This window comes from Pseudomonas sp. SZ57 (assembly GCF_009495975.1).
GTDB classification, from domain to species: Bacteria; Pseudomonadota; Gammaproteobacteria; order Pseudomonadales; family Pseudomonadaceae; genus Aquipseudomonas; species Aquipseudomonas syringae.
In genome coordinates, this window is the sequence record NZ_WIBD01000018.1 from 57672 (window position 1) to 173014 (window position 115343).

Below are 115343 nucleotides of genomic sequence, written 5' to 3' on the forward strand. Positions count from 1 at the left end.
AGCTTTCCGCCTGAGTCGCTCGCAGACCTGGTATGCAGTGGACAGTCTTCCTGAAAGAAACAGTGAAAAAATAACGCCGTTAAGGAGGTTGCCCGCTGACAAGTTGAACAATTACCAAGAGCGATTCGAACAGGGTCTTTACGCAGACCTTATAGTAGATATTGAAGCAAGTCTTGCAGGGTCGCCTTTTTGGTTTGATGGTCAGCGAATGGTCTGGAGCTGTCTGAAAGCCCTGGGGGGCGAAGCGGCAATGCGCGAAGTGGAAGCTCAGTTTGCTTTACTTTTAAAGCGCATTCCAGACCTTGTTGAACTTCGCTTTCACGACGGTGTGCCGTTTGCAGACGCGGAGACATTACAGTGGATCGCCACTTATATCCTGCCTGCCGAGGTCCATGTCGGAACTGCGTATGGCAGCGAAAGTCAGCATGACGCCTCAGAACGAAATTCGTTGTACCACGATGCACTGCCGGTTTTGCAGACAAAAGGGCTTAAAGCCGCTGTGCAATTAGTGAATGATCACTTGAACGGTGTGGAAGGCGGGCGAGAGCGATTTTTCTGCAAACTATGCATCGCACGTCTCTGTATCGATGCACACAAATACGAGTTGGCGAAGGTTCAACTAGAGTATCTTGATCAGGAGCTCCAATCAGCAAGCCTCCCTGCATGGGAATCCATGATCTTCCTCGATGTATCGCGCTTGTTATATAGCTGTTACGAGCGAATGGCGCTGAACGATAAGGCAGCAGCGCGCAAAGAAGTGATGTACCAGAGGTTGTGTCATCACGACCTTGAAAGATTTATTGATGGCTAACATAAAGTTTAATAAATTGAGGGGAAATGGAATGGCCAGAGAAGGCTCTGTAGCGCCCAAAGAGCGGATCAACGTGACGTTCAAGCCTGCTGTTGGTGGCGCGCAGGAAGAAATAGAGCTGCCACTTAAGTTACTGGTTCTTGGCGATTTCATACAGCGCGCGGACGAGCGAAAGCTTGAGGACCGTAAATCAATCAGTATCGACAAGAACAATTTCGATGATGTGTTGGCGAAACAGGAGCTTGAGCTGGTACTGAATGTACCTGACCGCTTGCAGGCTGAAAGCGGGGCTGACGATCTCACTGTCAGCATCAAGGTCTCTTCGATGAAAGACTTCAACCCTGCCAGTCTCGTCGAACAGATTCCTGAGCTTAAAAAGTTGATGGAGCTGCGCAACGCCCTCATGGCGCTCAAGGGGCCGTTGGGGAACATGCCTTCTTTTCGTAAGGCCATCGAGCAGGTCATTACGGATGAAACATCGCGTAAGAACGTGCTGGACGAGCTTGGCCTGGATGTCGCGGCGCAACAGTAACATCGGACCCATTGTCAGGAATTAACATATGAACACAAAAGCCATACCGCAGCGCGATGCAGGTGAACTTCACCATGGAATTCTCGATCAGATTATTGCACATACCCGATTAGAGCCTTGTGACGACGCCTATGGTATTGCCAAACGAGGGGTGGCTGCATTTATTGAAGAACTGCTGAAACCGCGTAATAACAACGAGCCGGTCAAAAAAGCGCTGGTTGATCGGATGATTACCGAGATTGACGTCAAGCTGAGTCGCCAGATGGACGAGATCATCCATCATGCAGAATTTCAGGCGTTGGAAGCATCATGGCGCGGGCTACAGTTACTGATTGATAGAACCGATTTTCGCGAAAATATAAAAATCGAGTTGTTAAGTGTTTCCAAGCAAGATCTTCTGGACGATTTTGAAGACTCGCCTGAAGTGGTTCAATCGGGACTCTACAAACATGTGTATACCGCTGAATATGGTCAGTTTGGCGGTAATCCCGTGGGCGCGATCATTGCTAATTATTTCTTCTCGCCGAGCGCTCCCGATGTGAAGACCATGCAGTACGTTTCAAGCGTTGCCTGCATGGCGCATGCACCTTTTGTTGCGGCCGCAGGCCCCAATTTCTTCGGGCTTGAGCAGTTCACCGGTCTGCCCGATCTAAAGGATCTGAAAGATCACTTCGAAGGGCCGCAGTTCGCTAAATGGCAAAGCTTTCGGCAGCGGGAAGACGCGCGTTATTTCGCACTGACAGTACCGCGTTTTCTTTTACGCAGCCCCTACGGGCCGAAGGAAAATCCGGTGAAGACGTTTGCCTATGAGGAAAACGTCTCGAACGACCACGAGCACTATTTGTGGGGCAATACGGCCTATGCATTTGCTACCAAGCTGACAGACAGCTTCGCCAGATTTCGGTGGTGCCCCAACATCATTGGTCCTTTGAGCGGTGGTGCTGTTGAAGACCTGCCTTTACACCACTTCCACAGTATGGGTGAAATCGAGACCAAGATTCCGACTGAGGTACTGGTGTCTGACCGTCGTGAATACGAGCTGGCGGAAGAGGGCTTTATCGCATTGACCATGCGCAAGGGCAGCGACAATGCAGCGTTCTTTTCTGCCAGCTCAGTACAGAAGCCCAAGTTTTTTGGCAACAATCCAGAGGGGAAAATAGCCGAGCTTAATTACAAGCTAGGCACTCAACTGCCCTACATGATGATCGTCAATCGCCTCGCACATTACCTCAAGGTGCTGCAGAGAGAGCAGATAGGTTCCTGGAAAGAGCGAGCGGACCTGGAGAGTCAGCTTAACAAATGGATACGTCAGTACGTTGCGGATCAGGAGAATCCGAGTTCAGAAGTGCGTGGCAGACGGCCGCTGCGCACGGCACAGGTCATTGTCAGTGATGTTGAGGGTGATCCCGGCTGGTACCGGGTCAGTCTAAATGTTCGTCCTCATTTTAAATACATGGGCGCTGACTTTACGCTGTCGCTGTTCGGCAAAATGGATAAAGAGTAGATCATCGATTGATGATGAATCCAAAAGGTAGCCTCTTTCAGCGCTTGGCAGGTGACGTACTGCAACAGCAGTCTTTTGACAAGGAAGAGCAGTTAATGATGTTGATATCGGCTCATCTGACCAAGATGCTGGGTACGCGCGCCGGTAGCGTAAAGATGCTGCCTGATTATGGTCTCCCTGACTTGAACAATATGGGGCTGAGCCTTGACGATACGCTGAGGCACTCTCGCATGATCATCGAAAAGATGATTCGAACATATGAACCACGATTGTTCGATGTTCACGTGACGGTGGAAGAATACGAAGGTTGTCTGCTGAGGCGAACATTCTCGATTGGTGCGGCTCTGGACATTGCAGGTGTAAAGAAGTCCATTCGATTTTCTGCACTGCTCGGTGGCGACGGCAAAATAAGTATTGTTTGAGTAAGTTTTTCGCCTCGCGAAGCGGTGCGCCGATTATCTACAGTTTTACACCCAGATTTTTCATTATCGATTTACGACCGGCCAGGTAGAAAAAAACGGTGTCATTTAACCTCTATTATCAAGAAGAACTGACGGCTCTCCGAGAGTCTGGGCGTCGCTTCTCCGAGCGTAATCCGGCGCTGGCTCCTTTTTTAGGGCAGGCGGGCAAGGACCCGGACGTAGAACGTTTACTTGAGGGGTTTGCTTTCCTGACGGGCCGTTTGCGTCAAAAGCTGGATGAAGATTTACCTGAGCTGACCCACTCCCTCATGCAGTTGTTATGGCCCAACTACCTTCGACCTCTGCCCTCGGTGAGCATGCTTCAGTTTGACGCTCTGGACGGCTCCGGCCCGGGTTTCGTGGTGGAGCGAGCAACACCTGTAGAAAGCGAGCCAGTCAATGATCAGGTGTGCCATTTCCGTACCTGCTTTGCCACTCAGGTATTGCCGTTGAAACTGACTCACCTCTATTGTTCGTCAAGCGGGAGCGGGACAACGTTGAAGCTGTGTCTGGCGATGAATGGAGACAGCCATTTAGGCGAGGTAAAGTTCAGTCAGTTGCGCTTGCACCTGGCGGGTGAGCGTCGCGTCAGCCAAGCTATTTACTTCGCGATGATGCAGAAGCTCAAGGGCATCACATTATTGCCTCTTGATGCGATGGGCGAACCGCTACTGAACTCTTCAGGCAAAGCGATCGAACTGATCATTCCTACAGAACAAGTGAAACCTGTAGGCTTCGCTGAAGAGGAGTCGTTGATTCCCTACCCACTAAATACCTTTCGGGGCTATCGCTACCTGCAAGAGTATTTCTTTTTTCCTGAGAAGTTTCTTTTTGTCGATGTTCTCGGTTTCGATGTCATTCGCTCATTGCCTGACGATCTGCTGAAGCGCGCGCGCGGGCTACAACTTGTTTTTGATGTGCGAGGAAAGGACATGCAACATCTTCGTCCTACCCTCGAAAACATCAAGCTTTACTGCACGCCGGTCGTGAACCTGTTCAAACAGGATGCCTTGCCCATTCTTGCGGATGCCCGGCAGGACGAATATCTGCTCATTCCTGCGCATTACGCACACGGCGGTTGTGGTGTGTACTCGGTCGATAAGGTGGTTGGCTGGCAGCCTGGAGGGCTGGGCTATCAGAATTACGTACCCTTCGAATCGTTTGAACATGACGCTGCGGTCGATGTGGATAGTGACTCGCCTTACTACAGCGTGAGGCATCGTACTTCGCTGCAGCACAAGGGGCTCGATACATTTTTAAGCTTCGGTCTTCGAGCAGGGCGAACTGACGAGACAATGTCCATTGAGATGACATGCACTAACGGTGACCTTCCGTGGCAAATCAGGGCAGGAGGCCTATGTAAACCATGTGAGGGCACCCCTGACTTTTTGCGTTTCAGAAATATAACGCCTGCCACGAAAACATTTGCGCCACCCATGGACGGGGATTTTCTCTGGCGTGTGATCAGTAACATGTCGCTTAACTACTTGTCGCTCGAAAATATCGAAGCACTGAAAGTGATTCTAGAAACGTACGATTTGCCTCGGTATTACGATTCGCAGGCAGAGAAAGTCAGCAAGCATCTCCTGGACGGGTTGAAGTCCATTAGGCACCAACATATCGACTGCCTGCATGACGGGCTGCCTGTAAGGGGCGTCAGGACGGAGTTGACCGTCGAACCTGACGGCTTTACAGGGGAGGGCAGTTTGTTCTTGTTCGCCTCCGTCCTAAACGAATTCTTTGCGCTCTACGCGAGCCTGAATTCCTTTCACGAACTGCATGTAAAGAGCACACACGGTGGAGGATACGAATGGGCACCGCGCATGGGCATGCAACCGCTGCTTTAGCCAGGCTGAGTCAGGACATACGGCGGTACTCTGTTTATCAGGCGATACCGCTGATTCTCAATACTTTGCGTGAAATCCATCCCGACACGGATGAGCGCCGCATTCATGATTTTCTCGAGTTGCGGGCAAATCCGGGTCTTGGATTTCCTGGCAGTGATATTGAATGCATGGAGCTTTTTTACGAGCAGGGTCAGCTGCACGTACGACTTGATCTAAATGTGATGAGCCTGGTCGGTTCCGGCTCTCCATTACCTGCTTTTTACGCTGAGCAAGCCTTGGGTGAGCGGGACAAGCCTAATGTGACTCGCGATTTTCTGGATATCTTTAATCGTCGATTGCAGATGTTAATGCTCCCCGTATGGCGCAAGTATCGCTATCACGCCATGTTCACCCGTGGCGCGACAGATCCGTTTTCCGAACAGCTGTTTGCACTGATCGGCCTGCACGGGCAGCGCATTCGCGAAACTCCCGAATTGAACTGGAAACGGTTGTTGCCGTATCTGGGGCTCTTGAGCCTGCGCGCTCATTCGGCCGCCTTGATCGAGTCGGTGCTTCGTTATTACTTCAAGCACGCTCAGCTGTTTATCGAGCAGTGCGTTGAGCGAACCGTCGATATTCGCAGCGCTCAGCTTAATTGCCTTGGAGTGACCAATCATCAGTTAGGACGCACTGTTGTGCTGGGTAATCGGGTCCCTGATCGGAGTGGCAAGTTCCGCGTCCACGTGAAAGAACTCGATTGGGAGCGGTTCCACGAATTTTTACCCATCGGCCCTGGCTACCGTCCGTTGGGCGCTCTTGTCCGATTCACGTTACGCGACCCTTTGGACTACGACGTTTGTCTTGAGCTGCGCCATGAAGACATCAGAGAACTGCGCATTGGCCAATCGAACACCTGTCACCTGGGCTGGACCACCTGGCTCGGGCGCGAGCATGCCCTGGGTCTGGTCATGCTCAACAGACCGATACATTAAGGACGACTCATGATCGATGTAGATTTGCAGCAACTCGTCAATGCCCTCGATGCGCCTACCCGCGGAGAACTGGAGGGAACGGCCGAACGCTGCGTTTCGAGAGGCAGCAGCAAAATTCTGGTTGAAGACCTGTTGCTTGCCCTGTTGGAAAGACCTGACGGGATGCTTTCCCGTGCGCTACTGGACGCCGAGGTTGGGGCTGACGAACTTGCAGGGTTTCTTCACCCGCCAGTCGAGCAAAGTGCTACCCGGAGCCCGGCATTTTCTGCCGAATTTGTTCAATGGCTTCAGGACGCGCTGTTGATTGCCAATCTGGATCTGGGCCAAAGCCTGATTGATCAGTCTGCGTTGATTCTTGCCTTGCTGCGTAATCCCTTGCGCTATGCCGACCGTCCATACCAGCCATTATTGGCGAAGATTAATATCGAGCGCTTTCGCGATCATGCCCTTGCCGAACAGATGCCGGAGGTAACAAAACCGTCAGTGAATCAATGTGATTCGCTGCTCGAACGCTTCACTCATAATCTGACGCAGCAGGCCAGGGAGGGGTTGCTCGATCCTGTGCTGTGCCGTGATGACTGTCTGCGTCAGATGATTGATATCCTGTCTCGTCGACGCAAGAACAACCCCATTGTGGTGGGCGAGGCGGGTGTCGGCAAGACTGCGGTTGTCGAAGGGCTGGCGCTTAAAATCGTTCACGGGGAAGTCCCGGATCTATTGGAAAACGTTGAATTACTGTCTCTGGATATGGGGCTGCTCCAGGCGGGTGCCAGTATCAAGGGCGAGTTCGAGCGTCGTTTGAAGGGCGTGATTGACGAGGTCAAATCCTCATCCAGGCCGGTTATTCTTTTCATCGATGAAGCCCACACACTCATCGGCGCCGGTGCGCAGGCGGGTGGTTCGGATGCGGCCAATCTGTTGAAGCCGGCATTGGCACGCGGCGAGTTACGGACCATTGCAGCGACGACGTGGGCCGAGTACAGACAATATTTTGAAAAGGATCCGGCGCTTGCACGTCGCTTTCAACCGGTCCGGGTGCTGGAGCCGACAGTAGAGCAGGCCATCACCATTCTGCGCGGGCTTGCTCCGCTATATGAACGTACTCATGGTGTCTATCTGCGCGATGATGCTGTAGTCGCCGCAGCCCGGCTTTCGGCACGCTATCTCACCGGGCGCCAGTTGCCGGACAAGGCAATCGATCTGCTTGATACAGCTTGCGCTCGAGCACGAATCGCTCTGGTCGCCGTGCCGGAGCGTCTTGAATATCTACGAAGCGAGATGGCGCGTCAGCAGAGGCAGTTCGAGGCAGTGCTGCGTGATGCCAATGCCGGTCTGTCGGTTGATGACAAGGCATTGGATACGCTGGCTGCCGATCTGTCACGGCTGCAGAGCGAGGCTGCAGCACTGGAGTGTACCTGGGCTGATCAGCGGGCAGCCGTCGAGCGTCTGCTGGACCTGCGCAAGCAACTGGCTGACCGAACAGCACAGTCGGCTGAGGCGAGTGAGTGTGATGCCATACGCGCGCTTGCGTCCGAGTTGGCCCAGGTTCGAAAGACCCTGATCGATATTCAGATGACCGACCGTCTCGTGAGCTTTGAGGTATGCCCCAGGCTGATAGCTGAAGTAGTGGGTGGCTGGACCGGGATTCCTGTATCGCGTCTGGCTCAGGAACACAGCCCGGCAATCAACAGCTTTTCCTCAGAACTGCGTATGCGCATCCGGGGTCAGGAGCAGGCGATGCTGACCATTGAAAAGGCAGTCCGGGCATCGGCTGCGGGTTTGAATGCACCCGGTGCCCCAACAGGGGTATTTCTTCTGGTCGGACCCAGCGGAGTGGGCAAGACGGAAACAGCCATTGTTCTGGCTGATCTGTTGTACGGCGGCGAACGTTTTCTCACGACGATCAACATGTCCGAATTTCAGGAGAAGCATACCGTTTCCCGATTGATCGGCGCCCCTCCGGGCTATGTCGGTTATGGCGAAGGGGGCATGTTGACCGATGCCGTTCGATGCAAACCGTATTCAGTCATTCTGCTCGATGAGGTGGAGAAGGCTGATCCGGATGTACTGAATCTGTTCTACCAGATTTTCGATAAAGGCACGGCCAACGACGGAGAGGGCCGGGAAATCGATTTCCGCAACACTCTCATTCTGATGACCTCCAACCTGGGTGCCGATCTGATCCATGCAAGCTGCCACGAGGGCAGACGACCTGATGTCACAGAGCTGAAAACCAGGCTGAACCCGATACTGAGTGCGCATTTCAAACCGGCATTGCTGGCTAGAATGCGGGTTGTGCCTTATTACCCGATCATGGGGTCGGCGCTGCGTGAACTGGTCGAGTTAAAGTTGGCGCGTCTTGGCGAGAGACTTCAATCCCGTGGCCTGACCTTCAGCTATTCGCATGATCTGGTTTGTCATCTGCTTGAGCAGTGTACGCAAGACGACAGCGGCGCCCGGCTGATCGATCAGTTACTGGAGTCCAGTCTGACCCCCTTGATAGCAGACCATTTACTTGGCGCCATGAGCCGTGGTGACAAGGTCGTCAGGGTTCACGCAACACTGGACAGTTCAGGTGGTGTTGTCTGTGAGTTCGAATAAGGTGGTCTCGTCCTTTCATTCGCTACACGACCCATTAGGCTATGCGCAAACATTGGTTTCGCGATACTCGGCGCTCTCCCGATCAGCCGACAGCCAGTCGTTGCAGCATGATTTTGTACTATATGCTGCCGAGCTCAGTAGCTGCCAGGCAAGCCAGTTGTTTTTGCTCGACGCGAGCCACAAACGCCTCTGCCTTGCTGCGCAGGCCGTCGACAGCGTCATTCAGCCTGACCAGAAAACGACTTCACTTAAAGACTACCGGGACGAGCCTTTACTGCAGTTCTGTCTGCTTCAGAACCGGGTTGTCAGCGTGCCGAAAATCAGCAGCAGTCTTTACGGAACCCGCTTTCTACCGGTACAGGCGCAAGAGTGGAAATCGCTGCTGTGCGTTCCGCTGCACAATCGTGAGCGGACAACTGTCGGGGTACTGGTATGTGTGAGCAGGCATTCTGGAGAGTTGGAAGGCTACGCAGAATCTCTGGGCGCGCTAGGGTCGTTCGTGATTTCTCAATTATCCGTTCTGCATTCGTCAGCCGGGCCTGGGGGCGCGAGGCTTCATCCGCGCAGGCGCGCCCTACCGGTAGAGCGCTTTGGACTTATAGGGCGTAGCGCTGCCCTGGATCGAACCACCCATCTTCTGAGCAAGATTCTCGACAGTACCTGCACGGTGTTGCTGACCGGTGAAACCGGGACAGGCAAGGAGATAGTGTCTCGTGCCATTCACGAACACGGGCCTCGTCGCTCCAACGCGCTCGTGGTACAGAATTGCGCCGCCTTTCCGGAAGCTCTTCTGGAAAGCGAACTCTTCGGTTATCGCAAAGGCGCGTTTACCGGCGCCGATCGTGATCGGCTTGGCCTGTTCGACGCAGCTGATGGCGGTACGCTGGTACTCGACGAAATTGGCGATATGCCGCTGCAATTACAGGCAAAGCTTCTGCGGGTCTTGCAGGAGGGCGAGATTCGTCCACTGGGCGGCAACGACGTTCGCAAGGTGGATGTGCGAATCATCGCGGCGACCCATCGCCATCTACCGACATTGGTCGCCGAAGGACGCTTTCGAGAAGACCTCTATTACCGTTTGGCGCAGTTCCCCATAGAGCTTCCTCCGCTACGTCATCGCGTGGAAGACATCGAAATACTGGCCCGGCATTTCTCGGACATAGCCTGCCAGAGTTCACGGCGAGAGCCCGTGCAGTGGTCGGAAGCTGCGTTGAGTGCGTTATCGGGTTATGCCTTTCCTGGAAACGTTCGAGAGCTGAAGGGGTTCGTCGAGCGTGCCGTATTGTTATGCGAAGACGCGGAGCTGAGACCGGAACACTTTCCCATTGCCACCGAATCGACAAGCCATCCGGCTGGTCTTTCACTGCGTGAGCGCATCGAACAGTTCGAGCGTGGCGTTCTACTCGAGAGTCTGCGCGACAGCGGCGGTAACCGGAGCCTTGCAGCACGCACTCTAGGGGTGTCGCGGCGCACGCTGCTTTACCGCCTGGCACATCTGAAGATCGCCGCTGCTGATGGACGGCGTACCTAGCCATTCAATAATCACGTTTAGTTAATTTCTTGTCTGGAGACGTTCCAATGAACTTTCATTGTTGGCGCACTGTGCCTATCACATTCATTGCGCTGATTTGCCTTGGAGGGTGCAAAGGTCATTTCAAGTTCAGTGATGATCAATACCGCGCGCTGGGCAGTCCAGAACCCTTCAGCCCACTGAATGCGTTGCGGCAGGACTCGACTCCTGGAAAAGAGATATCAGCGTCGCATGCCTTTTCGATTGCTGCCCTGCGTCAGGATTTCCAGAAATGATCTCGGTGAGCTCTTGTGTTACCCGAGTCTTCCAAACGGTACTGATAGTACTTTTGGTTTTGATCTCAGGTTGCTCCGCACTATCGCCGTACTCAACGCAAACACGTCTGGATATCAGATTGAGCGCGAATGATCGACTGAATCCCGATGTGAATGGCAGGCCGTCTCCGGTTGTTTTCAAGCTGCTTGAACTTCGGCGTCCCGTGACGTTTGAGAGCATGGATTTTTTCTCGCTTTATAAACGTACCGGGCAGGCGCTGGGAAATGATCTGGTGGCCAGTGAAGAGTTCGAACTTCGTCCCGGCGACAGTATTGAGTTGAAGCTGAAGCTCGACGACAGCAGTCGTTATGTCGCGGTGCTCGCGGCTTACCGCAACGTGTCCGAGACCCGCTGGCGTCAGGTGATTCAAATACTCCCCAACCAACAGAACAGCGCTGTTTTTGTATTGGGGGATTCCGGGCTTCAACTGGCAGACAGCCCAACTCGCACAGGAAAGTCGCTATGAATTCGCACAAGGTTATCTGGCAGGAAGGCATGCTGCTTCGCCCGCAGCACTTTCAGCATCACGATCGTTACTATGACGATCAATTGCGGATTCGGACTCAGTTGGCAGGCGCCTACAACTGGGGCTTTACAGCTCTGGAAATTGATCCGCAATTTCTGGGTTCAGGGCAGATCGTGATTGCCCAGGCCTCGGGCATCCTGCCGGACGGCAGTGTCTTCGATATACGCGGCCATGAGAGTCCTTTGGCGCTGGATATTCCCCCCAATACTTCAAACGTGTCGGTGTACCTGGCACTGCCGATCACGGCGGGCAATTGCATTGAGTCTCGCAGTCACGAACAGCCGGATGTGGTCGCACGGTTTACAAGCTACTCAGCGAACATCCGCGATTCAAACGCTGGTGAAGACCGTTCCACGCCAGTGCTGTGCGCCCGGCCAGAGTTCCGATTGTTGATGGGGGAGCCCCAGGGAGAGCACACCTACAGCATGCTCAAGGTCTGCCACATTCTGATCTGCAGTCCTGACAAGTCGCTTTCGCTGGACCTCGAATTTTCACCGGCCTTTATCAGCGCCAGCGGTTCCCGCTTTGTGATGTCGTGCCTGAGGGAAGTGGCAGGTTTGCTGAATCACCGTGGGGACGTGATTGCCGAGCGTATCGGTGTTCGCGGTCAGGCCAGTGGCGCAGAGGCAAGCGATTTGATGATGTTGCAACTGGTCAATCGCAATGCATTGGTTTTTCAACACTATCTCACTATTCGAAGCATCCACCCTGAAGAGCTCTACCGTGCACTGCTGTCGCTGTTGGGCGAGTTATCGACATTTGGCGGTGAAAGCAGACGTCCTCGATTGGAGGTTACTTACCAGCACAGTGACCAGGGCTGCACATTCAGAAGCGTAATGTCCGAGATTCGACAGATGCTGTCGATGGTTCTCGAGCAGCAGGCTCAGGAACTGGAGTTGCAGCCCCGGCAGTATGGAGTTCTGGTTTCGCCTCGGGTGGATCGTGAGCTATTGGGGGATGCCTCGTTCATTATTGCTGCCCGTGCAGATTGCGATGCCGAAGAACTGCGTCTGCGACTGCCTTCGCATCTTAAAGTCGGTTCGGTGGAACGTATTCGCGAGCTGGTAAGCCTGCATTTGCCGGGTTTACGTATCAGGCCTCTGCCTGTGGCGCCTCGGCAAATACCGTTCCATGCTGCCAAGAGCTATTTCATTCTCGATGTCGATGACCGGGAGCAGACCGGGATCGATCAGTCGGGAGGATTCGCTTTCCATGTATCAGGTGAATTTCCCGGTCTTGAACTGCAGTTCTGGGCGATCAGAAATTGAACAGGGTGGCGGATGTGCAAAGCGGTCTCGAAGATCATGCTGCTTTCGACCGGGATAATAGCGGGTCGAAAAGCGGCTACTTCACCGACACCCACCACACGCATCTTTTCGAAGGTCTGCAGGAGCAGTTGCTCTACAGCACTCGGCGAGTATCGGAAAGAAAGGCCGATAGCCACGTCAATCCACTGGTTGCTGCAGCCAGCGAATTGCTGGCTCAGGTCGCAAAACTGGGCGCAGCAGATGACGTTGGAGATATCCATCTTCTGAACGTACAGCTTTCCGATCAGGTGAAACTGTTCGAAGCCAGGGCAAGGCGAAACGCGATAGCGAACGATGAGCTGCTGGCCGCGCGCTATGTGCTGTGTACGGTAGTGGATGAAGCTGTACTGAACACGGTTTGGGGTAGCCAGAGTGACTGGTCGAAGATCAGTCTGCTAAGCCGCTTTCACAAGGAAACCTTCGGCGGCGAAAAATTCTTTCAACTGCTTGAAAAGCTCTCCGCAAACGCTTTCAGGCATCTCTCGATGCTCGAGTTGATGTACCTGTGCCTGGCACTCGGTTTTGAGGGGAAGTACCGCTCCCATCGTCGCAATGGCAACGAGCTGGAAGATATCCGGCATAACCTCTATCTGCAGATAAGACACGTAAGAGGCGACGTTTCGCGAACGCTTTCGCCTCACTGGCAGGGCGCACGCTCCGGCGCTGCCGACCGGCTGCGCATTATCCCTGCGTGGCTGATTGTGTTGTTCACCGCTATAAGCCTGACCGCGCTGTATTGCGGATTTGCCTGGGTACTCGGCGAGCAGCGTGAGGCCGTACTCAGGCCTTATCAGTCTGCGGATGCGGTAGTCATCGAGCGGCGGTCTTGAAATGAGAGATGCAGTGAAAAACTTGTTTAAAAAACTCATGACGCTATTGGGCAGCAGCTGGTTCTGGTCGCTGTTATTGGTACTGACGCTGGCTGCCTGTATCTGGATATTCGGGCCCTTGCTGGCGATGGCCGATAACCGGTTCTGGGAGAGTCCCGTTGTGCGCCTGGCGACTATCAGTATGTTGTTGCTGATTTGGGGCCTCGGGGTTGTATTTCTCAACTGGCGCAGCGGCTTGCAGAAAAGGCAGAAGGAGGAAAGCCCGGCAGGCCAGGAACATCTGCGTAAAACTATCGCGGTGGAAAAAGAGCGCCTGGAACTTGCGGGGCGTTTCAAGGATGCCTTGCGCGTGATCAAGGATTCGGACCTATATGGCGTATTGGGCACCAGGGGCCGAAATGAGCTGCCATGGTATGCAGTGATCGGCCCCCAAGGTAGCGGCAAGACCAGTCTGCTGGATTTTTCCGGGCTCGATTTTCCCCTGGACAGGCGCGGGCGCAAGCTGACGCACGATATGCGCAGCACCAGCAGTTGTGGCTGGTATTTCACTGAGCAGGCAGTTCTGCTGGACACATCCGGGCGCTATCTCGAGCAGCCCGTGCCCGACGTCGACGGCAGCGCATGGACCACGTTATTGAAGTTGCTGCGAGGCCGCCACCGCGCGCATCCACTCAGCGGGGTGCTGGTAACACTGCCGGTCGACACTTTGTTTGACGAGCACGACAAGCGTCTGGAGAAAATCGCCGAAGACGTACGGGCTCGCCTGGACGACATATTTCATCAGTTGCATATCGATGTGCCGGTTTACCTGGTAATGACCAAGGCCGACTCGGTTGCAGGCTTCGACGCCTTTTTCGATCAACTCTCCCGGGAAGAGAGTGAACAGGTCTTGGGCGCTACGTTCCGGCAGGGTGAGCAAGGCAGTGGTATCGACGTTCTTGGCAAGGCGTTCGATGCCTTGCTGCAACGCCTTGGCAGTCAGGTTATCACTCGCATTCATCAGGAGCGGGACAGCCGACGCCGTGGCGAAATGCTTGAGTTTCCCAACCAGCTTGGAGGCATCGCGTATCGACTGAGCGTCTTTGTCGAGCTGGCATTTTCCGGAAATCGCTATCAGCGGGCCAGTCAGTTTCGTGGATTTTACCTGACCCGAGCGCCGCAATTCGTGCAGAACGATCAGCCATCCGATGGGCAAAGCGATACCGGATCACTGACCCGCTACAGCGGAAAAGCGCGGTTCATTCATGATTTGTTACGACATGTGATTTTCCCTGAGGCCGATCTCGCGATTCTCGATAAAACAGCACGCCGAAAGATTCAGTGGCGTCAGCGGGGTATGTGTTGCGCGGCGTTGTTGCTCTTGTCTGTGTTCGGTGTGCTGTGGGCGACCGGTTTCAGTGCCAATCATGACCGGCTGGAAAGGCTGCGTGTTATGGGCGAGCAATGGGCGCACCAAAGATCATCACTGGGCGCCGAGGACGATCTGCTGACGGTCCTTGATAGCTTGAATACGCTTTATCTGGCGGCCCGCGTATTTCCGGATGGCGATGAGGTCGGTCTGCATGAACGCAGTGGCCTCTATCAGGGCAAGCCTGCCAACGATGTTCTGATGCGCACCTATCATGCGGAGCTGCAGAGGGAGTTGCTGCCACGCGTGGCCCACATGATTGAGGCGCGCATAATGGCTAGCCTGGGGGATCGCGAGCAGTTGCTGGATAGCCTGCGTGCCTACCTGATGCTGGTCAAGGACGAGCACCGGGAACCCTCTGCGCTGAAGGCGTGGGTAGCGACCGACTGGTCAGTTCGTTACGTCGGTCATGCGCAGGCTCAGAACCAGCTGACTCAGCATTTCGAGCGTCTGCTTGCTCAGTCCTTTGCCTACCCTGTAAACGACGCGCTAGTGGCACAGGCTCGACAGGTTCTGCGCAACGAGTCCTTTGCCAGCGTCGTTTATCGAGTGTTGCGCGAAAGGGCAAGTACACTCCCGGACTACAGTCTGGCCCACCACGTCGGCTCTCAGGCAGGTTTACTGGCGGGCACTGATTACCGAATTCCCGGGCTTTATACCCGCCATGGTTATGAGCAATATTTCGTCACTCGTGGCACGGGTTTAGTGACCGAACTCATGCATGACAACTGGGTTCTGGGTGAGGGCGCGCAGTTCGATGCAAAAAAGCTGCGGATGCTGATGGTCGAGCTGGAAAAGCTGTATTTCCGGGATTATGCCGATTATTGGGCCGAGGCGATCGGACGGGTTTCGCTGCAACCCTTCGAGGGTCCTGGTGCTGCTGCGGTGCAAATGGCCGGGCTGACGGCAGCCCATTCACCGTTGTTGCAATTACTGATCGAAGTACGTGACAACACGCTTTTTCCGGTCCTTGCAGACAGTCTCGACGCGATGAAGGCTGAAGCTGGTAAAGCTGTCTCTGGACCATCGCCAATCACTCAGGTGGCCGCGATTGGCGATAAAGTTCAGCAGGCGGTGACTGTCAGCCTGCCCGGGACGGCAAAGAAATCGTTGCAGCGCCGTTTTGATCCCTTACACCGTTTACTGGACAGCGATAATGGTCCGACTCCCGAACTGATTGCCGCATTGAGCGCGATCAATGAATTGCAGATGCAAATGGCTGCTTTGGGGCGTTCAGGTCAGCCCGATCTTGCTGCCTACGAAATGGCAAAGGGACGAATGTCTGGACAGCGGGATGCACTGAGCAACCTGCGCAACGCGGCGACCGGTCTGGCGCAGCCTCTGGGCGGGTTGTTCAATACGCTTGCGGAGGACACTTGGAGCTTCGTGCTGTATCAGTCTCATCGGTACCTCAACCAGCGCTACAAGGCCGAGCTTTACAGTTTCTATGAGCAATCTCTCGACAAGCGCTATCCGTTTCATGCACACAGCAGCAGTGATGTGGCGCTTAATGATTTTCGTGAGTTCTTCGGCTCGCAGGGGATAGCCGAACGCTTCTTTGATAGCTACCTGAGGCCATTTGTCAGTGGCGATCCGGGGCGATACAAACTGCGCAGCATTGACGGCTACAGCCTGCCCATGAGCCGTGCGTATCTGGATCAGATGGCAGGTGTGCATCGAATCCGCAAAAGTTTCTTTGCCCATCGCGCGCAAGAACCGCAGGTGCAGTTTACCCTTGAACCCTACACGCTCGACCCAAGTGTTCGCCGCGCCGAGTTCCGGCTGGGCGAGCAATCACTGGAGTATCGGCATGGTCCTATCGTACCGACCTTGTTCAAATGGCCTGCTGACGCTGAAGAGGGGCGTACGAGTCTGGTGATGGAAGGGATGGCTGGCAGGCCGCTGGGGATTGAAAAGAACACCGGTCCCTGGTCGCTGTTTCGCCTTCTGGATCTGATGCAGACCGAGCCTCTGAAAGGGCGCGATGTTCTGCTGCTCAAGGCCGAGGTGGGCGGGATGCGCGCCAACTATCTTTTGTCGAGCCAGCGGGCACCCAATCCATTTGATATGAGTGCGTTGCGCGATTTTCGTATGCCTGCGCAGCTGTGATGCCAGTGAATGGACTGGAACGCTGATTAATAGAAAGGACACTGCATGAGTCGCAGGATCTTTAGAGGTCCTGTGTTGCATCGGCATTCGGAGCGCTTTCGATACAGGAATGAGTCTTGCGTTCAGGGTGACGCGGAGCGTAACGAACGGCATTCCCATGCGGAGCGTGGGGACGATAATCGCCGTGATCGAAACCCTGTTTTTGCGTGAAGAAATACTCAGCGTTAGCCCTGTTGTCAGTCGACCAACTGCACCAGACTCGGCTCAATCGCATCCGCGCTCACCTCAAGCAGCGCCAGCGTCACCGGCAGTTTGAAACGCCGCCGTCCGGCGCTGCCCGGATTCAGATACAGCGTGTCGCCGCGCCAGTCGATGAGGGGTTTATGCGAGTGGCCGGTAACGACCAGTTTCACGCGGTCATCCACTAGCGCTGGAACGTCGGCGATGTCGTGGACCAGCAGGACTTGCCAGCCGTCGATGTCGAAGCGTAGGTGATCGGCGATGGGGGTTGCCCAGTCTGCATCCATGTCGTTGTTGCCGCGCACGATGTGCAGGGGGGCGATGGCGGTCAGTTGCTCGACGATGTCCTGGCTGCCGATGTCACCGGCATGGATGATCTGTACGCAGCCCTGTAGCGCAGCGATGGCTTCAGGACGGAGCAGTCCGTGGGTGTCGGAAATCACACCAACTTTCATACGGGGGCCTCGGGTCGGGGGCAGGGTAGAAGCGCAGTGTAACGCGTTGCGCTTCTACGACCAGTTACAGGATAGGCGTTATTGGCCGCACCCAAGCGCCAATACCAGCCGCTCCAGTCCGATGCCAAACCCGGCACCCTCCCGATAGGCGCCGCCGCCGACCACTTGTTGCTGCGCACCTAGGCGTGAACATCGCACCTCGAAGCCGTTGCCTTCCAGGTAGTAGCTCAGGCCCCGTTTCACGGCGGTATTGAGTTCATAGTCCAGGCCCAGCGAATCCAGAAAACCGGTGCAGATGGCCTGGCTGCGCAGCAACGCCTGCTGCGGTGAAGGGCTGAGGATTTCCAGCCCCAGTTGGGTGAATTCGCGGTAGCGTCCGGCTTGCGGGCGCTCGTAGCGATAACAGCGTGCCACGTAGAAAAACAGGGCTTCGCGTCGCCCCTCAAGCAGGGCTTCACTGCGCTCCTGAAACAGCGCCGTGGCTTCGGGTATCAGGCAACAGGCGCGCCCGGCCTTGTCCTCGAAGGCCCACATCTGGCCGATGATTTCGCTGCCGCCGGCTTTTTCGATAAAGGTGTCCTGGCCCCATAAGGCCGGCACTATCGCTTCCTCAGCCCCGGCTTCGATGAAGATAGCTCCGGAAACGATTTTCTGTGTCACGCAGGGTTGCGGCTTCTGTTCCGGTCACGATGCGGGTTCCGCGTAGCATGGTCATGGGTGATGATCTCCAGTTTTTTCAGGCAATAAAAAAGGCGCCATGGGCGCCTTGGTCGGTTTCACTGATGGGTCAGAATGTGGATCTATATCTGGCCAATCGATGAGCACAAGCAACCGCAGCACCTTGAAGCGGGCTGTGGTGGTGATGTCGGTTGCTTTGGGGAAATTGATTCATGGCTGATCCTTGCATGCTTTAACGCATCGCTCAAGTAGCGGTTTTGACGGACACGGTTTATCTGAGCCGCGCCATGCTCAAGGCATCGACGAACAGGCCATCGCGCACCGCGTAGTTGCGCAGCCGGCCCTCTGTTTCGAAACCGAATTTTCGATACAGACCTTGGGCTGCTTCGTTGTCGACATACACGGTCAACTCCACTCGGTGCAGGTTCATCCAGTTATCTGCGATGTCCAGTGCTGTTGCCAGCAACTTCGAGCCGACGCCTTTGCCCTGCCAGGCCGATGCGACGCCCATACCGATAGCGCCGACATGGCTTTGTCGACTGCGCGAATACTGCTCCAGGCCAATGCTGCCAATCACCTCGTTGCCATGGAGAGCGACCAGTTTCACGTGTCGCTCGGTACTGGCAGCCAGGCGTTTGCGCCAGACTTCGATGGACTGATAAGGCATCTGCAGTACCTGACGGCACACCGCAGGCTCGTTATAGAGTGCAGTGACACCTTCGAGGTGAATGTCGGCCATGCGCTGGATGAGGATTTGCGGGGCAGGGGCGTGCACGTTGATTCGTTCCTTGAATTGCGTATTGGCGGTGAGGCCGAAGCGGCATTTTGCGGTATAGCTGCCGCCGCGTTATACGGGTCAGACAATATATTCGGGTTTGCCCATCGCTTGCCAGTCTGCAAAACGAGCATCTATGACTGGGGACAGTTTGTCGTAATTGGCCCAGGTGTCTTCAACGCTGTAGATCGCATCCTGGGTGACACCAAAGGCGAGCACGTAATCATCGACATAGCGGCTGTCGCTGTTCAGTCCCTCGTAATAGGCTATCGCGAACGCATTGCCGACTGTATTGAACTCCTGATCGGTAAGCTTTTCGTCGAGCATTGATATAACGAAGGCACTGCCCGTAAGCTCGCGTTTTTCCAGCGCGTCTACCTCGCTTTCTGCATCATCGAGCAGCTCTTCACTGGCCAGTTTGTTCAGCAGCATCCAGGCCAGAAACATACCGATGTGCGTTGCACCGGCGGCGTGTGGAAGGTCGCTGGGAAAGTTGCCGTTATAGTGCCAGGAGGCGTCGTCGTATTTCATTTCTGCTCCGATTGAGGCACGCCAGTATCGATTTTCAGGCGTTCGTTCGAGGCACTTTGGCAGCGGATTATCCTGGCCGCAAGCAGGTAATATCGAGATTGGCGCCACAGTGACTCAAGAAATAATGTATTTAAAACAGCCGAATTGAATGAGGGCCAGCGACACCGCCATTCTGTTCGCACTCATCAAACAAGGAATGACCCTGCCAATGACGGAGCAAAAAATTTACGGTGTTGAAGGCGAGAGCGAGGACTTTCGTGTTGCGGTTGCCAGTGCGCAGCGCACCTTCAGATTCTTCTGGCGCGAGATGTCCTGGGAGCGTCGCCGAATTGTGAAAGCGCTGGACCTGGCTGCGGTAAAGGTGTCCTTCACGACTGACTCAGCCGATCCCGACAGCCCATCGGTTGAGAACATGTGGGTCACGGATGTCGATTTCGACGGCCTGACCCTCTCGGGCATTCTCATGAATGAGCCTGTGTGGGTGAGTTCGATAAATGCAGGGGACCCTGTGTCGGTTTCCCTGGACCGCTTGAATGACTGGGTCTATGTGTTTGGCGGTCGCGCATTTGGCGGTTTCACTATCGATGCCCTGCGGTCCGGCATGTCTGCGGCCGAGCGCGTCGAGCATGACCAGGCGTGGGGGTTGGACTTTGGTGAGGCGGGGACCGTTATGCTTGTTCCGCCAGCAGAGGGCAAGTCACCGGTCTGCTTCTCGCGCGCACTGGACAGTGCATCGGATAAACGTGCCTTGAACAAGCTGGAGCGGCTTGAGCATCCGATGGGACTGAACGCACAGGGTGCCGTGGAAGAGGGCCTTCGGGATGATCCGGGTCTGGCCACTGACTACGACGACTCGGGCTGGCAAATGATCCATCGCGAAACCCTCGCCGGTAATTGCAATTTCGTCGCTACGCTTCTGTACATGGGGGCAGATTCTGCGGCGACCAACAGCAATGGCCATGACGTACTGACGCTTGCGCGTATTGCAGGATGGCCGAGAACCATCGAGCTCTTGGAGGGGGATCGGTCGAACCTTGAAAAGCACGTACAGCGTCGTGGCTTTCCAGCCTGGCCCATTGGGCTGACGATGGCGGTCATCGGGGTGGTCGGCCTTTATTTTGCTGCCTTGAGCCAGTCGACAGGTTCTCTGATTGTCAGAAACGACAGCCTCTTAAGCACTGGGCTTTTCATTGTCCTTGTCTGGTTCCTGGGGCAGGGTCTTATTCTCTGTACGGGCCCCTGGTATTTTCGACTCCGGGAGCGCACGCCGATATGGGGCAAGGCCAGAGCGCTGGATTTGCTGGCAATGCTTATCGGAGTATTGCTCGCTTTCTTCCTGCACGATCACTTGGGTAATTATCTGCATTCCCTTTAAAACGTCCCGCGGCAAAACAGAGCTATTGCTTCCATTTCCTCATAAGTGTACCGTTGTGTTCACTTATGAGGAGGGTCGCACCATGTTAGCCACTTCGCTCGTTCAGCTGTCACAGGAGCCCATCAAGCCAGGTATTGGCGCGCGTGTTTTCAACGGCAAGCAGGAACTGCTGTCGGGGCAATTCGCTGGCGAGATCCGGGAGCTGCTGGAGCAGCGAGGGGTGCTGGTGTTCCCGCAGATTCATTTTTCCGACGCAGAGCAAATTGCCTTCACTCGCACGCTGGGTACGTTCTGCCCTGAACCCGGCGATGGGCAGAACATCACCCGGATCAGCCTGGATGTGAAAGAGAATCCGGCAGGCGCGGAGTTTCTCAAAGGTTCGCTCTACTGGCACATAGACGGTACGAGCAGCGATTCACCCATTCTGGCTTCGTTGTTGTCCTGCAAGGTGCCCGCCAGCTGGGGAGGCAACACGGGTTTCTGTAACACTTACGCGGCGTACGAGGGACTATCGAGCGCTGAGCAACAGCATTACGACGGTCTGCGCGTCATTCATGCCCCATGGGCATCGTTACTCTATTACAATCCGGAGCCCGGCCTTGCGATGCTCGAGGCCATGCAGGCTATCGGCGAGAAGGAGTTGCCGCTGGTCTGGAAGCACCGATCCGGTCGCAAGTCGCTGATTCTGGGCTGCACCGCGCAGCAAGTCGTTGGCCTCAGCCTGGCGCAAAGTGCGCGAATTCTGGTTGGCCTTCGCGAGTGGGCCACGTCCGAGGCGTTCAGTTACAGCCATGCGTGGCAGGTTGGCGATCTGGTGATCTGGGACAACACCGGCACCATGCACCGGGCCGAAGCCTATGACCCCGAGTGCGGGCGAATGATGCACCGCACCAAGTTGCAGGGCGAAGAGCCCTTCGCGTAATGCGACGACCGCGAGAGCCGGGTGACGCCCCGGCTTTTATACTGAGTGGCTCATTGTGAGCCGGATCGTTTTGCCGGATTGGAGAAACGAGAATGTGCAGACCCAAAGAACCCATTGCGGGTATTTTTCTATTGTTGGTCTTGGCCGCTGGCGGTTGGGTGGCTCAGGAGCCATTTCCTCATTTCGGGATCGATCTGCCTGTCGAAGCCTTGCTGGACGGCGATCACCCTGCGACACCCGTTCCGCCCCGACATCGCATGCAACTCGACGAAGGTCAGTTCAGCAGTGCCTTGCTCGAATCGGTGCCCCTGTATGCGCTTGCAGAGCAGTCTGTCAGCCCGTAAGTCGGCAGTGCTGCGCCCGAGTCAGCTGCCTTCGTTGATGTTGGCGAAGAAAATGCACCCGATCAATCGGGCGAACAGGGTCAGGGTTTCCGCCAGATCGGGGTCGTCAAACAGCGTCGTTCTGGAGTCCAGAGCGCACAACGCGCCATACAGTTGCCCGTCGGGAAGGTAGATCGGTACGCCGGCATAGCTTTCGATGGCGTAGCGCTTTACCACCGGCAGGTTCGCATACCGGCCGTTCGTGCTGATCTGCGGCACGAACAGTGCTTCGGGGTTGACGCAAAACTCGTTGCAGAGCGTGGTCTCGAGTTTGAACACGTCGCCGTCGTCGATACCCAGGTCTGTCGGGTCATAGACAGAGCAGGCGATCCAGTCGGCATCGGTAAACTTGGCAATACCGGCGAAGCGCATGCCTGTCAGGCGAGTGACAAGGCGCAGCACATTGGTCGTGGCCTCGATCTCGGCAATTGCAGAGCGCTCCTCGATGGTCAACAAGCTGCTTTTTGAGGCGATCAATTCCAGACTCATGCACTTCTCCAGAATACCCAAGTGTGGGTAACGGCCCATGCTAACTGACTCGAATGAAAATGCCATCGGGGTTGGTCGCGCCCGCGAGGATTTATTTTCAAGCGAAATATTGACGTCAGTTTTAAAGTTTGAAGCCTCGCTGCCGACATTTGTGGATTGTATAGATAGATGGCAAGGACAGGCCTCTTGCATTCCACTGATGACCAACAAAAGAGCGACTCCCCGTGATAAATACTCTGAGCAATATTTCTGTCAGGTCCAAGCTCGTGCTCGGGTTTGCTTTGGTCATCGTACTGACGGTGCTGATTGCGCTGACAGGCTGGACAGGCATCACCTCGCTGAGTGAACGAAGCGAGCGGATTTCCGACATCGGCAAGCTGAGCTCGCTTACGCGAGATGTCCGCATTGCCCGATTGGCCTATTCGGTCAACTATGACGCCGAGCGCGCCAGCAACTGGCTGAAAGCATTCGAAAGTCTCGAAAATCATGTGAAGTATGCGCAGAAGGTGTTCGACTCGCCGTTGAATATACCGCTGGTCAATACTGCCGCCGACGCCTTGAAGGATTACCGTATTCACTACGACAACCTCATGCAGGCAACCGCTGCCCGTGAGGCGACCCGTTCGGTGTTTGGCCAGTACGCCGATGCAGGCGCTGATGATTTGCAAAAGCTCAACGCTGTTGCCCGATCCGATGACGGCACCCCCGCGCAGCGCGATGCCATCGTGCAGGCGATGACGCTGTTCCAGAAAATGCGCTTCGACTTGCGTGGTTACACCTATTCGCTGAAGCCGGAAAACCGTGCTCCAGCGGAAACATCGATGAACACGGTTATCGAGTTTGTCAGAAATCTGCAAGGTTTCGAGGGTCAGTCGGCGACCATCAAGCACCTTGTTGACTCTATGCTCAGCTATCAGAACACCTTGAATCAGTTCACCGCGGCGCAGGCCAGGATTGATCTGGCTCAGGCAGGCATCACCAAAGACATCGGTATCCTGTTTGAATGTGCTGACAAGCTGTCCGAGAACCAGGTCAACCTGAGAGTGGAAGATGTGAGTCAGGCCAAGATGCTGCTCTCTGTCTGGCTGATTGCAGCGCTGATCATGAGCGCCCTGGCGGCGTGGGTCATTACCAACCTTATCGTTGGCCCGCTGCGTGAAACACTGAAACTGGCCGAGCGTGTCGCTGATGGTGATCTGACGCACAACCAGGTGGTCACCCGCAAGGACGAACTGGGCCAGTTGCAGGGCAGCATGATGCGCATGACCGGCAACCTGCGCGAGCTGATTGGTGGCTTGCGCGATGGTGTGACGCAAATCGCCAGTGCCGCCGAACAGTTGTCGGCCGTCACCGAGCAGACCAGCGCTGGCGTCAACAGCCAGAAGAGCGAAACCGATCAGGTCGCCACTGCGATGCACGAAATGTCTGCGACCGTTCAGGAAGTCGCACGCAACGCAGAACAGGCTTCGCACGCTGCGGTCAACGCCTCGAAAGAAGCTCGCGAAGGCGACGGCGTGGTTTCCAAGGCGGTTGCCCAGATCGAGAAGCTCGCAACTGAAGTCTCTCACTCCAAGTCCGCGATGGACGACCTCAAGAATGAGAGCAACAAGATTGGTGGCGTGCTCGATGTCATCAAGGCCGTTGCCGAGCAGACCAATCTGCTGGCCCTCAACGCTGCAATCGAAGCCGCGCGTGCGGGCGAAGCAGGCCGAGGCTTTGCGGTGGTGGCTGACGAAGTGAGAAGCCTGGCCCAGCGTACGCAGACGTCGACCGAAGAGATCGCGGCATTGATCAGTGGCCTGCATACCCGCACGGCGCAGGTGGCGACGATCCTCGACAACAGCCAGGCACTGACCGCAAACAGTGTCGAGCTGACACGCAATGCGGGTGTTTCCATCAATAACATGACTCAGGCAATCTCGACGATCGAGACGATGAACCATCAGATCGCCGCTGCCGCCGAAGAGCAAAGCGCCGTTGCCGAAGAGATCAACCGCAGTGTCCTGAATGTGCGAGACATCTCCGAACAGACGGCTTCCGCCAGTGAAGAGACTGCCGCGTCGAGCGTAGAGCTCGCTCGTCTGGGCGTGCATCTGCAAAGCCTGGTCAGCCGATTCCGGGTCTGACGTTCATTCCCGGTACACCCCGGCGCGCACCGCAAAGGCTGCGCGCCGGAGTCGACCCGTTAACCCTCCGGCGGTAAGTCCTTACCGCCCCCAAAGCCCCGTCGCGTACTCCACAAAACTTCTCAGCTTGGGCAATCGATAACGGTCCTGCACATACAGCAGGTTTGTCGGTCGTCTGGGCAAATGGTAGTCGGGGAACAGTGCAACCAGCCGGCCCTCCTGCAGGTCGCGCTGTACCAGTGCATCCGGAAGCATCACTACGCCCATGCCTGCACGAGCCGCCTGATAAAGACCGGCGGAAGTGTTGGCCACCATCGAACCGCTTACCTCCACCAGCACGTCGCCGTCTGCGCCGGTCATACGCCACTGTGTACCGGCAGTGCGCCATTCGTCTCCCGCCGGGTAGGCGAACGCCAGACAATTATGCTCACGAAGATCCTCGGGATGCGTCGGCGTGCCGTGACGGGCCAGATAGTCCGGTGCGGCGCAGATGGTCAAGGTGTAATCCTGCAGGGCGCGCGCGATCAGCGGTGAGGATTCAGGCATGTTGCCCAGGCGAATGGCGACGTCAAAGCCATTGTCGATCATGTCCAGACGCTGATTGGTCAGCACCAGGTCGAGCTTGACCTCGGGAAAACGCCGCGAAAATTCGACCAGAGCAGGCGCCAGCACTTCCGAACCGAATGTCAGTGGCGCGGTGATGCGCAGTGTACCTGTGGGGTCGCCGTGGGCCTGCTCGGCCAACTGCTCGGACTCGGCCACCAGCCCCAGCACCTCGAGGCAACGCTCGTAATACGCGGTACCGAATTCCGTCAGTCGCTGGCGGCGTGTGGTGCGCTGCAACAGGCTGACGCCCAAGCGCTCCTCCAGTGCGCGCAAGTGATTGCCGACCATGGTGGTGGAAATCGAACACGCTTGCGCCGCTGCCGTCAGGCTGCCTGCCTCGACCACTTTCACGTACACGCGCATTGCCTGAAATAAATCCATTATCAATCTCAGCTTTAAAATGATTGAAGTATTTCGCTGTTTATCCATTTGAGGTGGTTAACGATACTGCAAAAACCGAAACATACCCAAGGAGCTTCACCTCATGACCGCCACCTGCCTGATGAGCACTTACCAACCTCTGGCCCTGAGCTTCACTCATGGTCTGGGCACACGTCTGTGGGACCAGAGCGGACGTGAGTACCTGGACGCCGTGGCGGGCGTGGCAGTGACCAACGTGGGGCACTCGCATCCACTGCTGGTCGAGGCGATTCGTGATCAGGCGGGTCTGCTGTTGCACACCTCCAACCTGTACACCGTCGACTGGCAGCAGCGCCTTGCGCAGAAACTGACGGCCCTGTCGGGGCTGGACGCAGTGTTTTTCAACAATTCCGGTGCCGAGGCCAACGAGACTGCGCTCAAGCTGGCGCGCCTGCATGGCTGGCACAAATACATCGAACGGCCTCTGGTCGTGGTCATGGAAAACGCCTTTCACGGCCGCACGCTGGGCACGCTATCGGCCAGCGACGGACCAGCTGTGCGCCTGGGTTTCAGTACCTTGCCGGGCGATTACATCAAGGTGCCATTTGGCGACCTGGCGGCGTTCGACAAGGTTTGCACGACCTATGGGCACCGGATCTGCGCCGTGCTGGTCGAGCCGATTCAAGGCGAGGGCGGCGCGCAGATGGCACCCGCCGGGTATCTCAAGGCCTTGAGAGAGCGTTGCACGCGGCGTGACTGGCTGTTGATGCTCGACGAAATCCAGACTGGCATGGGCCGGACCGGCAAGTGGTTTGCCTTTCAGCATGAGGGCATCGTCCCTGACGTCATGACCCTGGCCAAGGGGCTGGGCAACGGCATACCGATCGGCGCCTGCCTGGCCCGGGGCCGGGCGGCGCAACTGTTCACGCCCGGCAGCCACGGCAGTACCTTCGGCGGTAATCCGCTGGCCTGCCGGGTCGGCTGCACGGTGATCGATATCATCGAACAACAGGCGCTGGTGGCAAACGCCGCACTGCAAGGCAGGCAGTTGCTGGCCGGGCTGCGCAATGCGCTGGGTGCCCACCCTAACGTGCTGGACGTCCGTGGCCAGGGTTTGATGATCGGGATCGAATTGCGCCAGGCCATACCTGAACTGACACGCATTGCAGCCGAGGAACATGGCCTGCTGATCAATGTCACTCGGGGCAAAATCATCCGCCTGTTGCCACCCCTGGTGCTGGACGCCGCTGAAGTGGCGCAGATCGTCCAAGGCTTGGCGGCGAGCCTCGACAGCGCCTGTAATCGGTCGTTTGCACGCACTGCCTGACGCCATGGATTAAGGAAAAGGACTACATCGGGCTGTACCGGGATGACCCATATGCGGTAGAACAGACCAGCATCGTGTCGGTCTGTACGCGATGGCTACCCAATGGATTTGAAAGGAGCCCACCATGTTAATCCGGTCCCTGACCCTCGCCACCCTGCTTGTCGCTGCCGGTACAGCGCTTGCTGCCGACAGCGATGGCCCTCTGGCGCAGGAGCGCGGCAAGTCGCGCCCCTTGATCATCATCGCCCCCAGCAGCAACGATCCGGTGCTGGTCAAGCTCAAGAAGTCACTGGACGAGCCTGCCAACCGTGAGGCCTTTGCGCAGCGCAATATGGCGCTGTTCACGGTGGTCAACACCATGGGCGAGCACGATGGTAAAACCATGGACCCGCAGTCGACCATGGCATTGATCCGTGAGCTGAAGCTCGGGGCGGGGACGGGGACCAGGGTCATTCTGGTGGGCAAGGACGGCGAGAAAAAGGTCGATAAGACTCTCAAAAATCCGGAATCGCTAGACCCCAAGGAAATCTTCGCCACTATCGATCAGATGCCGATGCGCGAGCAGGAAGCCGCAGCACCTGCTCCCGAGCCACCAGCCAAACCTGCGCCGGCCGAAAAACCGGGCAAGCCGGTCAAGGGCGGGGCGCCTGGCAAGACGCTGGACGACTGAGTGAACGGCGCGGCGCGCGGCAAACGCGCGCTGCGCCTGATGTGTTGCTCAGTTCATTCGCCGCGAATGTACTGCTCAAGCTGTTGAATAAGGCTAGCCTGTTCTGCAATGGCTTCCTTGACCAGGTCACCGATGGACAGCAGGCCCAGCAACTGTCCGCCTTCCACGACCGGCAGGTGGCGCAGGTGGCTGTCGGTCATTATGCCCATGCACGCCTCGACGCTGCGCTGCGAATCGACAGTGATCACTTTGCTGCTCATGATGTCCCTCACCGGCGTACCCACCGACGAGCGCCCCTTGAGGACCACCTTGCGCGCATAATCCCGTTCGCTGATGACGCCGACCACCACGTTGCCCTCGACCACCGGCAGCGCACCGATGTTCTTTTCAGCCATTAACTTGAGTGCTTCGAGCACCATCTGATCCGGTCCGATGGTATGCACTTGCTGGTTCTGCAGGTCTTTCAATTTCAGTAGCTGGGCGACGGTTTTCATGGGGCTCTCCGTGATCGGGACCTGGATGGCTGTAGTGCATTGCCAGAACCACTACAGAATCATCCAGCACGCAGAAACGAGCAAGCAGTAAATAAGGATCATAGGAATAGGAGGAATCAATTATCCGCGCCCCCAATGTGCCGCTAATTCGCCCGCCAGACGCGCCTTTGGCCTCATAGCCAAGTAGAATCAGTTGTTTTACCGAGCGGTCGAGGTAACAGCGTTGGATGTACAGCAGGGCTTTATCCTGAGTCGGCACTGGCAAGATACGCCCGCCGGGACCGAGGTCGACTTCTGGTTGGCCACCGATCAGGGCCCACGCCATATCCGCCTGCCTTGCCAGCCCTCGGTCGCCTTTATTCCTGCCGAACAGGGCGAGCGGGCCCGATCGTTGTTACGGACCGAGCGTGGTGTCGAGCTGCGTCCGCTGGAACTCTGTGATTTTCGTCACCGCCCGGTGCTGGGTGTGTATTGCCAGCAGCACCGCCAGTTGATGAACATCGAAAAGCTGCTGCGCAGGGGTAATGTAGACGTCTACGAAGCGGACATTCGCCCGCCAGAACGCTACCTGATGGAGCGCTTCATCACCGCGCCGGTGCAGTTTGGCGGCACGCCGGATGCCGATGGCGTGCTCTGCGACGCGCAGATCAGGCCGGCACCCGATTACCGTCCCAACCTGAAACTGGTCTCGCTGGATATCGAAACCACGGCCCGCGGCGAGCTGTATTCGATTGCGCTGGAGGGCTGTGGTCAGCGCCAGGTCTACATGCTGGGCCCGGCCAATGGTGGCGACGAGGCGCTGGATTTTCAGCTCGTCTATTGCGATACCCGCGCGCAGTTGCTCGAGCGCCTTAACGAGTGGCTGGCGCTGCACGACCCTGACGCGATTATCGGCTGGAACGTCATCCAGTTCGATTTGCGCGTGCTGCATGAGCATGCCCAGCGCCTGCAAGTGCCGTTAAGGCTCGGGCGTGACGGTGAAGCGATGGGCTGGCGTGAGCATGGCAGTCGCAACAACCATTTTTTTGCCGACGTGAGCGGGCGGCTGATCATCGACGGAATCGAGGCACTGCGCTCGGCGACCTGGAGTTTTCCGTCGTTCAGCCTTGAATACGTCGCGCAAACCCTGCTGGGCGAAGGCAAGGCCATCGACACGCCATATCAGCGCATGGACGAAATCAACCGCATGTTCGCCGAGGACAAGCCGGCGCTGGCGCGTTACAACATCAAGGACTGCGAACTGGTCACGCGCATCTTTGCCAAGACGCAACTGCTGACCTTTCTGCTCGAGCGTGCCACGGTCACCGGTCTGCCTGCCGACCGCAGCGGTGGTTCGGTTGCGGCGTTCTGCCATTTGTATATGCCGCTGATGCATCGCCAGGGTTTCGTTGCGCCCAACCTGGGCGAGCGCCTGCCGGAGGCCAGTCCTGGCGGTTTTGTCATGGATTCCCAGCCAGGGCTGTATGAGTCGGTGCTGGTGCTGGACTATAAAAGCCTTTATCCGTCGATCATTCGTACCTTTCTGATTGATCCAGTAGGTTTGATCGAAGGCCTTAGGCATCCTGCGGACAGCGAGTCGGTGCCGGGCTTTCGCGGCGCGCGCTTTTCGCGCACCCGTCACAGCCTGCCAGCCATTGTCGAGCGTGTGTGGCAGGGGCGGGAAGCCGCCAAGCGCGAGCAGAACGCGCCCTTGTCCCAGGCGCTGAAAATCATCATGAATGCCTTCTACGGTGTGCTGGGTTCGAGCGGCTGCCGTTTTTTCGATCCGCGCCTGGCTTCATCGATCACCCTGCGCGGGCATGAAATCATGCTCAAGACCCGCGACCTCATTCAAGCGCAGGGCTACACCGTGATCTATGGCGATACCGACTCGACATTCGTCTGGCTGGGTCGTCCTCACGGGCAGGAAGAGGCGGCAAGCATCGGCAAGGCGCTGGTGCAGCAGGTCAACCAGTGGTGGCGCGAGCACTTGCACGCCGAGTACGGTTTGCACAGCGCCCTTGAGCTGCAATACGAAACGCATTTTCGGCGCTTCCTGATGCCCACCGTGCGCGGTGCGGAGGAGGGCAGCAAGAAGCGTTATGCCGGTCTGGTGACCCGTGCTGACGGTTCCGAAGAGATGGTCTACAAGGGCCTCGAAACCGTACGCACCGACTGGTCGCCGCTGGCTCAGCGGTTTCAGCAGGAGCTGTACCTGCGGATCTTCAAGCGTCAGCCGTATCAGGATTACGTGCGTGACTACGTGCAGCGCACCCTTTCAGGCGAGCTGGATGACCTGTTGATCTACCGCAAGCGCTTGCGTCGCAAGCTCGATGACTACCAGCGTAACGTGCCGCCCCATGTGCGCGCCGCTCGGCTGGCCGATGAATACAACGACCAGCAGGGCCGACCGCGTCAGTATCAGAGTGGCGGCTGGATCAGCTACGTGATGACCGCCGCCGGGCCGGAGCCGCTGGAAATTCGTCACGCCCCGATTGACTACGATCACTACGTGACTCGTCAATTGCAACCGCTGGCAGATGCCATCCTGCCCTTCGTGGACGACGATTTCAGCACCCTGATTGGTGGGCAGTTAGGGCTGTTCTAGCGCGAAACCAGCTGCTCAGCGAGCCACGGCAATACCTGCTCACAGGACGCCTCGATTTTCATTTCAAGCAGTTCGTCGGCCCGGGTCTTGCCATGGTTGATGGCGATGACCGGCTTGCCCTGTTCGGCCATCGCTTTGCACAGGCGGAATGCCGACCAGGCCATCAGTGACGTGCCGACCACCAGCAGACCTTCAGCCTCCTCGACACTTTGCATCGCCTTGGCAGCGGTCCGCGCGGCGACGTTTTCGCCGAAGAACACGACGTCCGGTTTGAGCCTGTCGCCTTCACAGTGCGGACAGCGGGGTACCTTGAAGCTCGCCTCGAAAGCCGGGTCGAGCAGGGTGTCGCCGTCAGGTGCCTGTGTCGCGTGGATGCCGATCAGATAAGGGTTTTGCGCCAGCATCTGCTCTTGAATGGCTGCCCGGTCGCTGCGCTGCTGGCAATCCAGACACAGCACCCGGTGCAGGCTGCCGTGCAGCTCGACGACGTCCCGGCTGCCGGCCTGCGTATGCAGTGCATCGACATTCTGGGTGATCAGTCCTGTGATAGCGTTTTCAGCCTGCAACGCAGCCAGGGCCTGATGTGCGGCATTGGCCTGTGCCGCGCGGATCCGCGGCCAGCCGAGCATGGCGCGTGCCCAGTAGCGCTGGCGAGCTGCGGGGTTGCCGAGGAATTCCTGATACATCATCGGCTGTTTGCCACGCCGCACGCCGTCCTTGTCGCGGTAGTCCGGAATGCCGGATGCGGTGCTGATGCCTGCGCCGGTCACCACCAGAAACGGTTTGTCGGCCATCGCCTGGCATAGCGTGTCGAGCAGATGTCGGGTTGGGCTGTCGAGCATGTTTGAACCTCGGGTGGCCTGCCTCTTGTGACGGGTCACATTATCATCTGGCGTGCAGGCAGCGTCGCGGCTGCCACAGCTGTGAGCCGCCGTGGCAGAGGTTGGTTCAATCGCGGGTCCTGGCAGCGGACCGCTACCTCGTCAGTCAGGGCACTGTGCTCCGACGCAAGGGGCGTGTGTCCGTTCAACGGGCGGGTGAGGAGGGCTCTGTGCCTCGCTCTTAATCCTTCAGCGCAATTTTCTTTCCGCGTCTGGCGGCGATGTCGCTGGCCTGGCCGTCACGCTGCTTGCCGGTGCGGGCCTGGGTGATGAGGGCCGGAATCAGCGGGCCTTCCGGCAGGTTCTTCCAGAATCGCGAAGGGAAGTGGCCTTCCATGACCTTGGGGTTGAGGCGCGCGGGATTGAAGATGTGGCTGTAATAGGTCAGCCACAGTTCGCCATGCGGGTCTTCCACCTGCCTGGCCATGGTCTGCCAGGCTTGCGGGCAGCGTCGCTCATGAATCAGTTGTTGGCCGTCGTAATACACGCCGTCCTGAGGCGTGGCGATCATCCAGCGGTGCTGACCCATGCGGCCGATGAAATGCTCGCTGGCACTGAGCAGAATATCGTGCGCCGGTTCGTGCCAGGCCACGTATTGCGGGCGCATCAGGGCTTCGTCGTCAGCCACTGACGGCAGCGCGACAAACCGCAGGAAGGCGTGCAGATGATGGGCCTCGCGCCTTACCGATTTGAGGCGGCGATGCAACTCGCTGCCGAGCCTGTCACCGGCCATCATCGCCGTGCGGTCACCGTGGGTAACGCGCCACAACACTTCGTACAGCAGGCTCCAGCGCTGATCGCCCCGGTAGCGCGAGGCGCTTTCCAGCAACTGCACCAGCTCCAGCGGAACCCGTGCCTGAAACGGCCCGGCTTCCTTGGGGTAGTCTTCCTCACTGCCAAACAGATCGGCGGCATCCGGCGATTTCCAGCTGACCTGGCTGGGGTCGATTTCGTGGCTCAACAGCCAGCGAGCCTGTTGCCGCCAGGTGTCGAACAGGTCGTCACAGTCGAGGCAGATCATCCCCACAGGCCCATTTGCTGAGGCTGAGGCCGGTCGCGCAACTGGTGATGCAGGAACTCGCTGGTGGTTTCCGCGTGCGGCGGGTGGTAATCACTGGTAATGATGAACGGCTTGGCCTTGGCCAGTATGCAGCGCATGCGGGTGAGGTCTTCGTAGCGGATGCGCCGCTGTCTGCGCAACTCGACCAGCCGCTGCGTGGTGCGGATGCCAATGCCCGGCACCCTGGCGATCAGCGCCGGGTCGGCGTGGTTCAGGTCCAGGGGGAAAACCTGTCGGTTGCCCAGCGCCCAGGCCAGTTTGGGGTCGATGTCCAGCGCCAGGTCACCGGGGCCGTCTAGCAGTTCACTGGCAGTGAAACCATAGCCGCGCAGCAGAAAATCAGCCTGATACAGGCGATGCTCGCGCATCAGGGGCGGTGCCGCGAGCGGAACGCTGTTGGGGCTGTTGGGTATCGGGCTGAACGCAGAATAATAGACCCGGCGCAGCTTGAAGTTGCTGTACAGCGACTGCGCGCTGTGCAGGATGGTGCTGTCGTCGGTGGCATCGGCACCGACAATCATCTGCGTGCTCTGCCCGGCAGGCGCAAAGCGCGGCGAGCGAGGCTCGTTGCGCACCGTTTGCTCGCCGGTGTAAATCGTCTGCATGGCTTGCTTGATCGACGCGACGTCTTTTTCCGGTGCGAGGGTCTGCAGGCTCAGGTCGGTCGGCAGCTCGATATTGACGCTGAGACGGTCGGCGTAGCGGCCAGCCTGTTCGATCAGCGCAGGATCGGCGTCAGGGATGGTCTTGAGGTGGATGTAGCCGCGAAACTCATGCACCTCGCGCAACAGCCGGGCAACTTCGACCAGTTGCTCCATGGTGTAGTCCGCAGAGCGAATGATCCCGGAACTCAAAAACAGCCCGCTCACGCAATTGCGGCGATAGAAGTCCAGGGTCAGGGTGACCACTTCTTCGGGAGTGAAGCGCGCACGGGGCACATCGCTGGAGCGACGGTTGACGCAGTATTGGCAGTCGTAAAGACAGAAGTTGGTCAGGAGGATTTTCAACAGCGACACGCAGCGCCCGTCCGGGGTATAGCTGTGGCAGATGCCCATGCCATTGGTCGAGCCGAGCCCGGACTTGTCCTGCGAGCTGCGCTTGGGTGCTCCACTGCTGGCGCACGACGCATCGTACTTGGCGGCGTCTGCCAGAATGCTGAGCTTGTCGATAAGCTGCATGAAGTGCCCCTTTACTGTTTGCATGTACAGTATAGGGTCGGGTGCAGCTCGACAAGTACCGTACAGCGGGCCTGCACGTATCGCTGTGGGTTAACGATTTTCAGCGAGGGTGAAGGCTTGTCCGGACGGGCACACTCAAGGATAAATGTTATTTAATAACATTTGCGTGATCGGTATGTAATACTGTAACAAATAGTTGCAGGTTACTTTCGCGTGAAAACTCCTTTTGCCTCGATAGCAGGCTCCGTGCTGGCCCAATCGGCCTGGAAGCGGGTCCTGTTTTCTCTTGCGGTGCTGATATTGCTCTGGCTGGCCATCGGCTGGTCGGTGGCTATTCCATGAGTGCAGCCATTGCTCTGGAAAACCTTACTGTGGCCTATGAGCGCCGCCCGGCGGTGCACCACATCAGCGGGCGGTTCGAGGCGGGCAGCCTGACGGCCATCGTCGGCCCGAACGGGGCGGGTAAATCGACCTTGATCAAGGCCATCGCCGGCACCATGAAGCCTGCTCAGGGGCGCGTCGACCGTGGCCGCCTGGCGACCCGCACGATAGGCTATTTGCCTCAGGCCGCAGAAATCGATCGCAGCTTTCCGCTGAGCGTCGCTGATACCGTTTCGATGGGGGCCTGGCACAGCATCGGGCCGTTTCGCAGCCTGACACGCAATCATGCGCGACTGACCGGGGAAGCGCTGAGCACGGTCGGCCTCGAGGGCTTTGAAGGGCGCAGCGTCGGTTCGTTGTCGTCCGGCCAGTTTCAGCGGGTGTTGTTTGCCCGACTGCTGCTACAGGACGCTTCGGTGATTCTGCTGGACGAGCCATTTACCGCCATCGACGCACGCACCACTCGTGATCTTCTGGAACTGGTGCGCGCCTGGCACGGGCAGGGGCGCACAGTGATTGCGGTCCTGCACGATATCGAACAGGTTCGTCAGCACTTTCCGCAAACCCTGCTGATGGCCCGTGAAGCCATTGCCTGGGGCGAAACCTCGCAAGTGCTCAGCGCCGCCAACCTGCGCAAGGCGCGCAACATGGCCGAGTACTGGAGCCCGGACGCCTTGCTGTGTGATAGCGAGGACGAGCGCTCATGATGCTCTATAGCCTGGTCGTCGAGCCTTTTATCGAATTCGGTGTCATGCGCCGCGCGCTGGTGGCGTGCCTGGCGCTGGGGATTGGTTCCGGGCCGGTGGGCGTGCTGTTGATGCTGCGCCGTATGAGTCTGGTGGGCGATGCCATGAGCCATGCGGTGCTGCCCGGCGCGGCGGTGGGCTTCATGGTCGCCGGTCTGTCGTTGCCCGCGATGGGCTTCGGCGGGCTGATCGCCGGGCTGGCAGTGGCCTTGCTGTCAGGGCTGGTGAGCCGGCTGACCTCGCTGCGTGAAGACGCCAGCTTTGCCAGCTTTTACCTGACCTCTCTGGCGGCCGGGGTGCTGATCGTTTCGCTGCATGGCTCCAGTGTCGACCTGCTGCATGTGCTGTTCGGCACCATTCTGGCCATCGATGACACGGCTATCTACATGGTCGGCAGCATTGCTTCCTTCACGCTGATTCTGTTGGCAGTGATCTATCGCCCATTGGTGCTGGAATGCTTCGATCCGGGCTTCCTGCGTGCGGTCGGCGGGCGCGGCTCGCTGTACCACGTGTTGTTCCTGCTGCTGGTGGTGCTGAACCTGGTCGCAGGTTTTCAGGCGCTGGGCACCTTGATGGCCGTGGGCATGATGATGCTGCCGGCAACCGCGGCACGTTTCTGGACCAACTCGCTGAGTGGCCTGATGGTGATTTCGACACTGCTGGCGACCTTGTCAGGCCTGATCGGCCTGATCGTTTCCTACCACCTTGGCGTCGCCTCGGGGCCGGCCATTGTGCTTACCGCCAGTGCGTTCTACGGCCTTTCCCTGTTGTTCGGACGCACGGGCATCGTGCGCCGGCTGTTTCCCAAACCTCACCTGGCTAACTGAAAAGGTACGTCATGAAACGATTGATGGTGTTGAGTTCCATAGCTGCACTGGCGCTGTCGGCATTCGCCAGCCTGGCACAGGCCAAACCGCTGGAAGCTGTCGCGTCGTTCACGGTCATCGCGGACATGGTCAGTACGGTCGGCGGCGACCGTGTTCACGTAAAGTCCCTGATCGGCCCGAACGGCGATCCGCATGTCTACGAGCCAACACCAAGTGATGCCCAGGCGTTGAAAAATGCCGACCTGGCGTTTGTCAGTGGCCTGCATCTGGAAGGCTGGATGGATCGTCTCATCAAAGCGTCGGGCTACAAGGGCAAGCCGGTAGTGCTCTCTGAAGGGATCAAGACCCGCAGCATGGACGAAGACGGCAAGCGTATTGTCGACCCGCACGCCTGGAACAGCGCCGCCAACGGGGTGATTTATGTGCGTAACATTATCGCCGCGCTGAAGAAAGCCGACCCGGACGGGGCAAGCGAGTATCAGGCCAATGGCGATCGCTACATCGTCGAGCTGCAGCAACTGGACATTTACGCCCGCGATCAGATTCATTCGATTCCGGCCGCCAAGCGCAAGATCCTCACCTCGCATGATGCGTTCGGCTACTTTGGCGATGCCTATGGCGTGACCTTCCTGTCACCGTTGGGCTTGTCTACCGAATCGGAAGCGTCGGCAGCTGATGTCTCGAAACTGATTCGTCAGATCAAGGCCGAGCATGTCAGTGCCTACTTCTTCGAAAACTCCAGCGACCCGCGTCTGGTCAAGCAGATTGCCGAAGCCAGTGGTGCCCAGCCAGGCGGCGAGTTGTATGTCGAAGCCTTGTCGCCAGCCGACGGCCCTGCGTCGACCTACGCGAAGATGTTCCGTTACAACGTCGATACCCTGACTGCGGCAATGAAGCGCAATCAGTAACCTCAAGAGTCGCCAGCCCCTGGGTTTCAGGGGCTGGGCGACTTTCAACGTCCCTAATTATTGAGAAACTTGAACACGGTGGTCTGGGTGTAGGTTTTGCCTGGGTCCAGTCGTGTGCTGGGGAATTTCGGCTGATTGGGCGCATCAGGATAGTGCTGGGTCTCCAGGGTAAAGGCACCCCAGTGTGGGTAGACCTTGCCCGCCTTGCCGTGAATGCTGCCGTCCAGGAAGTTGCCGGTATACAGTTGTACGCCAGGCTCGGTGGTGAATAGCTGCAACCTGCGGCCTGATTGCGGGTCGCTGACCTCGGCGGCCAGTTTCTTCACATCACCCTTAGTGTCGAGTACCCAGTTGAAATCAAAGCCACCTTGTTTGGGTTCGGCATATTTCAACTGCTGGTGATCGTCCTTGATGTGCTTGCCGAACGCGGTGGGCTTGAGAAAGTCCATCGGCGTGCCCGCGACGGCAGGCAGTTCGCCGGTCGGGATCAGCTTGTCGTTGACTGGTGTGTAGTGCGAAGCGTGCAGGGTGGCGACCTGTTTGAGTACATCACCACTGCCTGCACCCGCCAGGTTGAAATAGCTGTGGTTGGTCAGGTTCAGCACAGTCGGCTTGTCAGTGGTGGCGCGGTAGTCAATCTTCAGCTCGTTTTGCTCATTCAGGCTGTAAGTGACTTCGGTTTTCAATGTGCCCGGAAAACCCATTTCGCCATCCGGCGACACGTAGGTTAGCTTCACGCCGACCGAATCACCGGTCTTGGTTTCTTCTGCCTTCCAGAGTCGTTTGTCAAAACCCTGAGTGCCGCCGTGCAGGGCATTGGTCTTGTCGTTGAGCGGGACTTGGTAGGTCTTGCCATCCAGGCTGAACTTGCCGCCTGCCAGGCGGTTGCCGAATCGGCCGATGGTCGCGCCGAAATAAACCGTGCCGTTGTTCTGGTAGCCCTGAACATCGTCGAAGCCCAGGACGATGTCTTCGACTTTTCCGGCCTTGTCAGGCACCAGCAGCGATTGCAGCGTCGCGCCGTAGGTGATGATGCTGGCCTGCACGCCGTGACTGTTGCGCAGGGTGAATTTCTCGACGGCAGTGCCGTCGGGCAGTTGGCCGAAAGTGCTGTGCTCGCTGGAGAGTGCCGCGGCCTGTGCAGTCAAGGTGCTGATCATCAAGGACAGTCCAAGGGTGCTGAGGAGAGCATGTGTTTTCATCTGATCTGCCTGCTTTTATTGTTATTGGTAAGACTATTTGATCGGATTAAAGCCGATGCATGGATTTATAGCCTATAAAATGCCACTTGAAAAATAAATTGTAATACTATTTAGTAGTGCCAGCTTCACTGAGGCGCGGTGCCTGTGGCGATCGATCCGCTGGATGCCTGCGAAACAGGTCGACTGGGCATGCAGGTTGGACAAGACTGCGACGCAAACATCCAAAAAGTGCCTTTACAACAATAACAAAGGACATTTTTCATGAACTGGCTGCCCGTTTCCGAGCACCGTTTCAAGCTGGCCGAGGGCTCCTTCTGGGACGCCGCGGAGCAGGCCTTGTACTGGGTCGACATTGCCGGTTTTCTGGCGTGTCGGCTGGTTGCCGGGGAGTATCGCCAATGGCGCATGCCCGAGCCGGTCTCTGCGTTTATACCGACCGAGCAGGGCGACGCACTGGTGACTCTGGCCAGCGGCGTGTATCGCCTGGACCTCAAATCCGAAAAAACCTCACTGGCGTTGTTCTGCGTGGCAGACCCGACCCCTGGCAATCGCGCCAACGAGGCCCGTTGCGACACGCGCGGCCGCCTGTGGCTGGGCAGCATGCAAAACAATATCGATGCCGAAGGCAAAGACGTACCTTTGGTCCGTCGTTCAGGCGGGCTGTTCCGGGTTGAACCCGACGCCCGCGTGACGCGTTTGCTGGACGGGCAGGGCATCGTCAATACCCTGCTGTGGAATACCGACGGCAGCGTGCTGTACAGCGCCGATACCCTCGACGAAGTGATCTACCAATACCCTGTGCTGGAAGATGGCTTGCTGGGACCACGTCAGGTATGGGCGGCCGAGCAGAGCCAGGGTTCGCCCGACGGCTCGGCAATGGATGCCGAAGGTTATGTCTGGAACGCGCGCTGGGGAGGCAGTTGCCTGATCCGTTTTGCCCCCGACGGCAGTGTCGACCGGGTTATCGAGCTGCCCGTCAGCCATCCCACCAGTTGTGTGTTCGGTGGTCCTGACCTGGAGACACTGTATGTTACCAGTGCCGCGCCTGCCGATGCTCATGGACGGTTCGATGGCGCGGTACTGATGGCGCATGTCGGCGTCAAAGGAACGCTGTGTCAGCGCTTCAGCGGTTGAAAAAGTGCCGCGCCGTCGCCTTTTCTGCAGCGGCGTCGCGATGGGAAATGCAGGAGTGACATTCGGTTACATAGCGGTCATTCATTATATGGTATGACTATTTAATCGGTTCTCGAACGCCTATGCGTTTGCAACCGCCACCTCGCTGAACGCTGTAGCTATTCAATAAAAATAAGGAGTTAGCTATGTTGAGTCGTCACGGGATTCGTTCCCTGTGCTGTGCCGCCGTCACCACCGCCATTCTGGGCATGAGTGGCATCACCTCCGCTGCTGATGAAGTCAAAATCGGCTTTCTGGTCAAGCAGGCTGAAGAGCCTTGGTTCCAGACCGAGTGGGCGTTTGCTGAAAAGGCAGGCAAGGAGCATGGTTTTACCGTGCTCAAGATTGCCGTGCCAGACGGTGAAAAGACTCTTTCCGCTATCGACAGCCTGGCCGCCAACGGTGCCAAGGGCTTTGTGATCTGCCCGCCTGATGTCTCTCTGGGCCCTGCAATCGTGGCCAAGGCCAAGGCGCTCGGTTTGAAAGTCATGGCCGTGGACGATCGTTTTGTCGACGCCAAAGGCAACTTCATGGAGGACGTGCCATATCTGGGCATGGCAGCCTTTGAAGTGGGCCAGAAGCAAGGCGCCGCCATGGCCACCGAAGCGAAGAACCGCAAGTGGGATGAGGGCGGGTGGAAAGGCACCTACGCGATCATCAACACCTACAACGAGCTGGACACCGGCAAGAAACGCACTGACGGTTCGGTGAAGGCGCTTGAAGAGGCCGGTTTGCCGAAAGATCACATCCTGTTCACCGCGCAGAAAACCCTTGATGTACCAGGCAGCATGGACGCCACCAACTCGGCGCTGCCAAAACTGCCGGGTGATGCGAAAAACCTGATCATCGGCGGCATGAACGACAACACTGTGCTGGGTGGCGTACGCGCGACGGCGAGCAATGGTTTCAGCGCGAAAAACGTTATCGGGATCGGCATCAACGGCACCGATGCCATTGATGAATTGAAGAAAAAAGAGAGTGGCTTCTTTGGCTCCATGCTGCCGAGCCCGGACAAGGAAGGCTACAACACCGCGCTGTATATGTATAAGTGGGTCACCGAGGGCGTTGAACCGCCTAAATATACCGCTATGGACGATGTGACACTGATCACCCGCGCCAACTTCCAGGAAGTATTGACCAAGATCGGTCTGTGGAAGTGAGTTGACTGAGGGGCCTGATTTTCAGGCCCCTCACACGTGCGAGGAGGTTGGTTTCATGCAACAGGCTATCGAGCAAACATCCATAAACGGTGCCTTGCGCTTCAACGGCATCGGCAAGGTTTTCCCCGGCGTAAAGGCGCTTTCGGACATCAGTTTCGAAGCGCGCCCCGGCAGTGTTCACGCCTTGATGGGCGAGAACGGTGCCGGTAAATCCACGCTGCTGAAAATCCTCGGCGGCTCTTATCAGCCCAATAGCGGCACCTTGCAGATCGGTGAACAGAGCTACCAGTTCAAATCCACCGCCGAGAGCATTGCGGCGGGTGTGGCGGTGATTCACCAGGAATTGCATCTGGTCCCGGAAATGACTGTCGCCGAGAACCTGCTGCTTGGGCACATGCCCAATCGTTTCGGTTTGATCAATCGTTGCGCGATGTACCGTCGGGCGGGCGAGCTGCTCAAAGGCCTGGCTGACGAAATCGACCCGCGCACTCGCCTGGGTGATCTTTCACTGGGCCAGCGGCAATTGGTGGAAATCGCCAAGGCCATGTCACGCAATGCGCACGTCATCGCTTTTGACGAGCCCACCAGCAGCCTGTCGGCACGTGAAATTGACCGGTTGATGGCGATCATCGTGCGGCTGCGCGACGAGGGGCGGGTGATTCTTTACGTATCCCATCGCATGGAAGAAATCTTCCGTGTCTGTGATGCCGTAACGGTATTCAAGGACGGTCGGTTTGTAAAAACCTTCGAGCAGATGGCCGATCTGGATCATGACCGGCTGGTGACCTGCATGGTCGGCCGGGATATTCAGGACATCTACAACTACCGTCCGCGTCAGCATCAAGGGCCCAGCCTGCGAGTGACCGGGTTACTGGGGCCGGGGTTGCATGAACCTGTGAGTTTTGCCGTAGAGAAGGGTGAAGTGCTGGGGTTCTTCGGGCTAGTGGGCGCCGGGCGTACCGAGCTGTTCCGTCTGCTGTCGGGTCTGACCCGCAGCACGGCAGGCACGTTGCAGTTGGACGGCAAGCCATTGACGCTCAAGTCACCGCGCGATTCGATCGAAGCGGGCATTCTGCTCTGCCCGGAGGATCGCAAGAAGGAAGGTATCGTGCCGCTGTCCAGCGTCGCGGAGAACATCAACATCGGTGCACGGCCCCGGCATGTGAATCTTGGCTGCCTGATCCAGGGCCGCTGGGAGCGCGACAACGCGCGCAGCCAGATCAAGTCGATGAACGTCAAGACACCATCGCCCGAGCAACAGATCATGTTCCTCTCCGGCGGCAATCAGCAGAAGGCGATTCTCGGTCGCTGGCTGTCGATGCCGATGAAGGTCCTGTTGCTGGACGAGCCCACCCGCGGGATTGACGTCGGTGCCAAGTCCGAGATCTACGAGATCATTCACAACCTGGCCGCCGACGGGATTGCGGTCATCGTGGTGTCCAGTGACCTGATGGAAGTCATGGGTATTTCCGACCGCATTCTGGTGATGAGCGAAGGCGCGATCACCGGTGAACTCAACCGCGATGAGGCTGATGAATCGCGACTCCTGCAATTGGCTCTGCCTCGCACGCGCAGCTGATAACCGGTCCCCTGACCATGAACAATAAGAAAGAGGTGCATATGTCTACCGAATCCAGCCTGCAGGCTCCCCGTCAGGGCATGAACCTGCGTCGTTTTGCCGATGACTGGGTGATGCTCCTGGCTGCCGTGGGAATCTTCCTGCTGTGCGCCGTGTTCATCGACAACTTCATGTCACCGCTGAACATGCGGGGGCTAGGCCTTGCGATTTCCACCGTAGGCATTGCTGCCTGCACCATGCTCTTTTGCCTGGCGTCCGGGCACTTCGACCTGTCGGTCGGTTCGGTGCTGGCCTGTTCCGGGGTGATCGCCGGGATTGTTATCCGCGACACCGACAGCGTGTTTCTCGGTGTTTCTGCCGCGCTGGCGCTGGGGCTGGTGGTTGGCCTGATCAATGGCATCGTGATTGCCAAGCTGCGCATCAATGCCCTGATCACGACCCTGGCGACCATGCAGATCGTGCGCGGCCTTGCGTATATCTTCTCCAACGGCAAGGCCGTCGGCGTCTCCAACGAGGATTTCTTCATCTTCGGCAACGGCCAGATATATGGCGTGCCGGTGCCAATCCTGATCACCATCGCCTGCTTCATATTCTTCGGCTGGTTGCTCAACTACACCACCTACGGGCGCAACACCATGGCTATCGGCGGCAACCAGGAAGCTGCACTGCTGGCGGGTGTGCATGTTGATCGCACCAAGATCATCATCTTCGCGGTTCACGGGCTTGTCGGGGCACTGGCTGGCGTGGTTCTGGCTTCGCGTATGACCTCGGGGCAGCCAATGATCGGTCAGGGCTTCGAGCTGACCATCATCTCGGCTTGCGTACTGGGCGGTGTTTCGCTGAGCGGCGGCATCGGCATGATCCGCCATGTAATCGCTGGTGTGTTGATTCTGGCGATCATCGAGAATGCGATGAACCTGAAGAATATCGATACGTTCTACCAATACGTGATTCGCGGCACGATTCTGTTGCTGGCGGTGATCATCGACCGACTGAAACGTCGCTGACCGGCGCGGCGCTGGCTTGCATGAACCAGCGCCGTCACTTCACACCGGATTCAATCCCTTCTCGCGCTTCATCTGCGTGACCAATGTAAAGCGGTCTTCGGGGTGGACTGTCTCTGACACGACCATCACGACGCCCGCGTCGTCACGGTACTGACGCAGAATTTTCAGCCCCGGCGAACCTGCCTCCGCATTCAGGCTTCTGGCGATTTCAGCCGTCAACAGCACAGCACGCACTTGCTGGTCGATCACTTCGATATGGCGGCCAAAATGCTGCTCGATCAGCGCAGCGATCAGTTCGCCGGGTTGCTCGCGCGCCAGTTCGATGACTTCGCTGTAGATATCCTGAGCGTAAACGTCGGTCCAGCACAACGGCGCGAGCACGTTCTCGCAGTCGACCCTGATGCTCGACACGCAAAAGTAATGCTCCCCTGGCGTCAGCCCCAGCCGACGCGCCTGGGCAATGTCCGCGACGAAATGGCGGACGTTCTGGATGCTGCGCACCTGGGTTTCCGCCAGATGCGCCAGGTCTGCAACGGTCGCCAGTGACTGTGAATAGCCGCCTCTGGGCGATGCCGATTCGACCCGCGTACCGACCCGCTTGCGCCGTGACACCAGGCCCTGAGTCTGCAGTTGTGTGATTGCCGCGCGCACGGTATGGCGGCTGACTGCGTAAAGCTCGCACAGCTCGAACTCGGTCGGCAGCAGTGAGCCGACCGGGTAGCGGCCACTGGCAATCGCCTCGATCAGGTCTCTGGCAACCACTGCGTAACGTGTTTCGTTCATGCCTTCTGTCAGCTCTGTGGCTTTAGCGAGTTGACAGTGTATCAGTGCGAGCGTAACAATTATGTACGGACATATTAAATATGTACGATAAATAACAACATAATCAGGACCTCGCTCATGTCCAGCACCGTTTTTGACTCCGCCCTGTTTCGCGACATGTTCGGCACCGCCGAAATGCGTGCCGTGTTCTCCGACAAATCGCTCATCGAACGTTACATCGAAGTAGAAGTGGCACTGGCCCGCGCCGAAGCCCGTTGCGGAGTGATTCCTGCCGCTGCCGCCGAACAGATCGCTGCGCTGGCCACTTACGAGTCACTTGATCTGGCACTGATGCAGCATGAAACCGAGATTGTCGGTTACCCCATCCTGCCGCTCGTAGAGCAGCTGTCCAAAACCTGCGGCGATGCTGGCCGTTACGTGCATTGGGGCGCGACCACCCAGGACATCATGGACACCGCTGTGGTGTTGCAGGTGCGTGCTGCGCTGGCCATCGTCGAGCGTGATATTCAGGCCGTACGTGGCCTGCTTGCTGACCTGGCATTGCGTTATCGCACTACGCCGATGGCGGGGCGCACCCACCTGCAACACGCGCTGCCGATTACCTTCGGGTACAAATGTGCGGTGTGGCTGAGCATGTTCGACCGCCACGCAGAGCGTCTGGTGGAATTGCGCCCGCGTGTTGAAATCGGCCAGTTTGCCGGAGCGGCCGGTACGCTGGCGTCATTGGGCGACAAGGGGCTGGACGTGCAGCAAGCGCTGATGGACGAGCTGCAACTGGGCGTGCCGCAGGCCACCTGGCATGTCGCGCGTGACGGCCTTGCGGAAACACTCAACTTCCTGGGCCTGGTCACCGGCTCGCTCGGCAAGATTGCACTGGACGTCATGATGATGATGACCAGCGAGCTGGGTGAGGTGTACGAACCCTTCGTCAAGGGACGGGGCGCCAGCAGCACCATGCCGCAGAAACGCAACCCCATTTCCTGTGAACTGATGTACGCCGCCGCCAAGGGCGTACGCCAGCACGCCGGGCTGATGCTCGATGCCATGATTCAGGATTTCGAGCGCTCTACAGGCCCGTGGCAAGCCGAGTGGATCGCCATTCCAGAAGCCTTCGCCCTCAGCGCAGCGTCTCTGGGGCAGGCGACATTCATGCTGGCCGGGCTTGAGGTGCGCACCGAACGGATGCGTCAGAACCTGGACATGACTCAGGGCCTGATCGTCGCCGAAGCCGTGATGATGGGCCTCGCGCCAGCGCTCGGCCGTCAGGTCGCCCACGACGTTGTGTATGCCGCCTGCCGCATGGCCAACGACCAGCGCATCAGTCTGCTGGATGCGCTGTTGGCGCAAGGCGAGGCCACGGCGCAACTGGATATCGAAGAACTCAAGCGTCTGACCGACCCGGCCAACTACCTGGGCCTTGCGCCGCAAATGGTGGACATCGCCCTGGCTCGTCCGGGGGCCGTGAAGCGTTGAGTTATCTCGCTCCGGGCACAGCCCGGGGCGATCAGTCCTGCAGCCGCTCTTAATAACAACAACGAGATCGCAGACATGTCTTCATCCAGCAAAAAACCGTTCTACAGGGACCTGACGTTTCAGGTCGTTGCCGCCATGCTGTTGGGCATCGCCTTTGGCTTTATCGCCCCCGAGCTGGCCGCCAAGTTCAAGATCCTTGGCGACATCTTTCTCAAACTGATCAAGACCGCCGTTGCGCCGCTGGTGTTTTTCACCGTTGTGCACGGCATTGCCTCGGCGGGCGATATCAAGCGTGTCGGCAAGGTCGGGCTGCGCGCATTGATCTACTTCGAAGTGGTGTCGACCATCGCTCTGGCCATCGGCCTGCTGTGGGGCAATCTGCTGCAGATCGGTTCGGGCATGCATGACGCCCATCCGAGCAGCGCAACGGCTGCCGCATCGGCCGCGGCGGTTGCCAAGGGGCATGCACCGGCGTCGACCATGGACTTCATCTACGGCATCTTCCCCGACAATTTCGTCGGCGCATTTGCCGGTGGTCAACTGTTACAAGTGCTGGTGATTTCCGTACTCTTCGGCTTTGCCCTGCTGGCACTCAAGGAAGAGCGTCGGGCCGTGATCGAAGAAGGTCTGAGCCGGATTTCCGAATGTTTCTTCGAGTTCATCAACCTGATCATGAAGTTCGCGCCGCTGGGCGCGTTCGGTTCGGTGGCCTATGCAGTGGGCAGCAACGGCACCGCGGTGCTCATGTCGCTGGCCAATCTGGTGTTGATGTTTTATCTGTGCATCGCGTTTTTCATCTTCGTCGTACTGGGCATCGTCTGTCGTATTTCCGGTTTCAGCCTGTGGCGATTCCTCAAGTACATCAAGGACGAAGTCTTCATTGTGCTGGGCACTGCTTCCTCGGAAAGCGCCTTGCCGCGCCTGTTGCAGAAACTGGAGAAATTCGGCTGCTCAAAACAGAGCGTCGGCCTGGTGTTGCCTACCGGTTATGCATTCAACCTGGACGGTACGTCGATCTACATGTCGTTGTGCGTGCTGTTTATCGCCAATGCCTATGGCGTACCGCTGAGCTGGGAGCAGCAGTTGGGCATCATCGCTATCATGCTGGTGACTTCCAAAGGCGCGGCGGCGGTATCGGGCGGCAGTTTCGTGGTGTTTGCCGCCACCGTGACAGCCATTGGCGTGCTGCCCGTCGAGGGCCTGGCGTTGCTGTTCGGCGTCTACCGGTTCATGTCCATGGCCATTGCGACCTGCAACACCATTGGTAACAGTGTGGCGACGGTGGTGGTGTCCAAATGGTCCGGCGAGTTTGCCGAGCAGACTGCTCGTAGTGAATATCACCGGGTGCTGGGGCGTAAACTGGAGGCTGCGCTTTGATGATATCTGCCAGGGAATTCACTGAACACGCGTGCGCTGGATGACAGCGCGGTAGCCTGGACGTCGAGGGCTCACGCTTGTTGCGCTGTCTGAGTCCTGAAATCCAGCTCCGCTCGGGTGCCTAGCGTCGGCATCGACTCGAGGGTCAGCGTCCACTGAAAGCGTTCGCAGATCCGCCGCACCAGAAAAAGCCCCAGGCCTTTCCCGGTGCCCGCTCTGGTCGAGTTTCTCAGCAATGACAGGTAGTGGAGGGACGCCTGCACAGTGTCGAAGCCTTCGCCCGAGTCGGTCACGCTCAATACACCGTCCTTGAGGCGCACGGTGATTGTTCCGTCATAGGTGTTTTCGGCAGCGTTACGCAACAGGTTGCCGATGGCAATGCGTAACATCGCATCCGGCACCCGCAGGCAAAGCGTCTGGTGGATGTGCACCGAAAACTGCACAGGTTTGCCGTCCAGAAGGTGTTGGTGATCCTTGATCAGGCCGGGCAACAGGCGGTCCAGTTCGACGGGGTCGTCCGGCGTTGAGGACATGGGCTCGCGTGACAAATACAGTAGCGCGACCATGATCTCGGTCAGGTTGTCCACGGTTGCCCGCATGCGTTGAATCGGTGGCGCTGCACACGCGGGTAGCGCTTGCCTGGCCAGCACATCCAGCGCACCGCTGATCACTGCGATAGGTGTGCGAAACTCGTGGCTGGCCTGATCCAGAAGCGCACGTTCCCGGGCCATGAATTGCTCGACCCGTTCCAGATGTGCGTTGATGCCGCAGGCGATGTCCTTGAGTTCTTCCTGGTCGTATTGCACTGGCAGACGTTGCGAGAGGCTTTCCGGATCGAGTTGCTTCATGCCTAGCGCAAGCGCCTGAACCGGGCGGTGCAGGCGCACGTATAGCCAGGCGATCACGGCAATGATCAGTATCAGGTTCATGATCAGAAAAATGCCACCGATCAGCGCGATGAGGTTCTGCTCCTGCTCCAGATCGCTGATGTCGATTGCTGCTACCAGACGTTCATTGCCCAGCGACGTCACCAGCACGGCATAGTCGGGATCGGTGAAACTCGAAGCCCTTCGATCCATATCGCCCTCGTTGTAGAAGCCTGGGGCGAGTGAAGTCAGTAAGGGCGGCATGCCGGGCGCGGGCGTGTCGCCCGACAGTCTCCAGACCTGAATCCTGCCGGCTTTCTGTGGCACTGGCTGCAGCGGGTTTTCGAGAGCATTGTTTGTCGCGGTTTCAAGCAGCTCTTTCCAGATCGGGTGATCGACGAGTTCCTGGCTCATGAATGCCTGAGTGGTCAGGCCGATGGTCATCAACAGCCCGAAGCCGAGCAGAATTGCACTGATCAGGCGATGCAGACTGCTCCGACGACCGGGAAGATTGATCATGGGCACACGCACAGGCGAAAACCGACGCCCTGAACCGTGTGGAGTAGCTTTTGTTCGTTGACTCGGTCGCCATCGATGGTCCTTCTGAGCAAATACATGTGCGAGCGCAGCAGGTCGCCGTCGGGCACGCTGTCACCCCAGATGAGCGACTCCAACTGCGCGCGGGTCACGACGTTTGGAGAGTTGCGCATCAGCACTTCCAGCAGGGTTCGTCTTATCGGCGAGAAGGGTAACTGCACGCCGCCACGCATGATGGTTTGTGTACTCAGGTCGAAGCACAGATCGGCGACTTCCAGCACCTGCCGTACATCCGAGCGCTTGTGGCTGCGTGCGGCCAGCACCCGCAGACGAATTTCCAGTTCAGGCAGGGCCAGTGGTTTGACGATGTAATCGTCCGCGCCCGATTCAAAGCCTTGCAGCTTGTCGTCCAGTTGATCCTTGGCGGTCAGCAACATCACCGGCACCGGATTGCGCAGTTCAGTGCGCAGATGACGCAGGAGACTGATGCCGTCCATACGCGGCATCATCCAGTCCAGCACAATGACGTCGTAGTGGTTTTCGGTAATCAGGCGCATCGCGGACTTGCCGTCGGGTGCGGCATCCAGAGTGTGTCCGCATGCTTCCAGGTAGTCGAACATATTGGCGGCCAGCGCCAGGTTGTCTTCGACGATTAATACACTCAGTGATCGTTCGATCATGATGGGCTCACAGTGAGTCAACTCCAGGCGCTGCACAGACAGTGTTTGGCATCAGAACTTTCTCGAAATACCGATGAACATCGAGGTAGAGCTATCGGTATCGTGCTCTACCAGCGGGCTGTCGCTCAGTTCATCCGGCAGGGCGCTGTAGCGCAGGTTACCCGAGACTTCCCACTGTTTGCCCAAGGGCTGGGAAAAGCCCAGACCGACATAGGAAACCGTGGCGCTGCCAGGACGGTATCGGGCAATCCCGCGTTGCTCTTCTTCTTTCAGCGTGCCGTAATAGTAATCCACCAGGTTGCCGGACATATGGCTAACACCGATGTTGGGTTTGAAGCGGGTGTTGCCCCAACTGAAGGGGTACGCGTATTCGAGGTTCACCGAGTAGCCGTCGCTCGCACCGCTGATGTCGTTTCTGGCGACCGCCTCAAGCTGCCCTGCAGTGCCACGCAGTTTGGCTACCAGCCCTGCGTCGATACCATTGTCGCGGTCTTCCAGCAGATCGCGGTTAATGCCGTTTCTGGCCAGTTCGCGGCGACCAAAGTCGTCACGATCAATGCCGTCCATCTGCAAGGCGAGAATGGCATCCAGAGAGAACGACCCGGTGTTGATCAGGTGGTAACCCGCAGTTATGCCTTTCACGTAAAAGCGCTCGCCTTCATAGTTGATCAACGGGATCGGATTGACCTGTGTACCGACGCCTGCATAAGGGCTTTCGCTGATTGCAGCGCCCAGACCCAGGCTGAAATCTCCCGGTTCGGCATGGGCGAGCTGCAACGACAGGGCAGGCAAGGCAACAACGGTCAGCGCGGGAAGGAAAAGCGGTTTCATGACGGTGGCTCTCTGAGTGATCTTTCTGACGTGCATCAGTGTGCGATGGCGTTTGTCGTTTGCATGTCGCTGTCAGTGATCTGGTCAGGCGCTTAAAAAAGCTGGCTATGCGTCGAAAGCTGGTATTTGTCCCTGCCAGCATCTATCAGTTGGCGCGTTTCAATCCGTCGCAATCAGGCCTGAAAAGATAGTTTTCAAGCAAAGTCACTACCTCTTGAACGAATCCTGGTTGTGCGAGGAGCTTCGGCCGATCAGCGGTGACGGTGTGGATAATTGCGTGTGCAGCGATGCCCATCAGATAGATCGAGAGATCCGGATCAGGAACGTTCTTCATAAAAGGCCTTAGCACCTGAGCAAACTGGAGCTGTAGAGAATCCTTATCGTCCTCCAGCTGCCGGATCGTACGTGGCAATTCCTCATGAATGGCCTTGTGCAGAGCCGGCGCAACACGATGCTCAGCGACAATCATCTCGATGATCATGGTTAGCGCCTCTCGAAGCGACGGCTGATCAGGCAGAACCTGTAACGCGTTGAGCAGATCTGTGCGCGTGTCGGCGGCGTGCCGTCTTTGTAATTCAGCAATGACTGCTTCTTTGTTCGGGAAAAACTGGTACAGCGAGCCGATGTTCACGCCTGCGCGTTCAGCAACCGCGTTGGTCGTCAGTCCCTCCCAGCCTACTTTGGTCAAAATGTAAGTCGCAGCTTGAATAATCGCGTCAACTGTCGCGCGAGAACGCGCCTGAGCCGGGATTTTCCTGGGCTTGACGGGTGTTCGGCTTTTACTCACGGGCAGCTCCAGAACATGAGTTTTTAAAATCTAAGCTTTAACTTACGATTTGAATTGTGAAAACACAACGTTAATCACGAATCGAGAACTCATGACCATGAACACACAAGAGAATTTACTTCCCTGGGATGGCTTTCAGGCAGCCAATCGCTTTCGCCGGGCTATACGCAAATTCAACTCGAACCCCATTGTCCCTGGTGACATTCAGTTGCTGCTTGCAGAAGCAGCCTATGCCCCCTCCAGCGGGAACATGCAGCCTTATCAACTGCACTGGGTTCGCGACCCTGGGCTCAAAGCGGATTTGGCGGTCGCTTGTAACGGCCAGAAAGCTGCGGCATCAGCGGCCGAGCTCATCGTGATCGTGGCGAGCCCTGCGCTGGGGTTGCGCACAGCCAACGTGCAACTTGCCCACGTGGAAGGTTCGTCTGCGTTGGGAGCAGATTCAAAGGCCTATTACCGCAAGCAGATAGGTATGTTTAAGAAGATTCTCGGAATGGGATCTTCTGTTTTATGGTCGCCGATCGTTGCGCTTGCAGCGCTGATCCGACCGACTCTCTCGTTACTCCCCATCGGCCATATTGGCGGTCGGCAATGGGCGGCACGCAATGCCATCTTTGCAGCTCAAACCATCATGCTTGGCGCAGCCGCGAAGGGCATCGATACGTGCCCGATGGAAGGGTTTTCAGGCGCGAAAGTTGCCAAACTTCTCAAGCTGCCACGTGGTGCCGTCATACCGCTGGTTATCGCTCTTGGCTATCGAGCAGACGATGCGAGAATCGAAGAGCGCTGGCGCAATTCGATTTCAGACATCGTCGTTACCCACTGAAGTAAAGCCTGACTCACGCGCGTGGCATGCATCACAAATGCCGTTTGCGACTTAACGTGCTTCTATCTTTGGTTATACAAGATGACACTGAACACTCTATGCCGCGCGAGCCTTCGAAGGCTTGATTCGCGCGGGCACCGGTGGCGCTCGCCACTGACGGTGCTGGTGATGATCGCAGAAATACTCAATTCATCCGGCTGCGCGTTGCAGCCAGCGTATGTCAAACCGCCCCTGTCCACGCCAGCAGCATGGTCGACGGAGACTGATCTGGTAAAAGGTCAGCAAACATTACAAAAAACGTTTTGGTGGCGTCGTTTGAACGACGCTGCCATCAACACCTTGACCGACGCTGCGTTTGCTGACAATCCCACATTGCTGCAAGCGTTGACTCGTGTCGAGGAAGCCAGAGCTGCTGTAAAAGTAAACTCTGCCGCTACGCTGCCATCAGTAGATCTTGATGCGAGCATGACGCGAGCCAAAAGTCGTAACACCTCTGCGACGAGTACAAGTACGACCATGCTGAGCACCTCTGCCTCGGCCGGACCTTCGTTGAGCTGGGAGGTCGATCTTTTCGGGCGAGTTAGCGAATCGGTAGCAGCCGCTCAAAATCACCTTGATGCCCGAACAGCGGATGCTGCCTCGTCACGCCTTACCCTCGCGGCCGATGTGGCGAATGGCGTGCTTTATCTGCGTGCATGCGAGAACTCACGTCGTGTCTGGATCAACGACATCTCATCCCGCGAAAAGACACTGGCGCTCACCCGACTGCGCCTTGACAGCGGTTTCGCATCGTCCGTTGACGAGGCACGAATACAGTCGGGCATTGCTACATCCCGCACTAACCTGGCGACTCAAACGGATCAATGCTCGCGCCAGGTGAATGGTCTTGTAACGTTGAGCGGGGAAGGGCCTGACAGTGTCCGACGCTTGGTTGGTATCTCTTCGCCGGCGAGTGATGCAGAGCCCATGTCGCTACTTGAGGCACCCAAGGCCACGCCTGAAATCCCCGCGACGGTTCTGGCGTCACACCCCAACATTATTTCGGACGAGAGGGAAGTGGCTGCTGCGTGGGCAGATATTGCAGTGGCCCGCGCGGATCGCATGCCGCGTATCAGTCTTATTGCGGTGCTGACCGGACAATGGATTCGCGCAGGGGGCTCAAGCCTGGATTTCAACACGTGGTCCATCGGACCCAGTCTGACGGGCCCGCTCTTCGACGGCGGGGCGGGTGCTGCAAACGTGGAAAGTGCCCAGGCTCGCTATCGACGTGCCACTGCCAGTTTGCAGGGGACACTGCGCACTACTGTAGAAGACGTTGAAAACGCACTCGCTGCTCAGGCGTCGGCAGCCGCTCGGGTTCAATCAACTCGTGAAGGTGGCATTGCCGCCCGTACCACATTTCAGGTTTGCGACTCTCAGTGGAAGGCTGGCGCAGTCAGCCTGTTCGAACTGGAAGACAGCCGCCGACAGTTTGCCTTGGCCCAGGACGCTGAAATTTCCGCCCGTCGTGATCAAGGACTCGCCTGGATTGCACTAGTCAAAGCCACTGGTGCGGCCATCGCCTTGCCCTCAGAGACTATTTCTCATGAATAAGTTACTTGTTTTGTCTGAGCTGTTCGGGCGCAAATCTTTGAGATTGATCGTTTCCGGCGCGGTTCTGATTGCAGGAGGCCTATTGTTTCTTGCCCTACCGATCACAGCAACTCCGGTGGACGCCCAGCCGGTTGCGGCCCTGACCGTGACAGTCACTGCGGCAACTGTTCTCCATTGGCCGTCGGTCATCGAAGCGAGCGGTTCAGTAGCTCCTTGGGAGGAAGCGGTTATAGGCTCTCAGGTTTCCAACCTGCGACTCAATGACATGCGCGTCAATGTGGGGGATTACGTGAAACGTGGCCAACTGCTCGCGACCTTTGATGCCGATTTGTTGAGTGCTGACGAATCTCGCCTCAAGGCCAACTGGCGCGAGGCGGAGTCCAATCGCAACCGCGCAGTGCAACTCAAAGGCACGGGCAGCATGAGTGATCAGGAAGTGCTCCAGTATGAAACCCAGGCGGAGGTCGACAAGGCATTGCTCACCGGTACCCAGTTGCAACTGCGTTACGCCCGGGTAATTGCTCCGGATGACGGTGTAATCAGTGCGCGTACCGCTACGGTCGGGGCGGTTTACGGCAATGGCCAGGAGTTGTTCCGACTGATTCGTCAAAGCCGACTGGAGTGGCGGGGCGAACTGAACGCGGCTCAATTGACCAGCATCAAGGCTGGCCAGCACATCACCCTTGACCTGCCTGATGGCAGCGCCGCCACCGCTACGGTCCGCGAGTTGGCACCGAGTCTGGATAATCAGACCCGCCTTGGCCTGGCTTATGCCGATATCGAGCCAGGCAGCACGGCACGCGCCGGGATGTACGCCAAAGGATTGATCGGGCTGTCCGAAAGCCCAGTGGTCGTCGTGCCTGCTGCCAGCGTGGTGATTCGTGATGGACGCAGCTACGTCGCCAGGTTACTCGACCAGAATCGGATCAAGATGCAGGCAGTAGCGGTAGGTCGTCGGCAGGCTAGCGAGGTGGAGATCGTTTCCGGGATCGGCGAAACAGACAAAGTCGTTGTACAGGGGGCTGGCTTCCTGAATGACGGCGATCTGGTGCGCATTGCTGCTGTGCCTGCTGAAGTGAAGGTGCAGCCATGAACTTCGCTACCTGGTCGATTCGAAACCCCATTCCGTCCGTCCTGCTTTTCATCCTGCTTTCCCTGGCGGGTATTCTGGGGTTTCGGGCCTTACCCATAGCCAACATGCCAGATATCGATTTACCCACGGTCGTCATTTCGCTGACTCAACCGGGCGCAGCGCCTGCGCAACTGGAAACGGAGGTGGCGCGCAAGGTAGAGAACTCGCTGGCCACACTGTCCGGTATAAAGCACATCAGCACGTCTATCGTTGATGGGCTGGTCACCATCAATGTCGAATTCATTCTTGAAAAGAAACTTTCTGATGCCTTGATCGAAGCCAAAGATGCGGTTGATCGTGTTCGTTCCGACCTACCCAGCGATTTGGAACAACCTTCAATTAGCGCAGTTCGAGTTGGCAGCGACGAGGCGACTCTGCTTTATGCAGTAGCGTCTTCACGGCTGGACGAAGAAGCCCTTTCCTGGTTCGTGGATGACTCCCTCAACAAGACAATTCTGGGTGTGCCTGGCATCGGTAAGTTCGAGCGGGTGGGCGGCGTACAGCGCCAGGTAGTTGTAGAGGTTGATCCCGCAAGGCTCGCCGCACAAGGAGCAACGGCTGCCGAAGTTTCACGGGCATTGAAAAACGTCGAACAGGAATCCTCCGGCGGCCGAGGACAAATGGGCGGGACCGAACAAGCCGTTCGCACTATTGCCACTGTGCGCCAGGCGTGGGAACTGAACAGCCTTCCAGTGGTGCTAGGCAATGGCCAACGCGTCAACCTGGATCAGTTGGCGGTGGTGAAGGACACCATTGCCGATCGCACCCAGATCGCCACCCTGGATGGTAAGCCTGTGGTGGGGTTCAGACTGTTCCGGGCCAAAGATGTCGATGAAACCCGTGTCGCGGCAGACGTCACCGATGCGCTGGATAAACTCCATAGTGCTGACCCAAGCCTGAATTTCACCAAAGTTTCCGGCACTGTCGACTACACGCACGAACAGTACGAAGGTTCCATGCACATGCTTTACGAAGGTGCCTTGCTGGCCGTTCTCGTGGTGTGGTGGTTCCTGCGTGATTGGCGAGCCACATTGATTTCGGCGTCTGCCTTGCCCTTGTCAGTCCTGCCGACTTTCCTGGTTATGAACTGGCTCGGTTACTCCCTCAACACGCTGACACTGCTCGCCCTGGCGGTCATCGTCGGCATCCTGGTGGATGATGCCATTGTCGAGATTGAGAACATCGAACGGCACAGTCGCATGGGTAAACCCATTAAGCAGGCTGCCGGTGATGCCGTAACCGAAATTGCCTTGGCCGTCATGGCTACCACCATGACCCTGGTAGTAGTGTTCCTGCCTACTGCAATGATGAGTGGCGTGCCCGGCTTGTTCTTCAAGCAGTTTGGCTGGACAGCGGTTGTGGCCGTGCTGTCTTCATTGCTGGTAGCGCGAATACTGACGCCAATGATGGCCGCCTATCTACTCAAACCCCATACAGATCACACTGAGGCAGAGGATGGCGCGCTAATGAGGCGCTACCTGAACTGCGTACGCTGGTGCCTTGACCATCGCGTTCTCACAATGATTGGTACAGGACTTGTCTTCGTCGCCTCGGTGGCCATGGTCCCGCTACTTGAGACGGGTCTCATCCCGGCCTCCGACAAAGGCTACAGCAACATCAATGTTGAGCTTCCTCCGGGCAGCAGTCTGGACGCTACGAGAGCCACCGTTGAAGCAGTCAGCCATGCCTTAAAGCATATTGACGGGATCGAGCATGTGTTCAGCACGGCGGGTGTTGCGCAACCTGCCGGGCACGGACAGACCCAGGCTGCTGAGCTACGTCGGGCGACCATGACATTGGTGCTTTCTGCTCGTGGGACGCGTGCGAGCCAGACCGATATCGAGAACCAGATACGCGCAGTTCTGCAAGATGTTCCCGGAGCGAGATTCTCTCTCGGGACGGGCGGCCTGGGCGAAAAAATGTCACTGATTCTGGCCAGTGACGACACAGTGGCACTCAGAGCTGCGGCCCAGGCACTGGAACGGGAGTTAAGGAACATTTCTGGTTTGGCTAATATCACTTCGACCGCCAGTCTGGAGCGCCCGGAAATCGTAGTTCGCCCGGATGCCAGACACGCGGCCGAGCGTGGTGTGACGACTGCTTCGATTGGCGAGACAGTTCGTATCGCCACCAACGGTGACTTCGATGCCCAGATGGCCAAACTCAATCTTGATAATCGACAGATCGCCATTCAGGTCCGCATCCCGGACGCCGCCCGCCAAGACTTGCAAACGATCTCCAATCTTCGGGTTCGTGGGCGTGATGGTCTGATTCCTGTTTCCAGCGTCGCGAACCTGACGGTGGAAAGCGGCCCTACCCAGATTGACCGTTACGACCGGCGTCGATATGCCAATGTCAGTGCGGACCTTGGGCACATGCCTCTGGGACAGGCACTTGCGGCCGCCAAGGCGCTACCAGCCATTCAGTCGATGCCTTCCAGCGTCAAGCTGATAGAAACGGGTGATGCTGAAATTATGGCGGAGCTCATGGAAGGTTTCGGCATGGCAATCGTCATTGGGCTGGTCTGCGTGTACGTTGTCCTGGTTTTGTTGTTCAGCGACTTCTTCCAGCCACTTACCATTTTGTTCGCCATCCCGCTGTCGGTAGGCGGCGCCTTTGTAGCGCTGCTCGTCACGCACGGCATGCTGAGTTTGCCATCTATGATTGGTTTGGTCATGTTGATGGGCATCGTTACCAAGAACTCCATTCTGCTCGTCGAGTATTCGGTAATGGGCATTCGCAAGCAGGGCCTGCCGGTGTTCGACGCCTTGCTCAACGCCTGTCACAAACGAGTGCGTCCGATTGTCATGACAACACTGGCCATGATCGCAGGGATGATGCCCATTGCGCTGGGCCTCGGGTCAGATGCGAGCTTCCGGCAGCCCATGGCGATCGCGGTGATCGGTGGGTTAATCACCTCTACAGCACTGAGCTTGCTGGTGGTACCAGCGGCGTTCGCCTGCGTGGATGATCTGGAGCGTAAAATACATGGCTGGTTTCGACGTCCGATCCGATCACCCTCAGAGGCAGCCGTTTAGCGCGGGTGTGAAACCAGCGCTGAACTGCCTAATCGGGTCAGTCCATAAAGCGCGGCTCCGACAGCGAGCATCATGCCGGCACGCAACCAGGTTTCAGGACCTTGCTGGGTCAGCAAAAGCAGGCAGGAAAGGATCGCCAATACCGGAATCACCCAGTGAACCTGAAAATGGCCGGCTTCGACCTTGTCGCGCTTGAGCACCAGAACCGCGATATTGACGCTGAGAAACACGAACAGCAACAACAACACCACGGTTTCGGCGAGCGTGGTCAGGGTGCTGGTAAAGGACAATGCGATAGCAACCACTGTGGTTGCGAAAATGGCCACGCCGGGTGTGCGCCGTTGAGGCAGAACCGAGCCCATCACAGCGGGCAACAGCCCTTCACGAGCCATCCCGAAGGTCAGTCTGCTGGCCATGATCATGGTCAGCAGTGCGCCATTGGCAACCGCAATCAGCGCGATCACCGCGAACCATGGGGCAGGTATCCCCAGCCCCGACGCGCTGACCACGTCCATCAACGGGGCCTGTGAAGCCTTCAACTGTTCGACGGGCAGCACCATGGCCGCGCCCACGCCGACCAGCATGTAAACCACGCCTGCAATGAGCAGTGCACCGAACAGCGCCCGTGGATAAACCCTGCGCACATCCTTGATCTCTTCGGCCAGGTTGGCAGACGTCTCGAAGCCCACAAATGAATAAAATGCCAGCAACGATGCGGCAAGAATCGCGGTGGCCGGTGAGTTGGTGTCCAGTTCGAATACACGTTGCGGCACACCATTGCCCTGACTGACGAACCAGACTGCGGCCGCAATCACCATCGCCAGCCCGCTCAACTCAATCAGGGTCATTACCAGATTGGCCGACAACGACTCCTTGATGCCACGCGCATTCAACAGCGCGACAATCACCAGAAAACCCACACATACCCACTGTGCGGGCCAGCTTACCAACGCCTGGAAGTAGTCGCCGGCAAACGCGACTGCCAGCCCGGCAGCGCTGGTAACGCCTGCCGCGACCATGGAAAAACCAACCAGAAACGACAGCAGCGGCTTGCCGAAGGCTTTTTCGGCGTACACCGCAGCACCGCCCGCACGCGGGTATTTGGTCACCAGTTCGGCGTAGGACGCTGCGGTCAGCAAGGCAAAGCACAGGGCAATCAGCAAGGGCGCCCAGATGGCTCCGCCGACGCGTCCGGCGATCGTGCCGGCCAATGCGTAGACGCCAGCACCCAGCACGTCGCCAAGAATGAACAGGGTCAGCATGGGGGCGGTGATCGCACGGCGCAGTGATGAGGTATCGGGAGTGGCCATGGTGGAAAATTCCTTTTCATTGACGCTACAGAAGGCTAGAGGCCAAAGAGGGTAAGCGCTGGTCTGTTCATTCGCTCGTTCGAGCCTGGACCGCCAGCGACGACGCTGCTTTCTACACTGCGCAAGCAAGCTTTATTCAGGATATTGCAGCGACAGCAGTCGTTACAGGCATGAAAAAGTGATCCTGATAACGGCGGTAAATTCAAAACGATGGACATCGAGCCTGACCGGCGGCGGTTTCAGTTCCACAGCGCGCAATAAAGTGGAGTATTGGGTTTGCAGGCTGTCTCAACCTTGCCCTTGAGCCGATCGACAGAGGATACGAAGGTGGGACATGACAGCCAGCAACAATTCGGTTTGGTCTGGAAGACGCTGCAAACGTTAAGGGAAGAGGTGCGTAACCTGCAGCTCAGTGAACTGGAGCGCGTTGAGCGTTTACGGGGTCAGCAGACGGTAGACACCCGCGAAGCAATCCAGCAATCGTTCGTCGGGCTTGAACAGGCAATCGACGATATCGAGGCTACGCTGGCGACCATTGGCGAGGCGACCGGAGAGATCGGCAAGCTTTGATCGTCCCGCAGAGCGTCGGACTCCAGAGCCACTTGGTATGGCGGCTCTGGAGTCGTTTGCGCAGAGGAGACTCAGATTTTCGGGCCAGTCCAGCGGGGTGCGTTTCTCAAGTCTTCACGCTGCTGTTGATCCGGTGATTCATGCGTCTCGCCGTATTCCACATGCAGCTCGTCATCCAGACGATTGCTCGATGAACCGTCCTTTTGTGGCGTCTCGTCGAAATGCTCCCATTCGGCACTCTGGAAACGAAACAGGCTATCGTCTTCCGGTGCTTCGCGCTCCCTGTAGTGATGGATCGAATAGTGTGCGTATTCGACCTTGTCACCCCAGTCAGCCTGCAACAGGCCGTCAGCTGCCAGGTCGCGATACCAGTCATTTTCCTTTTCGGAGGCTTTCTGCTTTTTGTTGTGGTCCACGAAGTAGCCGATGACTCCGCCTACCACTGCAACCACCACCCCGACCAGAAAGAACGGTCCGGCCAGTGCCGTGGCCGCAGCGCCCCCTGCACCCACCAGCGCGGCGGTGCCCAGCACGCCGGCTGAAGCGCCGAACGCGCCGCCCGCAATTTGCAGACCGCCTGCGGCCTGAGCCAGTTTGTCACCGGATTTGACACCGTCCCTGATGGTAAACGCTCCCAGCACGATGTCGGCAAAACCGCCGGCCAGATCCGTCGCCGGACCGAGAACCTTGACCACCGAACCGGCAATCTTGCTGGCCATCCCCGGCTTCAATTTGGTCTCGCTGTCCAGTCGTTGAGAAATGCCTTGCATCGCGGTGCGTTCGCTTTCAGCGCTACCGGTCAGGTCACCGATAACGGCCATTCGGGTGTCATCAGGGATGTCCAGAGCGTTGCGGATCTCGTCGAGCCGTGCCGCAGAAAGACCGCTGGGGCTGACTTCAACCTTCGGCGGCTTCATGTCCTGCTTGCCCCAGATTTCCGGCACGGTCTTGTCCAGCCCGAGTAAATCAACCAGGCCGCCTTTGCCCATCAGGTCACCCACCTTGTCGGCCAGGCGCACAAAATGGCTGGCGCCACCGGCAAAGCTGAGGAAGTCCTTGGCGATGGCCAGGCGCTGGAGCGGTGTCTCACCGAGCTTGCCGCCGTTACCGACCATTTGATAAATGGCCGAGAACAACGACACGCCAGCCGCGACGGAGCCCATGACACCCTTGCTGTTCAGCGTGTTGAAAATCTCGCCCAGCTTGCCGCGATCGGCGACTGGAATGTAAGGCTTGGACAGGGCAGTTTTTATATCGGCCTCACTGACTTTGCCGTTTTTCTGATAAGCATCGCCCACTTCCTTCAGCGCCTTGGCGATATCAGCAGGTTTGGCGTTGCCCACGACGCCTTCCTCGATGAATTTCTCGAACGTCGGCTGCAGGAAGCGCGGCATGTCCACCAGAAAGCCCTTGAGTTCTGCCTTGAGCAGGCCGAACAGATCCTTGGTGGCGAGGGCGTTGTTTTCGTCACTGATCTTCGACGGGTCTGCCACCAGGTCATTGAGGTCGCTGGTCAATCCGTCGGCCTGGACGGACTGCGCGGCCTTGCTGGCGGCTTCGGGATCGACCAGTGCCAGTGAGGACAACGTGTCGCTCAGGTCCTTTTGCGCTTCCTGGCCGAGCCCCTGTTTCTGCAAGTCCTTGAGGTAAAGTACGTAGTCGGGGCTCGCCGTGAGGTCCAGCAGTTTTTGCTTGATCTCGTCCTTGTTGGGCACCTTGTTCACGGCATCGGTCAGCTTGGTCTGGTAGTCCTGCTGCACCGTAGGGTCGGAGAACAGCGTAGTCAGTTGCTCCTGCAGCTTGCCACCGTCAATGATGTCGTGCATATCTGCCGAGCTCAGCTGAGTCTGCTTGCTGTCGAACTCTCGCCAGGTGCCGCCGAACGCACCTTGTGCCTCCTCGTACCCGGTCAGGCCGCGACCGTTGTCGTAGGCGGCCTGCGCTTCGATGGCCCGGACCAGTTTGGCGCGCGGATCGTCCTTGGGGATATCACCGTTTTTTACGCCTTCGCGGTATTGGTCGAGCAGTTCCTTGGTCGCCAGCTCGCCCACATTCAGTTCTTCGGATTTTTCGTCATCCTTGTCAGCCTTCACACCGGTTTTCTGACCCATGAGGTCAACTTCGGACGCACCGGGCAGGTTATGCCGACTGCGGGTTTCACTGATATTGCCGGTGCCCAGCTCATTCCATTTCTGCACCACGTCGTCATACAACTGGGGGCTGGCGTCCTTGGAGACGATGAACTTGCCGTCGTCGTTCTCGAAGCGGATCAGCCCCGAACCCAGCTCGTCTGGCGAACCGATGGTGATGTCCTGGTTTTTCAGAAAGTCGTTGGGGCCTGCCAACGTGTAGCCTTCTTCGCGGCTGCTGTTGATCTTGTCCCAAGCGTCCTTGAGCGAGGTGACCTTGTCGAACAGATCGGGGGTCAGTGCCTGGGTCACGACAATCACTTCGCCGCTCTGATTCTTGTAGCTGATCTGGCTGCCTTCCTGGCCGGGTATCCAGTTGAACTCGGTGATGTCGTTAAGGCTCGGTAAAGGCGTGTTGCCGTCGGCGAGGAGTTGTCCTTCATTGACCGCCTTTTCCAGCGCTGCGCTTTTTTCGGGGTCTGAAACGACGCTTTGCAGCCCTGTCAAAAACTTGAACAGGCCGGGATTGTCATCACGGGCGACCACCACTTTTTCGCCGTTGTGTTCATAGCGAATGGTGCCAGGGCCGGCCTCGTTCAGCGGGCCGACGGTGGTGCCGAACACGGGCGGCCAGACTTCGTTGTCACCCGCGCGGCGATAACCTTCCGACTCGCTTTTGCTCAGGCCGGTCAGCGAGTTGTAGGCATCTTTGGCGGCAGCGTACAGCTCGGGGTTGTCGCGCCCTGACACCACAATCTTGTTGCCATCCCGGTCAACGAAGCGCATCACACCCGGTCCGACCTCGTCGACCGGACCGACTTCTGCGAAATCGCCCAGTTTGGCGGGGATTTTTTCATCCGCGCCAGCCGCCCGATAGCCATCCTGCTGGCTGCTGTTTATGCCGGAAAGCGACTTGAAATCCGACGCGACCTGCTTGAACAATTCCGGGTTGTCCTGTTGCGATACCATGATCTTGCTGCCGTCGGCGGCCTCATAGCGAATCAGGCCCGGCCCCATTTCGTCCGGTGCGCCGATGCGCAGGTAGCCACCGAGGTTCGGTGGCGCCTCGGCATCTGCCGCAGCCGGCTTGTAGCCCTGCGTCACGCTGGTCTTGAAGCCGGCAAGCCTGGGTTGATCCGCTACCACTTGCTGGTAAAGCGCCGGGCTGGTGGACCGGTAGACCAGAACATGATCACCTTTTTCGGTCACATAGCGAACCGTATCGGCTGCGACAGTGCCCGGCTTTTCTATGGACGCATAATCGCCCAGCGCAGGCGCTTTTTCGGTCGCGCTGGCAGGACGATAGGTGCTGCTGCGGTTGCTCGATTGCAGCACCTGATTGAAGCGGATGTTTGCGTTACCCCCCGGAGCAGGGCTGGGGGAGGGTGTCGGGCTGACCGTTGACGTCGACATGGCGGGTAACTCCTGTTGTGGGCAGTCAATGCGATTGGCCGTTGGAGGGGGGTACTTCGACCGATCGCTAAAATCGCCATGTGTTGCGCAGCAGCCTCGATATTCAGGCAATACACGGTGGCGACGATGCAGTTTCAAACATCTTGCACAGGGCGTGGTTAAAACGAGTTCACACTTCTATAGTTTGAACGGGTTCTCGTTTTACGAATGTCCAGTCAGTGAGCTTAATGAGCAGACACTAACACTTGGCGGGCGATAAGGAAGATCAATGCCTGCGTTTTCACAACGTTTCACACGCTTGTCGAGTATCAAATCGTATGCCTGTAGGGCACGTAGTACGGCGCCTTCGGTTCGGCGGACACATAAAAACTTTGTCTTGCCAGAAATAATGCAGTAATAAATATCATTTTGATATCATTGTTGGTTAATTGTTTTAACGGGTTGTGAAAACCAATTTCACAACTTTTCACAGCATCGGTTAATCCTCCTTGCGTAGTATCGATCTGGCGGAACAGTGAACACGCTGCTCGTTGGGATCACCAAGTAACAGTCCCGGACTCACTGTTCAGTGATGGCATATTGCTCTGCCTCTTGGCAGTTGAAACTTCCCCCTCTAAGCAAGGAGAAACAACATGAGTGAGACTGCACCGGTAAGCTCCGGCAATTCGGACGCGGCAATCGAAAAGATGTCCGCTACCTTTGACATGGCTATCGAGAAGTCGGCCAAGATCACTGAAATCTCCACTGCCAAAAAGGCAGAGTTGGACGCTACCAAGCAACGTCCTCAGAACTGATGTCGTGGTGTGGGCGGCGGCGCTGCCGCCCACACTCGCTTCTTGCATGATTTGCACAACGTCTTTCGATCGACAGCTTTACCCGGCTCTGACGTGCCGTTTCCGGTAAATCACACGGTGGTGACTCGATCATGACAGCCCTGATTTCATTGAGTGCAACGCCAGACGCTGCCGAGCAGGATAATGGCGTGGCATCGCTCGAAATTCTCCACGGCTTGCACCAGGGCGTTGCCCTGACGCTCGACAAGCCGGTCTATACAATCGGCAGTGGCGCTATGGCCGATCTGGTGCTGGGCGATGCCGATATCGCTGCTCAGCATGCGCGCCTGCGCTTTTCCGATGATCTCGTTGCCATTGAGGCGCTGGGCGGTGATGTGACCGCACTGGATGCGCTTGGCAAGCGTCTGCTTATCCCCGAGGGGCACGGGCAGCGACTCGGGTTGCCCGTCGAGCTGACGCTCGGCCAAAGCCGCTTGCGTCTGCGCAGCACCCGACCTGCAAAAGCCTCATCCGCCGCACCCCGTACACTGCATGCATTCAAGTTGCCGATGCTGGGTGCGCTGTTGCTACTGGTGACATGCGCTACTGCATTTGCGTTTCGCGCGCCGCCAGAGGCTGTGGCGCATCGTGGCGCCGTCGGTGTTCCCGCAGTAGCTGTCGATGTCTCCATGCCAACGCTGTCCGAAGCCCGGAACTGGCTGGATCAGGCACTGCGCGACGCCAGGCTTGGTCAATTGCGTGTCCACGAGCAGGACGGTCAGTTGAGTGTGGCAGGCAGTTATCCCGCTGATCTTAAAAGCAGCTGGCTGAGGGTTCAGCGCGACTTCGACAGCCGTTTTGGCCAGCGCATCGTCCTGACCCCCAACGTTCAGGTGAGCGCAGCGGTTGCGACGCCACGTGTGCGCCTGCAAGCCGTCTGGTTCGGACGCAACCCATATGTCATCGACGAGCATGGCAAGCGCGTCTATCCCGGCGCGATGCTGGCGGACGACTGGACGCTGGAAAGTATCGAAGGTGATCAGGTGCGTCTGGTGCGTGGTCAGGAACGGTTTGCCTTCACATTATGAAAGTCGACCTGCGGCCCATTACCCCGACTTCTCCGGAGTCCTTGCCAGCTGTCGAGCGTGTCGCGCCGACGCAGCCAAGACAGGGCACGCGATTCGAAGCGCTGCTGGATCAACGCGAGCGCAAGGTCCGTCGCTCACTGCGTGGCGAGCTTGAACAGACCGAGCAGGCCGCTGGTGTCGGCGCGCTGTTGTTTGGCCCGGCGCGCTCGTTGCAGGTATTGCGCTACGTGCTTGATGAAGTGCTGCCGGCGCTGGATGCAGAACCGGAAATCCGCGAGTTGGCTGAAGAGGTGATTCGAGAGGAAATCGAATTGCGTCTCTTGCTTGAACAGCAGCGTGCCGAGGTGCAGCCATGAGTGCAGCCCAGGACCGCGAATGTGTCGAGCTGTTGACCGGGCTCGGTAATCTGTACCGCCGCAGTGGTCAGCCTCAGCGGGCGCTGGTGATGCTGCTGATCGCCATCCAGCTGGCGCCGACTGACACCGCGCTGTTGCACAGCCTGGTTCTGGCGTTCACTGACAGCGGAGATGCTGACAGGGCGCTCGCTGCACTGGACCGTCTGGTCGAGCAGCAGGGCGAGAGTGCGTCGCTGATTCTGTTGCGTAGCCGGGCGCTGTGGAAAACCGGTCGCAGGTACGAAGCGCGTCAGTGTTTCAGACGTTATCTGGATGCCCGGAGGGCCGCGCAATGACCCTCATGAACCGCCTCAACCGGCTGGCCGAGATTGCCTCGAAACGCACCGATGTGATCATCGTCGCGTTCATGCTCATGGCCATCGCAATGATGATCATACCGCTGCCCACTTACCTGGTGGACGCGCTGATTGCTCTGAACATTGCGCTCAGCCTGCTGATTCTGATCGTCGCGTTTTACATCAATCATTCGGTGGAATTTTCGGCACTGCCACCGCTGATCCTGCTCAGTACCCTGTTTCGTCTTTCGCTGTCGATCACCACGACGCGTCTGATCCTGCTGGATGGCAATGCCGGTCATATCGTCAAGGCGTTCGGCGACTTTGTGATCGCAGGCCAGGTCGTGGTCGGGCTGGTGGTGTTTCTGATCATCACCGTGGCGCAATTCGTAGTCATCACCAAAGGTGCCGAGCGGGTCGCCGAGGTCGCTGCACGGTTTACCCTCGACGCGATGCCGGGCAAGCAGATGAGCATCGACAACGATCTGCGCAACGGTGACATCGATCAGGCCGAGGCCAGACGCCGTCGTTCGCGCCTGGAGCGGGAAAGCCAGATGTTCGGGGCCATGGACGGTGCCATGAAGTTCGTCAAGGGCGATGCCATTGCCGGGCTGGTGATCCTGTTCGTCAATCTGCTGGGCGGCATGATGATCGGCATGGTTCAGCGTGGCATGCCGTTCGCCGAGGCGGCGCATACCTATTCGCTGCTGACCGTCGGCGATGGTCTGATCGCGCAGATTCCGGCGTTGTTGATTTCAGTGGCTGCGGGCACCGTGGTGACACGGGTCAACAGCGATGGCGAAGAACGCGACCTGGGCACCGAGATCGTCAGGCAACTGGGGGCCAGCCATCGGGCGCTGGGGCTGACCGCACTGATTCTGCTTGGCGTCGGGCTGCTGCCCGGCTTCCCCATGCCGGTATTCGTCGTGCTGGCGGCTCTGCTTGGCAGCAGCGCATTTTTCCTCTGGCGGCGTCAGCATCGGGCCAGCCTGCCCACTACAGAGGTCGAGCAACCTGAACAAGCGTCGGCGACTGAACCCGAGCCAGTCGCCGCGCTGGAGGAAGCCGAGCGTCCCCGCGACACTCAGGTACTGTTGAGCATCGGCGCAGGGTTGGCCGAGGTAGCGCCCCTGCAGCCGCTGCGCCAGCGCATCGAAGCCATGTGTCACGACATTCGCACGGATCTGGGGGTCGAGGTGCCGGTGCCGGACGTCTACCTGGACCGCTCGATGGCGGCAGATCGCTTTCAGGTCGAACTGGAAGGCGTACCCGTCTGCGAAGGTAAATTCAGTGCCACATCGCTGCTGCTGCAGGATGATCCGCTGCATGCACAACTTATCTCCGTGGAGCCCTTCGAAGCCCCTTCGCCGATCAGTTCGCGTCCCGGTCGTTGGGTAGCGCGCGAGCATGCCGATCAGTTGCAGGAGGCAGGCATCGGCTTTCTGTTCGCCGATGAAATCCTGCGCGCCACGCTGGAACGCACCTTGCGTCGCTATGCTGCAGATTTCCTGGGGATTCAGGAAACTCGCGTGATGCTGGAGCAGCTTGAAGGCAAGTACGCAGAACTGGTCAAGGAAGCGTTACGCATCCTGCCGCTGCAACGTATTGCCGAAGTATTGCGGCTGCTGGTTGCCGAGGGTGTGTCGATACGCAACCGCCGTGGATTGCTGGAGGCGATGGTGGAGTGGGGCGGTCGCGAAGCCGACGCCGGGCGTCTGACTGAACATCTGCGCGCAGCGCTGGCGCGTCAGGTCAGCCACCAGTATTCCGATCGCAACCGGGTGATCAGCGCATTTGTTCTAGCCCCTGCCCTCGAAGAAAAATTGCGTACCGCGTTGGGCCGCCAGGACAGAAATCGTGACGCGCTGCCCGATGACATCGGACGGACCGTACTTGGACAGTTGCGGCGCCTGTGCGATGTGCTGCCCGAAGATGAGTCGACGGTATTGCTGGTACACCCCGAGCTGCGTCGCGGCCTGCGCCGCATCATCCTGCGTGGCGAGCTGCAGTTGCCTGTGCTGTCGTATCGCGAGCTGGCCAGCGAATACAACCTTCAAGCGGTCGGCACTGTCAGCCTGACTGATATCACTGCGCGCCCGGCCCCCAAGGCTGACGCGGCCACCTCTCTGGCGACTGCCTCATGATCTGTTCAGCTTCTGTAATTCGTCTGTTGTTTCTGGCGCTCAGTGCCTTGCTCATCGCTGGCGGTGCGAACGCCGAAACCATCGCCAAAGGCGCCAAGGGCACCGTTGACCTGGCGATTGGCGAAGGGCGGGTTCTGCATTTTTCGGCACCGGTTGACTCGGTCATGGTCGCAGAGCCAGGCATTGCCGATCTGCAAGTGGTATCGCCCGGTGTGATTTACGTGTTCGGCAAAACAGCCGGGCAGACCAGCCTGATCGCGCTGGACAGCGAGGGGCGGGAAACCGCGACCCTGAGCCTCGCCGTGAGCAGCGGCACGGCAGCGGTAAGCCGCCCGCTCAAGGCGTTGCACCCGCAGAGTCAGGCGCGCATCAATGCCAGCGGCAGCCGTGTGATCGCCAGCGGCGCCGTCCAGGATGTCGGTGAAGCGACCGACCTGAATGCCTTGCTGAGCACCGAGGGCCAGAACTTTCAGTCGACGGTCAACAGCGCCACTTACGCAGGCTCGGCACAGGTCAACATCCGTGTGCGCTTCGCTGAAGTTTCCCGCTCCGAACTGCTGCGCTATGGCGTGAACTGGAATGCGCTGTTCAATAACGGCACTTTTTCGTTTGGTCTGCTGACCGGTGGCAGTCTGGCTGCCGATGCCGCCAGCGGTGCGTCAAACGTGATCAGCGCCGGGCTCACCTCGGGTAACGTCAACATCGATGCGATGCTCGAGGCGTTGCAAAACAATGGCGTGCTCGAGGTGCTGGCAGAACCGAACATCACGGCGATGACCGGGCAGACGGCGAGCTTTCTGGCGGGTGGTGAAGTGGCCGTACCGGTGCCCGTCAACCGTGAAGTGGTCGGTATCGAATACAAGCCTTACGGCGTCTCGCTGTTGTTCAGCCCGACGCTGCTGCCCAACGGCCGTATTGCCCTGCAAGTGCGTCCTGAAGTCAGCAGCCTGATGAGCACCACCACGCTGGACGTCAATGGTTACCAGGTGCCTTCGTTCCGTGTGCGACGTGCCGACACCCGCGTGGAAGTCGGCAGCGGCCAGACCTTCGCCATTGCCGGGCTGTTCCAGCGCGAGAGCAGTCAGGACATGGACAAGGTACCGATGCTGGGCGACATGCCGATTCTCGGCAGTCTGTTTCGCTCCAAACGCTTTCAGCGCAACGAGACCGAACTGGTGATTCTGATCACCCCTTATCTGGTCGAACCGGTCAAGGAACGTGTGGCCGCCACCCCGTTGGACAAGCAGCGCGCCGCCACCACTGCAGCGTCCGGCCCTCGCAGTGGCGGCGCGTTCGGCTTTTACATGAACTGACAGGAACCGGCCATGAACCTCATTTCAAACATGCCACGCCTGCCGATTCTGATGACACTGTGCCTGCTGGCAGGCTGCAAGACCCACCTGGACCCGGTGAGCTATTCGCCGGGCTATACGACGGTGACGCGCGCCGATGGTCGCGTGGAACTGGTGCCGGATGCGTGCATGCAGCCCGCTGCGCAGGACGACATTGGTGTAGGGGAAGATTTTCAGCCGCTGCTGCCGCCGGGCTGCGCCAGCAATCTGATTCTGTTGCAGATGGTCGAGCAGCGCTCGGATGTGGTGCAGGGCCGCAGCACCGGTCCGGTCATGGCAGCCCCGGTGGGCAGGGCCGCGCAGGTGTACATCGATGGCTATGACCGCGAAGAACTGCGCCGCCGTCAGGCGGAGCAGCAGGCCAACACCGACATTCGGGAGGCGCGATGATTTCAGCGAGCGTCGACCAGCCCCAATTCGCGTGCCTGTTCGGCACGGTCGGGTATTGCCTTGATGCGTCGAGCCTCGGCGATCAGTTTGCTGCGCTCGGCCTTGGGAATGTCGTCGAAGGTCATACTTTTGAGGTCTTTCTCTTTACCAGCGAGCACCATCACCAGCAATTGATTGCGCTGGTGGCGGGGTTGCGCCAGCGGCGACTGGCTAACGCTGTCAATGGTTTCCAGGGCCTTCTTATTGTCGTCACCCAGCACATAGGCAAGGGCCAGGTTGCAGCGGGTGTCCAGATCGCTCGGTGCCAGACGAAGGCTGCTACTGAAGGCGCTCTGGGACTTGTCCGCTTCGCCGCTGAGGATGTAGGCGATGCCCAGTCGGTTCCACGCCTGCGGCTGCTGCAAGGCAGTGGCGGCCTGATTGAGCACGGTGACGGCGCGTTGCAGCTTGCCTTGACGCAACTGTGCGGTGCCCAGGCCCAACAAGGCTTCAGGGTCATCGGCCTTGAGCTCCAGCGCACGCTGGTAGGCCCGCTCCGCGCCGCGTGTGTCGTTGCTGGCAAGCAGCGCGGCACCGAGTTTGCGCCACGATTCGACGCCGGCTTCAGGCTGTTGCGTAGCGCGCTGATAGAACGACGCCGCCGTCGTCGAGTCGCCGCGTTTTTCCAGGTCGGCGGCCAGTTGCATGAAGCGGTCGTAGCTGGCATCGGTCTTGGGCTGGGTCGTGCACGCCGTCAAGGTCAGGCAGCCGAGCAACAACAACGTGGAGACGGAACGAGGTGGCATGGACAAGGCTCTTGTGAAAGGGGACGGGGCGAGGCAATTCAGCCGTCGACGGCCTTTGCGGGCGAGCGCCAGTTTATAGCCCCGGCGCTGAATTGCGACCGTTTTTTGAGCATGGATTTTCGCGTCGCTGCGGGCCGGCGCTCGTGGCAGCGCCGCAACCGGCAGGGAGGGTGCCATGCCGTTGTTCAAGGCTGAGTGGCGCATCGCGCTAAGGCTGTTGGTGATTCTGCTGTGCTCGCTGCCCGGTGCGTTGAACGCGGCGCCGGAGCGTGAACCCGAGTGGTTCGCCGAGCCTTATGCCTATGTGCTGGTCGACCAGGATATTCGCGGTGCACTCACCGAATTCGCGCAGAACCTCGACCTGATCGTGGTGTTCTCCGACAAGGTACGCGGCAACGCCCGCGGTACGGTACGCGGGGAAACGGCTGGAGAGTTTCTTGGCCGCCTGTGCGATGCCAATCAGTTGAGCTGGTATTTCGATGGCAACGTTCTGCACATCGCGGGCGCTGATGAGGTCGGTACGCGGGTTTTCGACCTGCAAGGCGTGCAACTGCAAGAGCTGCAGGACTATCTGGCCCGTTTGCAGGTCTCCGGCCAGCCTATGTCCAGTCGCGTCAGCCCGGACAACGACAGCCTGTTCGTGTCCGGACCGCCAGCTTATCTGGCGCAGATTCAGCAGCACGTGGATCGTCAACCTGTCGCCGAGGCCGCACCTGTGGTGCGCGAACGCGGCGTGCGGGTGTTTCGAGGCGGTGTCGTCACTCAAGTCGCCACCGACCGTCAGTAACCCCAAAAGGAGCACTACCCATGTCCGTCAACTCCGTAGATAGCAATGTCGATGTCAATGTTTCCAGTCAGGAATCGCGTTTCAACGCCGCCGTCGAGAACGCCGAACAGGCCTCCAGCGACAGTGAGTTCAACGAAGCGCTGATCACTCAGGCCGTCACCATCGGCGGGCAATTCATCATCATGCCGCGAGCTCAGGAAATGCTGAACGAAGCCCAGTCCGATGACGACTCCGAATAGGGTACGACCATGTCTGTGAATCTAGCTGCGTCACCGGCGGCGGCTGCTTTGCCGTCGCCGGGAGGAGGCGCGGGGCCGCAGGCTTCGCAGAACCTCTTCGAACACATGGCCGAGACGTCCAAGGGGATGCCGCAGGGCGCCAGCCCGCATCAGATCGGCACCAACCTGATGGAGCGGCTGGACGGCTTTATCGACCGCTCTCGGCAGTTCTCCCAGCGCGCCGACGCCTTGACCCAAGGCAGCGCGCCGCAGGCAGCCAGTCAGCCGCCGACAGCCGCTGCGAGCGCTGCTCAGACGACCGGCAAAGTCGGTGGGCCGCAGGTCGATCAGATCGTGCAGTCGCTGGGACGGATGTTCGACTACTCCATCGAAACCCAGATGGTGGTGCGCGGGGCGACTCAGATATCCGGCTCCGCCAACACCCTTCTCAAAGGTCAATGAATCATGTCCAAACGCCGCCGTGTCCTGCGCCTGCTGATCGTGGCCACGCTTGCCAGCCTGTTGCAGGCCTGCGACATCGATCTCTACACCAACCTTGGCGAGCGGGAAGCCAACGCCATGCTGGCTGTGTTGCTGCGCGACGGCATACCGGCGTCGCGCAAGGTGCAGGACAACGGCCAGCTCAAGGTCATGGTCGACGAAAAGCGTTTCGCCGAGGCCATGGCAGCGCTGGACGATGCCGGCTTGCCGGGGCAGAGCTTCTCCAACATGGGCGAGGTGTTCAAGGGCAATGGTCTGGTGTCCTCGCCAGTACAGGAGCGCGCCCAGATGGTCTATGCGCTCAGCGAAGAATTGTCACACACGGTTTCGCAGATCGACGGCATTCTGTCCGCGCGGGTGCATGTGGTGCTGCCGGACAATGACCTGCTCAAGCGGGTGATTTCGCCATCCTCGGCCTCGGTGCTGGTGCGTTACGACCCGCGCACCGACATCAACGTGCTGATACCGCAGATCAAGACCCTGGTCGCCAATGGTATTTCCGGGCTGGGCTACGACGGTGTGTCGGTGACCGCCATCAAGGCAGCGGTCCCTGACAAGGCCGGCGCGCAGCCGCAACTGGCGAGCTTCTTCGGGCTGTGGATGCTGGAGGATGATGTTCCGGCGGCGCGCTGGCTGTTTGGCAGCCTGTTGCTGATCGCGCTGGTGCTTGCCGGATTGCTGAGTCTTCAGTTCTGGCAGCGTCGTCGGGTCGAGGGCACTTATGTATTGAGTGATGCACCATGAATGCTGCGCAGAGCGAGCAGTGGCAGGCACTTGTCGAGCGGCCTCTGACGTTTGTCAGGGAACGCTGGCTAGCCGAGTGCCTGCAACGCGATGTCGATCCAGCCACGCTGGCTTCGCTGCGCGATTCATCGCGTTTTGCGACACGCTTCGAGCAACTGTTGAATGCGCATTTCAAGCTGCACCCGCTGCCGCGACTGGAACAGCCAGCGCAGGATGACCTGGCGGTGCTGTTGTTGACCGACAAAGATTTTGCACGTCTGCCGCGCTTGTGTGGCGCGGTCTGGCATGCCGCCACGCTGAGTCGCGAGATTCGGGGTGATGTGGTCAGTGAGTACCGCCAGGCGCTGGGGGATGATGCTTTTTCACTGGCACTTGCCCAGCGCCACCTGGCCGGGGCCGCCAACCTGCTGCGCACCCCGGTCGAACTCGTCCAGGCCATTGATCGCGATGGTGCGTGCTGCGTGGCCGCCTGGCTCGAGGCCCAACCCATCGAACTGCAAGCCTGGCTGCGCCTGCGCCTCGACATTGCGCAAAATCAGCCTCAGCCAGGCGATGAACGACAGGTGACGGTGGTGCAAACCGTTGCCCGCCTGCTGACCGGGAGCGACGACCATGAGTGATCTGCCCACCCGACCCGCATCACGGATCGTACGCGCTGCCGAAGCGGCCCGCTGGATCGACGGTTACGCCTTCGTCGAGGCCGCTCATCAGGAGGCGCGGTCGGTTCGCGAGAACAGCGCGCAATGGCTGGAGCAGGCCCGTGCCGAAGGTTTCGAGCGCGCCCGTCAGGACGGCGCCGAGCAGGTCGCAGCGTTGCTGGCACAGACCAGCGCCGGGGTCGAGCGATACCTGGCCGGGCTGGAAAGCTCGCTGGCTGAACTGGCGCTGGGGATTGCCCGGCAGGTGCTGGGCGAGCTGGATGACCACGAACGCCTGCTACGCTGCACCGCAGAGGCACTGTCGGCGTTTCGTCAGGATCAGGCGCTGACGCTGTATGTGCCGCGTGCCGACGTCGAAGCGTTGCGTCGACGGTTGGCCCACGAGGCGCCGCCGGCGCTGAAGTCGCTGAGTGTCGTCGGTGACGATCAGCTGGCAGCCGGTCAGGCGCGGCTGGGCAGCCCGGCGGGCTCCGTTGAACTCGGGCTGGATGCGCAACTGGACAACCTGCGGCGTGCTCTGCTGCCATTGGCAGAAGGGGATGCTTGTTGAATGAGGCCCTGATCACGCTGCTGCCCGATCTTCAGCGGCGCTTGCAGCTCGCCCAGCCCAGACCGATGCGCGGCACCTTGCGCAGCATTCGCGGTGTGTTGTTGCGCGCCAGTGTGGCCGGGGTGCGGATTGGCGAGCTGTGCGTGTTGCGCGACCCGGGAAACGGACGAGAGTTGTCGGCCGAAGTGATCGGGTTCGATGAGGATGACGCGATTTTGTCGCCGATCGGTTCCATGGAAGGGTTGTCGACCCGGACCCAGATCATCGCTACCGGCCAGGCGTTGGGCGTGCAGGTCGGCGATGCCTTGCTGGGCCGGGTCATCAGCCCGATGGGCGAGTTTCTCGACGGGCCTGCACCAGCAGTTGCCAGCGGCTTGCAAAGTTACCCATTGCATGCCGAGCCACCCGCGCCGTTCAGTCGTCAGCGCATCGTCAAGCCACTTTCGCTTGGGGTACGCGCCATAGACAGCCTGTTGACGCTGGCGCAGGGACAGCGCATGGGTATTTTTGGCGAGCCAGGGGTGGGCAAGTCCTCACTGCTGGCCAGCATCGTGCGTAACAGCAATGTCGATGTGATCGTCATCGGCCTGATCGGCGAGCGTGGACGCGAAGTGCGTGAACTGCTGGAGGGTCAGCTGGATGCCACGGCGCGGGCGCGCACGGTGGCCGTAGTGGCCACCTCGGATCGGCCTGCCGCCGAGCGGGTCAGGGCGGCTTATGTGGCGACCACCCAGGCTGAATATCATCGCGACCAGGGCCGCAGCGTGCTGCTGTTGATGGACAGCCTGACCCGCTTCGCCCGTGCTCAGCGCGAGCTCGGTCTGGCGGTGGGTGAGCCGCCGACCCGGCGCGGTTATCCGCCGTCGTTTTTCTCGGCGTTGCCGCGTCTGCTGGAGCGCGCCGGCCCTGGACCATCAGGCAGCATTACGGCGCTGTATACCGTGCTGACCGAAGGTGATGCGAGCATGGACCCGGTGGCTGAGGAAACCCGTTCCATTCTCGACGGCCACATCGTGCTGAGCGCCGATCTGGCGCAACGTGATCATTTTCCGGCAATCGACGTACTGCGCAGTCGAAGCCGCCTGATGGACCACATCGCGACAACAGAACACCGGCAACTGGCTTCGCGGATGCGCGAGCTCATCGCCCGGCGCCAGGAGATCGAGCTGTTGATTCAGGTGGGTGAATACGCGGCCGGCAGCGACCCGCTGGCCGATGAGGCGATTGCCCGCCACGCGGACATCGAGGCCTTTCTGCGTCAGCCCGCCACCGAGCATGACAGTCTGGAATTGACCCTGACGCAGATGCGCAAGGTGCTGGCATGAATTCGAACGTTGATTGCGCACCCCAAGTACGTCTCGCTGTGATGACTGATCGCATGCATGTTCTCCTTCGATGCCGAACGGCATTTGCCATGGAAAAGACTTATGAAAACGGCTGACTTGCACAGTTTGCAGGCCCTGCACGTGCTGCGTGAGCAGCGCGCCACAGCGCGTCTTGCCGCACAACGTGAACGCTGCCGTAAGGCTAACAGCGAGCTCGAAAAGGCTCGTGAAGCCTTGCGTCTGCACCGGGAAAAGCTCGTTCAGGAAGCCGAGCAGGCGTATGGCCGGTTCAGCGAGGGGCTGTCGGTCAGTGCCTGGCGAGCGGCACAGGAGCGCCTGCAGCAGCTGGATGATGAACGTGTGGCGTTGCAGGCCGATGCTGATGCCGTGGCCCTGTCGCTTGAGACCGAAGAGCAGGCCCGCGAGCGCCTCAGGCAAGTGCACAGGGAGCAGCAACAGAAAACCAAAGCCTGGCAAAGCCTGGTGGAGCAGCGCGTGCAAAGTGATGCACGTCTGGCCGAACAGCGTGACGAAGTCGATCAGCCGGCAGCGCCTGGCAGTACCGCTGCAACTGCTGTGACATCTGTCCTGACATCAGGAACCGAGCCATGACGGTATATCCCGGCCCCCTTGCTGCGGATCCGTCGTGCCGCGAGGCGCTCAAGGCGCGATTGGCGCAGTTCGACCGTGAGGTACTGGACCTGCACAACCGGCTGCACCGCGCCCGGGCGCCTTGGCCGGTGCTGCTGGGCGGGCAAGCGGTGCAGGTGCTGTGGGCCAGCACGAGTGGCGAGTGCCGGCAGCCGGTGCGTGTGGCCATCGCGCTCGGCGAGCATCGGATCGAACTGAATATCCCGCTGCGGCTGCTTGAGCTCTCGGGGTTGGGCTGGCAGCCCGGCGCGGCAATCGATACCGACGCTGACGCATTGCTGCTGGAACAGGCCTGGTTGAGCTGGATCGAGCCGCTGGAAGGGCTGTTGGGCGAGCCTCTGCGCGTAGTGCCATGCACGTTCGACCAACGGAATAAAAGCCTGAAGGTCGCCGTCGAGGTACGCGCCGGTGATCAGCCGGCACAGGCGTTGAAAATCCATTTCGACGCCGCGAGCGCCCAGCGGGTGAGCACGCTGCTTGAGCAGCACTGCGCAGTTACGCGCGACCCGCTGCAAGCCTTGCGTCTGGCGTTGAGTGTCCAAGCCGGGCAGGCGCCGTTGACTCACGCCGAACTGCGCAGCCTGTTGCCGGGCGATGTGGTGATGCTCGACACCCTGACCGATGCGCAGGTGCTGCTGCGGCTGGGACGTCACTGCCAGACCGTCGTCAGACGCCAGGGCGACACGCTGGTCTGGCAAGGCGCGTTACGTCCCGGCAGCCCTGCATTTTCTCCGTACCCCTTTGACAGGAATGATCCGATGAGTGAAATGAGCGCCGATGCCGATCTGGATGCCTCGCTGGACGAGTTGCCACTGACCCTGATCTGTCAGTTGGGCAGCGTGGAGCTGACCCTTGCGCAGTTGCGCGAAATGGCCCCTGGCAGCGTTCTGCCCTTTACCGGCCAGGCGCATGACGAAGTGGACCTGATGGTCAACGGTCGCCGCGTCGGTCGCGGCGAACTGGTGACCATCGGCGATGGTCTGGGCGTGCGCCTGCTTGGCTTCAGCGGCTCATGAACGGTTACCAGCCGAATTTGATCGAGATCATTCTGGTCGTTGCCACCATCGGACTGATTCCCCTGGCCGTGGTGACCCTGACCGGTTTCATGAAGATCTCTGTGGTGCTGTTCCTGATCCGCAATGCACTGGGCGTACAGCAGACACCGCCGAACCTGGTGCTTTACGGCATCGCGCTGATCCTGTCGGTCTACGTCACCACACCGCTGATCGGCGACATGTATCGGCAGGTGCAGGGCCGCGATCTGAGTCTGCAGAACGTTCAGCAGCTCGAAGAATTGGGCAGCGCCTTGCGACCGCCCTTGCAGGCACATCTGTCGAAGTTCGCCAACGAAAGCGAGCGTGGATTTTTCGTGCAGGCGACCGAAACCATCTGGTCTCCGGAGGCACGTGCCGACCTGCGCGATGATGACCTGGTGGTGCTGATCCCGGCATTCGTCAGTTCCGAGCTGACCCGGGCTTTCGAGATCGGCTTTTTACTGTACATCCCGTTTCTGGTCGTCGATCTGCTGGTGTCCAACGTCTTGATGGCCATGGGCATGTCGATGGTTTCGCCCACCTTGATTTCAATTCCGCTGAAGATATTCCTGTTCGTGGCCCTCAGTGGCTGGTCACGCCTGATGCATGGGCTGATTTTAAGCTACGGGGGCTGAAGCCATGGGTCAGGACGTATTTCTGTCGCTGATGAATCAGGCGCTGATGACTGTGCTGCTGCTTTCCGCGCCAGCGCTGATCGTGGCGATTGTGGTGGGGTTGGGGGTGGGACTGCTGCAGGCGCTGACCCAGATTCAGGACCAGACCTTGCCGCAGGTGGTCAAGCTGGTAGGCGTGCTGCTGGTCATCGTATTCGTCGGGCCGTTGCTGGCGGGGCAAGTGGCGGAGCTGGGGAATCAGGTGCTGGACAATTTCCCGCTGTGGACGCGTTGAACAGCCATGGGCGCTGATCTGACCAACGCGTTCATCGAAATTGCCTACCCGGTGATCAGTTCGACGTCGCTGGCTGCCTCGCGGGCCATGGGCGTGGTGATCATCACGCCGGCATTCAACCGTCTGGGCCTGACCGGGATGATTCGTGGTTGCGTGGCAGTGGCCATCTCGGTGCCGATGATCCTTCCCGTTTTCTCCGCGTTTACCTCCATGCCCGAGCACAGCGGGTTCTTTCTGGCTGGATTGATGATCAAGGAATTGCTGATCGGGTTGCTGATCGGGCTGTTGTTCGGCATCCCGTTCTGGGCCGCCGAGGTGGCAGGCGAACTGATCGACCTGCAGCGTGGGTCGACCATGGAACAACTGGTCGACCCGCTCGGGCAGGGGGAGGCGAGCGTGATGGCGACCTTGCTCACGGTCATGCTGATCACACTTTTTTTCATGTCCGGCGGCTTCATTCTGATGGTCGATGGCTACTACCACAGCTATCAGCTCTGGCCGGTGACCGAATTCACACCGCTGTTCAGCAGCGCGGCGCTGACGTCGATTCTGGCGATTCTCGACCAGGTGATGCGCATCGGTGTGTTGATGGTCGCGCCGTTGCTGATCGCCATGCTGATCACGGACCTGATGCTGGCCTACCTGTCACGCATGGCCCCCAGCCTGCATATTTTTGACCTGTCATTACCGGTCAAGAACCTGTTTTTCTCGGTGTTGATGGTGGTCTATATCGGCTTTCTGATCCCGGTGATGATTGATCAACTGGCGCAGTTCCGAGGCACCATCGAAGTGCTCAAGGCGCTCGCGGTCGAGGGCGGCTGATGGGCGAATCCAGCGAGGAAAAAAGCCAGCCGGCCACGGACAAGAAGCTGCGTGATGCGCGCAAGAAGGGTCAGGTCGCGAAAAGCCAGGACCTGGTCTCCGGCATGGTCATTCTGCTGTGTACGTTGTGTATTTCGGTGCTGCTGCCCAAGGCGCGGGCGCAGGTCGAGGCGTTGATTGACCTCGCGGCATTGATCTACATCGAGCCCTTCAACGACGTCTGGCCGCGGCTGCTCGACCATGCCGAGCAGATCGTCATCGGCATTACCTTGCCAGTGGTGGCGGTGACGGTCGCGGCGGTGATTCTGACCAACATCGTGACGATGCGTGGGGTAGTGTTTTCGGTGGAGCCCATTCAGCCGGACATCAAACGCATCAACCCGGCCGAAGGTTTCAAACGCATTTTTGCAATGCGCAACCTGATCGAGTTTCTCAAGGGGCTGGTCAAGGTGGTACTGCTGGGGCTGGCGTTCTACGTGGTAGGGCGTCAGGCCCTGCAAGCGCTAATGGAGTCGTCGCGCTGTGGTGAGGGCTGCATTGAGTCGACGTTTTATCTGGTCCTCAAACCGCTGGTGTTCACCGTGCTGACGGCGTTTCTGCTGGTCGGTGCGGTGGATGTGCTGATGCAGCGCTGGCTGTTTGGTCGTGACATGAAAATGAGCCACAGCGAGCAGAAACGCGAACGCAAGGACGTCGACGGCGACCCGATGATCAAGCGCGAACGTCAGCGCCAACGGCGCGAAATGCAGGCCCTGGCGACCAAACTCGGGTTGGCGCGGGCGTCATTGATGATCGGCGACGCTGGCGGCTGGGTGGTGGGCGTGCGGTATGTTCGCGGCGAAACGCCAGTGCCGATAGTGGTCTGTCGCGCCGCACAGCACGAGTCCGCCGCATTGCTCGCCGACGCCGCGCCACTGGGCATTGCCCTGTGGCCCGACGCAGACCTTGCCGAGTCGATTGCAAAACGAAGCGTGGCGGGCGACCCGGTGCCGGAAAACACCTTCCAGGCGGTAGCCGATGCATTGGTGGCGCAGCGGCTGATCTGATATCAGCCACCACCAGACCTCTAGTGCACCACCGGACTGTAGCGGGTAGCGGGTGTGCCGCGTACCACTGTCAGACGGTTGAGGTCGGTGTTGATACGCCATGCCCAGAAATGCGTACCGTCCTCACGCGCCGTATCCAGTGCTTGAGCGAGCATGGTGCGCACATCCTCCAGTGAGTAGTCATGTGGCTGGTCGAGCATCAGTTGGGCCTTGACCCGCATGATTTCAGGCAAGTACCAGCGATCATGATTTTCCACCGCGCCAATATGAAGCTCATCGAGAATTTCCAGCGCCAGAGGTTCGAGTCTGAGTGCCGCCAGACCTGATGCGTACTCGGTGTGCAGCATCGCATGCAGAGGCGTTTCCACGTGGCTGCGCAATTGCTGCAGGGCTTCTCCCAATAGCGGCACACCCGTTGCGGCATCGCCTTCGCGGATCGCCAGAATGCTTTCATAGCAACTGGTCAGCTGGCGCCAGACATGCAGTGGCTGACGTTCGCTGCTCTGCTTGAGAAGCTTGAGGAAATGCCGCGTCTTGTGCAGCGTACCGGCAATCAGCGTCGCCGGGATCGCACTGATCGCCAGGGTGTACCACAGGGTTGCAGGATGACTCAGCGCAATAGCCTGTTGCACATTGGTTTCCAGAGCGACCATGGCCTGACCGGTATTACCGATCAGCAACTGAACCTGGGCCCGCAGCGATTGCGCTGCAATACGCTGGTCGAAATGCATGTCGATAATGTGCGAGGACGGCGAGCGCGGGGCGCCAAGCGCTTCTTCGATAGACTGACGCGCCGTCTTCATATCGCCCATATAGAACGCGCTGGTGGCGCGCATGCGTCTGCCCAGCAACTGGCAGTCAGCAATGCGATAGTCCTTGCCCAATGCCAGAAATTGCGAAGCGACCTGCGTACCCTGCAGATGCTTGTTGCTGCAGGTGTGGTCGTTCCATTTTCCCCACAACGCCCGCAGGCGGTATTCGGAGTCGTCCAGCGCTTCGGCATCTTCACTGACCTGCTGCCAGACCTCGCGCATTTTCTGCCCCGCGCCGTAGGTCAGCATCAGAATGCTGCCGGACATGGTCAGCAGACGCATACGCTGCCGACGGTCCATGTGTGCCTCTTCCACCTGCCGGGGCAGGCCGTGGTTTACCCAGTCCTGGTATTCGCGCACCAGCGACAGGCGCAGCCACAATGGCGAGCTGCACAGCGTCAGTTCGACCCCCAGCTGGCGGTCGCCCTCGGCCGAAAAGGCCCAGGTGAGCGCCGCTCGAATGGTATCGACCTCTATGCCGTAACGCTGGGTCCAGAGCTCCTGGGACAGTTGTTCGAGATCCTGCCTGCCGTGTTCCAGCAGGGTCAGTGCCCATTGAGCGTGAGCACGGCACAGGCGTGGCACATCATCGAACTGCACCAGTTTTTCGTGGGCGTAGAGACGTGTTGTTTCCAGCAGCCTGAAGCGCTTGCCCTGGCTGTGATCGAAGGTGCCGAGCAGCGATTTTTCCAGCAGGCTTTCGAGCATCGGCAGCGTCATGCGCACGTCCGGCAAACCGATGTTGACGATCGCCATGGCGCCGTCAATGGTGAAAGACCCGTTGAATATCGACAGCTGGCGCAGCAACGCCTGCTCGTGCCCGGTGAGCATTCCGTAGGTCCAGTCCAGCGTGGCACTCAGCGAGCGCTGGCGCGGCAAGGCGGTGCGAAGGCCGGTCATCTGCAACCGGAAACTGCCGTCCAGCAGGCCGACCAGATCATGAATGCCGAAGGTCCTGGCGCGTGCAGCAGCCAGTTCGATGGCCAGTGGATTACCGTCGAGTTTGCGGCAGATGGCGGCGACCGTTCCGGCGTCGCCGTCATTGAACGCAAACTCGGGGTCCTGCTCTCTGGCGCGGGTCACGAACAGCGCCACCCCGGAATAGCCCATGGCCTGCGCGGCCGTGAGCGCTTCGTGCTCATCGGGCACCTGCAGCGGGCCGAGCTCATGCACCCATTCGCCCTGCGCACGCAATGGTTCGCGACTGGTCACGACGATGCAGCACAGCGGTGCATTGGCCAGCAACGCTTCGACGGCAGCGGCGGTTTCGTCGAGCACATGCTCGCAGTTATCGAGGACCAGCAATTGCGGGCGACCGACCAGCGATGGCGGTATGTCGTGCAGCGGTTGTTCGTTCTCGGCGCTGAGCCCCAGCGCGGACGCGATTCTGCCCAATATCGGTTGTGTGCCGTTGACCGGTGTCAGGTCGACGAACGCGGTGCTGAGGCCCGATTGCGCGGCCAGACTGTCAGCCAGTGCCAGCGCTACGGTCGTTTTGCCGACGCCGCCGGGACCGCTCAGGGTCAACAGACGTCGGGACAGGGTCAGCTCCGACAGTTGCGCTATCAGTTCGTCACGCCCAAGCACCTGACGATTGATTGTCGGCACGCTTACGCTGACGGGCGTGTCCACTTGCGCCGCAGGCTCGGGGCGCACCGCCGACTGCACACTGACCGGCGCGACAAATCGGTAGCCGCGGCCCGGCACCGTGACAATGTAGTTCTCTTCGGCATCCAGTGCTCTGCGCAGGGCAACGATTTGCGCACGCAGGTTGCATTCCTCGACCACTGCTCTGGGCCATGCCAGGGTCAGCAGTTCGGCTTTCTCCAGCAATTCGCCTGGCCGTGTGGCGAAAGCGACCAGCAGCGCCATTGCGCGGCTGCCCAGCGGCACCGGCTGTGAATCCTTGAGCAGCAAATATTCGCGTGGAAGCAGGGTGAATGAGCCAAAGTGAATGGCCTCGTCGCTGCGTGACGCCTCACCTGTTTCCTGAATGGCCATTTCATCATGGCCGCTTGCTTCGAAATCCATGCTTAGACCTGTGTCAGAAGTAATAACTGCGCCGCCGCACCTTGCAGGAGCATGAAGGTCCCGATGTGTGTCTATGTAGTGATGAATGTTCTGTTTATCTGCCGGCGCCTGTTGACCTTCGGCAGATCAGTTGTAACTGAGCGGACGCCCAGTGTTACCGGGTGTACACCAATGCCTGACCGCATGCCTGATTTAACGCGTTGACTGTCCGGAAAGCGGAAAGTCTAGTGACATGAGATGACTGTTATGAGATCGATGCACAAATCGCGCCCACGTTAATTGACATCAGTTAGCCGCTACTCCGTTTACCGTTGGTCGACTTGTAACGATTTTTTATCAACACGCCATTTGCCCGAACGGTCCTTTGCATGACCGGCTGCCGAACTAACGCGACCGGTAGGGCCACTTACAGAGGACTTCATGAATCGAACCGTCAATGCTGCAGAGTTGCATATCGATTTTGCCAAGGACCCGGAAAAGGCCTTGTTCAAGTGGCTCATTGCAAGTTTTCTGATGGGCAAGCGAATTCAGTCGGCCATCGCCTGTGAGGCGTACCGGGTGATCATCGAAAAGCATGACCGCGACACGCCACGCAAACTGGGCCAATGCACCCATCGCGAGTTGGTCAGCATGCTCGGCGAAGCGCATTACGTGCGCTATGACGAGTCCACGGCCGATAGACTGCTGGCGCTGTGTGCCAGGCTCAACGCCGACTATGCGGGCACGATCGGCAATCTCCACGAGGCGAGCGAGGACCGCGCAGACTTCGAGAAACATCTGGCAGCCTTCGACGGCATCGGCCCCAAGACTGTGGAAATATTCATGCGTGAAGCCGGCAAGGTGCTGTATTGAACACCCCGTTGTCATTGCGCACAGGCTGCGCGGGCTGGAGTCTGGGGCGCGAGCACTGTGCTGCATTTCCCGCTGCCGGAACGCATCTGCAACGTTATTCGTCACGCTTCAACACCGTTGAAATCAATAGTTCGTTCTACAGGCCACACCGTCCGCAGACTTACAGGCGCTGGGCACAGTCGGTGCCTGACGATTTTCGCTTTTCGGTAAAGCTCCCCAAACTGATTACTCATGATCAACGGTTGCAGGATGCTGAAGTGTTACTGGATGTGTTTCTTTCCCAGTGCAGTGAGCTGGGTGAAAAACTGGGTTGCCTGCTTATTCAACTACCGCCTTCTCTTGACTATATTCCGGATGTCGCAGAACGCTTTTTTAAAGCGCTGCGCAGTCGTTACAGCGGCACACTTGTTCTTGAGCCGCGTCATGAGTCCTGGTGCCGGGCCGAGGCACTTCTGGTCGATCAGCGTATTGCACGAGTCGCGGCCGATCCTTCGCCGATCAGCACGGGCCATGTTCCTGGCGGATGGCCAGGCGCCCGCTACTGGCGGCTGCACGGCTCACCGAAGATTTACCACAGTGCCTACGGCCCTCAACGGCTGGAGTTTCTGGGCCGGCAGGTGCTGGCGTCGGTGGAAGAGGGCGTCGAAACATGGTGCATATTCGATAACACGGCCAGCGGTGCGGCAATCGAAGATGCCCTGTTACTTCAGACGCTGAGCCACGCACGATAAGTTCGCCTCTTTCCTGCGCCGTATCCGGTCGTCTGGTGTACGGCAAGTTGCGCGGTGATGTCATCCCTTCTTAATGCAAAGTCTTTCTAATCGTAATTGATAGCGGACGCCTGACAGTTATCCAGGCTCCGTGCCTCTGCCTGCAAAGGCCCGTCTCGCACCAGGCCAATCCGTAGCGGCGCGCGCTGCCTGCACGAGCGGCGTTGTAACGCCATGGAACGTCTGGTGGCCAATGGAAGGAAATAACAATGACGACTGTTAGCAAGATCAGCACTGAAAAACCCACCGATCCTACCGATGCCAAAGCCTGGGAACAGGCGGTACAGCAATCACGTGAGGTCGGTATCGAGTGGCAACTGCCTGCCGATGACAAACGCTCCGCTCAGCAGATCATCGACGATAGCCCGCTGCTGAAAAACCTCGGCGGGCGAGGTGACCGAGGGGAAGCCAGGGAAAACCTGATTGCTCAGGTCGGTGACTACACCAAGGACTCAAGTGCCGCGTTTCGAGCCGTGCAACTGCTCGAACACATTGAAACCTTCGACGCCAACGGTGACCGTCTGGCCGGCAAGGACATCGGTAACAATCGTATCGATGGCTACACCAGCAGCAGCGATGCCCGGCACGGCACGGAGGCCGGTCGTCTGAAGGATTTCGGCAAGGACGGTTTCTCGAGCCTCAAGGGCAAACTGCACGAAATCAGATCGCCAGCCGATGACCCTGCGGTTCGCGATCAGGCCGAGCAGCTCGGGATCCAGTGGGAGCGGCCGAAGGGCGATGAAAGGGACGCCAGGAGTATCGTCGACGGTGACCCTTTGCTCAAAAACCTGGGCAATCAGAGTGACGTCAGGGACATGCTCAAAGAGCAGGTCGGCGACTTCGATACCGACGCAGATGCAGCCTATCGAGCCACTCAGGTGCTGGCCCATATCGAACAGTTCGACAGCAGTGGTGGACGAATTGTCGGCAGTGACGTGGCCAACGGCAGGATCAATGGTTTCACCAAAAGCGGCGAAGCCCGTAACGGAACCGAAGCCGGTCGTCTGCAGGATTTTGGCAAGCACGGTTTCTCCAGCCTCTCGGGTCAATCGAGCAATGTGTCGGCGGCTGGCGACAACACCCAGGCTCGCGAACAAGCCGAAAAGCTGGGCTTTTTGTGGGAGCTGCCCAAGGACGACACGCGCTCGGCACAAGAGATCATCGACGCCAATCCGTTGCTCAGGGATCTCGGCAATCAGAGCGGTGTCAAGGACATGCTCAAGGAGCGCGTCGGAGATTTCGAAAAGGACGCCAACGCAGCCTTTCGCGCGGTTCAGGTGCTCGACCGGGTGACGATGTACAACGAGAAGGGTGAGATTCAGTCTGGGGGCGATGTGTTCAACAGTCGAGTCGATGGCTTCACCAAAGGTGCCGAAGCGAAGCATGGCACCGAGGCTGGACGCTTGCAGGACTTCGGCAAACTGGGCTTCGATGCGCTGCCGGCGCTGAAAAAGACCGAAGACATCAGCAGTTACAAGGACTTTCTGAAAGCCAGTCCCGATGCTGATGATGCCTCGAAGCAAATCGCCCGCTACGCAGCAATCCTCGACGAGAACCATGACGCGATCAAGGGCAAGAGCGGTTCTGCGGACCTGACCGCCGAGGCGCTGGCGACCTACCGGGACACGCATCCGCAGCTCGGCAAGGAAGTCAGGGAAGCGCTGGATTTCTGGTCGCAACCCGGCGCCTTTGCGCTGCTCGATAATGCCAAAAGCCCGCTCGAGCAAGGCACCGATGGCAAGGCCAGCCGTGGTGACATTCAGGCTTTCCTCAAGAATGACGCGCCGAAAGACGTCGGTGCCGTGGGCACGCTGCTGGAAGCCGTTGCAGAGGGCAATCTGCTCAACAAGGTCAGCACCGACGCGCTCGACAAGGATGTGTTCGAGCATCCGCAGAACTACACCGCAGAACAGAAGGCCGCAGTCCTGCAGGAACTCAAGGCTGCCCAGAGCCTGATTGTCGAGGGCAGCGGTGCGGGCATGTGGAAGGACGACAAGTCTCAGGTGCAGATTGCCAATAATGTACGCAGTCATCCCGACCCGCAAAAGCTGCTCGATGACGTCAACGAGCATATCTCGTTGCTCGAAAAGGACCCCGAGGTGGTCACGTTTTACAACGAGAACGCGACCAGCGAATTGAGCAAGGTGCTGGAGGGCAGCGACGGGCTCAAAAGCGCCTTGCAAAGCACTTACGACAATGACATCAAGACCGGCAAGGCCCTCGACAAGCTGTGGGACGCCAACACTAAGGACGGCAAGACCGATCAGCAGACGGCTCTGGCCCGGTTCTACAGCTCGGCTCAAAGCGTTCAGGAATCGCTGGGCGTGAGTGATCCGGGTGAAATTCAAAAGGCCGTGCAAAAGTCTGCGCACAATAAGGATTTCGAATCGTTCTACGAAAAAACGCTGGTCTCGGGTGAGCGACTCAACGAGTTGTTGAAGACTGAAAGCTTCGAAGTGGCAACCAGCCAGTTCAGCATGGAAGTGGCGATGTATAACGCTGCGCTGAACCCCGAGTTCACAGGAAAGTACGACGACAAGCTGACTGAAAACTACACCGCCATTGCCCAGAACAACGTCTTCAAGGACGCCAGTTTCGAGGATCTGAAGAAGGCTTTTGGCAAGGATGGCGGCGATACGCTGGACGAAGCAAAAGTCAGGTCGCTGATCGACCAGATCGGTGAAAGCAACCCCGAGTTGCTGACCAATGCCGACGGCAAGCCGGCTACGTCCGACCAGATTCTGGGCGTGTTTCGAGGGAATTGGGATCTGTTGCGTCAGGGCACCAAGTCCATTTCCGAACTGGGCCTGTTCAGCGATAACTCTTCGATCAAGGCGGCTTCCGGTGCCGGAGTCCTGCATGGTGTCAGCGGCCTGTTCATGGCCGGTATCACTATCGCCAAGGGGGCAAATGGCGCGGGGGCGCTGACTGATCGGCAGATCGTCGACATCACCACAGGTTCGGTGCAAAGCGCTACCTTGCTGACCGAGGGCGGCGTCAAGAATGTCACCACGATGTTCAAGGACATCAAGGATATGCTCGAGCCGGACATCTACAAGGAGATAACCACCAACCTGTCGAAACTGGAAAACGCTGCCAAGGGGCTGGGCGGACTGGCCGGAGTGGCTGCAGGGGCCTATGGCATCTTTGACGGTGTGAAATCGATCAGGAGAGGCGAGCTGGTCGCCGGCGGCATGAGTATCACTGCCGGGTCGCTGGGCGCAATGGCCGGTCTGGCATCAGCGGCGGAGGGCGCGGCAGGCGTCCTGCAATTGACGGGCAGCGTGGTGCGCGCCTTGCCGCTGCTGGCCGGCACCCTGGGACTGGCCGCCGCCGGGGTGGGCGCTGTGGCGCTGCTGATTCCCGGCATGATCGAGGAGGGCAAGCAGGAGACCCGCGTCGACCGGTTTTCCGATCACCTCAGGGACTACCTGACCCAGTACGAGATCGATGGGGTCAAGGACGGCACCCTCATGGACGTGCCGGACAGCGAGTGGCCGGGGCCGGAAGAAACCACCATCGCTTCATAATCGGAGTGGCCAGGCCGGAGCGCCCCGGCCTGCTCTCTGACGCCGATCGAAGTAGCGAATCAGGTCTCAAGCAGCTCACTCAACGCTTCGCTCAGTTGCTCGGCACTGAACGGCTTGGCGACGCAGCGCCGGTTGAGCCACGCGTCGGGGATCCCCGGTCGCCCGTACCCCGAGCAAAACATGAAGGGTATGCCGCGATCGGCAATGGCAGCGGCTATCGGGAACGAGTCTCCGCCAATAATGTTGATATCCAGGATGGCCAGGTCGTACTCGCCGTTACGCGCATATTCAATGCCTTCGTTCAGCGTGCTGGCGTGGTAAGCGGTCGCGAAACCCAGGTCCTCGAGCATCATCTCCATCAACATGGCCAGCATGGTCTCGTCTTCCACCAACAGCACTTTGGGGAGCGAGGTCTGGTCGTCCGATTCTGAACTCATAAGTGGCTTTCCGGTTTGTCTGGCCAGGGAATCAGCATTGTCCAGACGATCCCTGTATGGGCAAACTGAATGTCGGCCTGGCCTTTGAGTTCTCGCTCGATGCTGCGGTGTATCAAGCGCAGGCCAAAGCCTTTCACAGTGGTTGCGACGACCGGCGGGCCGCCTGTTTCCTTCCATTCGATCTTCAGCGTGGGCGCAGAGGGGGTGGCAGTCAGCGTAGAGATCACTGTCACCTGACCTGCCGCTGATGAAAGCGAACCGTGTTGCACTGCATTGGCCATCAGTTCATGGAGCACCATGGAAAGCGTCAGTGAAAAGCGCGGTTCCAGGGTCACCGGGTCGCCTTCGAAGCTGATCCTGTGTGCCCCCGAGTCCACCTCCTGCAGTTGCTCTATCAGGTCGACCAGTTCGGTGGAAATCCATTCTGCACGCGCCAGTGCATCGTGCGCCTGGCTCAGGGCGAACAGGCGCGCACCGAAGCTCTTGTGAAAGGATTCCAGTGACGCAGAGCTGTTGACAGTAAGAGAGGCGATGGCCTGGACGGTTGCCAGGGTGTTTTTTACCCGATGGTTCAGTTCGTTCAGCAACCCGGCGCGGGTCAGACGATCCTCCAGTTGCTGGCGCTCCAGTTTGCTGGAAATGGACTGCGCCAGTCGGTGAGTCGTACCGTTCTGCTTTAAAAATGTCGTTTCGCCAACGGTATCCAGCCCCTGATGCACCGGCAGGGTGAAGGAAAAGACGCTCCCCGAATCCAGTGAGCTGTCAGCCCACAGACGCCCGCCGTGGGCCGTGACAATGCCCTGGCATATATACAGTCCCAGGCCGTTACCGCGCGGATTGCCTTCCTTGACGGACCAATAGCGCTGGAAAATGAAAGGCAGGTGTTCGACCGGGATACCGATCCCGTCATCACTCACCCTGAACAGCACTTCGTGTTGATCGGCGACTGCATCGATGTTGATTCGGCCACCTTTGGGGGTGAACTTGATGGCGTTACCAACCAGGTTGGAAAGTACCTGAAAGATTCGTTCCGGGTCCGCATCGACCACCAGGCCTTGCGCGGCGGTGCAGTTGAGCTCGATGTTCTTTTCGGTGGTCAGCATCACCAGCAGGCTGCAGGCTTCTTCCAGCAGGCTGGCAACACTCAGCGGCAGGCGCGACAGCTGATAACGGCCGGCTTCGATCTGCGCGGTATCGAGCAGGTCTTCCAGCAGGCTGTTCATGCGCGTCGTGGCTTTCTCGATGGTGCCCAGCGCACGGCGGATATTGCGGTTTTCAAAGTGTGTGTCGCCCACCGCCCAGCGTTGCATCATGCCGCACTGCATGATGATGATCGACATCGGGTTGCGCAGGTCATGGGAGACCACGGCGACCAGCTCATCACGCAAACGGACCGCTTCCTGTTCACGCTGCACCTGACGCTCCAGGTCGCTCTCCAGAGCAGAACGACGAATGTCTTCAGCGCCATAGAGATCTGCGCGCGACCAGGGTTTGGCAATGCCGTCAACCTCTTGCTCCCAGACATCGAAAGACTGCCTTGGATGCAGACGATGACTCGCGGAACTCTCCGGACGGGTGCTGACGTGATGGGTCGGGTCGCCGCTCCAGTTCATTGTGGAGGTGAGTTGGGCACGAAACCACATCACTGCGTTATCAATCGGCTTGGGCAGCGTGAACGCAATGACGCCGCTGGCGACGTCTTTGTAAACGGCGCTGGCGGCCAGCTCCCTCTGCATGGAGTTGGTGTGGAAAACTCCCAGACCCTGCAAGCCCGTCGCCCGCTGTCTGGTGCGTTGATGCGCCAGGCCGGTGTCGCGTATCCAGGTGTACAGCTCACGCACTTGTTCGATTGCAGGGCAGGTGCCGAACAGATGAACCTGATCGTCAATCAGCACAGCCGCACCGTCTGCCAGGGTCAGCGACATGAGAAGCTCGGGCCGGCTCACCAGCCCGTCGAGCACTTCATGATTGGCGCGACTCATGGCGTCTGCCAGTTGTCCGAGCAGGGCAACTTTCGCTTCCCGCTCGCGCTGCACATCGGTCGCGACAATGGCGGAAATTTTCACCGACAGTAACTGACCGATCATCGCGCAGGCATCGCGCAGCTCTCTGGACACCCGCAACGGCTCGGGATGACCGCAGGCAACCAGGCCCCAGAGCTCGCCGCCATCGAGCAACGAGATACTCATCGACGAGCGCACGCCCATGTTCTTCAGGTACTCGCAATGCACTGGCGACACGCTGCGCAGCGTCGAGAAGCCCAGGTCGAGCGGTTGCCCTGTCGCCGGGCGCAGGGTCGGTATCAGGGGCACGGGAACGTAGGTGGCGTCCGGAATCACACGAATCCAGTTCAGCCGATACAGCTCTCGCGCCTGGGCGGGAATGTCCGAGCCAGGGAAGTTCAGGCCGCTGTAGCTGGGCAATGGCCCGGTCAGCGCCTGGGCGACGACTTTGCCATGGCCCTCGGGCTCGAACCGGTAAATCATGACCCGGTCGTAGCCGGTAAGCGCCTGAATCTCGTGCACACTGATATCGAACAGCGTTTCCAGGGTGGTGGCGGCCTGCAGGTTGCGTAACACCCGTGCAAGGATTCTGGATTGTCCGTGACCGGTCTCTACGAAGTCCTCCAGCTCGATAATCAGCACATCGTCGATACGCTGCAGCGAGGCGCTGTAGTGGGCGGTTCCGAGCGTCAGTTTTATCGGGTCCAGGTTCGGGGCAGCGGGGTGGCCGTACGCATGGTCGATGAGGGCCGAATGTTCGGGCGACAGTAGCCATGACAGAGGCTTGCCCAGCAACTCCTCAGCGGTCATCCCGAGTGCTGTTGCGCAGTTGGCGCTGACCTGTTCAATGCAAAGGGGAGCGCCTGCAACGCTGAGCAAGACGCCGTGCGGCTGAATCGCGCCAGGAACACGAATCGGCTCTCGGGCACATTCGGCAAGCGCAGCCTCAAGCGCTGCGTCAGGCTTTGCATCCAGCATGTCCTTGATCAATTGCGTGAACTCCACAGGGTGTTTCAGCCGGGAACAGCCAGCCACTGCTTGGTACGACGTGCAGTCGTTCGACGCTAAACGCGATTCAGATGGCTTTTTGTTGGCCGCAGCGGCAATTTGGGCGGCCAGCGGCCCGGATGGACAGCGCAAGAAAATGCGAGGTTGCCGCGAAAGTGCGGCGTGGAGACCTGGATGACGCGCTCTGCTGATACAAGCCAGAGATGGAGGGAAGTGGGTCACCATAACAGTTGCCCGTTGGACGCGTAGCTTTAACTGACTCTGTCGGGGAATGCCTGCAAGCTGGCAGGTGTGGGCCTTTGAGGCCCTGCCTGCCGTTTTTAGCGAATTATCGGCAAGTGCTGGGTTGCTACAGGCCCGCTTGGGCAATCAGCCCTGGCCATTCAGCTTGCGCTCGAGCTCACGGTTTTTAGCACGAAGCGTTTCGGCATCCTGCTCTTTTTCCTTGATGGACGTCGGGGTGATGACCTTGTCCACGCCTTCGGTTTCGGGATTTTCCTGCGCAATGTCCTTGTGCACCACATCGACCGGCTTGCCGGACTGGTCTGTCGTTGGCGCGGACTGTTCAGGCGTGTGACTGGAAGGCTTGTCAGTATGCTTGCTCATTGCAGTTCCTCTCTGTGTGTCGTCCTGGTTGGAGGAACGAACGACGCGAAGAGTTCGACGTGTTTTCGTGTGGGCAGGGATTGCCCGCGCAACGGCGTGCAAAAAAAAGCCCCGCCAGACAAGGTCTGGCGGGGCTTTGCTCAAGCTGTGAAAGCCTTAGAGCGCCATGTCACTGGCTGGATTGCTTTTCGCTGGCTGGGCAGCAGGTGCAGGTGTTGGAGCATTACCTGTCTTGTTCACCGGTGGTGGCGGGGTCAGCTGCAGAACTTCGGATGTGTAAGCCCATTCCTCGGCAACACGGTCCGGATTGTTGTTCAGCTTGGTGCCATAGCTAGGCACGATCTGGTGCAGTTTTGCCTGCCATTCCGGAGTCGCTACCTTGTCCTTGAAGACTTTTTCAAGCACGCCCAGCATGATCGGCGCTGCAGTCGAGGCACCTGGCGAAGCACCCAGCAGGCCGGCAATGCTGCCGTCCTTGGAAGCGACGATTTCGGTACCCAGCTTCAGAACGCCGCCTTTCTCTTCGTCACGCTTGATGATCTGTACGCGCTGACCGGCTTGCATCAGGCGCCAGTCTTCTTTCTTGGCGTTCGGGAAGTACTGCTGCAGAGCAGCGAAGCGATCGTCGTCAGACATCATCACCTGACCGGCGAGGTATTCGATCAGCGGGTACTGTTCGATACCGACGCGAGTCATCGGCCACACGTTGTGCGTGGTGGTGCTGGTCAGCAGGTCGAAGTAGGAACCGTTTTTCAGGAACTTGGTCGAGAAGGTCGCGAATGGGCCAAACAGGATCACGCGCTTGCCGTCCAGAACACGGGTGTCCAGGTGCGGAACCGACATGGGTGGCGCGCCAGTCGACGCGATACCGTAGGCCTTGCCCATGTGCTGCATGGCCAGGGTCTGGTTGTCAGTGACAAGCCACGAACCGCCGACCGGGAAGCCGCCGTATTCCTTGGCTTCAGGAATACCTGATTCCTGCAGCAGATGCAGCGCTGCACCGCCGGCACCGATGAACAGGAACTTGGTGTCGGTCTCGGTGACAGTACCGTCTTTCAGGTTCTTGTACTTGACGCGCCAGGTGCCATCGTCGTTGTGATTGATGTCTTCGACTTCGCTCGACAACTGCAGATTGAAATTCTGCTTGGCTTTCAGGTTGGCGACGAACTGACGAGTGATCTCGCCGAAGTTGACGTCGGTGCCGATCGGGCTCCAGGTCACGGCCAGCTTCTGCGCCGGGTCACGACCTTCCATCATCAACGGGACCCACTTCTTGATCTGCTCGTGGTCTTCGGAGTACTGCATGCCGCTGAACAGCGGGCTGGCTTGCAATGCTGCGTAACGCTTGCGCAGGAACTGGATGTTGTTGTCGCCCCACACAAAGCTCATGTGCGGTGTGGAGTTGATGAACGAACGCGGGTCCTTCAGAACGCCGGTCTTGACCTGCCAGGACCAGAACTGACGGGAGATCTGGAACGCTTCGTTGATCTCGATGGCCTTGGAGATGTCGACGTTGCCGTTCTTGTCTTCAGGGGTGTAGTTCAGTTCGGCGAGCGCCGAGTGACCGGTACCGGCGTTGTTCCAGCCGTTGGAGCTTTCTTCGGCGACGCCGTCGAGACGCTCGACCATTTCCATCGACCAGCTCGGCTCCAGCTCGTTGAGCCAGACGGCGAGGGTTGCACTCATGATGCCGCCGCCGACGAGCAGTACGTCGACTTTCTTGGTTTCAGCCGCCTGCACGGGCATCAGGCCCATGGAAATGGCCAGACCCAGGAGGGCCGTGTTCACTTTCTTAAACATTCTGTCATCCATCTGATAAACGCCATCCGCCGACTACTCCTGGGGAAACGGCCTGTCACATGCAGCGAAGCCTGCGACAAACACTCGCACCCACGGGGACTAGAGGTGGACATACAAGGCCAATATAATACCGCTCGAGACCTCAATTTATGTCCTGCTGCGCTGACTTCTTATCATCATTGGATTCAGCGTCATGAGTGACATTTGCTCTGTTGGTGTGCTGCGATGCCCGAGAGTCTTCCCCTCTGAGCCACTTGCGAAGACACACCTGGTCAGCCTGTTCACGGAGTCTGAGACGCCGCATCGGAGCATGGAGGCACGCTCGACGCGCAATTTTATCCACGCGTACTGCGACACACCCTCGGTGGCATACCGGCAAAGACGCGGTATTTTCGCATAATGTGCACCCCCGTTGCGAGGTGCCATCATCAAATTGGCCATGAATGCGTTGATTTAGACACTTCACGGCCTTCCACTGCCTATCTGTATCGGCATTTTTGTCCGGGCCTTTAGCCCTCACACGGATATGGCCCTCACTCGGTCTGAAACTCTCCCCGAACAGCGCGTTTGTCCGGCTCTCGTGCATTGATGAGCCACGCTCATAACGGCGTGTGGCTTTGCCTGGCTAATCAGCGCGCCGACCTCCTGTTAGGGTCCGTATACGGCCGCCACGCCTGTAGTCGCAATGTTCGGATACAGACGTCCGTCAAACAGTTGGAACTTTAGAAGCGCAGACCAGTTAAACACTTGTAACGGGTGATAGCGTTTTGGCTTTGATTACCCCCTGAAAATAAAGGCAGCACGTCAGTGAGCAGGCGTAAGCCCGGGCCGCTGACCACACCATAACGCCCGTCGCTTTACAGCAGCGACGGCTATTACCGAGTGATCCTGATGACCGAACCCAAGAAGCACAAGGAAACTGCTGTCGACAGCAGCGCCGTGCAGCCCTCACGCCGAAACTTTCTGAAGTTCGGTGCCTCAGGCATTGCTGCGGCCACGCTGTCTACCTGGATCCCTTCCGACGGCCTGCTGCAGGCGGCGCCTTTGGCACCTGCGGCCCCCGTGGTCGAAGACAGTGACGCACCCGCAGCGGGTGAGCAGCGCATCCAGTTGAAGGTCAATGGCCAGGTTCATACCCTGAACGTGCCGGCCAATGCCGTTCTGCTCGATGTGCTGCGTGACCGCCTGCAACTGACGGGCACCAAGAAGGGCTGTGACCACGGCCAGTGCGGCGCCTGCACGCTGCTGGTCAACGGCCTGGCGATCAACTCCTGTCTGTCGATCGCCGTTCAGCATCAGGGCGACAGCATTACTACCATCGAAGGGCTGGCCGAGAACGGCAAGTTGCACCCGGTACAGGAAGCGTTCTGGGAACACGACGCCTACCAATGCGGTTACTGCACCTCCGGACAGATCATGAGCGCGGTCGCGATTCTCAAGGACCCGAACATTGCGTCCGACGACGCCAGCGTCAGAGAGGCCATGAGCGGCAATATCTGCCGTTGCGGTGCCTACAAGAACATTCTGTCTGCCGTGCAATCTGCGCGCTCGAAAATGGGAGGTGCTGCCTGATGCGAACTTTCGACTACGCTCGCGCCGCTTCGCCCGCGCAGGCTTTCAGCACAGCGTCCGGTGAAGGGCAACGCTTCTATCTGGCCGGTGGCACAACGCTGCTGGATCTGGTCAAGCTCGACGTGATGCAACCGCAGCAACTGGTGGACATCAACCATCTGGCGTTGAAGCAGGTCGAGTCGCTGCCGGATGGCCGCCTGCGCATCGGCGCGCTGGTCAGCAACACCGACCTGGCCAGCCACCCGCTGGTGCAGGAGCGCTATCCGGTTCTGTCCGAAGCGATTCTTGCCGGTGCTTCGACCCAATTGCGCAACAAGGCGACCACCGCCGGCAATCTCATGCAACGTGTGCGCTGCCCGTATTTTCGCGATGGTATTTCAGCCTGTAACAAGCGCCAGCCGGGCTCCGGTTGTGCAGCCATTGGCGGGATGAACCGTAGTGTGCACGCAGTGCTGGGCACCAGCGATCATTGTATTGCCACGCATCCGTCGGACATGTGTGTCGGCATGGCGGCCATCGGCGGGCAGGTTACCGTTCAGGGCGCCAATGGCTCGCGGGATATCCCGTTCGCTGATTTTCATTTGCTGCCTGGTGATACGCCAGAGCGCGAACATGCGCTGGCGCCACACGAACTCATCACCCATGTGACCCTCGACGCGCCGCTGTCCGGCAGCCGCTCTTCTTACCTGAAGCTGCGCGACCGTACTTCTTACCAGTTCGCCCTGGCGTCCAGCGCGGTGATTCTGGTGACGGACGGCAAACGCATTACCAATGCGCGGATTGCGCTGGGTGGCGTGGGCACCAAGCCGTGGCGTGCCCTGGACGCCGAGCAAGCGCTGATCGGTCAGCCTGCCGACCTGGACACCTTTACGAAGGTTGCAGCGCTGGCGATGAAGGGCTCGCGGGCCTATGAACACAACGCCTTCAAGATCCCGCTGGGTCAGCAGGTCATCGTCCGCAACCTTCGTGACCTCACGGCCTAGGAATTTCTCATGAGCGAAAACATCATTGGTGTGCCGCAGCGTCGTATCGACGGCGGCAAGAAAGTCAGTGGTCAGGCGCGCTACGCCGCGGACCATCCGATGGGCAAGATGCTTTACGCCTATGGCGTCTACAGCACCATCGCCAACGGGCGCGTGGTGGCCATAAAGGATCAGCAGGCCAAGGCGATGCCTGGCGTGGTCGATATCTTTCACCACGACAACTTCCCCACGCTGCACCGTACTCCGAACACCAAGCTGAGCTTTGCCAAGATGCTCTCGGCCAGCAAGGCGGACGAGCATCGCCTGCCGTTCGAGGACGATCGCGTCTACTATCCTGGCCAGTTTGTGGCCTTGGTGGTGGCCGAGAGCTTCGAGCAGGCGAGGGCGGCGGCCTATCGCGTGACGGTTGATTACGACGAGCGTCCGGCGGTCAAGGACCTTGCAGAAGGCATGCGCGTCAATGGCGCTCGCGATGGCGGTGCGGGGCACAATAGGGGTAACCCGGACAGCGCATTCGACGGCGCAAAAGTGAAAGTCGATCAGACTTACACCACGCCGGTTGAAGTGCATAACCCGATGGAAATGCACGCCAGCACCGCCTGGTGGCAGGACGGCAAGCTGTTTGTCTATGAAAGCACTCAGGGCGTGGTCAACCACCGCAACCTGCTGGCCAACGTCTTTGACCTTTCCCCCGACCGGGTGGAAGTGCGCGCGCCCTTCATCGGCTCGGGCTTTGGCGGCAAGCTGTGGCCGTGGCCGCATTCGGTCGCCGCGTGCGCGGCAGCCAAAGTTACCGGGCGACCGGTGCAACTGGTGTTGCCGCGTGCGCAGATGTTCACCACCGTGGGCCACCGCCCGGAAACTCGCCAGCGCCTGCGTCTGGCCACCGATGCGAGCGGCAAGCTGGTGTCGATTCGTCACGAGTCGTTCAACAACACCTCAATGCTCGATGACTACACCGAAAACTGCGGTGGCGTGACCAAAAGCCTGTATGCCTGCGATAACGTGCTGGTCAGCCACAAGATCAGCCCCATCAATCGCGGTACGCCGACCTCCATGCGCGCGCCGGGCGCGGCCCCGGGCCTGTTTGCACTGGAGTCCGCCATTGATGAAATGGCCCTGGCCAGTGGCATGGACCCTCTGGCATTCCGCAAGCTGAACCTCTCTGACAAGGATCAGAGCGCAGGCCTGCCGTGGTCCAGTAACCACCTGCCTGAGGCCATAGACAAAGCCGCCGAACGGTTTGGCTGGCACGCGCGCAAGGCCGAAGTCGGTTCGATGCGCGAAGGCGATGAAATTATTGGTTACGGCATGGGTGCCTGCAATTGGGAAGCCTATCAAGTGCCTACCGATGCGCGGGTCATTCTGCGTTCCGACGGCACGGCGCTGGCTCAGTGCGGCTTGCAGGACATCGGCACCGGCACGTACACCATCGTCGCGCAGACTGTCAGTCAGTTGACCGGCATTCCCATGGAACGCGTCGAAGTGGAACTGGGCAGCTCGTCGTTCCCGGCAGGCCCGGTGTCCGGCGGCTCATGGGTCACCGCCAGCGTAATGCCGGCGATTGCCGGCGCCACCCGCGAAGCGTTGCAGAAGCTGCGCCAGTACGCCGTCAGCAAGGATGCCGTGTTCGCCGGACAGGACGCCGAAGCGATCAAGGTCGAGAACGGCCAACTGGTCATGGGTGAACGGCGTGCAAGCTTCGTCGATGTGCTGAACGGCCAGCGCCTGTCGCGTGCAGAGGGCACTTTTCAGAGCGGCATGCCTGAGGCGGGCAAGTACTCATTCCGCTCGTTCGGTGTGCATTTTGTCGAGGTGCGCTGGGACCCGGGCATATCCAGCCTACGCGTCTCGCGGGTGGTCAGCGCCATTGACGTGGGCAAAGTGGTCAACCCGCTGGCGGCACGCAATCAGGTGGAAGGCGCGATTGTGATGGGCATCGGCATGGCCTTGTTCGAGGCCGGTGAATACGATCCGCGCAGCGGCATGCCGGTCAATAACAACTACGCCGAGTACGTGGTGCCGGTGCATGCGGATCAACCGGACATCGACGTCTTGCTGCTGGATTATCCGGATTACAACCTGGGTGAATTCGGCGCACGAGGCATCGGCGAGATCGGTGTGACCGGGCTGGCCGCAGCAGTGGCCAATGCGGTGTATCACGCGACGGGTAAACGGGTGCGCAGCCTGCCGATCAGCAAGGAAAAACTGATGGCAGGGTTGTAACGATGAAACAGCTTGATTTGCAGGTTGTACAACAGGCGCGGGACTGGCTGGCCAGCGGCAAGGCCGTCTGGCTGTGCACGGTTCTTTCCACATTCGGCTCGGCCCCGCGCGGGCCGGGGGCGATGCTGGTGGCGCTGGGCAGCGGCGAGCATCGTGGCTCTCTGTCGGGTGGTTGCGTGGAAGAGGATTTTCTCGAGCGCGTTGCTGCAGGGCAGTTCGAGCCGGTCAATCAGGTGGTTCGCTACGGCGACGGCGGTTTTGCGCCAACGCGGGCCCTGCCGTGTGGCGGTGTGCTGGATGTGCTGATCGAGTTCATCGCGCCAGGGCCTGAAGCCGATGCACACCTAGCGGCCATCGAGCAGGCGCTCGCCGGACGCGAGTTGGTCAGCAGGCAGGTGCAACTGGGCGGCGTGCAGAGAGCGATCGGGCCTGCGACGATGGGCGAGTCGCGTGTGCAGGTCGATGGCGAAAGCATCAGTATACGCATGGGCGCGGTGTATCGCGTGCTGCTCGCCGGTCTGTCGCCGGTGGCAGAGTTCTGCGCCAGTTTTGCCGTTGCCATGGGCTATGAGGTGATCGTCTGTGACCCTCGTGTCGAGGTCACATCGGGGTTTTCCATGCCGGGTGTCGAGGTGCGTGGCGTGCTGCCTGCGGTGTTCATTGCCGAGGGCGGCTGCCACAGTTCGACGGCCGTTCTTGCTCTGACGCACGATCCGAAGCTGGATGATCTGAGCATGCTCGAGGCGGTACGTACCGATGCCTTCTACATCGGCGCGATGGGCTCGATGCGCACCAGCAGCAAACGTCTGGAGCGTCTGGGGCGAATTGGCGGGCTGGACGCACAGGTCCTGGACCGGATTCAAGCGCCTATCGGCCTGAACCTGGGCAGCAAGACACCTTCCGAGATCGCCATTGCGGTAATGGCCGATATCCTGCGGGTGGCCAACGGTGTCAGTCGTGCCGAGGTGTAAGGTGTTGCCGGCAGGCTTGTGCCAGCGCTGACGGGGTGTCGGCGTCACGCAGGATGCCAGGGTCATCGCAGTGCAGTACGTCACATGCCTCGGGGTTTTCGATGATCAGGGCTTTCGCGCCCTGATCGCCTTCCAGCTTGAGCAGCGCTGGCCAGAACCGGCGGCCAATGATCACCGGGTGGCCACGTTGGCCCTCGTGCATGGGCAGGACGATGCGCTGGGGATCGGCCATTCTGGCCAGGTCATGCAGGGTCTGCGGCTGTATCCAGGGCATGTCAGCAAGAACAATGGCAACCGCATCGGCAGAGGAGTCCATCACTGCCGCAACGGCGCTCGCCAGGCTGTGGCCCATCCCCAGTTCGGCGTGTTCGCTGCGGATGATCGTGACGTTCGAGGCAATCCCCAGCGCATCCGTCTGGTCATCAGGGCGCAATACCACCGCCGTTTTGCCGAATGCGTTTTGCGCGTTTTCCAGGCTTGCCGTGAGCAGGGTCCGCCCGCAGGGCAGAAGCGCCTGCCGTTTGTCACCGGCAAAGCGCCTGCTGCGCCCTGCTGCGAGGACCAGGGCGAACACTTCGGGGATCTGGCTGTCTATCCTGCTCAATCCGAAACCTTATGAGTGGGTGAAAGGAGAGGGCGCACGCGGCTTGCCCGTCGCACCCTGCAGTTCTGCTGATGCACGCACAATGCCTTATTTCGCTGCCTTGCCGGTAGCGGCACGAATCATGTTTTCGAGGGTTTCAAGTGGACAATCATATTCGTCCTGTCGAGCTGGAAAAAGCCTACCGTTTGCTCAACCACGGGCCGACCGTGCTGGTCTCGTCCAGCCACGAGGGCACGCATAATGTCATGGCTGCGGCTTGGGCCTGTGCGCTGGACTTCTCGCCGCCCAAGGTGACGCTGGTCATCGACAAGATGACCAAGACCCGCGAGCTGGTTGAGAAGAGCGGCTACTTTGCCCTGCAAGTGCCCAATCTGGATCAATTGCAGATGACCTTCGACGTCGGCACTCAGAGCAAGGTTTTCACCCCGGACAAGCTGGACAAGGCCAATGTGGACCTGTTCCGCATCGACGGGCATGACTCGCCGCTGGTCGCAGGCTGCTCGGCCTGGCTGATCTGCAAGGTCATTCCCGAGCCGCACAATCAGCAGACTTATGACCTGTTCATTGGCGAAGTGGTGGGCGCTTGGGCTGATACCCGTGTGTTCAAAGACGGACACTGGGAATTTGAAAAAGCCGATCCGAAATGGCGCAGTCTGCATTACGTCGCGGGCGGGCATTTCTACACGATTGGTGAGCCTGCGGTGGTAGAAACAGGCGACGAGTAATCGCGATGTCTGGCCCTGACGATCCTTGCCGACCCTAAGGGCCTCTTCGTGAGCAAGCTCACTCCCACACAAGCACACTCATCGTTCCCACAGATGCCCCCCGTGGGAGCGAGCTTGCTCGCGAAGGCGGACTGGTTGATCAGCAAATTACTCAGCGGCTGCATCAGTCTCTTCGTGAGCAAGCTCACTCATCGCTGCCACAGATGCCCCCCGTGGGAGCGAGCTTGCTCGCGAAGGCGAGCTGACTGATCAGCAGATATCCAGCGGCTGCATCAGTCTCTTCGCGAGCAACGCGGATCGCCGCCCCGGTCACTCCCGTAACGGCTGTGTACCTGCTGAACCCTCAGTGACGATCCCGCCATACGGTCTGCGCATTGCAGAACTCGCGTACACCGAAGTGCGACAGCTCACGGCCAAAGCCGCTCTTCTTCACGCCGCCGAAGGTTACACGCGGGTCTGAAGCGCTGTAGCCGTTGATGAACACACCGCCGGTTTCCAGTTCTTCGGTCATGCGCTCGGCCAGTTGCAGGTCGCGGGTATAGACCGTCGCGGTCAGGCCGAAGTCACTGTCATTGGCCAGCTCCAGGGCGTGCTGCGCGTCACGCGCGGTGATGATCGACGCTACAGGGCCGAACAGCTCTTGCCGGAACGAAGTCATCTTATCGGTGACGTCACCGAGCACGGTAGGCTGATAAAAATTGCCCTGGCCTTCGGCCTTTTTGCCGCCCAGCAACAGTGTGGCGCCTTCGGCGAGTGTGTCCTGCACCTGGGCATCCAGCTCGTCGCGCAGGTCGAAGCGCGCCATGGGGCCAATGTAGGTTTCGCTGGAAAGAGGATCGCCTGTCACCAGTTGACGTGTTTGCTCGACGAATCTGCGGGTGAACTCCTCGACCACGCCTTGCTCGATGATCAGGCGCTTGGCCGCTGCACAGACCTGCCCGGTGTTCTGGAAGCGGCCAATCACCGCGGCCTTCACCGCCTGATCCAGGTCCGCGTCATTGAGCACGATGAACGGGTCGGAACCGCCCAGTTCCAGCACGCACTTCTTCAGTGCCGCACCGGCCTGGGCGCCGATGGCCTGGCCGGCACGCACGCTGCCGGTCAGGGTGACGGCTGCGATGCGCGGGTCGGCAATGGCGTTTGAAACGCCTTCCGGGGTGACGTTGATGACCTCGAACACACCCTCAGGGAAACCGGCACGCTTGAACGCCTCGAGCATCAGGTAAGCGCAGCCCATGACGTTGGGCGCGTGCTTGAGCACGTACGTATTACCGGCCAGCAGGGTCGGAATCGCACCGCGCAGCACTTGCCAGATCGGGAAATTCCACGGCATTACCGCGAGAATCGGGCCCAGCGGACGGTATTCGATCCGCGCCTTGTCATGCTCGACCTGAGTCGCTTCGGCCACCAGCATCGCCGGGCCTTGCGCCGCGTACCAGTCGCACAGCTGCGCGCATTTCTCGACCTCGCCTTTGGCCTGGGCGACGGGCTTGCCCATTTCCTGGCTGATCATGCGGGCAATGTTTTCGACGTCATCGCGCAAGGCCTGACCCATGGCGACGATCAGTTGCGCACGTTGCTGAACCGGCGTGCGCTTCCAGCCGGCAAAACCGGCAGCCGCCCGCGACAGGCTTTGATCCAGCGCGGCGGCGGATTCAAAGGCATAGTGACCGATCTGCTCGCCGGTGGCAGGGTTGATCGAGATTGCATGGGTGTTGCTGGTGACAGTAGTCATTGCGCCATCCTGTTGAGGTGGAAGTGGGACCAGAATATAGGCGTGCAATGCTTTGTAAAACTGAATAATAATGATCGTAACGTTCATGTTTGGAGAATGATATGGATCTGGTTCAGCTGGAGATCTTCAAAGCGGTGGCTGAACACGGCAGCATCAGCGCCGCGGCGCAGCACATCCACCGGGTGCCGTCGAACCTGACCACGCGCATCAAGCAGCTGGAGCAGGATCTGGGCGTCGACCTGTTCATTCGCGAGAAGCACCGCTTGCGCCTGTCTCCCGCAGGCTGGAATTTTCTCGACTACACGCGACGCATCCTGGATCTGGTGCAGGAAGCGCGCTCCGCCGTTTCCGGGGAGGAGCCACAGGGGCCTTTTGCACTGGGGTCGCTGGAAAGCACGGCAGCGGTCAGGATTCCTGCGCTGCTGGCCGCCTACAACCAGCAGAACGCCAAGGTCGAGCTGGACCTGTCCACCGGCCCGTCCGGAACCATGATCGACGGCGTGCTGGCCGGTCGACTGGTCGCTGCGTTCGTTGACGGGCCGGTGCAGCATCCATCGCTTGACGGCGTGCCGGTCTTCGAAGAGGAAATGGTCATCATCGCGCCACTCAATCATGCACCGGTCAAGCGCGGGCGGGATGTCAGCGGAGAGAGTATCTATGCGTTTCGTGCCAACTGCTCGTACCGCCATCACTTTGAACGCTGGTTCACCGATGACGCGGCAGTGCCGGGCAAGATCCATGAAATGGAGTCCTACCACGGCATGCTCGCCTGCGTCAGCGCCGGTGCCGGGCTGGCGCTGATGCCGCGCAGCATGCTGGAAAGCATGCCCGGCTGCGCCACGGTCAGTATCTGGCCGCTGTCCGAGAAGTTTCGCTACCTGCATACCTGGCTGATCTGGCGCCGCGGCACGGTGTCACGTAGCCTGACCCGCTTCGTCGAGTTGCTGGAACAGCGCAGCGAGCCAGAGAACGTTTAACGGCCTGCAGAAACCCGCTCGGCAATCGCCGCACCGACTTGCTGAGTCGAAAGCGTGCCGCCCAGATCCGGCGTGACGTCGCCGTTGGCGATCACTTGCTCGATGGCGGTGATGATTTCGTCATGTGCTGTGGTGAAGCGTTGGTCGCCCTGGCCGAGGAATTCGAGCATGAGTGCACCCGACCAGATCATTGCGATCGGGTTGGCGATGTTCTGGCCGAAGATGTCCGGGGCCGAGCCGTGAACCGGTTCGAACAGCGAAGGGAAGTGACGCTCGGGGTTGAGGTTGGCCGACGGCGCAATGCCGATGGTGCCTGCGCAGGCCGGGCCGAGGTCGCTGAGGATGTCGCCGAACAGGTTGGACGCCACCACCACGTCGAAGCGCTCGGGTTGCAGCACAAAACGGGCGCAGAGAATGTCGATGTGTTGCTTGTCCCAACTGATGCCGGGGTACTGGCTGGCCATCGCTTCGGTGCGTTTGTCCCAGTACGGCATGCTGATGGCCATGCCATTGGATTTGGTCGCCGAAGTAACGTGCTTGCGCTCGCGTTTGCTGGCCATCTCGAAAGCGAATTTGAGAATGCGGTCGACGCCGCGACGGGTGAACACCGATTCCTGCAGCACGAATTCGTTTTCGGTGTTTTCGAACATGATCCCGCCCAGCGACGAGTATTCACCTTCGGTGTTTTCCCGGACCACGACAAAGTCGATGTCGCCCGGTTTGCGATTGGCTAGCGGGCAGGGCACGCCGGGAAACAGCCGCACCGGACGGATATTGGCGTACTGGTCGAATTCGCGACGAAACTTGAGCAGCGAGCCCCACAGCGAGATGTGATCCGGGACCTTTTCCGGCCAGCCGACGGCGCCGAAGAAGATCGAGTCAAAGCCTTTGAGCTGTTCGAACCAGTCGTCCGGCATCATCTTGCCGTGTTTCAGGTAGTAATCGCAGCTGGCCCACTCGAAGTACTCGAACTCCAGTTCCAGCCCGTGCCGTGCGGCGGCGGCCTGCACCACGCGTACCCCTTCGGGCAGCACTTCCAGGCCGATGCCGTCACCGGCGATGGCAGCGATACGCAGTTTCTTGTTGTTCATGGTGGCGCTCTCTCTGAATCGATCCATTACGGGTGTGCGATGAATGAGTTGCACAGGCCATCCATGCTATAAGCGCACGATATAAAGATAATCAGCTGATTAATGCACTGAGAAAACACGAATCGTGAATAAATACCCCAGCCTTGATGATTTGAATGTGTTCGTTCATGTGGCCCGGCGCTCAAGCTTCGTCGGGGCTGCGGATGAGCTGGGCATGTCCGCTGCTTACGTCAGCAAGCGCATCCGTTTGCTGGAGCAGGGCATGGGTGTGGTGTTGCTGCACCGCTCGACCCGGCAGGTGTCGATTACCGAAGATGGCGAGCGCGTCTACGAGTGGGCCAGGGGGATGCTCGATTCAGTGCAGCAGATGGGCGAAGAGGTGGCGGCATTGCATGGCGAGCCGAGTGGCTTGTTGCGGGTCGTCAGCAGTCAGGGCTTCGGCCGGCGTTTCGTCGCGCCGGCGTTGTCGGAACTGGCGGCGCGTTATCCGAAGCTGGATATCCGTCTGGACATTCAGGACCGGCTGGTCGATCTGATCGAGGAGGGAGTCGATCTGGATATCCGCGTCGGCAACGAAATCGCCCCGCACCTGCGCGCCAGGCATCTGGCCAGCAACTGGCGGGTCTTGTGCGCGAGCCCCGGCTACCTCAACCTTCACGGCACGCCGCTTAATCTTGGCGAGCTGGCCAATCACGATTGCCTGGTGATCAAGGAGCGCGACCGGCCGTTCGGCATCTGGCACCTCAACGGGCCGCAGGGTGCCGAAACTGTCAAGGTGACCGGCAGCCTGTCTACCAACCACGGCGAAATCGCCCGTCAGTGGTGCCTGGACGGGCGCGGGGTGTTGCTGCGTTCGCTATGGGATGTGCGGACTGATCTGGCCGAGGGCCGTTTGATTCAGGTGCTGCCGGAGTACCGCCAGGATGCAGACATCTGGGCGGTGCACACCTCACCGCTGATGAGTTCGGCCAAGGTCCGTGTCACGGTGGAGTTTCTGCGCGACTACCTTGCCCTGCATCCTTCGCCCGTCAACCACTGAGGCACGCCACGCCCTGTCAGTGGGTGCCGGCTGCCTTGTTCAGGTCGCTGTCTGTCCATTCGGTGTAGATGCATGCGTCTGCGGCGGCCCAGCGCACGCGCACCGGGTCGCCGGCCTTGAGCGACATGCCGTTCGCGGAAAGCGCTTTGACGGTCATGGCAGTGCCTCCGGCAGTGACCACCGAGCACGTCTGGCTCTCGCCGAGGAAAAGCACTTCAGTGACCGTGGCGTTCACCTCGTTCCAGCCTGATTCGAGCGGCATGGCGGCTGCCTGGGACACACTCAGTGCCTGGGCTTTCTCCGGGCGCACCATCAGCAGCACGTCCTGATCGGTCTTCAGCCCTGCGGTCAGGCGAATCGCCAGTGTGCTGCCTTCGAAGGTCGCCACGGCATTGCCTTGGGCCTTGAGCCTGAGAAAGTTCGAGTTGCCGAGAAACGAGGCGACGAAGGCATTCGGCGGATCCTGATACAGGTCATAGCCCGAGCCCAGACCGACGATCTTGCCATGGCTGAAGATGGCGATGCGCTGTGACAGGCGCATGGCTTCTTCCTGGTCATGGGTCACGTAAACGATGGTGATGCCCAGCCGGCGATGCAACTGACGCAGTTCGTCCTGCAGGTCTTCGCGCAGTTTCTTGTCCAGCGCGCCCAGAGGCTCGTCCATCAGCAGGATGCGCGGCTCGTAAACCAGCGCTCGGGCGATGGCGACCCGCTGCTGCTGGCCGCCTGACAGTTGCGACGGTCGACGATGAGCGAAGGCTTCGAGCTGAACCAGCTTGAGCATCGCATCGACTTTCTTCTCGCGCTCGGCCGCAGGCAATTTGCGGATCGCCAGCGGAAAGGCAATGTTGTCGCGCACCGACAGGTGCGGGAACAGCGAGTAGCGCTGGAACACCATGCCGATGTCACGCTTGTGCGGCGGCACATTCACCAGCGATTTGCCGCCTACCAGAATCTCGCCCGAGCTGGGCGTTTCGAAGCCGGCGAGCATCGACAGCGTGGTGCTTTTTCCCGAGCCGCTGGAGCCCAGGAAGGTCAGGAATTCACCGTCCTGGATGTCCAGGGAAATGTCGTCGACAGCGGCGAAATTTCCGTAGTGCTTGTTCAGATTACACAGGCTGACCAGTGTGTTCTGGTGCTGATGGGCGGGGTCTTTGATCACGGCACTCATGAAGTACTCCTGGCTTCGTTGCGGCGACGCAGGGTCGCGGCGATGAACATGATCAGCACCGACAGGGCGATCAGCAGCGTTGAGGCGACGGCGATGACCGGCGTCAGGTCCTGACGCAGGGTGGTCCACATTTTCACGGGAAGGGTTTGCAGGGTCGGGCTGGCCATCATCACGCTCAACACCACCTCGTCCCACGACACCAGAAACGCGAACAGCGCGCCGGCCATCATGCCCGGGCGTATGCCGGGAAAGGTCACCTTGTAGATGGCCTGCAAGCGTGAGGCGCCGCAGATGACCGCGGCATCCTCGATGGACTGGTCGAACAGCTTCAGCGAATTGATGATCGAGATGATGGTGAACGGCAAGGCAACGATCACATGGCTGACGACGAAGGAAAACAGCGTGCCGGTGTAACCGAGCCTGAGAAACAGCGCGTAGACCGCGACAGCGATGATCACCAGCGGCACGATCATCGGCAGTGTGAAGACGCCGTACAGAAGGTCACGCCCCGGAAACCGGCCACGCACCAGCGCGAAGGCAGTGGGCAGGCCCAGCGCCACCGACGCGAGGGTGGTCAGGATCGCGACCTTGAAGCTGGACATGGCCGCGGCCATCCAGTCCGGGTTGGAAAAAAACTGCTGATACCATTTCAGCGTCCAGCCGGGCGGCGGAAACACCAGCCACTGCGATGAACCGAACGACAGCAGGACGATGAACAGGATCGGCAGCAACAGGAACAGCGCGATCAGGGCGGTGGTCAGGTACAGGCCCGTACGCAAGCCGGGGCTCATGGCATTGGGTGTCAGGAGCATGGCGGTTTACCTCGCGTTGCTGGCGCCGACCGGTGATTCCGGCTGGAGCTTCAGGTAGAAGTAGAACAGCACCAGCGTGATCAGCACCAGCAACGCAGCGGCGGCACTGGCCAGCCCCCAGTTGAGGAACGATTGCACCTGCTGGACGATGAATTCGGGCAGCATCATGTTCTGCGCGCCGCCGAGCAGCGCCGGGGTGACGTAGTAACCGAGCGACATGACAAACACCATCAGACCTCCGGAAAACAGCCCCGGACGGCACAGTGGCAGAAACACTCTGAAGAAATTGCTCCATGGGCTGGCCCCGCAGATCGAACCCGCCTGCAGCACCATCGGATCGATGGCCTGCATGGTCGCCTGCAACGGCAGGACGATGAACGGAATCATGATGTAGCTCATGCCGATCACCACACCGGTCAGGTTGTGCACCATTTCCAGCGGCTGATCGATGATGCCCATGGCCATCAAGGCCTTGTTGACGACCCCGGAGGCCTGCAACAGCACCAGCCACGAATAGGTGCGGGCCAGCAGGCTGGTCCACATCGACAACAGCACGATATTCAGAATCCAGCGTCCCCAGCCGCGCGGCACCAGGGTGATCACCCAGGCGAGCGGGAAGCCCAGCAGCAGGCTGAACAGTGTCACCAGGCCCGCTACGGAAAAGGTATTGAGCAGCACCCGCGAGTAGGCCGAGTTGGCAAACAGTTGCTCATAGTTGCCAAGGCCCGGCACCGGTTCAAGCACGCCGCGCAGCAGCAGGGCGATCAGCGGGGCGAAGAAGAACAGTCCAAGGAAGATCAGCGCCGGAAGCAGATTACGGCTGCCGCGCCAGCGCTGTGCGAGGGAAGGGGATGCCTGCATGCCCGACACCTTCTGGCTGGCCGCGCCAGCGGTGCTGGTAGCACCCCCGGCCGGCATGGATTGACGAGGAGCAACCGCTGCCATCTTTACTTGACCAGCCATTCGTTCCACCGTGTCGCGATATCAGCGCCATTCTTGGCCCAGTATGCGAAGTCGAGAGTGATTTGATCGGCAACGTGCGCGGTCGGCAGGTTAGGTGCCAGCGTAGAGTCCAGGCGCGCAACGCTCTCGGTATTGACCGGGGCATAGGCACTGAGGTTGGAGAAGTCCGCCTGGCCTTTGGCGCTGGTCGCATTGGCGATGAACTTCATCGCGGCGTCCTTGTTTTTTGCGCCCTTGGGAACGACCAGAAAATCCGCCATGACCAGGTTCTGCTTCCAGCTCACCCCCACCGGGGCGCCATCCTGTTGCAGGGCGTAGACCCGACCGTTCCACATCTGCCCCATCGACACTTCACCGGAGGCCAGCAGTTGCTGGGACTGCGCACCGCCGCCCCACCAGACGATATCCTTCTTGATGGTGTCGAGTTTTTTGAAGGCGCGGTCGAGGTCCAGCGGGTAAAGCTTGTCGGGGGCTACACCATCGGCCAGCAGGGCCAGTTCCAGCACGCCGGGGCTTGGCCACTTGTATAGCGCGCGCTTGCCAGGGTAAGTCTTTGTGTCGAACATCGCGGCCCAGTCACCAGGCGCCTTGCCGCCGACTTTGCTTTCGTTGTAGCCGAGCACGAAGGAGAAGAAGAACGAACCGGCGCCGTGGTCAGTCACGAAGCGTTTGTCGATCTCGTCGCGCTTGATGGTGGTGAAGTCCAGAGGCTCCAGCAGGCCCTCGCTGGCGGCGCGCAGGGCGAAGTCGGCTTCGACATCGACAACGTCCCACTGCACGTTGCCGCTTTCGACCATGGCCTTGAGTTTGCCGTAGTCAGTAGGACCGTCCTGCACGACGGTGATGCCACTGGCCTTGCTGAATGGAGCCGCCCAGGCCTCCTTCTGGAAGTCCTGCGTGGAGCCGCCCCAGCTCACGAAGTTGACGCTCTCGGCGGCAATAGCGGCGACACTCGAAAAAGCCAGCACGCCAGCGGCCAGGACTGCTGTTGCACGTTTGTTCAACACCATTTTTACGCCCTCATTTGTTGTGTTTTGAGCGGGCTTTTCTTGCCCGCGTAATCGGGAGCAGTAGGTCCAATGGGCCTTGAAACCTTGTACGGGTCAGGTGCTGTTATTGGTGCTGTCCCTTGCCGGGCGCGTCTGACCAGATCTTGTATTTATGGAATGTCATATTATGGTATTCCAAACTTTCTGCAAGCGTTTTGCCCTGTCAAAACGCCTTCACGGTGGGTTTTCTGATCAGCGCCTGGGGTTGCAGGCGGCGGATTATCGGGCTCGCGTGCCAGGTGTTTACCTGGTCAGCCGGGAAACGGAATACTTTCAATCACTTCCAGATCGTAGCCGGTCAACCCGGCGTATTTCAGGGGTGGACCAAGGTGGCGCAACTTGCCGACCCCCAGGTCCTGCAAGATCTGTGCGCCTGTACCGACCTCGGAATAAATGCGTGATTGCGAGCGGGTGTATTGGCGCGGCGGCTGGGTGAGCTGCGGAATGCGCTCCAGCAGCGCCTGGGATGATTCGTGATTGGCCAGCACCACCACCACGCCGTGACCTTCCTGCGCGACACGTTGCAGGGCGGCCCAGAGCGTCCAGTTGGCAGGGCCGTTATATTCGGCACCGACCAGGTCGCGCAGCGGGTCGACAACATGCACGCGCACCAGCGTGGCGGCGTCACGGCGGATATCGCCCATCACCATGGCCATGTGCACGCCACCTTCGATGCGGTCTTCGTAGCTGAACAGACGGAAGGTGCCGTGCACGGTCGGCAGTTCGCGCTCGCCAATCCTGACGATGGTGTGTTCGGTGCTCAGGCGGTAATGGATCAGGTCGGCGATGGTGCCGATACGGATGCCGTGCTTTTTGGCGAACACTTCCAGGTCAGGTCTTCTGGCCATGCTGCCGTCATCATTCATGACTTCAACGATGACCGACGCTGGCGTGAAACCGGCCAGGCGGGCCAGGTCGCAGCCCGCTTCGGTATGGCCGGCGCGGGTCAGCACGCCGCCGTCACGCGCGCGCAATGGAAAGATATGCCCTGGCTGCACCAGGTCTTCCGCTACTGCGCGCGGGTTGACGGCGGCCTGAACAGTACGCGCACGATCTGCCGCGCTGATACCGGTGGTCACCCCCGTGGTGGCTTCGATGGACACTGTGAACGCCGTGGCGAATACGCTGCCGTTGCTGGGCATCATCTGTTCCAGGCCCAGACGCTGGCAGTGTTCGTCGGTCAGCGTCAGGCAGATCAGGCCGCGCGCTTCGCGGGCCATGAAGCTGATTGCCTGTGGTGAACAGCAATCGGCGGCGAGCAGCAGGTCACCTTCGTTTTCCCGGTCTTCGTCGTCGACCAGCAACACCATCTTGCCCTGGCGGTAGTCTTCAATGATGTCTTCGATGCGATCGAACGCCATAGTCAGTTTCCCGGTTTTATGGGTGGATGAATCGTGGTATACCATAAGACAGAATATTTCACAGATTGCCTATCAATGAAACAGTGAGATCGCGATGAAAGCCTATTGGATTGCACACGTTGATGTGACCGACCCCCAGCAGTACAGCGAATACACCCAGCGCGCGCCCGCGGCTTTCGAGCTGTTCGGCGGCAGGTTCCTCGCGCGCGGCGGGCGTTCCGAGGCGATCGAAGGGCGTGATACGCCGCAGCGCACGGTGATTATCGAATTTGAATCCTACGAGAAGGCGCTGGCCTGTTATCGGTCGCCCGAGTACCAGCATGCGATGAGCCACAGGCAGGGCGCTTCAAAGGCCGAGATCGTGATCGTCGAGGGGCAGTTTTAAGCGTTCAGTTGCGAGCTGAAAGCTTCAGGCGTTCACCGGATGAAGTGCACCTTGCCGGTATCGTCGTTGCCGATATAAATACCGTAGACACCCGCCTGACGTTCTTCGATATAGCGTTCCAGTATCTGGCGAATGGCGGGGTAATAGATGCTGTCCCACGGGATGTCTTCGGGGGTGAAGAATCTGTAGTCCATGGTTTCCGGGCCGAACCGGCCGGTTACCTCCAGCGCGATGGCACGGAACACGATGTAGACTTCGCTGATGCGCGGCACGCTGAAAATGGAGTAGGGCGAAAGGATCTCGGCGCGTACACCGGTTTCTTCCCAGACTTCGCGCAGCGCCGCCTGCTCGGTGGTTTCGCCGCTTTCCATGAAGCCGGCAGGCAGTGTCCAGGTGCCGGGGCGCGGCGGGATGGCACGCTGGCAGAGCAGGTACTTGCCTTCCTGCTCGATGATGCAACCCGCGATGATCTTCGGGTTGACGTAGTGAATGTACTGACAGCCGCCACAGACCAGCCGCACGTGTGTATCGCCCGACGGGACACGCTGAACCAGATCAGCGCTACCGCATTGGGGACAGAAGCGCGGTGTGGCCATTTCAGCGACCTATGCGAGGTTCTTTCAGCGCGACGGGGGCGACGATGTCGCGGACTTTGCTGTCTTCGTCCTGCTTGGATTTGAGATATTCCAGCGCCACGCGCGCGGCGTTGCGTACGTGATCGACCGACGCCTGATGCGCTGCCAGTGGGTCGCCGCTCTTGATCGCTTCGACCATGAGCTCCATTTCCTTGTTGCTGGCACCGCGGCGGTTTTCCTGGGATACCGAGGTGGCGCGCAGGTAGCTGATGCGCGCCTGCAACTGGCGTAGCTGGGTCGCGGCCACATGGTTGCCCGAGCCTTCCAGCAATACATCGTAGAAACCCTGGACCGAGTCGATCACCTGCTGCAGTTCGCCTTCCTTGAGCGCCTGACGATTTTCCTCCAGGGCTTTTTCCAGTGCACGGATGTCCTTGGGCTTGGCGCGCAGGGTGAACAACTGAACGATCAGGCCTTCCAGCACGCAACGCAGTTCGTAGATATCGCACGCATCAGCCAGCGTGATGATTGCAACACGCGGGCCCTTGGCATCGGCGAACTCGACCAGACCTTCGGATTCCAGATGGCGCAGTGCTTCGCGCACCGAGGTGCGGCTTACACCGAGGCGGTCACACAGATCACGCTCGACCAGACGATCACCCGGCAGCAGCTGAAAGTTCATGATTGCGCTGCGCAGTTTGTCCAGCACGATCTCGCGCAGCGTGACGGGGTTGCGGTTGACCTTGAAGGTGTCGTCGAGAGGCAGGCGTTTCATCAGGTGTGCTCGGAATGGGGCTGTCAAAGTAAAAACGTGACTGGAAATAAAGTCTCGCTCATGTCGGCAACCCGCACACTGCGCGGGCTGCTGCATGGCCCGGACGGATGAACCCGGGTCGCGGCCGAGTTTATCACGCCCATGCCTGCAACCACCAAAACCGCCCCGAGCCGCCTCAGACGATGGCTGGCAGTGCACCCATCTTGCCCCGGTGATAAACCATCGGTGTGACCGGTGTCGCGGGCAGGATCAGGTTTTTCACCTGACCGACAATGATCGCGTGATCGCCGCCATCGTATTCGCGCCACAGTTCACACTCGATGATCGCGGTGGCGTTGCTCAGCAGCGGGTTGCCCAGCTCGCTCAACTGCCACTCGATGCCCTTGGTCTTGTCCTTGCCTTTGCTGGCGAACGCATAGGCTTCTGCCTGCTGATCGGCAGACAGCAGGTGAATCGCGAATTTTTTGCTGTCGCGCAACACCGGGTAAGTGTCCGATTCGTAGTTGGGGCAGAACAGCACCAGTGCCGGGTCGATGGACAGCGCACTGAATGCGCTGGCAGTAATACCGAACAGGTTGCCCTCAGCGTCCAGGGTGGTGACGATGGTCACGCCCGAAGGGAATGACGCCATGACTTCTTTGTAAATACCGGGTTCTATCATCGCAGCGGCCTCTTTAACGCATGACAAATGGATCAGGCATGGGCGCCTGCGAAAGGTTGATCCACACCGTTTTCAGTTCGGTGTAGGCCAGCACGGAGTCTATCCCGCTCTCGCGACCGTAGCCGCTATTTTTGAAACCACCGATAGGCGCCATGGCCGACACGGCTCGATACGTATTCACCCAGATGATACCTGAGCGAATATCCCGCGCCAGACGGTGCGCACGTCCCAGGTCGCGGGTCCAGATTCCGGCGGCGAGGCCGAACTGAGAGTCGTTGGCGATGGCCAGCGCTTCGGCTTCGTCCTTGAAACGAATCACCGAAGCCACCGGGCCGAACACTTCTTCCTGCATGATCTTCATCGAATTGTGATCGCACTCGAACAGCGTAGGTTCATAGAACCAGCCTTTGCTGTCCAGCGTCGGTCGCTTGCCGCCCAGGCGCAGGCGTGCACCTTCGGCCAGCGCGTCGGCCACCAGGCCTTCTACCACAGCCAGTTGCTGGGCAGTGGCCATCGGGCCCATTTCAGTGCCTTCATCCTGCGGATTGCCGATGCGAATCCGGCTGGCGCGCTCGGCCAGGCGTTCGACGAACTCGTCGTAGATTTCGTCCTGCACCAGCAGTCGCGAGCCGGAAACACAGCTTTGCCCGGACGCCGCATAGATGCCGGCGACGGCGCCATTGATGGCGCTGTCCAGGTCGGCGTCGGCGAAGATGATGTTGGGTGATTTTCCGCCCAGCTCCAGTGACAGTTTGGCAAAGTTCTCCGCGCTGCTGCGCACCACATGTCGCGCAGTGGCCGCGCCACCGGTGAAGGCTATCTTGCGCACCAGCGGGTGCCGGGTGAGGGCTGCGCCAGTGGTCGGGCCGTAACCGGTGATGACGTTGACCACGCCAGGCGGAATGCCGGCTTCAAGTGCCAGACGCGCCAGTTCGAGCACGGTCGCCGAGGCGTGTTCCGAGGGTTTGAGGACGATGGTGTTGCCAGCAGCCAGTGCTGGTGCCAGCTTGATGGCGGTCAGGTACAACGGGCTGTTCCAGGGGATGATCCCGGCCACCACGCCCATCGGTTCGTGCACGGTGTAGGCGAACAGGTCCGGCTTGTCGAGGGGCAGGGTGCCGCCTTCGAGTTTGTCAGCCAGCCCTGCGGTGTAATGAAAGAACTCCGGCAGGTAGCCGACCTGCCCGCGGGTCTCGCGAATCAGTTTGCCGTTGTCGCGGCTTTCCAGCTGCGCCAGTTGCTCCTTGTTTTCGGCAATCAGGTCGCCCAGCTTACGCAACAGCTTGCCGCGTGCCGTGGCCGTCAAGCCGCGCCAGGCCTGACCCTCGAAGGCTTTCTGGGCGGCCTGAACGGCCCGTTCGACATCGGCTTCGTCAGCATCCGGCAGTTGCGCCCAGGGTTCGGCCAGCGCCGGGTCGAGGCTGTCGAAGGTCTTGCCGGACAACGCATCGACCCACTGACCGTCGATGCACATCTGAAAGCGGGTAAGGCTCATGCAACAATCCCCTTGATCGAATGGTGAGCGGACGCCGGTTTGTCGAGGCCGATCTTTTCGAAGAAACCGAGCAGCACCTGGTTGACCAGACGCGGCGATTCAACCGGCATCATATGGCGTTGGTCGGGCAATATCGCGACGTCGGCACCGGGGATACGCGCGGCCAGTTCGCGGGCCATTTGCGGCGTCGATCCCGGGTCAAGTTCGCCCGTGGCGATCAACGTCGGTGCGCGAATATCGCCCAGATCCTCGGCGCGGTACATATCCTGAGTAGCGAACAGCTTGTACGTGGTCAGGTAACCCTGCGGATCGTTGCTGGCCAGGTTGTGCCGAATGGCCGCAATCTGCGCCGGGCTGGCTGCCTGATACTCACGGCTGAACCAGCGAGACAGCGCTTCGCCCGCGTTGGCGTCCGGACCATGCTCGGCCGCCTGGCTGGTGCGCGCAATGACGCTGGCACGCTGTTCCGCGCTGCGATTGAACACGCTGTTGAGCACCACCAGCCCCGACAGGTGCTGAGGGAACTCCAGCGCGAACGCACGCGCCACCAGACCGCCCATCGAGAAACCGACGACCGCCGCCTGCGGCAACTGCAAATGCGTCAGCAACTCGTGCAGTTGTTCGGCGTAGCCCGGCAGACCCGTCTCCGGGTCGGGGCGGGGGCTGGCACCATGGCCGAGCATGTCATAGGCGATGACCTTGTAATGCGTGGCCAGACCGACGATCTGGCCGCCCCACATTTCCTTGTTCAGGCCCACCCCGTGAATCAACACCACGGGGTGACCTTGGCCGGTAGCCAGATAGCTGGTACCCGCCGGGGTGTGTTCAGCGGTGAGCTGAATCATGGATCGCTCCTGCGCAGAGGTTGAAGGTGATCGGGCCACGAGCCCTTCATGAGTTACTGGGCCTTTTCGGCCGCCAGCTCTTCCAGGTCGATATAGCGATTGCCGATTCGCGGGTGCAGGCGTCCACCGTTGGCGGCACCAAGGACTACGATGATTTCGTCGGCACGCGGCGAATCCTCGATGTGCATTTCCAGGGTGATGTAGTGCGAGCGCAGCCCTTCATCGTCCTTGTGCATCATCGGTATCTGGATCGACGTACCCGGGCCGCCGCGTTTGTTGGTGAAGCTCAGGTAGCTCTTGGCCTTGACGGCATCACGGTAATGATTGCCAAAGCGCAGGGTATGGATCACGGCCGATGCGTGTTCGATTTCGCCTTCCGCGCCGACCACGGCAGCCTTGCCGTAGGCCTCGATTTTCTCTGCACCGCCAATCGCATCGGTGAGGCGTTTGACCATCAACTCGCCCAGTGCGGAGCAGTTGGCGCGAATCTCCGGTTTCAGGTCTTCGACGAAACCACGGCCCAGCCAGGGGTTCTTGATCACCGCCGCCAGCCCGATCATGGTGACCGGCTTGTCGGTGGCCTTGCCGCCCTCGATGAAGGTTTCTTCGGTGTACGTGACGATCTTGCGAATTTCAAAGCTCATGAACGACTCCCGGAGCAGATGTCTTTGTATTTCGTCTGATGGTATACCATAAGATTGTGCGTGCAAATCCTTTATTTGCGGCGAATATCGGGCCTGTCGTTCACCTCGTTTACCGGGATCGAGGCGCACGCACAGCTCTAGCTCGCGC

The 115343-nt window shown here is 59.1% G+C and carries 104 protein-coding genes and 1 pseudogene (1 of these 105 only partly in view); 67 read left to right on the top strand and 38 right to left on the bottom strand.

What is annotated here, in order from left to right; translation table 11 throughout:
* From tssA to tssM, 12 genes are all read left to right on the top strand, one after another.
* On the top strand, nt 1-811 hold the 3' portion of the coding sequence (gene tssA, locus GE543_RS16200; protein WP_371927182.1) for a type VI secretion system protein TssA. The gene continues 740 nt to the left of window position 1, outside the view; the window shows 811 of its 1551 coding nt (coding positions 741-1551); the start codon falls outside the window, past its left edge; the stop codon is at nt 809-811.
* Between the two features lie 31 nt (nt 812-842).
* The gene (gene tssB / locus GE543_RS16205; protein WP_003405674.1) at nt 843-1343 is read left to right on the top strand and encodes a type VI secretion system contractile sheath small subunit; all 501 of its coding nucleotides are present in this window, start codon (nt 843-845) and stop codon (nt 1341-1343) included.
* Nucleotides 1344-1371: 28 nt separating this feature from the next.
* Entirely contained in the window at nt 1372-2847 is a 1476-nt protein-coding gene (gene tssC / locus GE543_RS16210) for a type VI secretion system contractile sheath large subunit (protein ID WP_153221873.1), read from the top strand.
* 11 nt (nt 2848-2858) lie between these two features.
* Nucleotides 2859-3269: a type VI secretion system baseplate subunit TssE gene (tssE, locus tag GE543_RS16215; RefSeq protein ID WP_004417961.1), complete on the top strand. Its 411-nt coding sequence runs from the start codon at nt 2859-2861 to the stop codon at nt 3267-3269.
* A gap of 98 nt (nt 3270-3367) precedes the next feature.
* Nucleotides 3368-5155 carry a type VI secretion system baseplate subunit TssF gene (gene tssF, locus GE543_RS16220; protein ID WP_371927183.1) on the top strand — a complete coding sequence of 596 codons (1788 nt, stop codon included), beginning with the start codon at nt 3368-3370 and terminating at the stop codon, nt 5153-5155.
* Nucleotides 5119-6126, top strand: coding sequence for a type VI secretion system baseplate subunit TssG (gene tssG, locus GE543_RS16225; RefSeq protein WP_153221874.1), 1008 nt, complete (start codon nt 5119-5121; stop codon nt 6124-6126). The genes tssF and tssG overlap by 37 nt, the downstream gene beginning before the upstream one ends.
* A gap of 9 nt (nt 6127-6135) precedes the next feature.
* The gene (gene tssH / locus GE543_RS16230) at nt 6136-8727 is read left to right on the top strand and encodes a type VI secretion system ATPase TssH (protein WP_153221875.1); all 2592 of its coding nucleotides are present in this window, start codon (nt 6136-6138) and stop codon (nt 8725-8727) included.
* On the top strand, nt 8714-10258 hold the full coding sequence (locus GE543_RS16235) for a sigma 54-interacting transcriptional regulator (protein WP_371927184.1): 1545 nt from the start codon (nt 8714-8716) through the stop codon (nt 10256-10258). The genes tssH and GE543_RS16235 overlap by 14 nt, the downstream gene beginning before the upstream one ends.
* 271 nt (nt 10259-10529) lie before the next feature.
* Entirely contained in the window at nt 10530-11039 is a 510-nt protein-coding gene (gene tssJ, locus GE543_RS16240) for a type VI secretion system lipoprotein TssJ (RefSeq protein WP_046237589.1), read from the top strand.
* Entirely contained in the window at nt 11036-12367 is a 1332-nt protein-coding gene (gene tssK / locus GE543_RS16245) for a type VI secretion system baseplate subunit TssK (RefSeq protein WP_046237588.1), read from the top strand. The genes tssJ and tssK overlap by 4 nt, the downstream gene beginning before the upstream one ends.
* Entirely contained in the window at nt 12349-13236 is an 888-nt protein-coding gene (icmH, locus tag GE543_RS16250; RefSeq protein WP_153221876.1) for a type IVB secretion system protein IcmH/DotU, read from the top strand. Before tssK ends, icmH begins: the two co-directional genes overlap by 19 nt.
* A gap of 13 nt (nt 13237-13249) precedes the next feature.
* The gene (tssM, locus tag GE543_RS16255; protein ID WP_371927185.1) at nt 13250-16753 is read left to right on the top strand and encodes a type VI secretion system membrane subunit TssM; all 3504 of its coding nucleotides are present in this window, start codon (nt 13250-13252) and stop codon (nt 16751-16753) included.
* Between the two features lie 236 nt (nt 16754-16989).
* Here tssM and GE543_RS16260 read toward each other — a convergent pair whose 3' ends face one another.
* From GE543_RS16260 to GE543_RS16275, 4 genes are all read right to left on the bottom strand, one after another.
* On the bottom strand, nt 16990-17448 hold the full coding sequence (locus GE543_RS16260; RefSeq protein ID WP_046237585.1) for a metallophosphoesterase family protein: 459 nt from the start codon (nt 17446-17448) through the stop codon (nt 16990-16992).
* 78 nt (nt 17449-17526) lie between these two features.
* Nucleotides 17527-18108, bottom strand: coding sequence for an ATP phosphoribosyltransferase regulatory subunit (locus GE543_RS16265; protein WP_103364625.1), 582 nt, complete (start codon nt 18106-18108; stop codon nt 17527-17529).
* Between the two features lie 289 nt (nt 18109-18397).
* Nucleotides 18398-18901, bottom strand: coding sequence for a GNAT family N-acetyltransferase (locus GE543_RS16270; RefSeq protein WP_003409996.1), 504 nt, complete (start codon nt 18899-18901; stop codon nt 18398-18400).
* 81 nt (nt 18902-18982) lie between these two features.
* A complete protein-coding gene (locus GE543_RS16275; protein WP_003416281.1) occupies nt 18983-19432 on the bottom strand; it encodes a hypothetical protein in 450 nt (149 codons plus the stop codon).
* 148 nt (nt 19433-19580) lie between these two features.
* Between GE543_RS16275 and GE543_RS16280 the strand changes: the two genes are divergently transcribed.
* From GE543_RS16280 to GE543_RS16290, 3 genes are all read left to right on the top strand, one after another.
* Nucleotides 19581-20807, top strand: a complete 1227-nt coding sequence (locus GE543_RS16280) for a YegJ family protein (RefSeq protein WP_052739357.1) — start codon at nt 19581-19583, stop codon at nt 20805-20807.
* Between the two features lie 82 nt (nt 20808-20889).
* Nucleotides 20890-21729, top strand: a complete 840-nt coding sequence (locus GE543_RS16285) for a TauD/TfdA family dioxygenase (RefSeq protein WP_003410004.1) — start codon at nt 20890-20892, stop codon at nt 21727-21729.
* Nucleotides 21730-21821: 92 nt separating this feature from the next.
* Complete coding sequence (locus GE543_RS16290; RefSeq protein WP_032702858.1) at nt 21822-22073, top strand: hypothetical protein; 252 nt, start codon at nt 21822-21824, stop codon at nt 22071-22073.
* A gap of 21 nt (nt 22074-22094) precedes the next feature.
* Here the strand turns inward: GE543_RS16290 and GE543_RS16295 are convergent, their stop codons facing one another.
* Nucleotides 22095-22601, bottom strand: a complete 507-nt coding sequence (locus tag GE543_RS16295) for a GAF domain-containing protein (protein WP_003410007.1) — start codon at nt 22599-22601, stop codon at nt 22095-22097.
* Nucleotides 22602-22900: 299 nt separating this feature from the next.
* On the opposite strand from GE543_RS16295, the pseudogene GE543_RS27965 reads away from it, so the two are divergent.
* Both GE543_RS27965 and GE543_RS27970 read left to right on the top strand, forming a co-directional pair.
* Nucleotides 22901-23872 (top strand): annotated as a pseudogene (locus GE543_RS27965) (methyl-accepting chemotaxis protein); the annotation flags it as partial.
* A gap of 141 nt (nt 23873-24013) precedes the next feature.
* Nucleotides 24014-24727, top strand: coding sequence for a methyl-accepting chemotaxis protein (locus GE543_RS27970; RefSeq protein WP_371927190.1), 714 nt, complete (start codon nt 24014-24016; stop codon nt 24725-24727).
* An 81-nt stretch (nt 24728-24808) separates the two neighbouring features.
* Here the strand turns inward: GE543_RS27970 and GE543_RS16305 are convergent, their stop codons facing one another.
* Nucleotides 24809-25714, bottom strand: coding sequence for a LysR family transcriptional regulator (locus tag GE543_RS16305; RefSeq protein WP_032702860.1), 906 nt, complete (start codon nt 25712-25714; stop codon nt 24809-24811).
* A 103-nt stretch (nt 25715-25817) separates the two neighbouring features.
* On the opposite strand from GE543_RS16305, the gene GE543_RS16310 reads away from it, so the two are divergent.
* Complete coding sequence (locus GE543_RS16310) at nt 25818-27020, top strand: aspartate aminotransferase family protein (protein WP_153221878.1); 1203 nt, start codon at nt 25818-25820, stop codon at nt 27018-27020.
* A gap of 124 nt (nt 27021-27144) precedes the next feature.
* Nucleotides 27145-27690 (top strand): DUF4174 domain-containing protein, encoded by a 546-nt coding sequence (locus GE543_RS16315; RefSeq protein ID WP_153221879.1) that lies wholly within the window; start codon nt 27145-27147, stop codon nt 27688-27690.
* A 53-nt stretch (nt 27691-27743) separates the two neighbouring features.
* Here the strand turns inward: GE543_RS16315 and GE543_RS16320 are convergent, their stop codons facing one another.
* Nucleotides 27744-28184 carry a CBS domain-containing protein gene (locus GE543_RS16320; protein WP_004417934.1) on the bottom strand — a complete coding sequence of 147 codons (441 nt, stop codon included), beginning with the start codon at nt 28182-28184 and terminating at the stop codon, nt 27744-27746.
* Between the two features lie 223 nt (nt 28185-28407).
* Here GE543_RS16320 and GE543_RS16325 point away from each other — a divergent pair, with 223 nt between their 5' ends.
* The gene (locus GE543_RS16325; protein ID WP_153221880.1) at nt 28408-30771 is read left to right on the top strand and encodes a DNA polymerase II; all 2364 of its coding nucleotides are present in this window, start codon (nt 28408-28410) and stop codon (nt 30769-30771) included.
* Here the strand turns inward: GE543_RS16325 and GE543_RS16330 are convergent.
* The 3 genes from GE543_RS16330 to GE543_RS16340 all read right to left on the bottom strand — a co-directional run bounded on the left by GE543_RS16330 (nt 30768) and on the right by GE543_RS16340 (nt 33890).
* Nucleotides 30768-31613 carry an NAD-dependent protein deacetylase gene (locus tag GE543_RS16330; RefSeq protein ID WP_153221881.1) on the bottom strand — a complete coding sequence of 282 codons (846 nt, stop codon included), beginning with the start codon at nt 31611-31613 and terminating at the stop codon, nt 30768-30770. The genes GE543_RS16325 and GE543_RS16330 overlap by 4 nt on opposite strands.
* 220 nt (nt 31614-31833) lie before the next feature.
* Complete coding sequence (locus GE543_RS16335; RefSeq protein WP_032661479.1) at nt 31834-32673, bottom strand: TIGR03915 family putative DNA repair protein; 840 nt, start codon at nt 32671-32673, stop codon at nt 31834-31836.
* The gene (locus tag GE543_RS16340; RefSeq protein ID WP_153221882.1) at nt 32670-33890 is read right to left on the bottom strand and encodes a putative DNA modification/repair radical SAM protein; all 1221 of its coding nucleotides are present in this window, start codon (nt 33888-33890) and stop codon (nt 32670-32672) included. Before GE543_RS16340 ends, GE543_RS16335 begins: the two co-directional genes overlap by 4 nt.
* Before the next feature lie 213 nt (nt 33891-34103).
* Between GE543_RS16340 and GE543_RS27480 the strand changes: the two genes are divergently transcribed.
* The 4 genes from GE543_RS27480 to GE543_RS16355 are packed head-to-tail and all read left to right on the top strand — an operon-like array spanning nt 34104 to nt 36752.
* A complete protein-coding gene (locus GE543_RS27480; protein WP_002553552.1) occupies nt 34104-34232 on the top strand; it encodes a hypothetical protein in 129 nt (42 codons plus the stop codon).
* Nucleotides 34229-34978: a zinc ABC transporter ATP-binding protein AztA gene (aztA, locus tag GE543_RS16345; protein ID WP_005733071.1), complete on the top strand. Its 750-nt coding sequence runs from the start codon at nt 34229-34231 to the stop codon at nt 34976-34978. Before GE543_RS27480 ends, aztA begins: the two co-directional genes overlap by 4 nt.
* Entirely contained in the window at nt 34975-35844 is an 870-nt protein-coding gene (locus GE543_RS16350) for a metal ABC transporter permease (RefSeq protein ID WP_153221883.1), read from the top strand. Before aztA ends, GE543_RS16350 begins: the two co-directional genes overlap by 4 nt.
* Nucleotides 35845-35855: 11 nt before the next feature.
* Entirely contained in the window at nt 35856-36752 is an 897-nt protein-coding gene (locus tag GE543_RS16355; protein ID WP_046237573.1) for a metal ABC transporter substrate-binding protein, read from the top strand.
* 53 nt (nt 36753-36805) lie between these two features.
* Here GE543_RS16355 and GE543_RS16360 read toward each other — a convergent pair whose 3' ends face one another.
* Nucleotides 36806-37954, bottom strand: a complete 1149-nt coding sequence (locus tag GE543_RS16360; protein WP_058407519.1) for an aldose epimerase family protein — start codon at nt 37952-37954, stop codon at nt 36806-36808.
* Nucleotides 37955-38215: 261 nt separating this feature from the next.
* Between GE543_RS16360 and GE543_RS16365 the strand changes: the two genes are divergently transcribed.
* From GE543_RS16365 to araH, 4 genes are all read left to right on the top strand, one after another.
* Nucleotides 38216-39088, top strand: a complete 873-nt coding sequence (locus tag GE543_RS16365) for an SMP-30/gluconolactonase/LRE family protein (protein WP_003410035.1) — start codon at nt 38216-38218, stop codon at nt 39086-39088.
* A 185-nt stretch (nt 39089-39273) separates the two neighbouring features.
* Nucleotides 39274-40287, top strand: a complete 1014-nt coding sequence (locus tag GE543_RS16370) for a substrate-binding domain-containing protein (protein ID WP_003410036.1) — start codon at nt 39274-39276, stop codon at nt 40285-40287.
* Nucleotides 40288-40342: 55 nt separating this feature from the next.
* Nucleotides 40343-41866 carry an L-arabinose ABC transporter ATP-binding protein AraG gene (gene araG, locus GE543_RS16375; protein ID WP_153221884.1) on the top strand — a complete coding sequence of 508 codons (1524 nt, stop codon included), beginning with the start codon at nt 40343-40345 and terminating at the stop codon, nt 41864-41866.
* Nucleotides 41867-41907: 41 nt separating this feature from the next.
* Nucleotides 41908-42873: an L-arabinose ABC transporter permease AraH gene (gene araH, locus GE543_RS16380; RefSeq protein ID WP_004664988.1), complete on the top strand. Its 966-nt coding sequence runs from the start codon at nt 41908-41910 to the stop codon at nt 42871-42873.
* 39 nt (nt 42874-42912) lie between these two features.
* Here araH and GE543_RS16385 read toward each other — a convergent pair whose 3' ends face one another.
* A complete protein-coding gene (locus GE543_RS16385; protein WP_046237571.1) occupies nt 42913-43656 on the bottom strand; it encodes a GntR family transcriptional regulator in 744 nt (247 codons plus the stop codon).
* A 117-nt stretch (nt 43657-43773) separates the two neighbouring features.
* Between GE543_RS16385 and GE543_RS16390 the strand changes: the two genes are divergently transcribed.
* Entirely contained in the window at nt 43774-45129 is a 1356-nt protein-coding gene (locus GE543_RS16390) for an adenylosuccinate lyase family protein (RefSeq protein WP_046237570.1), read from the top strand.
* Nucleotides 45130-45204: 75 nt separating this feature from the next.
* Nucleotides 45205-46506, top strand: coding sequence for a C4-dicarboxylate transporter DctA (gene dctA, locus GE543_RS16395; RefSeq protein WP_046237569.1), 1302 nt, complete (start codon nt 45205-45207; stop codon nt 46504-46506).
* 71 nt (nt 46507-46577) lie between these two features.
* Here the strand turns inward: dctA and GE543_RS16400 are convergent, their stop codons facing one another.
* From GE543_RS16400 to GE543_RS16415, 4 genes are all read right to left on the bottom strand, one after another.
* Entirely contained in the window at nt 46578-47891 is a 1314-nt protein-coding gene (locus tag GE543_RS16400) for a HAMP domain-containing sensor histidine kinase (protein WP_046237568.1), read from the bottom strand.
* Nucleotides 47888-48589 (bottom strand): response regulator transcription factor, encoded by a 702-nt coding sequence (locus GE543_RS16405; protein ID WP_046237567.1) that lies wholly within the window; start codon nt 48587-48589, stop codon nt 47888-47890. The genes GE543_RS16400 and GE543_RS16405 overlap by 4 nt, the downstream gene beginning before the upstream one ends.
* A gap of 51 nt (nt 48590-48640) precedes the next feature.
* Nucleotides 48641-49420: a MipA/OmpV family protein gene (locus GE543_RS16410; protein ID WP_046237566.1), complete on the bottom strand. Its 780-nt coding sequence runs from the start codon at nt 49418-49420 to the stop codon at nt 48641-48643.
* A 145-nt stretch (nt 49421-49565) separates the two neighbouring features.
* The gene (locus tag GE543_RS16415) at nt 49566-50207 is read right to left on the bottom strand and encodes a TetR/AcrR family transcriptional regulator (protein ID WP_046237565.1); all 642 of its coding nucleotides are present in this window, start codon (nt 50205-50207) and stop codon (nt 49566-49568) included.
* 91 nt (nt 50208-50298) lie between these two features.
* Between GE543_RS16415 and GE543_RS16420 the strand changes: the two genes are divergently transcribed.
* From GE543_RS16420 to GE543_RS16435, 4 genes are all read left to right on the top strand, one after another.
* Complete coding sequence (locus GE543_RS16420) at nt 50299-51033, top strand: nitroreductase family protein (RefSeq protein ID WP_211145843.1); 735 nt, start codon at nt 50299-50301, stop codon at nt 51031-51033.
* 168 nt (nt 51034-51201) lie between these two features.
* A complete protein-coding gene (locus GE543_RS16425; RefSeq protein ID WP_082100940.1) occupies nt 51202-52626 on the top strand; it encodes an efflux transporter outer membrane subunit in 1425 nt (474 codons plus the stop codon).
* A gap of 82 nt (nt 52627-52708) precedes the next feature.
* The gene (locus GE543_RS16430) at nt 52709-53719 is read left to right on the top strand and encodes an efflux RND transporter periplasmic adaptor subunit (RefSeq protein WP_256664770.1); all 1011 of its coding nucleotides are present in this window, start codon (nt 52709-52711) and stop codon (nt 53717-53719) included.
* Entirely contained in the window at nt 53716-56796 is a 3081-nt protein-coding gene (locus GE543_RS16435) for an efflux RND transporter permease subunit (RefSeq protein WP_153221887.1), read from the top strand. Before GE543_RS16430 ends, GE543_RS16435 begins: the two co-directional genes overlap by 4 nt.
* Here GE543_RS16435 and GE543_RS16440 read toward each other — a convergent pair.
* On the bottom strand, nt 56793-58106 hold the full coding sequence (locus tag GE543_RS16440; RefSeq protein ID WP_046237562.1) for an APC family permease: 1314 nt from the start codon (nt 58104-58106) through the stop codon (nt 56793-56795). The genes GE543_RS16435 and GE543_RS16440 overlap by 4 nt on opposite strands.
* Before the next feature lie 327 nt (nt 58107-58433).
* Here GE543_RS16440 and GE543_RS16445 point away from each other — a divergent pair, with 327 nt between their 5' ends.
* A complete protein-coding gene (locus GE543_RS16445; RefSeq protein ID WP_046237600.1) occupies nt 58434-58676 on the top strand; it encodes a hypothetical protein in 243 nt (80 codons plus the stop codon).
* Nucleotides 58677-58747: 71 nt separating this feature from the next.
* Here the strand turns inward: GE543_RS16445 and GE543_RS16450 are convergent, their stop codons facing one another.
* The gene (locus GE543_RS16450; RefSeq protein ID WP_153221888.1) at nt 58748-62218 is read right to left on the bottom strand and encodes a hypothetical protein; all 3471 of its coding nucleotides are present in this window, start codon (nt 62216-62218) and stop codon (nt 58748-58750) included.
* Nucleotides 62219-62233: 15 nt separating this feature from the next.
* Between GE543_RS16450 and GE543_RS27975 the strand changes: the two genes are divergently transcribed.
* The 8 genes from GE543_RS27975 (at nt 62234) to GE543_RS16485 (ending at nt 68656) form a co-directional block, all read left to right on the top strand.
* Complete coding sequence (locus GE543_RS27975) at nt 62234-62380, top strand: formate dehydrogenase N subunit beta transmembrane domain-containing protein (protein ID WP_161633432.1); 147 nt, start codon at nt 62234-62236, stop codon at nt 62378-62380.
* Nucleotides 62381-62850: 470 nt separating this feature from the next.
* Complete coding sequence (locus GE543_RS27155) at nt 62851-63012, top strand: hypothetical protein (protein WP_003369172.1); 162 nt, start codon at nt 62851-62853, stop codon at nt 63010-63012.
* A gap of 131 nt (nt 63013-63143) precedes the next feature.
* On the top strand, nt 63144-64079 hold the full coding sequence (locus tag GE543_RS16460; RefSeq protein WP_153221889.1) for an FHA domain-containing protein: 936 nt from the start codon (nt 63144-63146) through the stop codon (nt 64077-64079).
* The gene (locus tag GE543_RS16465; RefSeq protein ID WP_153221890.1) at nt 64076-64435 is read left to right on the top strand and encodes a hypothetical protein; all 360 of its coding nucleotides are present in this window, start codon (nt 64076-64078) and stop codon (nt 64433-64435) included. Before GE543_RS16460 ends, GE543_RS16465 begins: the two co-directional genes overlap by 4 nt.
* On the top strand, nt 64432-64770 hold the full coding sequence (locus GE543_RS16470; protein WP_153221891.1) for a tetratricopeptide repeat protein: 339 nt from the start codon (nt 64432-64434) through the stop codon (nt 64768-64770). Before GE543_RS16465 ends, GE543_RS16470 begins: the two co-directional genes overlap by 4 nt.
* Entirely contained in the window at nt 64767-66914 is a 2148-nt protein-coding gene (sctV, locus tag GE543_RS16475) for a type III secretion system export apparatus subunit SctV (protein WP_153221892.1), read from the top strand. Before GE543_RS16470 ends, sctV begins: the two co-directional genes overlap by 4 nt.
* Nucleotides 66911-68227: a type II and III secretion system protein family protein gene (locus GE543_RS16480; protein WP_003416330.1), complete on the top strand. Its 1317-nt coding sequence runs from the start codon at nt 66911-66913 to the stop codon at nt 68225-68227. Before sctV ends, GE543_RS16480 begins: the two co-directional genes overlap by 4 nt.
* Nucleotides 68228-68239: 12 nt before the next feature.
* Complete coding sequence (locus tag GE543_RS16485) at nt 68240-68656, top strand: hypothetical protein (RefSeq protein WP_153221893.1); 417 nt, start codon at nt 68240-68242, stop codon at nt 68654-68656.
* A gap of 2 nt (nt 68657-68658) precedes the next feature.
* Here the strand turns inward: GE543_RS16485 and GE543_RS16490 are convergent, their stop codons facing one another.
* Nucleotides 68659-69441, bottom strand: coding sequence for a tetratricopeptide repeat protein (locus tag GE543_RS16490; protein ID WP_153221894.1), 783 nt, complete (start codon nt 69439-69441; stop codon nt 68659-68661).
* Nucleotides 69442-69616: 175 nt separating this feature from the next.
* Between GE543_RS16490 and GE543_RS16495 the strand changes: the two genes are divergently transcribed.
* The 13 genes from GE543_RS16495 (at nt 69617) to GE543_RS16555 (ending at nt 78687) form a co-directional block, all read left to right on the top strand.
* On the top strand, nt 69617-70228 hold the full coding sequence (locus GE543_RS16495; RefSeq protein ID WP_103689475.1) for a type III secretion protein: 612 nt from the start codon (nt 69617-69619) through the stop codon (nt 70226-70228).
* Between the two features lie 20 nt (nt 70229-70248).
* Nucleotides 70249-70467, top strand: a complete 219-nt coding sequence (locus tag GE543_RS16500) for a hypothetical protein (RefSeq protein WP_024693172.1) — start codon at nt 70249-70251, stop codon at nt 70465-70467.
* Nucleotides 70468-70476: 9 nt separating this feature from the next.
* Nucleotides 70477-70908, top strand: coding sequence for a hypothetical protein (locus GE543_RS16505; RefSeq protein ID WP_032698439.1), 432 nt, complete (start codon nt 70477-70479; stop codon nt 70906-70908).
* 3 nt (nt 70909-70911) lie between these two features.
* Entirely contained in the window at nt 70912-71691 is a 780-nt protein-coding gene (gene sctJ / locus GE543_RS16510; RefSeq protein WP_153221895.1) for a type III secretion system inner membrane ring lipoprotein SctJ, read from the top strand.
* Nucleotides 71688-72311 (top strand): type III secretion protein, encoded by a 624-nt coding sequence (locus GE543_RS16515; RefSeq protein ID WP_103695500.1) that lies wholly within the window; start codon nt 71688-71690, stop codon nt 72309-72311. The genes sctJ and GE543_RS16515 overlap by 4 nt, the downstream gene beginning before the upstream one ends.
* Nucleotides 72304-72900: a FliH/SctL family protein gene (locus GE543_RS16520; RefSeq protein ID WP_003410087.1), complete on the top strand. Its 597-nt coding sequence runs from the start codon at nt 72304-72306 to the stop codon at nt 72898-72900. The genes GE543_RS16515 and GE543_RS16520 overlap by 8 nt, the downstream gene beginning before the upstream one ends.
* Entirely contained in the window at nt 72897-74225 is a 1329-nt protein-coding gene (locus GE543_RS16525; RefSeq protein ID WP_003410090.1) for a FliI/YscN family ATPase, read from the top strand. The genes GE543_RS16520 and GE543_RS16525 overlap by 4 nt, the downstream gene beginning before the upstream one ends.
* 102 nt (nt 74226-74327) lie before the next feature.
* Nucleotides 74328-74837, top strand: coding sequence for a hypothetical protein (locus GE543_RS16530; protein ID WP_153221896.1), 510 nt, complete (start codon nt 74328-74330; stop codon nt 74835-74837).
* On the top strand, nt 74834-75892 hold the full coding sequence (gene sctQ, locus GE543_RS16535; RefSeq protein ID WP_153221897.1) for a type III secretion system cytoplasmic ring protein SctQ: 1059 nt from the start codon (nt 74834-74836) through the stop codon (nt 75890-75892). The genes GE543_RS16530 and sctQ overlap by 4 nt, the downstream gene beginning before the upstream one ends.
* Nucleotides 75889-76545 carry a type III secretion system export apparatus subunit SctR gene (gene sctR, locus GE543_RS16540; RefSeq protein WP_003369210.1) on the top strand — a complete coding sequence of 219 codons (657 nt, stop codon included), beginning with the start codon at nt 75889-75891 and terminating at the stop codon, nt 76543-76545. Before sctQ ends, sctR begins: the two co-directional genes overlap by 4 nt.
* Nucleotides 76546-76549: 4 nt before the next feature.
* Nucleotides 76550-76819 carry an EscS/YscS/HrcS family type III secretion system export apparatus protein gene (locus GE543_RS16545; protein ID WP_003369212.1) on the top strand — a complete coding sequence of 90 codons (270 nt, stop codon included), beginning with the start codon at nt 76550-76552 and terminating at the stop codon, nt 76817-76819.
* Between the two features lie 6 nt (nt 76820-76825).
* Entirely contained in the window at nt 76826-77641 is an 816-nt protein-coding gene (gene sctT / locus GE543_RS16550) for a type III secretion system export apparatus subunit SctT (protein ID WP_003410099.1), read from the top strand.
* A complete protein-coding gene (locus GE543_RS16555) occupies nt 77641-78687 on the top strand; it encodes an EscU/YscU/HrcU family type III secretion system export apparatus switch protein (RefSeq protein ID WP_003410101.1) in 1047 nt (348 codons plus the stop codon). Before sctT ends, GE543_RS16555 begins: the two co-directional genes overlap by 1 nt.
* A 20-nt stretch (nt 78688-78707) precedes the next feature.
* On the opposite strand, the gene GE543_RS16560 is transcribed toward GE543_RS16555, so the two are convergent.
* A complete protein-coding gene (locus GE543_RS16560; protein ID WP_153221898.1) occupies nt 78708-81530 on the bottom strand; it encodes a winged helix-turn-helix domain-containing protein in 2823 nt (940 codons plus the stop codon).
* Nucleotides 81531-81950: 420 nt separating this feature from the next.
* On the opposite strand from GE543_RS16560, the gene GE543_RS16565 reads away from it, so the two are divergent.
* The 3 genes from GE543_RS16565 (at nt 81951) to GE543_RS16575 (ending at nt 86682) form a co-directional block, all read left to right on the top strand.
* The gene (locus tag GE543_RS16565; RefSeq protein ID WP_003410106.1) at nt 81951-82382 is read left to right on the top strand and encodes a hypothetical protein; all 432 of its coding nucleotides are present in this window, start codon (nt 81951-81953) and stop codon (nt 82380-82382) included.
* Nucleotides 82379-83113: a DUF72 domain-containing protein gene (locus tag GE543_RS16570; RefSeq protein ID WP_153221899.1), complete on the top strand. Its 735-nt coding sequence runs from the start codon at nt 82379-82381 to the stop codon at nt 83111-83113. Before GE543_RS16565 ends, GE543_RS16570 begins: the two co-directional genes overlap by 4 nt.
* Before the next feature lie 248 nt (nt 83114-83361).
* Nucleotides 83362-86682 carry a type III effector HrpK domain-containing protein gene (locus tag GE543_RS16575; RefSeq protein WP_153221900.1) on the top strand — a complete coding sequence of 1107 codons (3321 nt, stop codon included), beginning with the start codon at nt 83362-83364 and terminating at the stop codon, nt 86680-86682.
* Nucleotides 86683-86741: 59 nt separating this feature from the next.
* On the opposite strand, the gene GE543_RS16580 is transcribed toward GE543_RS16575, so the two are convergent.
* From GE543_RS16580 to mqo, 4 genes are all read right to left on the bottom strand, one after another.
* Nucleotides 86742-87119 (bottom strand): response regulator, encoded by a 378-nt coding sequence (locus GE543_RS16580; protein ID WP_153221901.1) that lies wholly within the window; start codon nt 87117-87119, stop codon nt 86742-86744.
* Nucleotides 87116-90100, bottom strand: coding sequence for an ATP-binding protein (locus tag GE543_RS16585; protein ID WP_153221940.1), 2985 nt, complete (start codon nt 90098-90100; stop codon nt 87116-87118). The genes GE543_RS16580 and GE543_RS16585 overlap by 4 nt, the downstream gene beginning before the upstream one ends.
* A gap of 399 nt (nt 90101-90499) precedes the next feature.
* Nucleotides 90500-90736 carry a hypothetical protein gene (locus GE543_RS16590; protein ID WP_010411190.1) on the bottom strand — a complete coding sequence of 79 codons (237 nt, stop codon included), beginning with the start codon at nt 90734-90736 and terminating at the stop codon, nt 90500-90502.
* 156 nt (nt 90737-90892) lie between these two features.
* Nucleotides 90893-92536: a malate dehydrogenase (quinone) gene (gene mqo, locus GE543_RS16595; protein WP_044309634.1), complete on the bottom strand. Its 1644-nt coding sequence runs from the start codon at nt 92534-92536 to the stop codon at nt 90893-90895.
* 891 nt (nt 92537-93427) lie between these two features.
* Between mqo and GE543_RS16600 the strand changes: the two genes are divergently transcribed.
* Genes GE543_RS16600 through GE543_RS16615 form a run of 4 tightly spaced genes read left to right on the top strand, consistent with a single transcriptional unit; the run spans nt 93428 to nt 98288 of the window.
* Nucleotides 93428-94108: a (2Fe-2S)-binding protein gene (locus GE543_RS16600; RefSeq protein ID WP_003420887.1), complete on the top strand. Its 681-nt coding sequence runs from the start codon at nt 93428-93430 to the stop codon at nt 94106-94108.
* Nucleotides 94108-95091 carry a xanthine dehydrogenase family protein subunit M gene (locus tag GE543_RS16605; RefSeq protein WP_153221902.1) on the top strand — a complete coding sequence of 328 codons (984 nt, stop codon included), beginning with the start codon at nt 94108-94110 and terminating at the stop codon, nt 95089-95091. The genes GE543_RS16600 and GE543_RS16605 overlap by 1 nt, the downstream gene beginning before the upstream one ends.
* Before the next feature lie 9 nt (nt 95092-95100).
* A complete protein-coding gene (locus GE543_RS16610; protein WP_153221903.1) occupies nt 95101-97317 on the top strand; it encodes a xanthine dehydrogenase family protein molybdopterin-binding subunit in 2217 nt (738 codons plus the stop codon).
* A 2-nt stretch (nt 97318-97319) separates the two neighbouring features.
* On the top strand, nt 97320-98288 hold the full coding sequence (locus tag GE543_RS16615) for an XdhC family protein (protein ID WP_153221904.1): 969 nt from the start codon (nt 97320-97322) through the stop codon (nt 98286-98288).
* Here the strand turns inward: GE543_RS16615 and GE543_RS16620 are convergent.
* Nucleotides 98269-98892: an NTP transferase domain-containing protein gene (locus tag GE543_RS16620; protein ID WP_153221905.1), complete on the bottom strand. Its 624-nt coding sequence runs from the start codon at nt 98890-98892 to the stop codon at nt 98269-98271. The two genes, GE543_RS16615 and GE543_RS16620, sit on opposite strands and share 20 nt — an antisense overlap.
* A 140-nt stretch (nt 98893-99032) precedes the next feature.
* Between GE543_RS16620 and GE543_RS16625 the strand changes: the two genes are divergently transcribed.
* Nucleotides 99033-99617, top strand: a complete 585-nt coding sequence (locus GE543_RS16625) for a flavin reductase family protein (protein ID WP_003416370.1) — start codon at nt 99033-99035, stop codon at nt 99615-99617.
* A 343-nt stretch (nt 99618-99960) separates the two neighbouring features.
* Here GE543_RS16625 and GE543_RS16630 read toward each other — a convergent pair whose 3' ends face one another.
* The gene (locus GE543_RS16630; protein WP_153221906.1) at nt 99961-101352 is read right to left on the bottom strand and encodes an aldehyde dehydrogenase family protein; all 1392 of its coding nucleotides are present in this window, start codon (nt 101350-101352) and stop codon (nt 99961-99963) included.
* A gap of 101 nt (nt 101353-101453) precedes the next feature.
* Here GE543_RS16630 and GE543_RS16635 point away from each other — a divergent pair, with 101 nt between their 5' ends.
* Nucleotides 101454-102329 carry a LysR family transcriptional regulator gene (locus GE543_RS16635; RefSeq protein WP_003410140.1) on the top strand — a complete coding sequence of 292 codons (876 nt, stop codon included), beginning with the start codon at nt 101454-101456 and terminating at the stop codon, nt 102327-102329.
* Here GE543_RS16635 and GE543_RS16640 read toward each other — a convergent pair.
* Complete coding sequence (locus tag GE543_RS16640) at nt 102326-103420, bottom strand: tartrate dehydrogenase (RefSeq protein WP_178118623.1); 1095 nt, start codon at nt 103418-103420, stop codon at nt 102326-102328. The two genes, GE543_RS16635 and GE543_RS16640, sit on opposite strands and share 4 nt — an antisense overlap.
* A gap of 124 nt (nt 103421-103544) precedes the next feature.
* Between GE543_RS16640 and GE543_RS16645 the strand changes: the two genes are divergently transcribed.
* Entirely contained in the window at nt 103545-104459 is a 915-nt protein-coding gene (locus GE543_RS16645; protein WP_371927188.1) for a LysR substrate-binding domain-containing protein, read from the top strand.
* Nucleotides 104460-104475: 16 nt separating this feature from the next.
* Here GE543_RS16645 and GE543_RS16650 read toward each other — a convergent pair whose 3' ends face one another.
* From GE543_RS16650 to ribBA, 5 genes are all read right to left on the bottom strand, one after another.
* Nucleotides 104476-105630, bottom strand: coding sequence for an ABC transporter ATP-binding protein (locus GE543_RS16650; protein WP_046237543.1), 1155 nt, complete (start codon nt 105628-105630; stop codon nt 104476-104478).
* Nucleotides 105627-106442, bottom strand: coding sequence for an ABC transporter permease (locus GE543_RS16655; RefSeq protein ID WP_153221908.1), 816 nt, complete (start codon nt 106440-106442; stop codon nt 105627-105629). The genes GE543_RS16650 and GE543_RS16655 overlap by 4 nt, the downstream gene beginning before the upstream one ends.
* Nucleotides 106443-106448: 6 nt before the next feature.
* On the bottom strand, nt 106449-107405 hold the full coding sequence (locus tag GE543_RS16660) for an ABC transporter permease (protein WP_153221909.1): 957 nt from the start codon (nt 107403-107405) through the stop codon (nt 106449-106451).
* Nucleotides 107390-108415, bottom strand: coding sequence for an ABC transporter substrate-binding protein (locus GE543_RS16665; protein ID WP_153221910.1), 1026 nt, complete (start codon nt 108413-108415; stop codon nt 107390-107392). Before GE543_RS16665 ends, GE543_RS16660 begins: the two co-directional genes overlap by 16 nt.
* Nucleotides 108416-108705: 290 nt before the next feature.
* Nucleotides 108706-109815, bottom strand: a complete 1110-nt coding sequence (gene ribBA / locus GE543_RS16670) for a bifunctional 3,4-dihydroxy-2-butanone-4-phosphate synthase/GTP cyclohydrolase II (RefSeq protein ID WP_153221911.1) — start codon at nt 109813-109815, stop codon at nt 108706-108708.
* 94 nt (nt 109816-109909) lie between these two features.
* Between ribBA and GE543_RS16675 the strand changes: the two genes are divergently transcribed.
* The gene (locus GE543_RS16675; RefSeq protein ID WP_003416396.1) at nt 109910-110200 is read left to right on the top strand and encodes a DUF1330 domain-containing protein; all 291 of its coding nucleotides are present in this window, start codon (nt 109910-109912) and stop codon (nt 110198-110200) included.
* Nucleotides 110201-110232: 32 nt separating this feature from the next.
* On the opposite strand, the gene GE543_RS16680 is transcribed toward GE543_RS16675, so the two are convergent.
* The 6 genes from GE543_RS16680 to GE543_RS16705 all read right to left on the bottom strand — a co-directional run bounded on the left by GE543_RS16680 (nt 110233) and on the right by GE543_RS16705 (nt 115195).
* A complete protein-coding gene (locus tag GE543_RS16680) occupies nt 110233-110796 on the bottom strand; it encodes an NUDIX hydrolase (protein ID WP_153221912.1) in 564 nt (187 codons plus the stop codon).
* A gap of 1 nt (nt 110797) precedes the next feature.
* Nucleotides 110798-111550, bottom strand: coding sequence for a GntR family transcriptional regulator (locus GE543_RS16685; RefSeq protein WP_003410157.1), 753 nt, complete (start codon nt 111548-111550; stop codon nt 110798-110800).
* A gap of 175 nt (nt 111551-111725) precedes the next feature.
* Nucleotides 111726-112211, bottom strand: a complete 486-nt coding sequence (locus tag GE543_RS16690) for a flavin reductase family protein (RefSeq protein WP_003410158.1) — start codon at nt 112209-112211, stop codon at nt 111726-111728.
* 13 nt (nt 112212-112224) lie between these two features.
* Nucleotides 112225-113706, bottom strand: a complete 1482-nt coding sequence (locus GE543_RS16695) for an aldehyde dehydrogenase (protein WP_044309618.1) — start codon at nt 113704-113706, stop codon at nt 112225-112227.
* Nucleotides 113703-114551, bottom strand: coding sequence for an alpha/beta fold hydrolase (locus GE543_RS16700; protein WP_003416402.1), 849 nt, complete (start codon nt 114549-114551; stop codon nt 113703-113705). Before GE543_RS16700 ends, GE543_RS16695 begins: the two co-directional genes overlap by 4 nt.
* A 53-nt stretch (nt 114552-114604) precedes the next feature.
* Nucleotides 114605-115195 (bottom strand): amino acid synthesis family protein, encoded by a 591-nt coding sequence (locus tag GE543_RS16705; RefSeq protein WP_003348679.1) that lies wholly within the window; start codon nt 115193-115195, stop codon nt 114605-114607.
* Nucleotides 115196-115343 lie beyond the last annotated feature (148 nt).

What these genes read in the sequence shown, in the direction of transcription:
- GE543_RS16285 (WP_003410004.1), top strand. Translation starts at nt 20,890, where the DNA reads ATGTTAGCCACTTCGCTCGTTCAGCTGTCACAGGAGCCCATCAAGCCA.
- GE543_RS16575 (WP_153221900.1), top strand. Translation starts at nt 83,362, where the DNA reads ATGACGACTGTTAGCAAGATCAGCACTGAAAAACCCACCGATCCTACC.
- GE543_RS16310 (WP_153221878.1), top strand. Translation starts at nt 25,818, where the DNA reads ATGACCGCCACCTGCCTGATGAGCACTTACCAACCTCTGGCCCTGAGC.
- aztA (WP_005733071.1), top strand. Translation starts at nt 34,229, where the DNA reads ATGAGTGCAGCCATTGCTCTGGAAAACCTTACTGTGGCCTATGAGCGC.
- GE543_RS16490 (WP_153221894.1), bottom strand. Translation starts at nt 69,441, where the DNA reads ATGCCACCTCGTTCCGTCTCCACGTTGTTGTTGCTCGGCTGCCTGACC.
- GE543_RS16580 (WP_153221901.1), bottom strand. Translation starts at nt 87,119, where the DNA reads ATGAGTTCAGAATCGGACGACCAGACCTCGCTCCCCAAAGTGCTGTTG.
- GE543_RS16520 (WP_003410087.1), top strand. Translation starts at nt 72,304, where the DNA reads ATGAGTGATCTGCCCACCCGACCCGCATCACGGATCGTACGCGCTGCC.
- GE543_RS16700 (WP_003416402.1), bottom strand. Translation starts at nt 114,551, where the DNA reads ATGATTCAGCTCACCGCTGAACACACCCCGGCGGGTACCAGCTATCTG.
- ribBA (WP_153221911.1), bottom strand. Translation starts at nt 109,815, where the DNA reads ATGGCGTTCGATCGCATCGAAGACATCATTGAAGACTACCGCCAGGGC.
- GE543_RS16390 (WP_046237570.1), top strand. Translation starts at nt 43,774, where the DNA reads ATGTCCAGCACCGTTTTTGACTCCGCCCTGTTTCGCGACATGTTCGGC.
- GE543_RS16370 (WP_003410036.1), top strand. Translation starts at nt 39,274, where the DNA reads ATGTTGAGTCGTCACGGGATTCGTTCCCTGTGCTGTGCCGCCGTCACC.
- araG (WP_153221884.1), top strand. Translation starts at nt 40,343, where the DNA reads ATGCAACAGGCTATCGAGCAAACATCCATAAACGGTGCCTTGCGCTTC.
- GE543_RS16530 (WP_153221896.1), top strand. Translation starts at nt 74,328, where the DNA reads ATGAAAACGGCTGACTTGCACAGTTTGCAGGCCCTGCACGTGCTGCGT.
- GE543_RS16495 (WP_103689475.1), top strand. Translation starts at nt 69,617, where the DNA reads ATGCCGTTGTTCAAGGCTGAGTGGCGCATCGCGCTAAGGCTGTTGGTG.
- GE543_RS16560 (WP_153221898.1), bottom strand. Translation starts at nt 81,530, where the DNA reads ATGGATTTCGAAGCAAGCGGCCATGATGAAATGGCCATTCAGGAAACA.
- GE543_RS16695 (WP_044309618.1), bottom strand. Translation starts at nt 113,706, where the DNA reads ATGAGCCTTACCCGCTTTCAGATGTGCATCGACGGTCAGTGGGTCGAT.
- GE543_RS16470 (WP_153221891.1), top strand. Translation starts at nt 64,432, where the DNA reads ATGAGTGCAGCCCAGGACCGCGAATGTGTCGAGCTGTTGACCGGGCTC.
- GE543_RS16600 (WP_003420887.1), top strand. Translation starts at nt 93,428, where the DNA reads ATGACCGAACCCAAGAAGCACAAGGAAACTGCTGTCGACAGCAGCGCC.
- sctJ (WP_153221895.1), top strand. Translation starts at nt 70,912, where the DNA reads ATGTCCAAACGCCGCCGTGTCCTGCGCCTGCTGATCGTGGCCACGCTT.
- GE543_RS16335 (WP_032661479.1), bottom strand. Translation starts at nt 32,673, where the DNA reads ATGATCTGCCTCGACTGTGACGACCTGTTCGACACCTGGCGGCAACAG.
- GE543_RS16665 (WP_153221910.1), bottom strand. Translation starts at nt 108,415, where the DNA reads ATGGTGTTGAACAAACGTGCAACAGCAGTCCTGGCCGCTGGCGTGCTG.
- GE543_RS16505 (WP_032698439.1), top strand. Translation starts at nt 70,477, where the DNA reads ATGTCTGTGAATCTAGCTGCGTCACCGGCGGCGGCTGCTTTGCCGTCG.
- GE543_RS16515 (WP_103695500.1), top strand. Translation starts at nt 71,688, where the DNA reads ATGAATGCTGCGCAGAGCGAGCAGTGGCAGGCACTTGTCGAGCGGCCT.
- GE543_RS16405 (WP_046237567.1), bottom strand. Translation starts at nt 48,589, where the DNA reads ATGATCGAACGATCACTGAGTGTATTAATCGTCGAAGACAACCTGGCG.
- GE543_RS16385 (WP_046237571.1), bottom strand. Translation starts at nt 43,656, where the DNA reads ATGAACGAAACACGTTACGCAGTGGTTGCCAGAGACCTGATCGAGGCG.
- tssC (WP_153221873.1), top strand. Translation starts at nt 1,372, where the DNA reads ATGAACACAAAAGCCATACCGCAGCGCGATGCAGGTGAACTTCACCAT.
- GE543_RS16465 (WP_153221890.1), top strand. Translation starts at nt 64,076, where the DNA reads ATGAAAGTCGACCTGCGGCCCATTACCCCGACTTCTCCGGAGTCCTTG.
- GE543_RS27970 (WP_371927190.1), top strand. Translation starts at nt 24,014, where the DNA reads ATGCACGAAATGTCTGCGACCGTTCAGGAAGTCGCACGCAACGCAGAA.
- GE543_RS16635 (WP_003410140.1), top strand. Translation starts at nt 101,454, where the DNA reads ATGGATCTGGTTCAGCTGGAGATCTTCAAAGCGGTGGCTGAACACGGC.
- GE543_RS16650 (WP_046237543.1), bottom strand. Translation starts at nt 105,630, where the DNA reads ATGAGTGCCGTGATCAAAGACCCCGCCCATCAGCACCAGAACACACTG.
- GE543_RS16440 (WP_046237562.1), bottom strand. Translation starts at nt 58,106, where the DNA reads ATGGCCACTCCCGATACCTCATCACTGCGCCGTGCGATCACCGCCCCC.
- GE543_RS16260 (WP_046237585.1), bottom strand. Translation starts at nt 17,448, where the DNA reads ATGAAAGTTGGTGTGATTTCCGACACCCACGGACTGCTCCGTCCTGAA.
- GE543_RS16660 (WP_153221909.1), bottom strand. Translation starts at nt 107,405, where the DNA reads ATGGCTGGTCAAGTAAAGATGGCAGCGGTTGCTCCTCGTCAATCCATG.
- GE543_RS16460 (WP_153221889.1), top strand. Translation starts at nt 63,144, where the DNA reads ATGACAGCCCTGATTTCATTGAGTGCAACGCCAGACGCTGCCGAGCAG.
- GE543_RS16320 (WP_004417934.1), bottom strand. Translation starts at nt 28,184, where the DNA reads ATGAAAACCGTCGCCCAGCTACTGAAATTGAAAGACCTGCAGAACCAG.
- tssB (WP_003405674.1), top strand. Translation starts at nt 843, where the DNA reads ATGGCCAGAGAAGGCTCTGTAGCGCCCAAAGAGCGGATCAACGTGACG.
- GE543_RS16480 (WP_003416330.1), top strand. Translation starts at nt 66,911, where the DNA reads ATGATCTGTTCAGCTTCTGTAATTCGTCTGTTGTTTCTGGCGCTCAGT.
- GE543_RS16410 (WP_046237566.1), bottom strand. Translation starts at nt 49,420, where the DNA reads ATGAAACCGCTTTTCCTTCCCGCGCTGACCGTTGTTGCCTTGCCTGCC.
- GE543_RS16485 (WP_153221893.1), top strand. Translation starts at nt 68,240, where the DNA reads ATGAACCTCATTTCAAACATGCCACGCCTGCCGATTCTGATGACACTG.
- GE543_RS16680 (WP_153221912.1), bottom strand. Translation starts at nt 110,796, where the DNA reads ATGGCCACACCGCGCTTCTGTCCCCAATGCGGTAGCGCTGATCTGGTT.
- GE543_RS16590 (WP_010411190.1), bottom strand. Translation starts at nt 90,736, where the DNA reads ATGAGCAAGCATACTGACAAGCCTTCCAGTCACACGCCTGAACAGTCC.
- sctQ (WP_153221897.1), top strand. Translation starts at nt 74,834, where the DNA reads ATGACGGTATATCCCGGCCCCCTTGCTGCGGATCCGTCGTGCCGCGAG.
- tssE (WP_004417961.1), top strand. Translation starts at nt 2,859, where the DNA reads ATGATGAATCCAAAAGGTAGCCTCTTTCAGCGCTTGGCAGGTGACGTA.
- GE543_RS16280 (WP_052739357.1), top strand. Translation starts at nt 19,581, where the DNA reads ATGAGGGCCAGCGACACCGCCATTCTGTTCGCACTCATCAAACAAGGA.
- GE543_RS16305 (WP_032702860.1), bottom strand. Translation starts at nt 25,714, where the DNA reads ATGGATTTATTTCAGGCAATGCGCGTGTACGTGAAAGTGGTCGAGGCA.
- tssJ (WP_046237589.1), top strand. Translation starts at nt 10,530, where the DNA reads ATGATCTCGGTGAGCTCTTGTGTTACCCGAGTCTTCCAAACGGTACTG.
- GE543_RS16675 (WP_003416396.1), top strand. Translation starts at nt 109,910, where the DNA reads ATGAAAGCCTATTGGATTGCACACGTTGATGTGACCGACCCCCAGCAG.
- sctR (WP_003369210.1), top strand. Translation starts at nt 75,889, where the DNA reads ATGAACGGTTACCAGCCGAATTTGATCGAGATCATTCTGGTCGTTGCC.
- GE543_RS16355 (WP_046237573.1), top strand. Translation starts at nt 35,856, where the DNA reads ATGAAACGATTGATGGTGTTGAGTTCCATAGCTGCACTGGCGCTGTCG.
- GE543_RS16545 (WP_003369212.1), top strand. Translation starts at nt 76,550, where the DNA reads ATGGGTCAGGACGTATTTCTGTCGCTGATGAATCAGGCGCTGATGACT.
- sctT (WP_003410099.1), top strand. Translation starts at nt 76,826, where the DNA reads ATGGGCGCTGATCTGACCAACGCGTTCATCGAAATTGCCTACCCGGTG.
- GE543_RS16655 (WP_153221908.1), bottom strand. Translation starts at nt 106,442, where the DNA reads ATGCTCCTGACACCCAATGCCATGAGCCCCGGCTTGCGTACGGGCCTG.
- GE543_RS16555 (WP_003410101.1), top strand. Translation starts at nt 77,641, where the DNA reads ATGGGCGAATCCAGCGAGGAAAAAAGCCAGCCGGCCACGGACAAGAAG.
- tssG (WP_153221874.1), top strand. Translation starts at nt 5,119, where the DNA reads ATGGGCACCGCGCATGGGCATGCAACCGCTGCTTTAGCCAGGCTGAGT.
- GE543_RS16435 (WP_153221887.1), top strand. Translation starts at nt 53,716, where the DNA reads ATGAACTTCGCTACCTGGTCGATTCGAAACCCCATTCCGTCCGTCCTG.
- GE543_RS16330 (WP_153221881.1), bottom strand. Translation starts at nt 31,613, where the DNA reads ATGCTCGACAGCCCAACCCGACATCTGCTCGACACGCTATGCCAGGCG.
- GE543_RS16705 (WP_003348679.1), bottom strand. Translation starts at nt 115,195, where the DNA reads ATGAGCTTTGAAATTCGCAAGATCGTCACGTACACCGAAGAAACCTTC.
- GE543_RS16640 (WP_178118623.1), bottom strand. Translation starts at nt 103,420, where the DNA reads ATGAACAACAAGAAACTGCGTATCGCTGCCATCGCCGGTGACGGCATC.
- GE543_RS16290 (WP_032702858.1), top strand. Translation starts at nt 21,822, where the DNA reads ATGTGCAGACCCAAAGAACCCATTGCGGGTATTTTTCTATTGTTGGTC.
- tssK (WP_046237588.1), top strand. Translation starts at nt 11,036, where the DNA reads ATGAATTCGCACAAGGTTATCTGGCAGGAAGGCATGCTGCTTCGCCCG.
- GE543_RS16450 (WP_153221888.1), bottom strand. Translation starts at nt 62,218, where the DNA reads ATGTCGACGTCAACGGTCAGCCCGACACCCTCCCCCAGCCCTGCTCCG.
- GE543_RS16500 (WP_024693172.1), top strand. Translation starts at nt 70,249, where the DNA reads ATGTCCGTCAACTCCGTAGATAGCAATGTCGATGTCAATGTTTCCAGT.
- GE543_RS16315 (WP_153221879.1), top strand. Translation starts at nt 27,145, where the DNA reads ATGTTAATCCGGTCCCTGACCCTCGCCACCCTGCTTGTCGCTGCCGGT.
- mqo (WP_044309634.1), bottom strand. Translation starts at nt 92,536, where the DNA reads ATGTTTAAGAAAGTGAACACGGCCCTCCTGGGTCTGGCCATTTCCATG.
- sctV (WP_153221892.1), top strand. Translation starts at nt 64,767, where the DNA reads ATGACCCTCATGAACCGCCTCAACCGGCTGGCCGAGATTGCCTCGAAA.
- dctA (WP_046237569.1), top strand. Translation starts at nt 45,205, where the DNA reads ATGTCTTCATCCAGCAAAAAACCGTTCTACAGGGACCTGACGTTTCAG.
- GE543_RS16275 (WP_003416281.1), bottom strand. Translation starts at nt 19,432, where the DNA reads ATGAAATACGACGACGCCTCCTGGCACTATAACGGCAACTTTCCCAGC.
- GE543_RS16685 (WP_003410157.1), bottom strand. Translation starts at nt 111,550, where the DNA reads ATGAAACGCCTGCCTCTCGACGACACCTTCAAGGTCAACCGCAACCCC.
- araH (WP_004664988.1), top strand. Translation starts at nt 41,908, where the DNA reads ATGTCTACCGAATCCAGCCTGCAGGCTCCCCGTCAGGGCATGAACCTG.
- GE543_RS16605 (WP_153221902.1), top strand. Translation starts at nt 94,108, where the DNA reads ATGCGAACTTTCGACTACGCTCGCGCCGCTTCGCCCGCGCAGGCTTTC.
- tssH (WP_153221875.1), top strand. Translation starts at nt 6,136, where the DNA reads ATGATCGATGTAGATTTGCAGCAACTCGTCAATGCCCTCGATGCGCCT.
- GE543_RS16585 (WP_153221940.1), bottom strand. Translation starts at nt 90,100, where the DNA reads ATGCTGGATGCAAAGCCTGACGCAGCGCTTGAGGCTGCGCTTGCCGAA.
- GE543_RS16420 (WP_211145843.1), top strand. Translation starts at nt 50,299, where the DNA reads ATGACCATGAACACACAAGAGAATTTACTTCCCTGGGATGGCTTTCAG.
- GE543_RS27155 (WP_003369172.1), top strand. Translation starts at nt 62,851, where the DNA reads ATGAGTGAGACTGCACCGGTAAGCTCCGGCAATTCGGACGCGGCAATC.
- GE543_RS16690 (WP_003410158.1), bottom strand. Translation starts at nt 112,211, where the DNA reads ATGATAGAACCCGGTATTTACAAAGAAGTCATGGCGTCATTCCCTTCG.
- GE543_RS16360 (WP_058407519.1), bottom strand. Translation starts at nt 37,954, where the DNA reads ATGAAAACACATGCTCTCCTCAGCACCCTTGGACTGTCCTTGATGATC.
- GE543_RS16615 (WP_153221904.1), top strand. Translation starts at nt 97,320, where the DNA reads ATGAAACAGCTTGATTTGCAGGTTGTACAACAGGCGCGGGACTGGCTG.
- GE543_RS16630 (WP_153221906.1), bottom strand. Translation starts at nt 101,352, where the DNA reads ATGACTACTGTCACCAGCAACACCCATGCAATCTCGATCAACCCTGCC.
- GE543_RS16565 (WP_003410106.1), top strand. Translation starts at nt 81,951, where the DNA reads ATGAATCGAACCGTCAATGCTGCAGAGTTGCATATCGATTTTGCCAAG.
- GE543_RS16365 (WP_003410035.1), top strand. Translation starts at nt 38,216, where the DNA reads ATGAACTGGCTGCCCGTTTCCGAGCACCGTTTCAAGCTGGCCGAGGGC.
- GE543_RS16295 (WP_003410007.1), bottom strand. Translation starts at nt 22,601, where the DNA reads ATGAGTCTGGAATTGATCGCCTCAAAAAGCAGCTTGTTGACCATCGAG.
- GE543_RS16350 (WP_153221883.1), top strand. Translation starts at nt 34,975, where the DNA reads ATGATGCTCTATAGCCTGGTCGTCGAGCCTTTTATCGAATTCGGTGTC.
- GE543_RS16340 (WP_153221882.1), bottom strand. Translation starts at nt 33,890, where the DNA reads ATGCAGCTTATCGACAAGCTCAGCATTCTGGCAGACGCCGCCAAGTAC.
- GE543_RS16610 (WP_153221903.1), top strand. Translation starts at nt 95,101, where the DNA reads ATGAGCGAAAACATCATTGGTGTGCCGCAGCGTCGTATCGACGGCGGC.
- GE543_RS16400 (WP_046237568.1), bottom strand. Translation starts at nt 47,891, where the DNA reads ATGATCAATCTTCCCGGTCGTCGGAGCAGTCTGCATCGCCTGATCAGT.
- GE543_RS16425 (WP_082100940.1), top strand. Translation starts at nt 51,202, where the DNA reads ATGATCGCAGAAATACTCAATTCATCCGGCTGCGCGTTGCAGCCAGCG.